The organism is Myroides sp. NP-2 (assembly GCF_014145665.1).
GTDB lineage: Bacteria > Bacteroidota > Bacteroidia > Flavobacteriales > Flavobacteriaceae > Flavobacterium.
Genome location: NZ_JACHTD010000004.1, coordinates 57,233 through 172,575, shown reverse-complemented (window position 1 = coordinate 172,575; position 115,343 = coordinate 57,233). Strand labels below are relative to the sequence as shown.

Annotated in this window: 105 protein-coding genes and 4 tRNA genes (2 of these 109 running past the window's edge); 54 read left to right on the top strand and 55 right to left on the bottom strand. The window is 39.1% G+C overall.

Going from position 1 to position 115,343, the window contains the following annotated elements; all coding sequences use genetic code 11:
- A tRNA-Cys gene (locus H4K35_RS05905) sits at window positions 1-65 on the bottom strand (it extends 5 nt beyond the left edge of the window).
- 428 nt (window positions 66-493) lie between these two features.
- On the opposite strand from H4K35_RS05905, the gene H4K35_RS05900 reads away from it, so the two are divergent.
- Window positions 494-724: a thioredoxin family protein gene (locus tag H4K35_RS05900; protein ID WP_182626458.1), complete on the top strand. Its 231-nt coding sequence runs from the start codon at window positions 494-496 to the stop codon at window positions 722-724.
- A 92-nt stretch (window positions 725-816) separates the two neighbouring features.
- Here the strand turns inward: H4K35_RS05900 and H4K35_RS05895 are convergent, their stop codons facing one another.
- The 4 genes from H4K35_RS05895 to H4K35_RS05880 are packed head-to-tail and all read right to left on the bottom strand — an operon-like array spanning window position 817 to window position 4,650.
- Window positions 817-1,227, bottom strand: a complete 411-nt coding sequence (locus H4K35_RS05895) for a cytochrome C (RefSeq protein ID WP_182626457.1) — start codon at window positions 1,225-1,227, stop codon at window positions 817-819.
- Window positions 1,211-1,498, bottom strand: coding sequence for a hypothetical protein (locus tag H4K35_RS05890; protein WP_182626456.1), 288 nt, complete (start codon window positions 1,496-1,498; stop codon window positions 1,211-1,213). Before H4K35_RS05890 ends, H4K35_RS05895 begins: the two co-directional genes overlap by 17 nt.
- Entirely contained in the window at window positions 1,495-2,511 is a 1,017-nt protein-coding gene (locus H4K35_RS05885; RefSeq protein WP_182626455.1) for a cbb3-type cytochrome c oxidase subunit II, read from the bottom strand. Before H4K35_RS05885 ends, H4K35_RS05890 begins: the two co-directional genes overlap by 4 nt.
- Window positions 2,512-2,520: 9 nt before the next feature.
- On the bottom strand, window positions 2,521-4,650 hold the full coding sequence (locus H4K35_RS05880; protein WP_182626454.1) for a cbb3-type cytochrome c oxidase subunit I: 2,130 nt from the start codon (window positions 4,648-4,650) through the stop codon (window positions 2,521-2,523).
- A 313-nt stretch (window positions 4,651-4,963) separates the two neighbouring features.
- On the opposite strand from H4K35_RS05880, the gene H4K35_RS05875 reads away from it, so the two are divergent.
- The 7 genes from H4K35_RS05875 to H4K35_RS05845 all read left to right on the top strand — a co-directional run bounded on the left by H4K35_RS05875 (window position 4,964) and on the right by H4K35_RS05845 (window position 11,326).
- Window positions 4,964-5,479 carry a cytochrome c gene (locus H4K35_RS05875; RefSeq protein ID WP_182626453.1) on the top strand — a complete coding sequence of 172 codons (516 nt, stop codon included), beginning with the start codon at window positions 4,964-4,966 and terminating at the stop codon, window positions 5,477-5,479.
- 16 nt (window positions 5,480-5,495) lie between these two features.
- Complete coding sequence (gene nosZ / locus H4K35_RS05870; RefSeq protein ID WP_182626452.1) at window positions 5,496-7,454, top strand: Sec-dependent nitrous-oxide reductase; 1,959 nt, start codon at window positions 5,496-5,498, stop codon at window positions 7,452-7,454.
- Window positions 7,455-7,531: 77 nt separating this feature from the next.
- Entirely contained in the window at window positions 7,532-8,140 is a 609-nt protein-coding gene (locus H4K35_RS05865) for a hypothetical protein (RefSeq protein ID WP_182626451.1), read from the top strand.
- 1 nt (window position 8,141) lies between these two features.
- Window positions 8,142-8,579, top strand: a complete 438-nt coding sequence (locus H4K35_RS05860) for a nitrous oxide reductase accessory protein NosL (RefSeq protein ID WP_182626450.1) — start codon at window positions 8,142-8,144, stop codon at window positions 8,577-8,579.
- A 27-nt stretch (window positions 8,580-8,606) separates the two neighbouring features.
- On the top strand, window positions 8,607-9,860 hold the full coding sequence (nosD, locus tag H4K35_RS05855) for a nitrous oxide reductase family maturation protein NosD (protein WP_182626449.1): 1,254 nt from the start codon (window positions 8,607-8,609) through the stop codon (window positions 9,858-9,860).
- Complete coding sequence (locus H4K35_RS05850) at window positions 9,844-10,551, top strand: ABC transporter ATP-binding protein (protein WP_182626448.1); 708 nt, start codon at window positions 9,844-9,846, stop codon at window positions 10,549-10,551. Before nosD ends, H4K35_RS05850 begins: the two co-directional genes overlap by 17 nt.
- Window positions 10,544-11,326: an ABC transporter permease gene (locus H4K35_RS05845; protein ID WP_182626447.1), complete on the top strand. Its 783-nt coding sequence runs from the start codon at window positions 10,544-10,546 to the stop codon at window positions 11,324-11,326. The genes H4K35_RS05850 and H4K35_RS05845 overlap by 8 nt, the downstream gene beginning before the upstream one ends.
- Window positions 11,327-11,716: 390 nt before the next feature.
- Here H4K35_RS05845 and H4K35_RS05840 read toward each other — a convergent pair whose 3' ends face one another.
- Complete coding sequence (locus H4K35_RS05840) at window positions 11,717-12,307, bottom strand: Crp/Fnr family transcriptional regulator (protein WP_182626446.1); 591 nt, start codon at window positions 12,305-12,307, stop codon at window positions 11,717-11,719.
- Window positions 12,308-12,528: 221 nt separating this feature from the next.
- On the opposite strand from H4K35_RS05840, the gene H4K35_RS05835 reads away from it, so the two are divergent.
- Together H4K35_RS05835 and H4K35_RS05830 are read left to right on the top strand one after the other, a co-directional pair.
- Window positions 12,529-13,206 carry a response regulator transcription factor gene (locus tag H4K35_RS05835; RefSeq protein ID WP_182626445.1) on the top strand — a complete coding sequence of 226 codons (678 nt, stop codon included), beginning with the start codon at window positions 12,529-12,531 and terminating at the stop codon, window positions 13,204-13,206.
- A 1-nt stretch (window position 13,207) separates the two neighbouring features.
- Entirely contained in the window at window positions 13,208-14,524 is a 1,317-nt protein-coding gene (locus H4K35_RS05830) for a sensor histidine kinase KdpD (RefSeq protein WP_182626444.1), read from the top strand.
- Window positions 14,525-14,608: 84 nt separating this feature from the next.
- On the opposite strand, the gene H4K35_RS05825 is transcribed toward H4K35_RS05830, so the two are convergent.
- Window positions 14,609-15,052, bottom strand: a complete 444-nt coding sequence (locus H4K35_RS05825; RefSeq protein WP_182626443.1) for a hypothetical protein — start codon at window positions 15,050-15,052, stop codon at window positions 14,609-14,611.
- 287 nt (window positions 15,053-15,339) lie between these two features.
- Between H4K35_RS05825 and H4K35_RS05820 the strand changes: the two genes are divergently transcribed.
- Window positions 15,340-15,789: a PepSY-like domain-containing protein gene (locus H4K35_RS05820; protein WP_182626442.1), complete on the top strand. Its 450-nt coding sequence runs from the start codon at window positions 15,340-15,342 to the stop codon at window positions 15,787-15,789.
- 19 nt (window positions 15,790-15,808) lie between these two features.
- On the top strand, window positions 15,809-16,681 hold the full coding sequence (locus tag H4K35_RS05815) for a PepSY-like domain-containing protein (RefSeq protein ID WP_182626441.1): 873 nt from the start codon (window positions 15,809-15,811) through the stop codon (window positions 16,679-16,681).
- Between the two features lie 193 nt (window positions 16,682-16,874).
- Here the strand turns inward: H4K35_RS05815 and H4K35_RS05810 are convergent, their stop codons facing one another.
- On the bottom strand, window positions 16,875-17,999 hold the full coding sequence (locus H4K35_RS05810; RefSeq protein WP_182626440.1) for an AraC family transcriptional regulator: 1,125 nt from the start codon (window positions 17,997-17,999) through the stop codon (window positions 16,875-16,877).
- Complete coding sequence (locus H4K35_RS05805; protein WP_182626439.1) at window positions 17,996-19,030, bottom strand: helix-turn-helix domain-containing protein; 1,035 nt, start codon at window positions 19,028-19,030, stop codon at window positions 17,996-17,998. Before H4K35_RS05805 ends, H4K35_RS05810 begins: the two co-directional genes overlap by 4 nt.
- A gap of 830 nt (window positions 19,031-19,860) precedes the next feature.
- On the opposite strand from H4K35_RS05805, the gene H4K35_RS05800 reads away from it, so the two are divergent.
- The 5 genes from H4K35_RS05800 to H4K35_RS05780 all read left to right on the top strand — a co-directional run bounded on the left by H4K35_RS05800 (window position 19,861) and on the right by H4K35_RS05780 (window position 24,897).
- The gene (locus H4K35_RS05800) at window positions 19,861-20,226 is read left to right on the top strand and encodes a hypothetical protein (protein ID WP_182626438.1); all 366 of its coding nucleotides are present in this window, start codon (window positions 19,861-19,863) and stop codon (window positions 20,224-20,226) included.
- Between the two features lie 437 nt (window positions 20,227-20,663).
- On the top strand, window positions 20,664-20,948 hold the full coding sequence (locus H4K35_RS05795; protein ID WP_182626437.1) for a DUF3817 domain-containing protein: 285 nt from the start codon (window positions 20,664-20,666) through the stop codon (window positions 20,946-20,948).
- A 221-nt stretch (window positions 20,949-21,169) separates the two neighbouring features.
- Complete coding sequence (locus H4K35_RS05790) at window positions 21,170-22,387, top strand: OmpA family protein (RefSeq protein WP_182626436.1); 1,218 nt, start codon at window positions 21,170-21,172, stop codon at window positions 22,385-22,387.
- A gap of 88 nt (window positions 22,388-22,475) precedes the next feature.
- Window positions 22,476-24,461: an excinuclease ABC subunit UvrB gene (gene uvrB, locus H4K35_RS05785; RefSeq protein WP_182626435.1), complete on the top strand. Its 1,986-nt coding sequence runs from the start codon at window positions 22,476-22,478 to the stop codon at window positions 24,459-24,461.
- Between the two features lie 10 nt (window positions 24,462-24,471).
- The gene (locus tag H4K35_RS05780; RefSeq protein WP_182626434.1) at window positions 24,472-24,897 is read left to right on the top strand and encodes a DUF1456 family protein; all 426 of its coding nucleotides are present in this window, start codon (window positions 24,472-24,474) and stop codon (window positions 24,895-24,897) included.
- Window positions 24,898-24,993: 96 nt separating this feature from the next.
- On the opposite strand, the gene H4K35_RS05775 is transcribed toward H4K35_RS05780, so the two are convergent.
- Window positions 24,994-25,362, bottom strand: a complete 369-nt coding sequence (locus tag H4K35_RS05775) for a group III truncated hemoglobin (RefSeq protein WP_182626433.1) — start codon at window positions 25,360-25,362, stop codon at window positions 24,994-24,996.
- 56 nt (window positions 25,363-25,418) lie between these two features.
- On the opposite strand from H4K35_RS05775, the gene H4K35_RS05770 reads away from it, so the two are divergent.
- The 4 genes from H4K35_RS05770 to H4K35_RS05755 are packed head-to-tail and all read left to right on the top strand — an operon-like array spanning window position 25,419 to window position 27,830.
- Complete coding sequence (locus H4K35_RS05770) at window positions 25,419-26,165, top strand: Rossmann-like and DUF2520 domain-containing protein (RefSeq protein WP_182626432.1); 747 nt, start codon at window positions 25,419-25,421, stop codon at window positions 26,163-26,165.
- A complete protein-coding gene (locus tag H4K35_RS05765) occupies window positions 26,165-26,692 on the top strand; it encodes an HAD family hydrolase (RefSeq protein ID WP_182626431.1) in 528 nt (175 codons plus the stop codon). The genes H4K35_RS05770 and H4K35_RS05765 overlap by 1 nt, the downstream gene beginning before the upstream one ends.
- Before the next feature lie 10 nt (window positions 26,693-26,702).
- Window positions 26,703-27,287, top strand: coding sequence for a Maf family nucleotide pyrophosphatase (locus H4K35_RS05760; RefSeq protein ID WP_182626430.1), 585 nt, complete (start codon window positions 26,703-26,705; stop codon window positions 27,285-27,287).
- A 6-nt stretch (window positions 27,288-27,293) separates the two neighbouring features.
- On the top strand, window positions 27,294-27,830 hold the full coding sequence (locus H4K35_RS05755) for a mechanosensitive ion channel family protein (protein WP_182626429.1): 537 nt from the start codon (window positions 27,294-27,296) through the stop codon (window positions 27,828-27,830).
- A gap of 62 nt (window positions 27,831-27,892) precedes the next feature.
- On the opposite strand, the gene H4K35_RS05750 is transcribed toward H4K35_RS05755, so the two are convergent.
- Entirely contained in the window at window positions 27,893-28,525 is a 633-nt protein-coding gene (locus H4K35_RS05750; RefSeq protein WP_182626428.1) for a trimeric intracellular cation channel family protein, read from the bottom strand.
- 11 nt (window positions 28,526-28,536) lie between these two features.
- Entirely contained in the window at window positions 28,537-29,280 is a 744-nt protein-coding gene (locus tag H4K35_RS05745; protein WP_182626427.1) for an RDD family protein, read from the bottom strand.
- A gap of 25 nt (window positions 29,281-29,305) precedes the next feature.
- Between H4K35_RS05745 and H4K35_RS05740 the strand changes: the two genes are divergently transcribed.
- From H4K35_RS05740 to H4K35_RS05690, 11 genes are all read left to right on the top strand, one after another.
- Window positions 29,306-30,271, top strand: a complete 966-nt coding sequence (locus H4K35_RS05740) for a stage II sporulation protein M (RefSeq protein ID WP_182626426.1) — start codon at window positions 29,306-29,308, stop codon at window positions 30,269-30,271.
- 9 nt (window positions 30,272-30,280) lie between these two features.
- A complete protein-coding gene (locus tag H4K35_RS05735; RefSeq protein WP_182626425.1) occupies window positions 30,281-31,231 on the top strand; it encodes a hypothetical protein in 951 nt (316 codons plus the stop codon).
- A complete protein-coding gene (locus H4K35_RS05730; RefSeq protein WP_182626424.1) occupies window positions 31,224-32,057 on the top strand; it encodes a hypothetical protein in 834 nt (277 codons plus the stop codon). The genes H4K35_RS05735 and H4K35_RS05730 overlap by 8 nt, the downstream gene beginning before the upstream one ends.
- Window positions 32,054-33,265 (top strand): DUF4350 domain-containing protein, encoded by a 1,212-nt coding sequence (locus H4K35_RS05725; RefSeq protein WP_182626423.1) that lies wholly within the window; start codon window positions 32,054-32,056, stop codon window positions 33,263-33,265. The genes H4K35_RS05730 and H4K35_RS05725 overlap by 4 nt, the downstream gene beginning before the upstream one ends.
- Window positions 33,266-33,361: 96 nt before the next feature.
- Window positions 33,362-34,369 carry a MoxR family ATPase gene (locus H4K35_RS05720; protein WP_182626549.1) on the top strand — a complete coding sequence of 336 codons (1,008 nt, stop codon included), beginning with the start codon at window positions 33,362-33,364 and terminating at the stop codon, window positions 34,367-34,369.
- Window positions 34,370-34,381: 12 nt separating this feature from the next.
- The gene (locus H4K35_RS05715) at window positions 34,382-35,701 is read left to right on the top strand and encodes a DUF58 domain-containing protein (protein WP_182626548.1); all 1,320 of its coding nucleotides are present in this window, start codon (window positions 34,382-34,384) and stop codon (window positions 35,699-35,701) included.
- A gap of 3 nt (window positions 35,702-35,704) precedes the next feature.
- On the top strand, window positions 35,705-36,502 hold the full coding sequence (locus tag H4K35_RS05710) for an RNA methyltransferase (RefSeq protein WP_182626422.1): 798 nt from the start codon (window positions 35,705-35,707) through the stop codon (window positions 36,500-36,502).
- Window positions 36,503-36,722: 220 nt separating this feature from the next.
- Complete coding sequence (locus H4K35_RS05705; protein WP_182626421.1) at window positions 36,723-37,355, top strand: hypothetical protein; 633 nt, start codon at window positions 36,723-36,725, stop codon at window positions 37,353-37,355.
- 178 nt (window positions 37,356-37,533) lie between these two features.
- Window positions 37,534-39,750 carry a bifunctional (p)ppGpp synthetase/guanosine-3',5'-bis(diphosphate) 3'-pyrophosphohydrolase gene (locus tag H4K35_RS05700; RefSeq protein WP_182626547.1) on the top strand — a complete coding sequence of 739 codons (2,217 nt, stop codon included), beginning with the start codon at window positions 37,534-37,536 and terminating at the stop codon, window positions 39,748-39,750.
- A gap of 100 nt (window positions 39,751-39,850) precedes the next feature.
- Window positions 39,851-40,309, top strand: a complete 459-nt coding sequence (locus H4K35_RS05695) for a Fur family transcriptional regulator (protein WP_182626420.1) — start codon at window positions 39,851-39,853, stop codon at window positions 40,307-40,309.
- Window positions 40,310-40,343: 34 nt separating this feature from the next.
- A complete protein-coding gene (locus H4K35_RS05690; protein WP_182626419.1) occupies window positions 40,344-41,615 on the top strand; it encodes an adenylosuccinate synthase in 1,272 nt (423 codons plus the stop codon).
- Between the two features lie 99 nt (window positions 41,616-41,714).
- Here the strand turns inward: H4K35_RS05690 and H4K35_RS05685 are convergent, their stop codons facing one another.
- A complete protein-coding gene (locus H4K35_RS05685; protein ID WP_182626418.1) occupies window positions 41,715-43,025 on the bottom strand; it encodes a DUF2235 domain-containing protein in 1,311 nt (436 codons plus the stop codon).
- Window positions 43,026-44,046: 1,021 nt separating this feature from the next.
- On the opposite strand from H4K35_RS05685, the gene H4K35_RS05680 reads away from it, so the two are divergent.
- From H4K35_RS05680 to H4K35_RS05660, 5 genes are all read left to right on the top strand, one after another.
- Window positions 44,047-45,654 (top strand): OstA-like protein, encoded by a 1,608-nt coding sequence (locus H4K35_RS05680; protein ID WP_182626546.1) that lies wholly within the window; start codon window positions 44,047-44,049, stop codon window positions 45,652-45,654.
- Window positions 45,655-45,666: 12 nt separating this feature from the next.
- Complete coding sequence (locus H4K35_RS05675) at window positions 45,667-46,860, top strand: aspartate aminotransferase family protein (RefSeq protein ID WP_182626417.1); 1,194 nt, start codon at window positions 45,667-45,669, stop codon at window positions 46,858-46,860.
- 31 nt (window positions 46,861-46,891) lie between these two features.
- Window positions 46,892-48,289 carry a lipopolysaccharide assembly protein LapB gene (locus tag H4K35_RS05670; protein ID WP_182626416.1) on the top strand — a complete coding sequence of 466 codons (1,398 nt, stop codon included), beginning with the start codon at window positions 46,892-46,894 and terminating at the stop codon, window positions 48,287-48,289.
- A 53-nt stretch (window positions 48,290-48,342) separates the two neighbouring features.
- Window positions 48,343-49,098, top strand: a complete 756-nt coding sequence (locus H4K35_RS05665; protein ID WP_182626415.1) for a shikimate dehydrogenase — start codon at window positions 48,343-48,345, stop codon at window positions 49,096-49,098.
- 137 nt (window positions 49,099-49,235) lie between these two features.
- Window positions 49,236-51,131 (top strand): DUF349 domain-containing protein, encoded by a 1,896-nt coding sequence (locus H4K35_RS05660; RefSeq protein WP_182626414.1) that lies wholly within the window; start codon window positions 49,236-49,238, stop codon window positions 51,129-51,131.
- A 114-nt stretch (window positions 51,132-51,245) separates the two neighbouring features.
- On the opposite strand, the gene H4K35_RS05655 is transcribed toward H4K35_RS05660, so the two are convergent.
- Window positions 51,246-52,448: a hypothetical protein gene (locus H4K35_RS05655; RefSeq protein WP_182626413.1), complete on the bottom strand. Its 1,203-nt coding sequence runs from the start codon at window positions 52,446-52,448 to the stop codon at window positions 51,246-51,248.
- Window positions 52,449-52,658: 210 nt separating this feature from the next.
- Here H4K35_RS05655 and H4K35_RS05650 point away from each other — a divergent pair, with 210 nt between their 5' ends.
- On the top strand, window positions 52,659-53,024 hold the full coding sequence (locus tag H4K35_RS05650) for a four helix bundle protein (protein WP_182626412.1): 366 nt from the start codon (window positions 52,659-52,661) through the stop codon (window positions 53,022-53,024).
- A gap of 185 nt (window positions 53,025-53,209) precedes the next feature.
- Here H4K35_RS05650 and H4K35_RS05645 read toward each other — a convergent pair whose 3' ends face one another.
- Window positions 53,210-53,941: a DUF6796 family protein gene (locus H4K35_RS05645; protein WP_182626411.1), complete on the bottom strand. Its 732-nt coding sequence runs from the start codon at window positions 53,939-53,941 to the stop codon at window positions 53,210-53,212.
- A gap of 28 nt (window positions 53,942-53,969) precedes the next feature.
- The gene (locus H4K35_RS05640) at window positions 53,970-55,370 is read right to left on the bottom strand and encodes an MATE family efflux transporter (RefSeq protein ID WP_182626410.1); all 1,401 of its coding nucleotides are present in this window, start codon (window positions 55,368-55,370) and stop codon (window positions 53,970-53,972) included.
- 202 nt (window positions 55,371-55,572) lie between these two features.
- Here H4K35_RS05640 and H4K35_RS05635 point away from each other — a divergent pair, with 202 nt between their 5' ends.
- Window positions 55,573-56,568, top strand: coding sequence for a helix-turn-helix transcriptional regulator (locus H4K35_RS05635; protein WP_255492372.1), 996 nt, complete (start codon window positions 55,573-55,575; stop codon window positions 56,566-56,568).
- Between the two features lie 62 nt (window positions 56,569-56,630).
- Here the strand turns inward: H4K35_RS05635 and H4K35_RS05630 are convergent, their stop codons facing one another.
- The 6 genes from H4K35_RS05630 to H4K35_RS05605 form a co-directional block, all read right to left on the bottom strand.
- Window positions 56,631-57,269 (bottom strand): helix-turn-helix domain-containing protein, encoded by a 639-nt coding sequence (locus H4K35_RS05630; protein WP_182626409.1) that lies wholly within the window; start codon window positions 57,267-57,269, stop codon window positions 56,631-56,633.
- Window positions 57,270-57,620: 351 nt separating this feature from the next.
- A complete protein-coding gene (locus tag H4K35_RS05625) occupies window positions 57,621-58,244 on the bottom strand; it encodes a carbonic anhydrase (RefSeq protein WP_182626408.1) in 624 nt (207 codons plus the stop codon).
- Window positions 58,245-58,246: 2 nt separating this feature from the next.
- A complete protein-coding gene (locus H4K35_RS05620; protein WP_182626407.1) occupies window positions 58,247-59,788 on the bottom strand; it encodes a SulP family inorganic anion transporter in 1,542 nt (513 codons plus the stop codon).
- 269 nt (window positions 59,789-60,057) lie between these two features.
- Window positions 60,058-60,363, bottom strand: coding sequence for a hypothetical protein (locus tag H4K35_RS05615; protein ID WP_182626406.1), 306 nt, complete (start codon window positions 60,361-60,363; stop codon window positions 60,058-60,060).
- A gap of 79 nt (window positions 60,364-60,442) precedes the next feature.
- Window positions 60,443-61,297 carry an NUDIX domain-containing protein gene (locus tag H4K35_RS05610; protein ID WP_182626405.1) on the bottom strand — a complete coding sequence of 285 codons (855 nt, stop codon included), beginning with the start codon at window positions 61,295-61,297 and terminating at the stop codon, window positions 60,443-60,445.
- 714 nt (window positions 61,298-62,011) lie between these two features.
- Window positions 62,012-62,344 (bottom strand): helix-turn-helix domain-containing protein, encoded by a 333-nt coding sequence (locus H4K35_RS05605; RefSeq protein ID WP_182626404.1) that lies wholly within the window; start codon window positions 62,342-62,344, stop codon window positions 62,012-62,014.
- Window positions 62,345-62,768: 424 nt separating this feature from the next.
- Here H4K35_RS05605 and H4K35_RS05600 point away from each other — a divergent pair, with 424 nt between their 5' ends.
- Together H4K35_RS05600 and H4K35_RS05595 are read left to right on the top strand one after the other, a co-directional pair.
- The gene (locus H4K35_RS05600; protein WP_182626403.1) at window positions 62,769-63,341 is read left to right on the top strand and encodes a porin family protein; all 573 of its coding nucleotides are present in this window, start codon (window positions 62,769-62,771) and stop codon (window positions 63,339-63,341) included.
- 115 nt (window positions 63,342-63,456) lie between these two features.
- Window positions 63,457-64,059, top strand: a complete 603-nt coding sequence (locus tag H4K35_RS05595) for a porin family protein (protein ID WP_182626402.1) — start codon at window positions 63,457-63,459, stop codon at window positions 64,057-64,059.
- 125 nt (window positions 64,060-64,184) lie between these two features.
- Here H4K35_RS05595 and H4K35_RS05590 read toward each other — a convergent pair.
- The 6 genes from H4K35_RS05590 to H4K35_RS05565 all read right to left on the bottom strand — a co-directional run bounded on the left by H4K35_RS05590 (window position 64,185) and on the right by H4K35_RS05565 (window position 66,831).
- A tRNA-His gene (locus tag H4K35_RS05590) sits at window positions 64,185-64,258 on the bottom strand.
- 16 nt (window positions 64,259-64,274) lie between these two features.
- Window positions 64,275-64,348: transfer RNA gene (locus H4K35_RS05585), tRNA-His, on the bottom strand.
- Window positions 64,349-64,438: 90 nt separating this feature from the next.
- Window positions 64,439-64,512: transfer RNA gene (locus tag H4K35_RS05580), tRNA-His, on the bottom strand.
- A gap of 72 nt (window positions 64,513-64,584) precedes the next feature.
- Window positions 64,585-65,301 (bottom strand): bacillithiol biosynthesis deacetylase BshB1, encoded by a 717-nt coding sequence (gene bshB1 / locus H4K35_RS05575; RefSeq protein WP_182626401.1) that lies wholly within the window; start codon window positions 65,299-65,301, stop codon window positions 64,585-64,587.
- A gap of 4 nt (window positions 65,302-65,305) precedes the next feature.
- Window positions 65,306-66,385, bottom strand: coding sequence for an isochorismate synthase (locus H4K35_RS05570; RefSeq protein ID WP_182626400.1), 1,080 nt, complete (start codon window positions 66,383-66,385; stop codon window positions 65,306-65,308).
- Window positions 66,385-66,831 carry a PaaI family thioesterase gene (locus tag H4K35_RS05565; RefSeq protein ID WP_182626399.1) on the bottom strand — a complete coding sequence of 149 codons (447 nt, stop codon included), beginning with the start codon at window positions 66,829-66,831 and terminating at the stop codon, window positions 66,385-66,387. The genes H4K35_RS05570 and H4K35_RS05565 overlap by 1 nt, the downstream gene beginning before the upstream one ends.
- A gap of 190 nt (window positions 66,832-67,021) precedes the next feature.
- Between H4K35_RS05565 and H4K35_RS05560 the strand changes: the two genes are divergently transcribed.
- The 4 genes from H4K35_RS05560 (at window position 67,022) to H4K35_RS05545 (ending at window position 70,792) form a co-directional block, all read left to right on the top strand.
- Complete coding sequence (locus H4K35_RS05560) at window positions 67,022-67,594, top strand: L-threonylcarbamoyladenylate synthase (RefSeq protein ID WP_182626398.1); 573 nt, start codon at window positions 67,022-67,024, stop codon at window positions 67,592-67,594.
- 18 nt (window positions 67,595-67,612) lie between these two features.
- Window positions 67,613-69,049 (top strand): CCA tRNA nucleotidyltransferase, encoded by a 1,437-nt coding sequence (locus tag H4K35_RS05555; protein WP_182626397.1) that lies wholly within the window; start codon window positions 67,613-67,615, stop codon window positions 69,047-69,049.
- A 4-nt stretch (window positions 69,050-69,053) separates the two neighbouring features.
- Window positions 69,054-70,091 carry a heme A synthase gene (locus tag H4K35_RS05550; RefSeq protein WP_182626396.1) on the top strand — a complete coding sequence of 346 codons (1,038 nt, stop codon included), beginning with the start codon at window positions 69,054-69,056 and terminating at the stop codon, window positions 70,089-70,091.
- Between the two features lie 260 nt (window positions 70,092-70,351).
- A complete protein-coding gene (locus tag H4K35_RS05545) occupies window positions 70,352-70,792 on the top strand; it encodes an adenylyltransferase/cytidyltransferase family protein (RefSeq protein WP_182626395.1) in 441 nt (146 codons plus the stop codon).
- 933 nt (window positions 70,793-71,725) lie between these two features.
- Here the strand turns inward: H4K35_RS05545 and H4K35_RS05540 are convergent.
- Window positions 71,726-71,974, bottom strand: coding sequence for a hypothetical protein (locus H4K35_RS05540; RefSeq protein ID WP_182626394.1), 249 nt, complete (start codon window positions 71,972-71,974; stop codon window positions 71,726-71,728).
- A gap of 1,046 nt (window positions 71,975-73,020) precedes the next feature.
- Here H4K35_RS05540 and H4K35_RS05535 point away from each other — a divergent pair.
- Window positions 73,021-74,052 (top strand): hypothetical protein, encoded by a 1,032-nt coding sequence (locus H4K35_RS05535; protein ID WP_182626393.1) that lies wholly within the window; start codon window positions 73,021-73,023, stop codon window positions 74,050-74,052.
- Between the two features lie 211 nt (window positions 74,053-74,263).
- On the opposite strand, the gene H4K35_RS05530 is transcribed toward H4K35_RS05535, so the two are convergent.
- From H4K35_RS05530 to H4K35_RS05505, 6 genes are all read right to left on the bottom strand, one after another.
- Complete coding sequence (locus H4K35_RS05530) at window positions 74,264-74,839, bottom strand: hypothetical protein (RefSeq protein WP_182626392.1); 576 nt, start codon at window positions 74,837-74,839, stop codon at window positions 74,264-74,266.
- Between the two features lie 201 nt (window positions 74,840-75,040).
- Complete coding sequence (locus H4K35_RS05525) at window positions 75,041-75,349, bottom strand: DUF3817 domain-containing protein (RefSeq protein ID WP_182626391.1); 309 nt, start codon at window positions 75,347-75,349, stop codon at window positions 75,041-75,043.
- Between the two features lie 7 nt (window positions 75,350-75,356).
- Window positions 75,357-76,343 carry a hypothetical protein gene (locus tag H4K35_RS05520; protein ID WP_182626390.1) on the bottom strand — a complete coding sequence of 329 codons (987 nt, stop codon included), beginning with the start codon at window positions 76,341-76,343 and terminating at the stop codon, window positions 75,357-75,359.
- A 12-nt stretch (window positions 76,344-76,355) separates the two neighbouring features.
- Window positions 76,356-76,820, bottom strand: a complete 465-nt coding sequence (locus H4K35_RS05515; RefSeq protein WP_182626389.1) for a hypothetical protein — start codon at window positions 76,818-76,820, stop codon at window positions 76,356-76,358.
- A 55-nt stretch (window positions 76,821-76,875) separates the two neighbouring features.
- Window positions 76,876-77,379, bottom strand: a complete 504-nt coding sequence (locus H4K35_RS05510; RefSeq protein WP_182626388.1) for a TetR/AcrR family transcriptional regulator — start codon at window positions 77,377-77,379, stop codon at window positions 76,876-76,878.
- Window positions 77,327-77,827 (bottom strand): hypothetical protein, encoded by a 501-nt coding sequence (locus H4K35_RS05505; RefSeq protein ID WP_182626387.1) that lies wholly within the window; start codon window positions 77,825-77,827, stop codon window positions 77,327-77,329. The genes H4K35_RS05510 and H4K35_RS05505 overlap by 53 nt, the downstream gene beginning before the upstream one ends.
- A 294-nt stretch (window positions 77,828-78,121) precedes the next feature.
- Here H4K35_RS05505 and H4K35_RS05500 point away from each other — a divergent pair, with 294 nt between their 5' ends.
- The gene (locus H4K35_RS05500) at window positions 78,122-79,330 is read left to right on the top strand and encodes an MFS transporter (RefSeq protein ID WP_182626386.1); all 1,209 of its coding nucleotides are present in this window, start codon (window positions 78,122-78,124) and stop codon (window positions 79,328-79,330) included.
- 135 nt (window positions 79,331-79,465) lie between these two features.
- Here the strand turns inward: H4K35_RS05500 and H4K35_RS05495 are convergent, their stop codons facing one another.
- The 6 genes from H4K35_RS05495 to H4K35_RS05470 form a co-directional block, all read right to left on the bottom strand.
- Window positions 79,466-85,315 carry an MBG domain-containing protein gene (locus H4K35_RS05495; protein WP_182626385.1) on the bottom strand — a complete coding sequence of 1,950 codons (5,850 nt, stop codon included), beginning with the start codon at window positions 85,313-85,315 and terminating at the stop codon, window positions 79,466-79,468.
- Between the two features lie 604 nt (window positions 85,316-85,919).
- Window positions 85,920-86,648: a toxin-antitoxin system YwqK family antitoxin gene (locus H4K35_RS05490; protein ID WP_182626384.1), complete on the bottom strand. Its 729-nt coding sequence runs from the start codon at window positions 86,646-86,648 to the stop codon at window positions 85,920-85,922.
- Between the two features lie 36 nt (window positions 86,649-86,684).
- Window positions 86,685-87,740 carry a leucine-rich repeat domain-containing protein gene (locus H4K35_RS05485; RefSeq protein ID WP_182626383.1) on the bottom strand — a complete coding sequence of 352 codons (1,056 nt, stop codon included), beginning with the start codon at window positions 87,738-87,740 and terminating at the stop codon, window positions 86,685-86,687.
- Window positions 87,707-88,243, bottom strand: a complete 537-nt coding sequence (locus H4K35_RS05480; RefSeq protein WP_182626382.1) for a hypothetical protein — start codon at window positions 88,241-88,243, stop codon at window positions 87,707-87,709. The genes H4K35_RS05485 and H4K35_RS05480 overlap by 34 nt, the downstream gene beginning before the upstream one ends.
- A 769-nt stretch (window positions 88,244-89,012) precedes the next feature.
- A complete protein-coding gene (locus H4K35_RS05475; RefSeq protein ID WP_182626381.1) occupies window positions 89,013-90,509 on the bottom strand; it encodes an acyl-CoA dehydrogenase family protein in 1,497 nt (498 codons plus the stop codon).
- Between the two features lie 207 nt (window positions 90,510-90,716).
- Window positions 90,717-91,580 carry an AraC family transcriptional regulator gene (locus H4K35_RS05470; RefSeq protein WP_182626380.1) on the bottom strand — a complete coding sequence of 288 codons (864 nt, stop codon included), beginning with the start codon at window positions 91,578-91,580 and terminating at the stop codon, window positions 90,717-90,719.
- Window positions 91,581-92,037: 457 nt separating this feature from the next.
- On the opposite strand from H4K35_RS05470, the gene H4K35_RS05465 reads away from it, so the two are divergent.
- Window positions 92,038-92,613 carry a hypothetical protein gene (locus H4K35_RS05465; protein WP_182626379.1) on the top strand — a complete coding sequence of 192 codons (576 nt, stop codon included), beginning with the start codon at window positions 92,038-92,040 and terminating at the stop codon, window positions 92,611-92,613.
- Window positions 92,614-92,752: 139 nt separating this feature from the next.
- Here H4K35_RS05465 and H4K35_RS05460 read toward each other — a convergent pair whose 3' ends face one another.
- From H4K35_RS05460 to H4K35_RS05435, 6 genes are all read right to left on the bottom strand, one after another.
- On the bottom strand, window positions 92,753-94,177 hold the full coding sequence (locus H4K35_RS05460) for a DEAD/DEAH box helicase (protein WP_182626378.1): 1,425 nt from the start codon (window positions 94,175-94,177) through the stop codon (window positions 92,753-92,755).
- A gap of 328 nt (window positions 94,178-94,505) precedes the next feature.
- Window positions 94,506-95,828 (bottom strand): alkaline phosphatase family protein, encoded by a 1,323-nt coding sequence (locus tag H4K35_RS05455; protein WP_182626377.1) that lies wholly within the window; start codon window positions 95,826-95,828, stop codon window positions 94,506-94,508.
- Between the two features lie 10 nt (window positions 95,829-95,838).
- Window positions 95,839-97,257, bottom strand: coding sequence for a tetratricopeptide repeat protein (locus tag H4K35_RS05450; protein ID WP_182626376.1), 1,419 nt, complete (start codon window positions 97,255-97,257; stop codon window positions 95,839-95,841).
- A 13-nt stretch (window positions 97,258-97,270) separates the two neighbouring features.
- Window positions 97,271-100,423: a TonB-dependent receptor gene (locus tag H4K35_RS05445; protein WP_182626375.1), complete on the bottom strand. Its 3,153-nt coding sequence runs from the start codon at window positions 100,421-100,423 to the stop codon at window positions 97,271-97,273.
- Window positions 100,424-100,429: 6 nt separating this feature from the next.
- On the bottom strand, window positions 100,430-101,026 hold the full coding sequence (locus H4K35_RS05440; RefSeq protein WP_182626374.1) for a sigma-70 family RNA polymerase sigma factor: 597 nt from the start codon (window positions 101,024-101,026) through the stop codon (window positions 100,430-100,432).
- Window positions 100,992-101,966, bottom strand: coding sequence for a FecR domain-containing protein (locus tag H4K35_RS05435; protein WP_182626373.1), 975 nt, complete (start codon window positions 101,964-101,966; stop codon window positions 100,992-100,994). Before H4K35_RS05435 ends, H4K35_RS05440 begins: the two co-directional genes overlap by 35 nt.
- Window positions 101,967-102,410: 444 nt before the next feature.
- Here H4K35_RS05435 and H4K35_RS05430 point away from each other — a divergent pair, with 444 nt between their 5' ends.
- Window positions 102,411-102,857 carry a hypothetical protein gene (locus H4K35_RS05430; protein WP_182626372.1) on the top strand — a complete coding sequence of 149 codons (447 nt, stop codon included), beginning with the start codon at window positions 102,411-102,413 and terminating at the stop codon, window positions 102,855-102,857.
- A gap of 51 nt (window positions 102,858-102,908) precedes the next feature.
- Here H4K35_RS05430 and H4K35_RS05425 read toward each other — a convergent pair whose 3' ends face one another.
- From H4K35_RS05425 to H4K35_RS05415, 3 genes are read right to left on the bottom strand one after another with little or no spacing between them, the layout of a single operon-like run.
- Window positions 102,909-103,541: a nitroreductase family protein gene (locus H4K35_RS05425; protein WP_182626371.1), complete on the bottom strand. Its 633-nt coding sequence runs from the start codon at window positions 103,539-103,541 to the stop codon at window positions 102,909-102,911.
- Between the two features lie 5 nt (window positions 103,542-103,546).
- A complete protein-coding gene (locus tag H4K35_RS05420; protein ID WP_182626370.1) occupies window positions 103,547-103,972 on the bottom strand; it encodes a MarR family winged helix-turn-helix transcriptional regulator in 426 nt (141 codons plus the stop codon).
- A gap of 32 nt (window positions 103,973-104,004) precedes the next feature.
- A complete protein-coding gene (locus tag H4K35_RS05415; RefSeq protein ID WP_255492371.1) occupies window positions 104,005-104,352 on the bottom strand; it encodes a zinc-binding dehydrogenase in 348 nt (115 codons plus the stop codon).
- A gap of 9 nt (window positions 104,353-104,361) precedes the next feature.
- On the opposite strand from H4K35_RS05415, the gene H4K35_RS05410 reads away from it, so the two are divergent.
- The gene (locus H4K35_RS05410) at window positions 104,362-105,255 is read left to right on the top strand and encodes a hypothetical protein (protein WP_182626369.1); all 894 of its coding nucleotides are present in this window, start codon (window positions 104,362-104,364) and stop codon (window positions 105,253-105,255) included.
- Here H4K35_RS05410 and H4K35_RS05405 read toward each other — a convergent pair whose 3' ends face one another.
- Together H4K35_RS05405 and H4K35_RS05400 are read right to left on the bottom strand one after the other, a co-directional pair.
- Window positions 105,256-106,416, bottom strand: coding sequence for an FAD-dependent monooxygenase (locus H4K35_RS05405; RefSeq protein WP_182626368.1), 1,161 nt, complete (start codon window positions 106,414-106,416; stop codon window positions 105,256-105,258).
- Window positions 106,417-106,550: 134 nt separating this feature from the next.
- Window positions 106,551-108,359, bottom strand: coding sequence for a gliding motility-associated C-terminal domain-containing protein (locus H4K35_RS05400; RefSeq protein ID WP_182626367.1), 1,809 nt, complete (start codon window positions 108,357-108,359; stop codon window positions 106,551-106,553).
- Window positions 108,360-109,139: 780 nt separating this feature from the next.
- On the opposite strand from H4K35_RS05400, the gene H4K35_RS05395 reads away from it, so the two are divergent.
- The 3 genes from H4K35_RS05395 (at window position 109,140) to H4K35_RS05385 (ending at window position 111,794) form a co-directional block, all read left to right on the top strand.
- On the top strand, window positions 109,140-109,751 hold the full coding sequence (locus H4K35_RS05395) for a hypothetical protein (RefSeq protein ID WP_182626366.1): 612 nt from the start codon (window positions 109,140-109,142) through the stop codon (window positions 109,749-109,751).
- 607 nt (window positions 109,752-110,358) lie between these two features.
- The gene (locus H4K35_RS05390; RefSeq protein WP_182626365.1) at window positions 110,359-111,126 is read left to right on the top strand and encodes a sensor histidine kinase; all 768 of its coding nucleotides are present in this window, start codon (window positions 110,359-110,361) and stop codon (window positions 111,124-111,126) included.
- Complete coding sequence (locus H4K35_RS05385; RefSeq protein WP_182626364.1) at window positions 111,123-111,794, top strand: response regulator transcription factor; 672 nt, start codon at window positions 111,123-111,125, stop codon at window positions 111,792-111,794. Before H4K35_RS05390 ends, H4K35_RS05385 begins: the two co-directional genes overlap by 4 nt.
- A gap of 104 nt (window positions 111,795-111,898) precedes the next feature.
- Here H4K35_RS05385 and H4K35_RS05380 read toward each other — a convergent pair whose 3' ends face one another.
- Entirely contained in the window at window positions 111,899-112,759 is an 861-nt protein-coding gene (locus tag H4K35_RS05380; RefSeq protein WP_182626363.1) for a S9 family peptidase, read from the bottom strand.
- A 111-nt stretch (window positions 112,760-112,870) separates the two neighbouring features.
- Here H4K35_RS05380 and H4K35_RS05375 point away from each other — a divergent pair, with 111 nt between their 5' ends.
- Window positions 112,871-113,461, top strand: coding sequence for a hypothetical protein (locus H4K35_RS05375; protein WP_182626362.1), 591 nt, complete (start codon window positions 112,871-112,873; stop codon window positions 113,459-113,461).
- Between the two features lie 130 nt (window positions 113,462-113,591).
- On the opposite strand, the gene guaB is transcribed toward H4K35_RS05375, so the two are convergent.
- Together guaB and H4K35_RS05365 are read right to left on the bottom strand one after the other, a co-directional pair.
- On the bottom strand, window positions 113,592-115,064 hold the full coding sequence (gene guaB, locus H4K35_RS05370) for an IMP dehydrogenase (protein ID WP_182626361.1): 1,473 nt from the start codon (window positions 115,062-115,064) through the stop codon (window positions 113,592-113,594).
- Window positions 115,065-115,122: 58 nt separating this feature from the next.
- Window positions 115,123-115,343: the 3' portion of a hydroxymethylglutaryl-CoA lyase gene (locus tag H4K35_RS05365; protein WP_182626360.1), read on the bottom strand. 646 nt of this gene lie beyond the right edge of the window; the window shows 221 of its 867 coding nt (coding positions 647-867); its start codon lies beyond the right edge, outside the window; its stop codon occupies window positions 115,123-115,125.

Below are 115,343 nucleotides of genomic sequence, written 5' to 3'. Positions count from 1 at the left end.
CTGGTTGGATTCGAACCAACCTACTAACTCTTGCGGAGCTAGGCCTACCAATCAGCCACAGAACCATGTTTTGATTTATTGTATTCGGTTTACAGTTTACCACTTACTACTTACCTCTCACCACTTACCACTCACCACTTACCACTTACTACTTACCTCTCACCACTTACCACTCACCACTTACTACTCACCACTTACCTCTCACCACTCACCACTCACCACTCACCACTTACCTCTCACCACTTACCTCTCACCACTTACCTCTCACCACTCACCACAGAACCATTTGTTTTCTGATACAAACATACGGGCACTTTTTCTGATCTGACTCATACAGAATTGGTATTTACTAGCTGGTCCAGTTTAGGAATAGCAAAACAAGCTGTCACTGCTGGACTAGGGCTATATTCCCATTCTGCACCAGTATAACCTTCAAAAATCACTCTATTTTTGCCCTGTAATGCTATAATAATCAATTAAATAAATCAACAAAATGGAAAAAGTACTTTTTTATCATGCGGGATGTCCAGTATGTGTTAGTGCAGAACAGGACCTTTTACATCTAATCACGGATCATCAAATTGAGATTGTACACCTTGGAGAAGAAAAATCCAGAATACAAGAAGCAGAAGACTATGGAGTTCAATCTGTACCTGCGATTGTCTTGGCCAATGGCAATGTCTTACACCTCAACTTTGGTGCCTCAATCAAGGATCTGAAGTAGATTAGATACATCCATAAAAAAACGCTGCGTTTCACAAACCAGCGTTTTTTTTTGCACCTGCCATTCTCACTATAACCACTTCTGCTATAGGGTTACACTCCCGCATTGGGCAAGTAACGCACCATATAGTACAACCCCCAAGCAATTACCACAATTACTGTAATCCATACCCAATACGGTATACTTTGAGGGGTTTCACTCCCTATGATCAAAAAATCTTTTTGATCAGCTTTTCCATAAGCATTGACCATAATATTGACGATGCCATCTACTATCCCACCTTCTTTCATTCCCTCCACTTCAATAGCAGGGCCATTTCGAACAATAAAGGGGATTTTTCGAATCCCTTCTTTTCCGGTATGATCCTTACTGACAATGGTCAGCAGATGATCGCCATCAACCAGCTTATGGGTATCCAACGCAAAGGTAATGGGCGTATCTAAAACAGCAATAGGTTGCGGTTCTTCATCAAGGAAGAGGTATACTTTACTTTTTTGTTCCATAATACAACGCATTTAAAACAGTTCTCTTAATGTGATCCTCATTGCGTTCTCCTGGCTTAATCAACCATTTAACCGAAAAAAACAACGTCAGGACAACCACTACTGCAACCACTGCAATAATGAGATAATCCCATTGGCTATCCGGGCCTGATCCGTGTACAATTCCCTTTAGTACTTTGGGTTGGTTGCGTTCACACACCGGACACGCCATTAAGGTAGCGGTGCTGAGGAAAGTGAGTATTCCAGCTGTTATATTTTGTTTTGCTTTCATTGTTTTGCTTTCATTTCGTTAATATAATCCATGATTTCTTTTACTTGTTCTACGCTGACTAAAGGGGCCTGATTTCCCCAATTGTTTCGCTCGTAATTGACTATGGCTGTTACTTCTTTTGCAGTCCAATTGAGGTTGCTTCCCACAGCAGGCATAACGCCGTATTCTCCACGGGCATCGTATCCATTCATGATAATATCCACAAAGAGTTGCAGGTTATCATCCAGCACAACGGGACTGTTTTTGAGTGGCGGAAATGCACCAGCTAAACCTTCGCCATTCATTTGATGGCAAGAAGCACAATTGGTAGCATAGAGGTTTTTGCCGTCTATACCTGTATCTGATTCCCCTTGTGTAGATTGCGTTGTCGCTTTATCCTTCAATGGATATAGAAACTCGGGAGCTACAGTGGCTTCGGGTAATTTTGCTTGTTTCAATTCCCGCAAATAAGCCACGAGATCAAGTGCCTTTTCCGTGGCGATAACCTGGCCTTTCGCGCTATTGGCAAATCCTTCAGGAACTGAAACTACCACATCAGTATCGGAGGGGTTGTGTTTGTATTGAAACAAGAACGGATAAGCGGGCATAACTGATTCTTTAACCACAATTCTCGGGTTAAATAAATGCACGAGATGCCAGTCGATACTCGGTTGTCGGGTACCTATATCTGTTAAATCAGGTCCTGTGCGTTCGGTTCCCATTAACGTAGCAGTATTGGTCCATAGGTCCATCCGCTTATTTCCCGCATAATCGGCTGACATAGAAGGCCTACTTCCCCATTTTCGGTCCATTTCTACATTGCGCACTTGCTGGCTGTGACAAGCGACGCATCCATTGGCAATAAACACCTTTTTACCGCGCATAGCCGCCTCACTTAAAGGTTCCGCATCCGGTAATGGTTGTATCCTCGACTGATTGTCTAAGGCCGGTAAAATCGCTACAAAAAGCGTTAATACAACAAACAAAACACTGGCAACGAGGTATAATTTTTTATGATTATTGAAGATCTCCATAACTAAACATTAAGAATTTGAACTAGACTTGATTTGCTCTTGTAATTTTTCAAGTGCGAGCGTTGCGATTGCGGTTTCCTTTAGGGGAATTGATCGCGTCATCCTGTAAAAATTAAAGGCGAAAAACAAATGTGAGACCCACATTAAACTACCGCCTATCGCACGCCAGAGCCAATAGGGCATCATCAGCTTAACGCTTTCGATAAACGCAGCGTCTCCCATCCACAAGATTCCGCGTAGGGTTCCGCCATACATCAAGGGGATGGAATAGAAAAGCAATCCAATAAGCGCTAGCCAAAAATGAGCGCCTACTGTTATTTGAGGAGCTTCTTTTCCCGTTAACTGCGGCACTAATGCATAAATACCTCCCCACAGCAAAAAGGCAATAATCCCATACATGGTTAAATGCGAATGCGCTACCGTAAAATCAGTAAAGTGCCACAGTAAATTGGTAAAGCGAAAGGATTCTGCTGTTCCTTGAAGCGAGCCTGTAAAGTAAAAGATAATACCCACCACAAAAAAAGGAACAGTATAGCTATCCCTTACCTTATGCCAGGCTCCTCTGAAGGTCATAATGAAATTTGTTGTCCCCGCAACGACAGGAATAACCATTCCCACACTGGCCACAATCGCCACCGTTTGCAACCACCACGGAATAGCACTGAATACAAAGTGATGCGTGCCTATTAGCGTATAAAAAAGAATTTGTGTCCAAAAAGCTAAGATTCCTAAGCTGTAGGAGTAAATGGGTTTATTGAGCTGTTGAGGGACGAAGTAGTACACAATACCCAAGGTAAATAGCATAAACCACATACCCACTGCTTGATGCATATAGTAGCCTTGTACGATGGTTTCTCCTAATCCATCTTGCCATTGGGGTAAATAGCCTACTAGGGCAACAATCGTAATAAAAATAACCGCAGAGACAATATACCAATTCGAAATATAGATTTCTTTTGTTTTGCGCTGGGCAATCGTTCGAAGGTAATTGCGCAGTGTAAAATACAATCCTAGGGCAAAGAGTAACATAATCGGCCAAATGTACTCGCGATATTCTCCTCCTCCATTGTTGATCCCTGCCAGTAAGCTCAGGGATCCAACTAACACAGAAGCATTGATTAATACAAGGGAATACCACGCCCATTTATAACTGGCTAAAGCGGTATTACTTACCCTGGGAACAATATAGTACCCCAAGCCAATCATCCCTAGTGAAGACCACCCCCAAAAAACGGCATTCGTGTGTACTGGGCGCAGTCGACCAAAACTCAACCAACTAGTCTGATCTAGATCAGGAGCGATAAACTTGAGACCCAAATATTCACCAACAGTCGTACCAAAAAGCAACCAAAAGCTAGCTGTTCCCAAAAACCACAAAATCAGCTGGGTAAGCTTGGGATCAATGTCCAAGCTTTTGTCATTTCTCCTCTTTGCTGCTACAACAGCTATAGCATCCCCTTCTTGCGCCTGTAGCAATCCTTTCTTATCCATTGCAGCTTGAGTACCCGACAATTCCCGATTTGAAAGCGTATAGTCCAACGCTTCTTTTCGCTGCATGAATACCTCTAAATCCTCTTCGGATAGATGCTCAAAATAGTGCAACAAGTCATCAACTTCTTGCTTTTGCAACTTTTGTCGTTGTCGCTTGATCACGTGGTAGATCTGAAATGCCATCATCCAAATTCCCAATATAATGGGAATGGCAATTAATACAATAATAATCCAAATTCCTGGCTCTTTCAAAAGTGGACGATCCGCCAACCGCATTGTTGTTTGGGCCTCGGCAACCTGCGAAAAAAGAAACCCCAAGATCAAGAGTACAACCCTTTGCTTTGAGCGCGTGAATTGTGCCAATACCTTGAGCTGTCCTGATTTTAAATAGGCAAAATAACGCCTAACATCCGCAGGTTTTTTTTGATGCTCTTGATAGGAATGCAACAATTCCCTTGCTTCCAAGTACAAAAAACCAAAAGCAAGGAGTACCAGTACCCCCATTAAAATCAATAGTATTCCCACACCATTACTCCAATCAAACGCAAAAGACAAGGGTTTCATACTTGGTGTCTCTATCGCAATTGCTGGTGTAATAAAAAAGGCACCACAGGGAGCCGTACACGTTGTAAAAAAGACAGTTTTCATTCTATTTATGTATTACAGTTTATTTCAAAGACAAATCAATCCCATCCTCCTACTCCATCTTCCGATCGATGGATTTGAGGCTGCTTCTATTTCGAATTGACAGTCAAAGGTAAATACCAACTGGCTCATCTTACTGGTTCAGATTTAACAAACAACCCTAGACCAATAAACCCTATTTAGCGTGCAAACAAGATCAAATGCAATAAATAAAGATAAAAAACTCCTTTATTGTCTCAATTGTGATTTGAATCATAAAATAAACCTTGCATATGGAGGTAACTTTGGGATACAATAATATCTAAACTATATCAAGATGAAATCAAAAGCGCTATCATTTATGCTACTTACAAGCTGTTTAACCCTTCTTTCATGTGGAGATAAAACGGTAAAAACACCATCAGAAGAAGTGACAACAACAAATGAAAGAAAAGTAGAAGTTGCTGCAGAAACTAAGGCTACTTCAAGCGATGCGAATGCGCCTGCTTCGGAACGCGTGGATTTAGTAAATAAAGGAAAAGGGCCGATCAAAACGTTGGTACTTGGTGATATTGATCAAGCTATGGCAGCTAAAGGGCAAGAAGTATTTAAAACCATGTGTACGGCATGTCATAAAACGGACAAGAAGTTTATCGGACCAGCGCCTAAGGGAATCTTAGAGCGTCGTACGCCAGAATGGGTGATGAATATGATTTTAAATCCTGAGAATATGATTGAAAACGACCCCTTGGCTCAAGACTTATTAAAAGAATTCAATGGAGCACCAATGGCGAATCAGAATTTGACAGAAGAAGAGGCGCGTGCCGTTTTAGAATATTTCAGAACACTGTAACCTAACACTATAAAGTATGAAAAAGTATATCAATTTAACCTTATTGAGTTGTCTGCTGGGCATCACCTTAGTCAGCTGTTCAAAATCAGGTCAAAATAACAAGGGAGCGCTCTCTTCCAATGCAGCAGAAAAAGTATATGTTGCACCAGGAGAATACGATGAATACTACGGTTTTTTTTCGGGGGGATTTAGCGGACAGCTATCTGTATATGGTTTGCCTTCAGGGAGGCTTTTTAAAGTAATTCCCGTTTTCTCTCAAGATCCAGAGAAAGGGTATGGATACAGTGAGGAAACCAAACCGATGTTAATGACCTCTCACGGATTCATTCCTTGGGATGATTCTCACCACCCGGATATTTCTCAAACCAATGGTGAACTAGATGGACGTTGGATTTTCATCAACGGAAATAATACACCGCGTATTGCCCGCATTGACTTAGAAGATTTCAGTACCGCTGAGATCATTGAAATTCCAAACAGTGCTGGGAATCACAGTTCGTCTTTCGTTACGGAAAACACAGAATATGTAGTAGCGGGAACGCGTTTTTCTGTGCCAATACCCCAACGCGATATCCCGATTAAAGAGTACAAAGGAAACTTCAAGGGAACCCTGTCATTTATTAAAGTGGACCAAGAATCAGGGGATATGGACTTGTCCTTCCAAATTCAGATGCCTGGGTTTAACTATGATTTATCCCACCCTGGTCGTGGAAAATCACATGGTTGGTTCTTCTTTACTACCTATAACACAGAAGAGGCGCATAGCTTATTAGAAGTAAATGCCTCTCAAAATGACAAGGACTTCATTGCAGCAGTGAATTGGAAAAAAGCCGAAGAATACATCAAAGCGGGAAAAGGAAAAAAAATGCCTGTAAAGTATGCTCATAATAAATTTGACAATGCCACACATATGGCTACGCATACCATGAAAGAAGAAGTACTCATGCTCGATGCAAGCGAACTACCCGATTTAGTATACTTATTGCCCACGCCAAAATCACCCCACGGTTGTGATGTGGATCCCTCGGGAGAATACATCATCGGCAACGGAAAACTTTCAGCCAACCTTACTGTACACTCTTTTACGAAAATGTTAGACGCAATTGAGAAAAAGAAATTTGACGGAGAAGCATATGGTTTGCCTATTTTAAAATTTGAAGATGTTTTAGCAGGTGTAGTAGAACAACCTGGATTGGGTCCCTTGCATACGGAGTTTGATGGTCAGGGCAACGCCTATACTACTTTCTTTATCTCTTCTGAAGTGGTAAAATGGAAATTAGGCACTTGGGAAATTGTCGATCGCAAGCCTACGTATTATTCTGTTGGTCACTTGATGATTCCTGGTGGTAATTCGAGAAAACCAGATGGCAAATACTTAGTGGCGATGAATAAAATCACCAAAGATCGCTACTTACCTGTAGGCCCCGATTTGAATCACTCCGCTCAACTCTACGATATATCAGGAGATAAAATGGAATTATTGCTCGATTTCCCTACTATTGGAGAACCGCACTATGCTGCGGCAATTAAAGCGGAAAAGATCATGCACAAATCTAGACAGATCTATAAGCTCGATGAGAATAAACACCCTTACGCTACAAAATCGCCTGCCGAAACTAAAGTAACGCGAAAGGGCAATGAAGTTCACATCTACATGACCATGATCCGAAGTCACTTTACCCCAGATAATATCGAAGGCGTAAAAGTCGGTGATAAGGTATTTTTCCACGTGACCAACTTAGAACAAGACTTTGACGTGCCACACGGTATCAGTATGCTAGGAGCAAATACATCCGAACTCCTCGTAACACCTGGTAAAACGGAAACTTTTGTTTGGGAACCCAAACAAGTGGGGGTTTGGCCTTTCTATTGTACCGATTTCTGTTCAGCTCTTCACCAAGAAATGCAAGGTTATATTCGCGTATCCCCTGCTGATTCAAACCTAGAGCTTTCCTGGTCACTAGACGATGAATAACGAATAGAACCTATCGCTTTACATTTAATCTTTAAAGGACAGGAAGTAAAATTCCTGTCCTTTATAAACAAAAAAGTATGAAAAAATCCTCTATTTTAATGATAGTGGGCTCGTGTTTACTCCTATCCTTATTCTACTTTCCACTTTGGAACATTGAACTAGGAGCTCCACAATATCCAATTCCCTTGGGAATGAATATTTATATTGATGGGATTAAGGGCGTAGGAGAATTTGATCTTCAAAATATTGACGGACTCAACCACTATATCGGAATGAAAACCATTCCTAAGCCAGATCAAATGTGGGAGTTTACTGTTTTTCCAATTGTCATTGCCTCCATGGCCATCCTGGGTATTGCCTTGGGTATTGGTGGTTATTTCAAAAAAGTAAAACCCACCTATTTCTTAGGTTGGCTGCTTGTTATGGGAATACTAGGCATTGCCGGAATGTACGATTTCAACTTGTGGTTGATCGACTACGGAAGTGATTTAGATCCCCATGCCATTATGAAAATGGTCGATGCCCACGGCAACCCCTTAACCTATGAACCTCCGCTATTTGGACATCGAAAAATACTAAACTTTGACGCCTATTCATACCCACACCTAGGCGCCTATCTCATGGCATTGGGTATGGTCTTAGTCTTTATCGCTTATCTCGTTGGAATGAAATCTAAAAAAAAATAGTATGAAACCACTCACATTTCTTATGCTAAGCCTTCTGTTTGTCTCTTGTACAGTCAAAGTGCAGCCCATTGAATATGGCACAGACACTTGTGACTTTTGCAAAATGGGCATTGTAGATGCAAAACACGCTGCTCAATTGGTAACAACCAAAGGCAAAAACTACAAATTTGACGCGATTGAGTGTATGTTGCACTACCTTGCCGATACCGCAAAACCAGCAAAGGAATACACACACCTCTTAGTTGCTGATGTGCTCAATCCCGGTACATTAATACCCGCTGAACAGGCGAATTTCATTGTATCCAAAAACATCCCCAGTCCAATGGGAGCCTTTCTTTCCGCAACACAAACCAAGGAAGAGGCAGATCAACTAATAGACGAATTTACAGGCGATCACTACACCTTCACCACCATACGTCAACAGCTGTCGCACCAATAAAAAGCAGGCTTTAACCTCTTTAACGCTATGAAAAAAACGCTTGAACTTCTATGTATTCTCCTTTTCCTTCTTTTAGGTTGGAATATAAAGGCCAAAACCATTACTGTTCAACCTCATTCCGCAATTAACACAATCAAAAAAGCCATCGAAATGGCTGATTCCTATGATCTGATTGTCGTTGAAGCAGGAACCTATAAAGAAACGGATATTCACATAAATAAACCACTCACCCTCCTGAGTAAAAACGCCATCGTTGATGGAGAAAACAAAGGAGAAATCTTTATTATCCAAGCGGATTATGTCACGGTAAAAAACTTTACCATCATCAATGTAGGAAGCAGTTACATAAAAGATTATGCCGCAATACGCGTAAGGGAAAGCAAACACTTTATCATTGAAAACAACACCATTAAAGAGCTTTTTTTTGGTATTTACCTCGAAAAATCCAAGGAAGGAAAGATCCTCTCCAATAAGATATATGGCAAAGCCAAAAGTGAATTCAATTCAGGCAATGGCATTCAGCTGTGGTATTGTAACAACATTGAAATCAAAGACAATTACGTCGAACGTGTACGCGATGGGATTTATTTAGAGTTTTCTAATTACTGTACCATTCACAACAATATCAGTAAAAACAATGTGCGCTATGGCTTGCACTTTATGTTTTCCAATCACGATGTGGTAACCAATTGCTCTTATACCAACAATGGAGCTGGTGTGGCCATTATGTTTTCCAAATTCATGAAAATGAGTTACAACTTGTTCAGTGATAATTGGGGATCTGCTGCCTATGGGGTGTTGCTAAAGGAAGTCAATGATACGGAAATTAGCCGCAATATATTTAAAAACAACACCACAGCTATTAATATAGAAGGATCCAACCGCGTACAGTACCTACACAATGATTTTATTAGCAATGGATGGGCGTTAAATTCCAGAGGAGCCAATTATCAGAACACGGTAAACTACAATAATTTTCTAAACAATTCATTTGATTTACTCTACCAAGGTCAACTCAATCAAAACAATTTTGACCACAACTATTGGAGTAATTATACGGGTTATGATTTAGACAAAGACGGCATTGGAGATGTTCCCCATCGACCGATTAAGCTCTTTTCTTATATCGTGAATAAAACGCCTGAATCCATTATTTTTCTGCGTAGTCTATTTGTCGATATCATTGATTTCTCAGAAAAAGTAGCTCCCGTATTTACGCCAGATAACTTAGTAGATGCCCAACCTTTTATTAAACAAATTCAGCATGATTACGATAACTAATTTACATAAGAAATTTGCCGAGAATCAAGTACTAAAAGGAATTGACCTCGAAATTGGTCAAGGCGTACTCGCTATTTTAGGCCCTAACGGAAGCGGTAAAACTACCCTCAATAAATGCATTTTATCCATGGTACATCCCGATTGTGGCAGCATAGAAATTCAGGGAGAAAATATCGCTAAGCAATGGAAATACCGAAGCAATATCGACTATTTGCCACAAATAGCCAGTTTTCCCAATACCCTTACCGTACTTGAATTGATTCACATGATCAAAGATCTGAGAAATGACAACCAAAAAGACCACCAAACCCTGGTTGACTTATTCAAACTCTCGCCTTTTCTCAACAAAAAAATCAATAAACTGTCGGGAGGTACTAAACAAAAAGTAAACATCCTATTGGCATTTATGTTTGACAATCCAATTTTAATTCTCGATGAGCCCACAACTGGATTAGATCCCGCCGCCATGATTCTATTGAAACAACTGATTATCAACGAGAAAAAAAAGGGAAAAACCATTATCGTTACCTCTCACATTATGAGCTTTGTCGAAGAAATTTCCGATCAGATCATCTTTATTCTTGAAGGTAAACTATACTTCAAAGGCACTATAGATGAACTAAAAGAAAGGACGAAACAAGACAACTTTGAACATGCTATTGCTAACCTTTTACTTGATTCTTATGCTTAAAATTCTAAAATATAGCTTTTTCGATTTAATGCGCAGCAGATGGAGCTACTTCTACTTGTTCTTTTATCTTGCTCTTGGATTTGTCTTGCTATTTCTCAATCGCGATATTGGAAAAGCCATTATCACGTTGATGAATGTGATCATTGTTCTTGTGCCTTTAATCAGTACGATTTTCGGTATTATGTACTACTATGATTCCAAGGAATTTACAGAACTACTACTCGCTTTGCCGATCAGGCGTTCGTCTATTTTCATTGGACAATATTTGGGCGTTGCTTTGTCTTTATCCATGAGTTTACTCATCGGTTTGGGCATTCCTTTTATTTGTTACGGCCTTTTTGAGTCGGACATTATTTTCGAATTTCTACTCCTTTTAGGCATAGGTGCATTCTTAACCTTTATATTCAGCGCATTAGCCTATAATATTGGTTTGAGAAACGAAAATAAAATCACGGGATTCGGATTTGCTATCTTATTATGGTTGTTCTTAGCCGTTGTATATGACGGTATCTTTTTGAGTATTCTCCTCGTGTTTGGAGATTATCCATTGGAGAATATCTCCTTGATTGGCACGATTTTGAACCCCATCGACTTATCGCGTATTTTAATCTTACTCAAACTCGATATTTCTGCTCTATTGGGCTACACTGGAGCCGTATTTAAAAAGTTCTTCGGCAGCGGATTGGGTAGCTTACTTTCCTTTGCCCTGCTTGCCCTTTGGACTGTACTGCCTATTCTGTTGATCTACAGAACAGGGAAGAAAAAGAATTTTTAAATATTGAAGATGGTGAGTAGTGAGTGGTGAGTGGTGAGTAGTGAGTGGTGAGTGGTGAGTGGTAAGTGGTGAGTGGTAAGTGGTGAGTGGTAAGTGGTGAGTGGTAAGTGGTGAGTGGTGAGTGGTAAGTGGTGAGTGGTAAGTGGTAAGTGGTAAGTGGTGAGTGGTAAGTGGTGAGTGGTGAGTGGTAAGTGGTGAGTGGTAAGTGGTAAGTGGTGAGTGGTGAATGGTGAATGGTAACTGGTACACAGTTTACGGTTTGCAAATCGAGCAAAGCACAAAGAGCAAAGAGCAAAGAGCAAAGAGCAAAGAACAAAGCACAAAGAGCAAAGCACAAAGCACAAAGAGCAAAGAGCAAAGAACAAAGAACAAGCTGCAAAAATAAACGTACTAAAAAAACAACTTCCCTCTCTCCAAGCGAATTAAGTGATTTGCTTCCATCTCTTTAATTGTGCGAATCACTGTTTCTACGCGAAGTCCTGTCATATCCGCTATTTGCTGGCGGGTCAAATCTACATAAAACTCCTCCGTAAGCTCTTTGTGCTGTGTTTTGATGTAGTTTAACAAGGTGAGTATTCGCTTCTCCGAATCATTTGACGAAATATCAGGCGCCATAATAGACTTATAGTACAAACGGGAAGACAAGGCTTTTAATACGCTAAAACAACTTGATTTTTCACGCTCGAGTAAGGTGTAAAAATCGCGTTTATGAATGAGTATTATACTTGTTGGCTGCAAGGTAACAGCATTAGCAGGATAGTTCACCTCACAAAAAAGAGGAGGCTCTCCAAAGCTTTCTCCATCAGTAAACAACCCTTGAATAAACTCTTTTCCGTCTTCGTTATAGTTATTCATTTTAACGCGTCCATGCATAATTTGAAAGTAATAGCGAGGTTCCTCTCCCTGGGTAAACACGGTTTCACTCTTGTCAAATTCTTTAATAAAACCGCAATAGCGCAATAAAATAGCAGGATCAATCATAGTAAGGTGTATTCGATGTATGCGACCTTAAATTTACGCTATTTTTTACTATGTTCATAGGATAATTCGGCTAAAACAACAGAAGTAAAGAAGATCAAAACAGAGGTAAGTAGCAGCACATAAAGTAGTTTCAAATGCGGTTGTTTTTTTGTAAATTCGCTTAATTACGTATATACAAAAAACAGTGCTCCCTTTCGAGGCTAACCACTCATCCTACACCTATGAAGATTTTAGTAATTGAAGACGAAAAAGAACTGCGTGCGATTATGCGAGAATCGCTAGAAAAAGAACTTTATGTAGTTGAAGTTGCAGCAGACTATAAAAAGGCCATGGAAAAATTAATTGGTTACGACTACGATTGTATTTTACTAGATATCATGCTTCCCGATGGCAATGGCATGGATCTCTTGCGCGAAATTAAAAGAATGGAAAAAGAAGATTCTGTCATCATTATATCAGCCAAAGATTCCATTGACGACAAAGTAATGGGCTTGGAACTGGGAGCAGATGATTACCTAACCAAACCTTTTCACCTGTCTGAACTACTCGCTCGAATAAAATCTGTCCTCAGACGCAAGCACCAACAAGGGTTTCAAAGCGTGAAGTGGAATAATATCGAAATCTTTATTGACGAACGCACTGTCAAAGTAAACGACATACCCATGGTGTTGAACAACAAAGAATTCGAGCTGTTGTATTACTTCGTAGTCAATGCCAATCGACTAGTTACCAAATCGTCTTTAGCCGAACATATATGGGGCGATAATATGGATGAGGCAGACAGCTATGACTTCGTTTATTCCCAAGTAAAAAACCTGCGCAAAAAACTGAAAACCCATCAGGCGGCAGTCAACATTCAATCGGTCTACGGAATGGGCTATAAACTAGAAAATGAGTAAAATGAAGCTACACAATTATATGTTGGGCTACTTATCTGTTGGTATTATCTTTGTACTAACCGCCTGGGTATTGATTTTTTATGCCTTTATGATGGACGAAGTATACGACAATATTGACGATGGCTTAAAAAACAACAAAACCGAAATCATAAAAAAGGCGTATACAGATCCTCAAGTAGAAAGCTTTATTTCCTTTGGAAGCAGTGGTTTTCGAATTACACCGTTAGCCCCAGGAAAATACTCCAAAAAAAATGTGTTCAGCACAGAAATGATCTACATGGATGCCGATGACAATGAGGAGCCTGTACGTACGTTGACCACCACTTTTGTCGATCAAAAAGGAGATAATTATCAACTGGAAATACGCACCTCTACAATCGAAGCCGATGATTTGCTGCGCGATTTTGGAGTGGCTGTATTGGTACTTTACGTTGTTTTATTGCTCAGCATTTACCTCATTAATCACTTTATTCTGCGCCGTGCAGTTTGGAATCCTTTCTATCGCCTGCTAAACAACCTGAGAACCTATACCTTAGGAGAAAAGATAAGCACCGTCGAAACCCAAACGCCCATCAAAGAATTTACTGATCTACAACAAGAAATCAATAAAATGATCCTGCGCATTGAGCAAATGGTCGAACAACAAAAAACCTTTGTTTCCAATGCAGCACACGAGTCCCAAACTCCTTTAGCCATTATCAGTAATAAACTCGAATTACTCGTAGAAGCCGAGGGATTAAATGAACGTCAAATCAATCAAATTGGCTCTATTCATCAAAGTTTATCGCGTCTGATTAAACTCAATAAATCTCTTTTAATGCTGGCGAAAATTGAAAACAAACAGTTTCAACCCCAACAAGAAATAGATCTCAACCAAATTGTAAGGGATATTGTCGAAGATTTTGAGGATTTCTTCTCTTACAAAAGTATAACCGTTAGCCTTCATGACTCGGGAGCTTCCTTTGCTATCTTGATGGACAAAGGGCTTGCCATCACCTTGGTCCAAAACCTGCTCAAAAACGCCTTGATGCACAATATCACCCAAGGAAACATCAGCATTGATCTTCAACACAATAGCTTTTCAATTGCCAATACTAGTGCACAATATACAGCACTCGATGAAACAGTAATCTACAACCGTTTCTATAGAAGTACAACCAATGAAGAGTCTACGGGATTGGGCTTGTCTTTAGTGCAAACCATTATTAAAGTAACGGAATCACTACAGATGCAGTACAGCTTCGATAAACTACATCGCTTTACGGTTTATCGCGAGACTAAGACAAACCACGCAAGATCTAACAAGACAAAAAAATAAACACACCTCATAAAGTTTCCTTTATTGAAGTGTGTTTGACATAACATTACATAAAGTTGATCCTACGCTAAAATAAGATTGCGTTTACTTCGCATATTCTTTTTGTCCCTTGATGTAAAGAGCTCCCTCTTTTCCATCATAGGTATAAGTTGCATCCGCGTAGATATGCCCTTCTTTTTTATCTAAGATCAATACCTCTTGTTCTTCCGTTGGAAGAAATACTTGCAATTTGGATTGATCGTCATTAAATACAACGAAAGCACTAAGTAGGGTACCTCCCTCCTCTTTTACCGGATTTAAACGAAGACCTTGTTCAAACAAACGCAGGCAAGTTTGATTCAGTTCACTCCAAGTTTCACCCGCAGCCGTCATACAGCCGTGTTCATCTTTTGATCCTCCTACATTCAGTGGTTGTGTTGACGTTTCCGCTTGTTGTTCTTCTCCCGTTGCGGCTTGCGCTTTTTTAGCCGTATTGTTACAACCTACAAAAGCAACAACACACAAGGATAACATCCATCTTTTTCTCATCTCTTTTCTCTTTTAATTTTTTCCTAAAAAAAACGAACTACAGTTCGTTGTACAACAAACCATTCAACTTCGTTTCCATTAGCATACAAGATACAAAATTTTATAAAAAAAATGCCATTTTTTCAAAAATGATTGCTGATAGATCAATACATACCTCCCATATTTAAAAAATATAACACAAAAAATGATAAGAAGAAAAGGGCAAAAAAGATTGTTTTTTTTGCTTATTCCCAATTCTTTCCAGATTCTATCCCTAGCTTTGTCCTATAAACAAAAAAGAAATAGCCATGAAAACATTTAAAACAGTAATTGCGGGAATCTTCACTGCCATCGTCATGTTGACTAGTCAATCGACGTTAGCTAAAGACATTATCATTACAAAAAGTGAATTGCCGAAGAAGGCACTTGCTTTTATGGATACCCATTTCAATTCCAAAACGATTCAACTCGTTGAAAAGGATGTTGATTTTCTATCCGTATCGTATAAGGTAACCTTTACAGATCGAATTGAAATCGAATTTGACCAGTCTGGCGATTGGGAAGAAGTAGATGGAAACAAAAATCCGTTGCCGACTACTTTTTTATTAGAGCCTATAGTAACTTATATTAAAGCAAATTACCCAGAAGCACAAGTAGTAAAAGTGAGTAACGAAAGACGCATTTATGAAGTAGAACTCAACAATGGGCTAGAACTTGAATTTTCAAAATCAGGGCAATTCAAGCGTATTGACTACTAACAAAACAAATTAAAATACCATGAAAAAGAAATTAATTGCACTCGTTCTATTTGGAGCCTTAACCATAGGAGTTACAGCTTGTAGTAGTGACGACAATACCTCGACAAAAGTTGAACATGTTACCCTAGATCAATTGCCTGGAAATACCAAAAAATTTATCGAGACTACATTTCCTAATGCGGTGATTGTACAGGCAACTAAAAAAAGCACCCCCAATTATTACGGGACGTTTTATCAGTTAACTTTAGACAATAATATTTCCATTGACTTTGATAAATCGGGCAATTGGACAGAAATTGAAACTAGAAATAACACGGCCCTTCCTGAAGCTTTTCTCGCTCAAGAAGTACCGTTAATCTTAGCGTATGTAAACGCAAATTATCCCGATAGTTTCCTTGTGGAACTAGACAAAAATGCAAGAGGTTTTGAAGCTACCCTAAACAGTGGTTTGGAATTGATTTTTAACGCCAAACAAGAATTTGTAGGACTAGATTTAGATCTAGACCGAGACGAAGAATTGATCAATGAAGACCAATTGCCGAGCGCCGCGAAGCGCTTTCTAACTGAGCATTTCAGTCAAGCTAGCATTGTTTTAATCAAGAAGGAAGTAGGCAGACAAACGACCTACGACGTATACCTGAGCAACGGATTCAACATTGAATTTGACCAACAAGGAGCGTGGACTGAAATTGAGAGCAAGCAAGACAACGAAATTCCATCAGTATTACTACCTCCTGCCTTAATTACTTATGTTCAGCAGCACTATAGCGATTATAAGCTCGTGGGAGTGGAGAAAAACAGACAAGGTTTTGATGTTGAATTAAAAAAGGGAAGACAAGAAGTTGAACTTCTTTTTGACCAAGAGGGAAATTTTTTACGAATAGACCGATAAGCCACTGCAAATACTTAAAATCGCATTAAAATAGAGGGACTGTCTAAAATTAGACAGTCCCTCCTGTTTTAGGTATATGCTGTTTGTTTTAAATCCCACAGCTGGATCATGAAAAAAGTGCAGTGCTACTTGCACTTTTTAGGATTTATAGGATAATTAAATGGTGAAAACGCGCTGTTTTCACAAGTGATAACTAGCTCATAATTTCGGAGGGGGCAAAGCCAAACACCTCGACGAAAGCGCGGTAAAAGGAAAGTCGGGTATTAAACCCACAGAGCAAGCTCAACTCTTCAACGGTATAGTTTTCTTCATTGTCTCTGATCATGAGAATAGCGTATTCCACCCTCAAGCGGTTGATGTACTGTTTAAACGTCAAAGAGGACGATTCTTTAAAAAACTCTAAGAGTTCAGCTTTGGGAAACCCCAGGATAATAGCCAATTGTTCTAAGTTTAATACGGGATCCAAAAACAACCGACTTTCAATCAATTTAGCGGTCATCACTTGGCGAATTTCGTGCGTCCGGCATTCGATGGATTCTTTTTCCCCAACTGAAGTTCGATCCAACTGAAATACATCCGATCTTATCCCGTATTGCGTAGACCATATGGACATCTTCTCCTTATTGGGAATCGATACATCGAGAGCCATCGCACCGAATAAACTAGAGGCTTCGCGTTCCATTTGCCCCGTGATCCTAGAGCGGCTTAGACTAAATTTGGCGTAAACAAATTCTTTTAACTCATTTAAAAAGGCGATAAACAGCAAGGATAGTCCTGTAAAATAAAACAAGAAGTTAAGGTAGCTAAAAAGTGGAAACCGATAGAGATAAGCAATCATAAATGAAATCGAAACGCAAAATAGTGTGACGATATAAAAGGCAATGTATTGCTTTAATCCAGAGGATACCCTCCCCCCTATCAAACACCAATAGCCATAACAACCATAGACAAATGAAAGTACACTAATCAAGAGTATTACCTCATAACGAAGAAAAATCCAGGCGACCGAAGTTTCATCAAGGAGCAATTGAAACACATAAAAGAGCACTAAAAGAACGACTACAACACAGTGAACAAACTGTTTGATGCGTTTGATCTTTAACAAGTATACTAAGCCAGCACCCTGCAACAAAAACAAAAGGGCTAGAAAACTAGAACTCCTATCGCTATACCCGTAATAATCAACCACATACAACACTACATTTAAACCAAATATCGCACTGCAAAAGCGGAATACGTTCGCTCTCTGTTTATTAGTATCCCCATTTAACCAATAAAAGAAAGCATAAACAACATAACATACAAACAACCAAATCATACTATCCTTTTCTTTTTTTCTATTATTACACGATATTCTGCAGGGCTAAACCCGGTAATATCTCTAAAGTACTTATTAAAGGTATTGACGGATTTAAAACCACATTCTTCCGCAATAGCCATTAACGTCCAATCCGATTTATGGGCCAGTAATTTCAACGCTTCCATCACCCGATAAAAAGCAACCAATTTGTAAAAACTAGTATTCAAATGATTGTTGATCACATAACTCGCCTGTTGCGCATGGCTATGAGGCAGATGCAAACACAGCATCTCCAAACTAAAATCAGGCCGTAAAAACGCTTTTTCAGTTTCAAAAAAATCGAGAATCTGTTCGGCTAATTCTTGATTTCCAAACTTCAAGCGGAACGTTTCCGATTCAATTTCTACTTTGTTCTGCCCATCAATTTCCTTCTCCTCTTCTACCTCCCAATACCCCTTTGAAAGTGTGAAAGTATCTGATGCGCACTCTTTTTGCTGTTTCTTGTAAAATAAATAGGTAAACAAGGATAACACGAGCAATAAATATTGAAGCCCTACTTGTACATAACCCAGTACAAAAACCAAGTCAGGGATTTTTATTTTGAAAAAATAACCTTGTACGTTGAGTAGCAAAAGGTAGACAACAAAAGAAAAATGCGTAATAAAAATATAAGATTCAATCGCTTTTAAGGATCTATTTAAGTGTAAGCGATGAAAGTAAAAAAGACCAAAATACACAATGCCAAAAAAATTATTCAAGGCAATCAGAATCCAAAGCGGTATGGGAAGAAAACTCAACACAAGTAAAACAACGGATAAACTAAACATTTGGGTTATTTGCGTTTTCAGTACAACATCTGGTGTATCATCTACCAGCCTAAACAACTTCAAACTAAACACAATCGCAAAAAAATTGATTATGTATACGGTGTCATGTTCAATCAACGCATTGTAATAATTCATGCTCAGTAATAAAATAAATATACCAAACAATAAATAGTAGAATCGCTCAGTTTGTAAACTTGTATTCCAATCGTACAACTTCATCATAATTTATTTTTTTAATCCATAGGATGGCATCTTGAAAATAAGTTTAGCTCATTAAGTTATACCCTACTATAAAGCTAAAACAAACCCCAAAAACCGTCCCTTCCTCATTAGTAAATAAAACTAAACCCCCACAGTTAAAAGAAATACAATATTTTTTTGTTAATTTCTAGTTATACTAAATATTACCTAAATTAATTTCACTTTTTATACTTTTTTATCGTATTTCTTTGATTTCATTTAAACAAATTTAACTTTTGATATGTTAATATATGTATCAAAACACGTATAACATCATCAAAAAAAAGAATTGAAACACCATTTAACATTGTTTTTTTATAATTAAATTATCTGTAATAAACCAACGCGATCAACAACAATTATTTAAAATATAAACACAAAAACAACAGATAAATACAGTAAACGTATTGTACTACAACTATAAAAGTAAACTCCCTCCCTGACCGAAGCGTCGATACCGAAGCAAAAAACACCAATAGAAGTACAGCTACTAAAACGTTGTTGCAAATAAGGTTCTAGGATCCCGAATAGCGTCCTATTTTGTAACATAGCAGTAAAGCATCAATGCTATATTACATACTGTAAAACAGTCTAGGAAAAACCATACTGAACGAACAACATTTCTTTGTTCGTCACACAATAGAGGAAAATCAACAGCAAAAAGGACAATACGTGAATCGCAAACCACCTAAACAATAGCGGAATACGCAAAAAACCACAATCAGAATAAAATAAAATTAACTTTTTTATTTGCTAAACTATTAAAAAGCTTATTTTTGTCCTACAATTAATAATACCCAAAATTTAATACTGTGGAAAACGCAAATGCAATTAAACTAATTAAGTTAATACAATCTGATTTAGTTACAAATGGTCTTGTGGTGGATCAAATCGTTCCAAACCTTAAGAAATTAAGAGAGTATGCTCTACTAGAAGAAGTACCTACCCTAGTCAAATCAATTAGACTTACGTACGAGCACATTGAAAACAATAATGGTTTTTTCATTGCTATTCCAAATGACGAGCCGATAGACGAAGAGGACGTTGTAGAAAACGAAGCCGTTGTCGCTCAAAATGACATTGAAAGCTTACAATACTTATTGTCGCTTTTCAAAGATCCAACGAATAAGCACAATCTTGCTGATTTAAAAGAATATAATGCTAAACTATTAGCCTAACGAATAAAGGCTGTCTAAACAGCTTTACAAAGTGAACCCCACCGATCGGTGGGGTTTTTTTATGCAACAGGCCAAAGCCTACGCCCTCTTACAAGGCTATTTTTTTTAGGCTGTTTCTTTAGGCAGCTCGTAGTTTTGCCCTATTCGATCACTAGAGTTTGTTCCTATTTCCTTTAGGTTTTCGTCCTATTCCGACCAATAGGCGTGCATGGTGAGTCCATCATGCGTCCATTAATACAGCAACTTTAGATAGACTCACCATGGACGCACTATGGACTCACTATGGACTCACCTCCTAGGAAACTAAAGTAGGACTCCTACAACTGTAAAAAGAACCCCCGTTTTTTATGAAATATTTAGCATTAATCGCCAGCTAAATATTTGAATTAATCGGCATTAGCCCTATTTTAGCACCCATAAATTTAACACTATATACTATGGTTAATCTATTTAGGATTACAGCATTCTTAGAAGGGGTTTCTTTACTTCTATTATTATTCATTGCAATGCCTTTAAAATACATTTGGGACAGCCCCTATATGGTGCAAAAAGTTGGTATGGCACACGGGATCTTATTCATTGCTTATATTGTTTTCGCATTTTTAATCAAAAATGAGTTAAAATGGTCAAACAAAACACTCTTTTTTGTATGTTTTGCTTCAGTAATCCCATTCGGAACCTTCATTATAGAGAAAAAGATTAAAAGAGAATTCAATCAATAAATCGATTCAAACATAAATAATTTTCAAATTAAGAGGTGAATTACAACAATTTCGCAATAAAAACTAGTTTATATTGAATATCAAACAAACTAAGGATTTTTAAAAACATTGTATTTTTTTTATAAAAAATGTGTATTTAAAAACTTTATAGTATATTTGCCTCGTAAACGAAACAATAATAGCTATTACGATAGCTGACAAGTGAAAGTAAAAATTAAATTATGAAAAAAATCACATTATCTTTATTAGCACTTACAGTAGGTATTTGTGCTAATGCTCAAGACAAGCCATATAATAAGTGGTCAGTTGATTTGAATGCAGGTTTTGCAAAACCAGCAAGAACATTAAGTCCAGGGTACACTGCTGAGACTTTCAAAAACTTACATTTAGATGGTGGTGTTAGATATAGCATCAACAATAAAATTGGTGTTAAAGGTTCATTTGGTTATGATAAAATTGACAACTGGACAAACAGCAACTTAAACGCTCAATCTGATTACTATAGAGCAAGTTTAGAAGGAGTTATTAACTTAGGTAGAGTTTTAAACTTCGAAAACTGGACTAAAACTTTTGGTTTACAAGCTCACGCGGGTGGGGGATATTCTTGGTTAAACGGGGATAACTTCTCAGGTTCTGACAAAATGGGTCATTTAATGGCTGGTTTGACAGGTCAAGTGAAGCTTCACTCTAGAGTAGCTTTAAACGCTGACTTTACAGTTATTCAAAATACACAACAAGATAGAAACTGGGACGGTGTTAACGCATCAAACCGCTCTGTATTCCAAGGAACAATGTTCAACGCTACAGTTGGGGTATCTATCTATTTAGGTAAACACGCTCAACACGCAGATTGGTATGCTGAAGAGTCTCAATCTAAAAACGAAATCAACGCTTTAACTAACAGAATCGACAATATCGAAGCAATGTTAGTTGACTCTGATAACGACGGTGTAGCAGACTACTTAGATTTAGAACCAAACACACCAGCTGGTGCTTTAGTTGATTCTAGAGGTAGAAATATCGACAAAAACAACAACGGTATCGCAGACAATATCGAAGCTTATTTCCAAGAAAAATACGGAAATACTACGAGCATGAACGCTGATGACGCTGCAATGGTTAAAGAATTAATCAACAAAGGTTACGTAGCTGTTAATTTTGATTTTGATAAAGTTCAACCTACTTCTTTAGAAGGTATCAACTTCATCATTTCTTACATGAAAAACAATCCTTCTGCTTCTTTAGAAGTTAGCGGATATGCTGATTCAACAGGAAACAAAGACTACAACCAAAAATTGTCTACAAGACGTGCAAACGCTGTAAGAGATCTATTGGTTAAAGCTGGAGTTCCTGCTGGAAAAGTTACAGCTAAAGGAAACGGTATCGATGGTACTCAAGCTAAAAACGTTGCTAGAAGAGTAATCTTCAAAGTAAACTAATTAGCTCTTACTTTATAATAGAAAGCACAAGCCTAAAGCTTGTGCTTTTTTTGTTTAAATGTGTACCTTTGCATTCAAATAAGTAGTTATGAAATTTGATTTAAAATCTGATTATAGTCCCACCGGTGATCAACCAGAGGCAATTGCTCAATTGACTCGTGGCATATTAGATGATCAGAAGTATCAAACGCTCGTTGGTGTTACAGGATCGGGTAAAACCTTTAGTGTTGCCAATGTCATTAAAGAAGTACAACGACCTACCCTTGTTTTGGCACACAACAAAACGCTGGCTGCTCAATTGTATTCGGAATTTAAAAGCTTCTTTCCTGACAATGCCGTCGAGTATTTCGTCTCTTATTACGACTACTATCAGCCGGAAGCTTTTATCCCCGTTACGGGTCAATACATTGAAAAAGATTTATCGATTAATGACGAACTGGAAAAGCTGCGTTTAAGCACCACTTCTACCCTGCTCTCAGGCAGACGTGATGTATTAGTCGTTGCCTCTGTTTCCTGCTTATACGGTATTGGAAACCCCGTAGAATTCCAGAAAAACGTTATCTCAATCGAACTAGACCAAGAAATTAGTCGAACCCAACTCTTACACCGCCTTGTACAAAGCTTGTACGCGCGAACAGAAGCCGACTTTCTGCCGGGTTATTTCAGAATAAAAGGAGACACGATCGAAGTGTTTCCCAGCTATGCCGATCACCCCTATCGCATCCACTTCTTTGGCGATGAAATTGAAGCCATTGAAGTATTTGACGCCACAACAGCACAGGTAATTGAAAAATTTACCCGCTTAAATATTTACCCAGCTAATATGTTTGTGACCTCCCCTGATGTGCTAAACAACGCCATTTGGGAAATACAACAAGATTTAGAAAAACAAATTTCCTACTTCAAAGAAATAGGAAAACACCTCGAAGCCAAACGATTAGAGGAAAGAACAAATTTCGACTTGGAAATGATGAAAGAATTGGGCTATTGTTCGGGTATTGAAAACTACTCCCGTTACTTAGACGGTAGAGCTCCTGGCACCCGCCCCTTCTGTTTATTGGATTACTTTCCTGACGATTACCTCATGGTAGTCGACGAGAGTCACGTCACCATTTCTCAAGTACACGCCATGTATGGCGGTGACCGTTCTAGAAAAGAAAACCTCGTTGAATATGGCTTTCGATTGCCCGCTGCACTAGACAATAGGCCATTGAAATTCGAAGAATTCGAAAGCATGCAAAATCAGGTCATCTATGTTTCTGCAACACCTGCAGACTATGAGCTACAAAAAAGCGAAGGGATTATCGTTGAACAGCTCATACGCCCCACAGGTTTACTAGACCCCATTATCGAAGTGCGCCCTACGGAAAATCAGATTGATGATTTAATTGAAGAAATTCAACAACGCGTGGACGTCGATGAACGCATATTGGTCACCACCTTAACCAAGCGCATGGCCGAAGAACTTGCGAAGTACTTTACCAAAATGGGCATTCGCTGTCGCTATGTACACTCTGACATCGATACCATCGAACGTGTAGAAATCATGCAAGACCTGAGAAAAGGTCTCTTTGATGTACTTATTGGAGTCAACCTACTACGCGAAGGACTAGACTTACCCGAAGTATCCCTTGTAGCTATTTTAGACGCCGATAAGGAAGGATTTCTGCGCAGCCATCGCTCACTCACTCAAACTGTGGGTAGAGCCGCTAGAAACGTCAATGGAAAGGCCATTATGTATGGAGATAAGATTACCGCAAGTATGCAAAAAACCATAGACGAAACAGAATATAGACGCAGTAAACAAATCCTGTACAACACCCAACACAACATCACACCAAAGGGACTTACTAAAAAAATCAGCAATGAGTTAGTAAAACCTTCTTATGACGAACTGCTAGGTGAACAGGTGAAAAAAGTAGCTGAAGAACAGGTGAAATACCATTCGAAAGAAGAAATTCAAAAGCTAATCAACAGTAAGCGCAAAGAAATGGAAAAAGCAGCTATGGATTTAAACTTCATGTTAGCCGCCCAATTAAGAGACGAAATTAAAGTATTAAAAGATAAAATATAAGTACTTACAAATGACAAATAACGATATTTTAAAAAAGCTTAGAGTTGCCCTACAACTTAGAGATGAGCAAATAGTTGAAATTCTAGAATTGGTAGACTTTAGAGTGTCTAAAGGAGAATTAGGAAACTTCTTTAGAAATGAAGATCATCCAAAATACATGGAATGTGGGGATCAAATTCTGAGAAACTTCTTGAATGGATTGGTGATTTACCTTAGAGGAACAAAAGAAGAACCTAAAAATCCGATGGAAGTTTTACAACAAAACAAAGAGAATATTGTTAAGAAAGTAAAGACCGATCGTCCTACAGCACAAAAAACGACGAGCAACAAACCCAAAGGAGCAGGCACTTCAGGAGGTAAGAAACCGTTTACTAAATCAGATAAACCTAAAAACCCACTGGGAAACATAAAGTTTAACAACGGAAAGAAAAAATAAAAACAGCGATGGTTTGCAATTGCAAACCATCGCTGTTTTTATTTTAGTTTACGGTTGACATCTAGTTAACCGTTAACTGTAAACTCATAGCCTCCACTAACTCCTAAAATACTCTATTTTGCTCAAAAACATGGCAGCCATGCGTTCAGCACGCCACTTGGCTTCCTCAGCAATTTTGCCTTCGAACAACTCATCTACGGTTGCATTAAAAATTTGCTTCCACCGTTCGAAGTGTTCGCTGTGGACAGGCAGTTTAGCGTGAGGCGGAAAAGGTCGCCCTGAATAGGTGTGTTCTTCTAGTAATACCGTTTGCCAAAAGGCGTACATCTTTTCTAAATGGTAGTCCCACTTCCCTTCCAAGCGCTCGTTAAATATGGGCCCAATTAAGTCATCTTGCTGCACTCTACCGTAAAATGTATTGACCAACAGCTGAATATCTTTAAGGTTTTCTATATCTTTTTGCATACAATTATTTCTTTTAAAATCTCCCCGCTTTCCTATTAAATCTTTATCTTTACCTTATGCTTACACTAACTATTTTAGGATCTGGAAAAGTGGCCCACCATCTAATTGCAAACATATTAGATAGTGATCAGTTACAATTACAACAAATATACGCAAGAAATACGAATTCGGTACCTGATATGGTTCCCGAAAGTAGTGTTGTACATTCAATCGATCAATTGCAACCAGCTGATATTTTTATCATTGCCGTGAGTGATATTGCCATTGAAGAGGTATCCAAGCACATACACTTAGCGGATCAATTTGTTGTACACACTTCAGGCACAATTCCCATGTCAGCCATTAGCCAAGAGCGAAAAGGAGTGATGTATATGCTACAGTCTTTTACCAAAGAAAAAGACGTCGACTTTAGCGCTATTCCCTTTTGTATCGAAGCAAACCACGCCAAAGACTTTCAAATGTTAGAACAAATAGCGGTGTGTTTTTCAGAGCGCGTCTATAAAATATCCTCAAAGCAGCGAAAAGCCATTCACTTAGCCGCGGTATTTGTCAACAACTTTGCCAATCACATGTTCACCTTAGGCGAAGAAGTCTGTAAAGAGCACCAAGTTCCCTTTGAGATTCTCAAACCGTTGATTGCAGAAACGGCAAATAAGATCATGGAATTATCACCTGTAGAGGCACAAACAGGCCCAGCATCAAGGGGCGACCAGAACACGATCAAGCAGCACTTGGAGCTTCTTACTGATCCAACTAAAAAAGAGATTTATCAACTTATCACAAAATCAATACAAAATAGATAATGTCTAAACACTTTAAAGAAATCATGAACGACATCACTACCTTCATTTTTGATGTAGATGGCGTTTTAACAGACGGTAAGGTTCACGTTACCAATACTGGAGATTTATTGAGAATAATGAATATCAAAGATGGATACGCTATCAAAGCCGCTTTAGAAAACGGATATCGCGTATGTATTATCTCAGGAGGAAGCAATGAAGGGGTAAAAACGCGCTTGCACAACCTTGGGGTGAAAGACATTTACTTAGGCGTGTCGAATAAAGTAGAAATTTTCAAAAAATACTGCGCCGATCACCACTTACAAGCAGAAGAAATTCTCTACATGGGCGATGATATTCCCGATTATCACGTGATGCAACAGGTAGCACTACCTACAGCACCACAAGATGCTTCACCCGAAATTAAGCGTATCTCAAGATATATTTCGCATAAAAACGGCGGTGAAGGAGCGGTTAGAGAAGTTATTGAACAAGTGATGAAAACCCAACAAAAGTGGTTCCAACACTTTGACGCTAAATACGATTAACCCCTGACCTATGTTCGATCAACTAGTAAAGAACTACGACATCGTTTTGGGGTCCAATTCACCCAGACGCAAACAATTCCTCACCGATTTAGGCTTGACCTTTGTTGTGCGTGCTTCTGACGTAGACGAGATTTATCCCCCAGAACTGCAAAGAGAGCAAATCACCGATTTCATCGCTCGATTAAAAGCTTCTTCTATAGCGCTCTTGAGTGATAAAGAAATACTAATCACTAGTGATACAACCGTTTGGAGTGAAGGACAGTCGCTAGGCAAACCCCAAGACCGAGAGGAGGCTATCGCCATGCTTCAGGGCTTATCGGGTAAAATGCATGAGGTAATCACCTCGATCTGCCTTAAAACAACCCAAAAAGAACAGCTATTTCACGCCGTGACAGCGGTTTACTTTGCAAGCTTAACCACAGCGCAAATCGAATATTATGTCGATCACTACAAGCCCTATGACAAAGCAGGAGCATACGGCATACAGGAGTGGATAGGCTTAGTGGGAGTAGAACGAATCAATGGTTCTTATACCAATATTGTTGGCTTGCCAACAACTGAATTAATGAAAGAATTATACGAGTTTATTAAATAAAAAATCATGCCCGACGGATATTTATTAAAAGCCATAGTTACGGCCATTGCCATTTTGCTCTATCTTATTTCTAGGAAGATCATCAACAGCATTATCCATTCGTTTTCTAAGAAATCCGACATGAAAGAAGGACGAGAAGCCGTGGTCATTCGCCTGTTTAACATTCTGTTATTCGTGTTGTTATTCGTGATTATCTTTACGATTTGGGGCGTTGAAAAAGACAATATTTGGCTCACGCTTACTTCTGTTTTCACCGTTATTGGCGTTGCGATGTTTGCCCAATGGTCTCTATTGAGTAATATTACTGCTGGTATTTTACTTTTCTTTTCCTTTCCCTTTCGAATTGGCGACATCATTCGAATTCAGGATAAAGACTTCCCTACGGAAGCGAGAATCGTCGATATCAAAGCCTTTTACATCCTATTGGTAACCGAAGACGGAGAACAAATCTCCTACCCCAATAGTTTACTCTTGCAAAAGGGAATCGTTATTCTTAGTCCAGATCACTTTGAAACCCATACAAATAGCAAATTACAAGAATAAAAAAAAAGCGAAAGATTTGTTTTCTTTCGCTTTTTTTTAGTGTCGTCACTTACGGTTTATCCTTAGGCATCCCTGTTAGTATCCGATACCTCCTGTGCAAAAGGCAAGCTCCACTTATAGCGAACTGCAAGCAAGCGCAGGGCAATAATACTCCCGGCTGTAGCAATGTAAATCACTTCGACATTCACCTGATAGTGATCGAGTGCATAGTAGATACAACCTCCAAAAATACAGGCCGTAGCATAAATTTCTTTTTTAAATATAATGGGAATCTGATTCGCTAAAATATCGCGGATTACTCCACCAAAACAAGCTGTAATCGTTCCCAATGCAATACAAAAAACGGGATGTAAGCCCACTGACATCCCCTTGGCAATTCCGATCAACGTAAAAACGGCAATTCCAATGGTATCAAATAAAAACAAGGAATAGCGCAAAATCGCAAATCGCTTATAAAAAAGCAAGGCGAGAAATACCCCTAAAAAGGTCACGTAAAAATAATTCAAATCGGTCAACCAGAAAACAGGTGTTATTCCAATCATCATATCGCGTATAGTTCCACCCCCTACAGCGGTTGCAAAGGCCAAAATAATCATCCCGAACAAATCTAGTTTACGTTCGCGCCCCGCTAATGCTCCGGAAATAGCAAAGGCCAATGTTCCGAGCAAATCTAAAATCTCAAAAAAACTTAACATGAAAAACGTGATTATTCTTTACCCGTAAAATGGCTGTAATCCTTGAGGACTAATTCGACAAACTGTTGATTGCTCAACTCCAACGTTGCGCTGTCGATCTCCAGCTCTGATTCTAACTTACGGGCTAAAGCTTTAATTAATGAAAAATCTCTACTTGCTTTATATCGCAGATAAATCTCTTGTACAACTCCAATATCTGCATCCGATAAGCGGATGACTTGCGGAAGTACAGGAACGTATTCCTCCTCCACTTCGCGGAAAATAGTCGTACCGATATGAATTCTATTTTTTGTGCTAACAACAGTCGTACCAGCCAATATATCCCCTAAACGCTGACTATTTTTCGTAAAAATAATGCTGAAAATAGCTACAATACCGTTAGAAGCCAAAATATCTAAAACGCGAAGAATCCAGCGAACAAAGTAATCCACTACCGTCGCTTGATATCCATCGATTTTAATTACCCTAATTCCCAGAATCTTTTTTCCTGGCGTTTCCCCTTGCATGATCACTTCAAAAAAAACAGTATAAAATACAACAGGCAGTGATACCACCAGCCAATACGCATTTACCGACCACACATCTGCTGAAAAATAACTAGATAGCTTAAACAAGGAATTAACATAATAGAACACAATAAGATACAATATTTTAAAGATCATATCCAAGATAAACGCCAAAATGCGCTCACCAACAGCTGCTGCTTTAAAATCTATTTCTATGTTTTGTGTCGTATTTATTGTTAATTTAGCCATAATTATATTTTTAACTAAGTACCTCATGAGAGAAGTTGCGTTTATTAAAAAAAACAAAGAACTTTGGCTTTCTTACGAAAAGGCCCTGTATTCTTCGGAAACGCAAAAACCAGACTATCTTGCTGAATTGTATATGCAAATCATGAACGATTTAGCATATGCCAAAACTTTTTATCCAAAGAGCAAAATTACACAATATTTAAACAGTTTGGCCATACAAACCTACCAAAAAATATATAAAACAAAACGAATTGAAGAAAGTAGGATCAAACACTTTTTTTTGGTCGATGTTCCCTTAGCGGTTTACCGTCATAAACGCAAGTTAAACTTCACCCTAATCACCTTTGTTATTTTTGTTGCAATCGGAGTGATATCAACGCATTACGATCCGTCTTTTACGCGAAACATATTGGGGGATTCCTATGTTAACCAAACGCTGGACAACATCAAAAATGAAGATGCCATGGCTATTTATAAATCGGGGAGTTCTTGGGGTAGTTTTATTGGAATCACCGCTAATAACCTCTACGTGGGGTTGCGCTTCTTTTTATTTGGACTCACAGCTGGTTTGGGAACACTCTTATTTTTGCTGTACAACAGCGTTATGCTGGGTACCTTTCAATATTTTTTCGTCAACGAACACGCCTTTATGGATAGCGTAAGAGGCATTTGGCTGCACGGAGCGCTTGAGATAACTGCCATGGTCGTAGAAGCCTTTGCGGGCATCGTCTTAGGGGCTAGTATGTTGTTTCCAAAAACACTTTCGCGAATGAACTCCCTTAAACTAGGTTTTAAAGATGCATTAACCATTTTTATTGCCACAGTGCCATTCACTGTCCTAGCTGGGTTTATAGAAGGATTTATCACCCGATACGCCAAAGAAATGCCCGATGTATTAAATTATTTTATCATTTTGAGCACTTTTGGCCTCATCTTTTATTATTTTTTCATCTACCCTAAACGCCTCGTAAAAAAACTAAACCTATTATAATCAATTGCTATGTTTATACTATTTCAAAAACGCGACTTTAATGCGCTTCTTAGTGACACATTTACCTTCTTAAAAGTAGAAGGAAAAAACTATTTTAAACACTTTTTAAAGCTGTGTGGCATTCCACTATTTTTGGTCTTGATCTTTATTTATCTATTGGCCGATATTGGGGTAACTTCTGCCGTATCTGCCAATGCCTATACTGGAGCCACTCCGGAGAGCATCTTTACAGAAATATTCTCCGAACACTGGGGAATGGGACTTCTTGCCCTAGGTGGCTTATTCATTGTAGCCCTTATCATGGGAATCATTTGCTACTCCTACCCTATCCTTTACTTAAAAAATCTGGCTACAGCAACAGATCAACCCGTTGATCAAAACAGTATCGGTAAACAAATTAAAAATCAATTGGGACAAATCATCGTGTTCTTCTTAGGGACATCCTTTATTATTTTACCTTTGGTCATGATCATGTTCTACATTTCTGTCCTCCTCGTATTTTTACTTGTTGGAATTCCTATCTTGATCTTCATGTTACCGACAGTGTATGCTGTACTAACCCTTGCGTTCTATGAATACCTAACGAGAAATGTGGGCTTCTTTACCGCATACGGAAATGCCATCAAATACGTGCGTAACAACTTTTGGTCCATCATTGGAAATACTTTCATTTTCTATATTATCACTTCCCTAATTACTTTTATTCCTTCCTTCCTTATACAGTTGCTTATCGTAGGAGGAGGTATGTTCTTTGACCCTCAAGTTTCGGACAGCCAAATCATGACTTCTGCAGTTACTTGGGGTATTGTTCTCCTTTATTTTGTGTACATTATTTTAGGAACATTGGCACAGAACATCATGTTTATTAACCAGGGGATTATCTTTTATAGCGAAAGAGAAAAAGAAGAAAACTTCTTCACTAAACGTAAAATCGACAGTATTGGTTCAAATAATGAATAAACGCTTTTCTATTTCCTTCTTTTGCTTCATTTCCTTCTTCTTGTATACTCCTGTACTGCAAGCACAAGAATCAGAAGACGATTGTAGTGATTGTCCGAAAACAGAAGAAGTAAACGTACATCAGGCAGAACGCGACACAACCAAAGTTGCATCCGACGCCCTGTATCTATTACGCGATACGGACGGAACCGTCTATGCCAAGAAATTCGAAGAAAAATTCAAGCAGAAATACAAAGGAAAAGAAGCGTTTACCTATGAGGAAACTGAAAAAAAAGTAGGTGTATTAGAGCGCATAAAACAAGCGATTGTCGATTGGATCAACCGCAATTTCTCTGCTAAAATTGGAGAAGAACTCAGCAATAATTACTACGTAATTTTCTTGCGCGTTCTCGGTTTTGTCGCGCTTGGACTTATCCTGTACTACCTCGGTAGAGCATTTGTCCAAAAAGATATCTATTGGCTATTTAAAAAGAAAAGCAAAGGCATTAGTGCTGTGGAAGATTTGTCAACAGAAGATTTTAAATCTACCGATTTTGAACAGCTCATCACCGATGCTATACAACAAGAACAATACCGCTTGGCTATTCGACTGTACTACCTTTGGTTGTTACAACGCCTACAAGTACAAGAAAAAATTACTTGGGCACCTGAGAAAACCAATGCGGACTATATGTACGAGCTCAAAGACAGCCACGACAAATCCCAATTCAGCTATCTCTCCTACCTCTACAATACAATTTGGTATGGCGAATACGAAATTAACGAAGAGGAATTTTACAAAGCGAAAAAATCGTTTGATGCTAAACTAAAACCAAGTAAACCATGAACAGCTCCTTAAAAAAGTTTGGCCTTGCACTAATGGTTTTAGTCACCTGTGTTTTCATTTACGAAAGTGGAAAGAAAAAGCCGTTGAGTTGGATTGAGACCTATGACAATCGGGATAAAAACCCCTATGGCTTATACATCTTGGATCAAGAGCTAGAAACATTGCTAGCACAAGATTCTATTTGGCATTTCACCACAGCGGTATATGATTTTCTCAATGAAAAACAATACGATACCCTACAACCCGTGAACCTCATTGTCCTCGAAGACAAAAATTATGATTTAGATCAATATACTGCGGCTTACCTCAAGGAGTTTATCGCAGCGGGGAATACAGCCGTAATCCTACAGAGCGATTTCAATAATGCATTCTTAGAAGCTTTTGGCCTGCATCGCATACAAGAGTATAGCTCAATCGAGAACAAAGAGGAATTCAGTACGGTTTTGGAATTGACCAACAATCAGGTAAGCAAGCAGAAATTCAGTATTCGCGCTAAGTCCTTTTCCAGAGGGTTTGAGCTTGCAGATAGCCTAAAAAACCAACTGGATGTCTTGGGATACAAAACCGTAGGAGACACGCTAAAACAAGTTAATTTAGTGAGATACCGAGAGGAAAAAGGACACTTAATTCTCGGATTAGACCCCATTATATTGACGAACTACTACCTGTTGAGAAGCAATAACCACCTCTATGCAGAAGGGGTATTCTCCTATTTACCAGAGCAAAAAACCTATATGTATGGGAGTTCAGCGGACAAGGCAGTAGAAAGCCGATCCCTCTTGCGCTTTATCTTTGCCAATCGGGAACTCAAATGGGCTTGGTACTTCTTTTTGTTTGGACTTATCGTATTTACACTGTTTACCGCCAAGCGAAAACAACGCATTATTCCGATCATAAAACCTCTGAAAAATACAACAGTACAGTTTACCAAAACCGTATCAAACTTGTATATTCAATCCAAAGACTACAGTGATTTAATAGATAAAAGCATTATTTACACCCTCGAGAAAATTAGGCGAAAATACTATTTGGACACAGCAGTTTTAGATGAGACCTTTGTCGAGCACTTTCACTTAAAAAGCAACAAAGACAAACAAGATATTCTCGCTTTTGTTCAATTTGTAACTAATTTTAGACGAGGAGGACAACCCGCTGTTGAAGCCGATCTTGTTCAATTAAACCGATTAACAGAAAAAATATTAGACTAAAATACTATGGAACATACACCTGAACATACACCTGAGCACGCGCCAACTGGCGAGAACAGCCCGATAACAGCATCGACATCCGAAGCGACAAATGAAATGACATCTCCAGCTATACCTCAAACGGAGATGGACAACCTCGCCTTTGAATCTCGCTTAGATCTAGGTCCTTTAGCAGAGAAAGTGAGCGCTATCAAACACGAGATCAGCAAAGTCATTGTCGGACAAAACAAAACCATCGACCGCATGCTAGTTGCCCTATTGGCCAATGGCCACCTGCTACTTGAAGGAGTACCTGGTGTTGCTAAAACCCTTACAGCCAAAGTACTGTCTCAAACCATTGATACAACATATAGTCGCATTCAGTTCACACCGGATCTAATGCCGTCTGATATTTTGGGAACCTCAGTTTTCAATATGCAAACCTCTACTTTCGACTTCAAAAAAGGGCCAATTTTCGCCAATTTAGTACTGATTGACGAGATTAACCGCGCCCCAGCTAAGACACAAGCTGCTTTATTTGAAGTAATGGAAGAGCGTCAAATTACCATTGACAACCTACAGTTTACTATGGATCAGCCTTTTTTGGTTATAGCAACCCAAAACCCTATTGAACAAGAAGGAACTTATCGCTTACCGGAAGCTCAATTAGACCGTTTCTTATTTAAAATAGATGTTGAGTATCCTACGTTGGAAGAAGAAATTAACATCTTAGTAAAAGAACACGACTTTGTAGACCAGGTAAAAACTGCACAAATCCAAAAAGTTATTAGCCCGGCAGAGCTAGTTGGTTTTCAAAAATTAGTCAAGCAGATTGTCGTTGAAGAAAAAGTAATGGAATACATCGCTAAGATTGTTCACAATACCCGTACGAACCCGATGTTATACCTCGGTGCTTCCCCCCGTGCATCCATTGCCATACTCAATGCGGCCAAGGGATATGCTGCCATCAATAATCGCGATTTTGTAACTCCTGAAGATATTAAAGAAGCCGCGTATCCAGTATTGACCCATCGCGTTATTGTATCGCCAGAACGCGAAATGGAAGGGGTAACCGCCCATGACATTATTCAGCAAATTGTAGAAACAATCGATATTCCGAGATAATAAGAGGCTATGATGAAACACCTTTTCTTACTCCAACGCGTATATTATGGATTCGGCATTGTCATTGTGCTGTTTATCCTCTCCTTTGTATTTCCCGTTTTATACCAAATAACATGGGGCGTTGTGGGCGTGGGACTCATCCTGCTTTTCGTTGATATCGTCGCTGTATTTTGGGGCAAAAACAAATTCACAGCTCAACGATATTTACCGGAAAAACTGTCGAATGGAGATGAAAACAAAGTGGAACTACAGCTTAGAAACGACTATCCTTTTCGGGTGTCTTGTGAAATTATTGATGAAATTCCCTTTCAATTCCAAGAGCGGGAGTTCAGCATTCACGAGCATCTCCAAGCCAAGCAAGAAAAAAAATTGCACTATACCTTAACGCCAAAAAAACGAGGGGAATATCACTTCGGAAGCTTAAATATCTACATCAGCTCTCCGTTGCAACTCATTGCTAAGCGCTATGTTTTTTCACAAGGACAAGCCCTTCCTTGTTATCCATCTTTCATACAGATGAGAAAATACGACTTGATTGCCTTTGCAAAAAACAAATATGCCTTTGGACTCAAAAAATTGAGAAAGATTGGCAATACCACAGAGTTTGAACAGATCAAGGAATACGTATCAGGCGATGATATACGCACCATCAACTGGAAGGCTACCGCCAAGCAAAACGCGCTAATGGTCAACCAATTTCTCGATGAAAATACAGAAACGGTGTACTCCATCATCGACAAAGGACGATTAATGCAAATGCCCTTTGACGGCATGACCCTCCTCGATTATGCCATCAACTCAAGCTTAGCCATTTCCAATGTAGTGCTAAAAAAGAACGATCGCATTGGTCTGTTGAGCTTTTCAAAAAAAGTAGAAAATACCGTTGCTGCCTCCAATAAAAGGACGCATTTACAACAAATTATCACTAGTTTATACAACTTGCAAACAAACTTTAGCGAGAGTGATTTTGGGTACTTGTACAGCACAGTCAAACAAACCATTACCCATAGGAGCTTGCTCTTGCTCTACACCAATTTTGAATCGCTTTCCAGTCTAAAAAGACAACTTCCGTATTTGCGTGCCTTGGCGAAAAGCCACGTTTTAGTCGTTATCTTTTTTGAAAATACAGACCTTAGAGCCCTCACAGAAAAACAAGTAAAAAATACAGACGACATAATAGACAAAATTATTGCGGAAAAATTTAACTTTGAAAAGCGATTAATCGTTAGTGAATTGACTAAATACGGTATACAGAGTATTCTGACAACTCCCCAAAACTTATCCATTGAAACGATTAATATGTATTTAAAAATCAAAGCAAAAGGGTTCTAAACTATGAGCATAAAAAAAATAGAAAGCACACAAAATCCACTGATAAAATCCATTTTACAATTACAAGAGAAGTCGAGAAATCGAAAGAAAGAAGGGCTTTTTATCATTGAAGGTGTGCGCGAAATCGAATTGGCACATGCTGGAAACTATCAATTGGAGACTGTTTTATTCTGTTCAGACATTCTGCCTTTCGATCAGGTAGCACCTTTTGTTGCATCGACTACTTCCTGTATAGAGATTACCAAAGACATCTACCAGAAATTAGCCTACCGCGATTCTACTGAGGGGGTCATAGCCTTGGCCCGTGTAAAAACCCATGCGTTAAGCGAGCTACAATTGCCGGACAACCCCCTTATCCTAGTGGCTGAAGCAACGGAAAAACCCGGAAATATAGGCGCTATGTTGAGAACAGCCGATGCCGCACATATCGATGCAGTAATTATTGCCAACCCCAAAACGGATTTGTACAATCCCAATATCATTCGTTCTAGTGTAGGTTGTCTGTTTACCAACCAAATTGCCGTAGGCACAACAGAGGAAGTCATTGCCTTTTTGAAACAACAAGGCGTTTATACCTATGCTGCTACTTTGCAAAACTCATGCAGCTACCACACCCAAGACTATACCCAGCCCACCGCTTTTATCGTGGGAACAGAATCTACAGGACTAACAGCAGCTTGGCGGGAAAGCAGTACTCAAAACATCATTATTCCCATGAGTGGAACCATAGATTCGATGAATGTATCTGTTGCTGCCTCTATTTTGTTGTTTGAGGCAAAACGACAACGCAATTTCAACTAACAGTTGAAAAGCTACTTATTGCCTCAAAAAAATAAACTTTGGCATAAGAAATTGTCATAGATGTGAACTATTTATCATTCTTCACCGCAATAATAGAACAAGATTGCCGTTTTAGTAAAAAGAATTAAAATGTTAATCTCGCTTTGTAGAAAGTATTTTTTAATTATATTTGATTTTTATTAAATTTTCCTTAACATTTAAAACTTAACTAAGCAGTGATATGAAAAGAAGCAACGCATTATTCAAATTATTCATCCTTACTATACTCCTTTCCTTTACTAATGTCGCTTTTGCACAGTATAATTACGATCAACGCCTACACTACAACTACCCGTGGAAAGTAAACGTACAAATGAGTATGTTAAACAATAATTTCGATTGGGATGATGTTGCTAATTTTGATGAATTGAAAGCCGCTTCTCTACCTAAATTTTCTGTTGAATACTATGCAGGAAAAAACATTAGCTTTAAACTTGGGCTATTGTCTAGCGAAGTTAAAGCGGATGATTTGGTTAATGGAAAACTAGCCAAAGACAAATTTAGTGTACTTGCTGTAGATGCAACTATGGTGTACAGTTTAGGAGGATTGATTAATATTCCGATTGTAGATCCCTACGTGCAAACAGGATTGGGTTACACTCATTTCAACAAAGACGACAAAGCCATGTTTAACTTGGGTGGTGGGGTTAATATTTGGCTTTCAGACACCAATTTATTCAAAACGGGACAATTCAATCGCGATTTGTTGATTAATCGCTTTGGTTTGAACCTAGAAGTACTAGGTAAAAAGAACCTTAGCGGAGGACCTGGAAGTAACCTACAAATCAATGGAGGGGTCTTCTTTGTATTCTAGAACAATATAAAGCAAACATAGCAAGGCGACTAGTTCAACAACTAATCGCCTTTTTTGTTTTACTCCTCTTTTTGTCCCCCAAAAGCCTTTTTTAAGCCGGTGTAGGCTTGTCCCAAATCGCTTGCATATACGCGGTTTTTTTCTTACTTTTAAAGTATGTTATTTGATTAATAGTAGTATGACAGAAGCTGAGATTGAATTAGAAAATAAAGCAATAGCAAAAGAATATAAAGAGTTACTGAAAATCAGTTACCAAACTTTATCCGATGCTGATAAAAAGTTAATTAGAAAAGCATTTGACGTTGCCGTTGAAGCACATAAGGATCAACGCAGAAAATCGGGAGAGGCCTATATCTTTCATCCGATTGCTGTTGCCAAGATAGTTGCTTCTGAAATTGGATTAGGTGCTACCTCCATAGCAGCGGCATTAATGCACGATGTTGTGGAAGACACCGAGATCACCGTAGAGCAAATCGAAGAGTGGTTTAACCCCAAAATAGCTAAAATTGTGGAGGGCTTGACCAAAATGGGAATGCTCGAGCCTGATTCTCATATTTCCATGCAAGCGGAGAACTACCGCAAAATGTTGTTGACCTTAAACGACGATGTTCGCGTGATTCTCATCAAGATTGCTGATCGCTTGCACAATATGCAAACCATGGAGAGTATGGTGGATTACAAGCAGGCAAAAATTGCCTCAGAAACGCTGTATATCTATGCTCCACTCGCCCATCGTTTAGGCTTGTTTAACATCAAAACCAAACTCGAAGACTTGGGGTTAAAATACACCGAACCTGAGGTGTATCAGGACATCGTCCTCAAAATGAAAGAAACCAAAGAAGAGCAAGAAGCTTATATTAAATCCGTTTCTGACATTTTGCGCGAATCCCTCGATGAAGAACACATCGAATACTCCATGAAAGGCCGTCCGAAGTCGATCTATTCCATCCGCCGAAAAATGAAGGCGCAAAACGTAACCTTTGATGAAGTATACGACAAATTCGCCTTGCGTATCATATACAAATCCACACCACACGAAGAGAAATTTATTGCGTGGAAGATTTACTCTATTGTAACGGATCACTTTCGCCCTAGCCCTAGCCGCTTGCGCGACTGGATTTCATCCCCTAAATCGACGGGATACGAAGCCTTACACATTACAGTTATGGGCCCGAAAGGGCGTTGGGTTGAAATCCAAATCCGCAGTGAACGCATGGATGAAATTGCAGAACAAGGCTATGCTGCACATTACAAATACAAACAAGGGGTTACAGAAGAAAACAGCCTAGACCTCTGGTTAAACCAACTCAAAGAAGCCCTCGAAAACGCGGAAACAAATGCCGTAGATTTCGTTGAAGATTTCAAACTGAGCCTATATGCTAAAGAAATTTATGTCTTCACCCCAAAAGGAGAGATTAAATCCCTTCCTAAAGGGGCGACTGCCCTAGATTTTGCCTTTTCTATTCACTCAGAAATAGGCTTAAAAACAAGGGGAACACGCGTAAATGGACGCCTTGTGCCTTTAAACCACATCTTGTCTAGTGGGGATCAAGTCGAAATCATTACCTCCGAAAACAAAAAGCCGAACGTCAACTGGTTAGACTATGTCACCACGAGTAGAGCCCGCAATAAGATTAAGAGTTCACTAAACGAAAACACCAAGAAAATTGCAGACGAAGGAAAAGAACAATTGCAGCGCAAGCTCAAACACCTAAAAATCAATTTGGACGAAAACACCGTGAACGAAATGGTGAACTACTTCAAACTAAAAACGAGTCAAGATTTGTTTTACCGCGTAGGTGCTGGATTAATTGATAACAGCCAACTCAAAGAGTACGCGGCAAAACGCAACAATACGCTGTTCAATTTTTTCAAGAAAAGCATCAAACGCGCGCCTTCTGTTCCTGTACATCAAGAAACAGAAGACAAGAACGCATTGGATTTACTGGTATTTGGCAAGGACAAAGAGAAGCTAGATTACAAACTAGCCACTTGTTGTAATCCCATCCCAGGCGATGATGTTTTTGGTTTTGTCACGATTAACGAAGGAATAAAAGTACATAAAACAGACTGTCCAAACGCCATTAGTATGCGTTCGAACTACGCCTACCGCATCCTGCAAGCCCATTGGGTCGCTTCTTCAACTTCCTTCAATTTTGAAGCAACCATCAATATTACAGGATTGGATTCTGCCGGTTTAACCACTGAAATCACCAAAATCATTATGCAGAGTAAAGCAGTCAACATCCGAAGTATTGCCTTGAGTGAAAACGCAGGACTATTCAAAGGTTCCATTACCGTTATCGTTCCAAATAATGATATTCTGAAAAAAATGATTGCCAATATTAAGAAAATCGAAGGCGTTGACAAAGTGACAAGAGTAAACACCAATTAAATTCAACCAATTGTTGTATCTTTAATTTATAAAACATAATCAATTAATTAATTTTCTCACAAGAGAAAATACAACTATATTTGCATTTTAGTATTTAGTTATGGGAAGCGAGAATAATCAAGAAATAGTAAAAAACGTATTCACTAAATTTTTAGAGGAGAGAGGTCATCGAAAAACACCGGAGCGATACGCTATTTTACAAGAAATTTACGATAGTGAAGAGCACTTTGATATCGAGTCATTGTATATCAAAATGAAAAATAAAAACTATCGTGTTAGTAGAGCTACGCTGTACAATACTATTGAAATTTTATTAGAGTGTGGCTTAGTTCGCAGACATCAGTTTGGACAAAACCAGGCACATTACGAGAAATCTTATTTTGACAAGCAACACGACCACATCATTTTAACGGACACCGGAGAAGTGATTGAGTTTTGTGATCCTCGTATTCAAACCATTAAAAAAACAATAGAAGATATTTTTAACATTGAGATTCACAACCACTCCTTGTATTTCTATGGAAATAGAAAAGCGAGTGAAGAAGAATCTGAATCCTAACACAACTAATTTAAAACTTTAACAACACAAAAGAATGGCAGTAGATTTACTACTTGGCTTGCAGTGGGGTGATGAAGGTAAGGGAAAAATCGTGGATGTCCTTACTTCAAAATACGACATTATTGCACGCTTTCAAGGTGGACCAAATGCAGGACACACTTTAGAATTTGACGGAATTAAACACGTTCTTCGCACAATCCCTTCAGGTATTTTTCACAAAGACTCAATCAACATCATCGGAAACGGTGTGGTTATTGATCCTGTTGTTTTCATGAAAGAGATTGAAGGTTTAGAGCAATTTAACATTGATTTTGTCACTCGACTATTGATCTCTAGAAAAGCGCATTTAATTCTTCCGACCCACCGTTTACTTGATGCTGCTTCTGAAGCTGCAAAAGGCAAAGCAAAAATCGGATCGACCTTAAAAGGAATTGGCCCTACCTATATGGATAAAACAGGTAGAAACGGTCTTCGTGTTGGTGATATTGAATTAGAGGATTTCGAACAAAGATACCGCGCATTAGCTGACAAACATGAATCGATGATTCAGTTCCACGATGTGGATATGCAATACAACTTAGCTGAATTAGAAGAAGAATTCTTCCAAGCAGTTAAAGAATTGCGCAAATTAACTTTTATTGACAGTGAAGAATACTTAAATAGCGCTTTAAAACAAGGAAAAACCATCCTTGCTGAAGGAGCTCAAGGTTCTTTATTGGACATTGATTTTGGAACATATCCATTCGTTACATCTTCAAATACAACAGCTGCTGGTGCATGTACTGGTTTAGGTATTGCCCCTAACCGCGTGAAAGAAGTATTTGGAATTTTCAAAGCGTATACAACTCGTGTAGGTAGCGGTCCATTCCCTACTGAATTACACGACGAAGTTGGTGCAACAATGGCTAGTGTAGGTAGAGAATTTGGTTCTGTAACAGGACGCGCTAGACGATGTGGTTGGTTGGATTTAGTAGCATTAAAATATGCTGTTGAAGTAAACGGAGTAACAGAGCTTTATATGATGAAAGCCGATGTTTTATCTGGTTTCCAAAATCTAAAAGTATGTACAAAATACAAGTACAAAGGGGAAGTTATTGACTATCTACCATACAATATTGAACCTGAAAACGTAGAGCCAATCTATGAAGAAATCAAAGGTTGGAACGCTGATTTAACAGGGATGACCTCTTACGATCAATTGCCAATGGAACTAAAAGAGTATATTCAATTCATTGAAAATTACCTTGATGTACCTGTGAAAGTTGTTTCTGTAGGTCCTGATAGAACACAAACAATCGTAAAATAAAAAGTAAAAACCACTTCTTTCGAAGTGGTTTTTTTTTCACATCAACGCATATAAACAACGAATCAATGTACTTGCCCAGTTGCAGATTTACACGAGTAACTACCCGTAAATAACCTTGCGATGCCAGTCTTTATTATTGGGCGCATTGACGTTGATGAGACTCATTCCAAAGGCATTCTCAATAACCTCTAAATTAAAGGAGTCGAAATTCTCATTAGGATGTTCTGCTTTTACACGTTCAATCTCCGCTTTTAAGGCGTCCAAATCAAAAGTATTCTGCGTTAGATTGATATCCGTTGTACTTTCAATTTTTCCGTAATTGGATGAAATATGTGTAGAATAAGCGAGATTTTCATAGTCGTAATTAGGACCGAGATTAGGAGTGCCAGACTGAATATAGGTAAGCAAATCGCTTTTCAATTTGGCCAAACTTGGAGAGAGTTCACTAGGCGTAAAGTCAAAAATAGTCAGATTGGCCGACGTATTGGAATAGGACGCCATCACTTCAAAATACACTTGTGTCATATCAATAGATACGGAATCCCTTCTCGTCAGCAAATTAGCCGCTGCTTCCGTGCCTTCGATAGTCACGTTACTCGCCAGTAATGATTTCCAGATTGAATTTTGAACATCATTTTCAAAGTGGTCTTTCACCGTATTTTGCATGCGTTGCCAATCCGTTAAAAGGCTGTCAGAACTCGCCTTATTAAGGTTGAGAACGAGTCTTTCAGCACCAGCAGTATAACCACCTCCAACATCAGCATGTGCACCAGGAACAAAAATTTCTTTTATATTAGCTGTTGCTACATTGTTTTTGATATTGACCAACTCACTATTGTCTTGCTCGACAAATATACTGGTCAGCGGAAAATAGTATCTCGCCTCATTGATGGCGGTCAAATGTAGAATTTGGTCAATTTTCGCTAGCTCTTCTGTGGTATAATGAATCTTTGGCGAGTCAAAAATGAGGGATACTACCGTATCAAAAATACCTAGAAAACGAATTCTAATATTGGGGTATTCTAGGGCTCTTTTAGCAAAATCGCGTGCTAAGGTTGCCCCTCTACTAAAACCGTACACCACTAAATCAATATCATCGGCTTCGTGTAATTTTTGAAAGGCCTTTAAAAAGTTCAATGCTCGTTCCAGTTTATCGCTATACGAATAATCAGTATAACCAATTGGATTGGCCCCCGTTGCTTTTGCCCAATTCGAATCATCCATATTATCGCGTGTTCCAACGCCTTCAATATATATTCGATCGGCTAATACGCAAGCTTCGAAAAGTGAATTAATAGAAGTGAAGTTGCCAAATTTAGTAGCATCACGTCGTGAATTTGTTCGGTTATTCCCTGTGCCATCAAAAAAAATACTTCCTGTAACGCGTTGTTTTGCTTGTTCGTCTTTCATAATAGTTAAAATTTAAGTTGCGCTTGGCCCAGCGCGGTCCTCACCACCTATACAAAGCCAATCTCCTCCACCTGAGGCGAAGCAAATCAAGCCTTACAGATCGCAAAATACTAGACCGAAGCGCTGCATTAGAAATCCACTAAGCCTATATTGCAATAAACCCAGAGAAGTCATGCAAACCAACAACCCTAGCTGCAGTCTAAAGGAGTCATTTGCACCCGTATGAACCCTTGGCTGAATGCGTACACTAGCCAGCGGATTTCTTTCGTTAAAAAATAATTGATGTAGTCTTTCCTAAGGTAAGTAAGCTAGCCTCCTTAGGCTCTTTGAGGAAAAGCCTCAATATGCGTTTAGCATTCAGTCCTTGCTAAATCCAATAAAAGTAAACGGATCCCTCTCATGAAAAAGGACAATCTCCCTTCGAATTTAGCTCTCTGCGTTTTTAATCATCATCCGTTTACTGCGGAAAATTCAACAAATTTCATACCACTTTTTGGGGTATGAACTGTAGAAAGTCAAACCACCAACGAACGATCGAAAAACACTTCTCCCTGCTTTTTCCTTGATTTTTGGATGCCTATCCACACTTCCGCCCTAACTTTCTCCATGCTCCCACACCTTCCCCTACTCTATTTTTAGATAGGCTTCGAACTCCCTTTGACAAGACCACCGCAACCCCTTGTAAAACCATAGGTGACGCGAACATCGCTCAAACAAAACCAAAACGACAATAAGCAATCAACCTACAGCGATGATATTTGACCATTTTTTAAACGATAGGAAATCCCCTATGGTGGAGAAAGGTTAGGCAAGAAAAGCCAAAATGCTAAGCAAAGGTATTCTCAGGTGTTTTATACCTAGTAAGACAAGGAGTGAATGTTCAACGGACACAGAGAAGAACGAAGGATTAGGGATAACCCATAATTTATTCTAAAGGCAAATATAACTTCGTATATTTTGTGTAAATTTGAAAAAAAATATAGACTTGAGAACATTCTATTTCTTTATCCTATTGACGCTAATGGGCTTTTCTAGTTATGGTCAAGATAAAAACAAGATTATTATTCATCATGCAGATTTGTCGGATCGCAATCAAACAGAGCTGCCCGATGCAACGTTGTTAAGGGGAAATATTACAGCAGAACACAACGGAATTATTCTAAACTGTAATACCGCTTATTACTTTGAGAAAGAGAACTACATCAAACTATTGGGTGATGTGAGGATGAATCAAGGTGATACCCTATTCTTGGACAGTAAATATGCCGAATACAATGCCATCAATGGATTTGCGTATGCAGAAGGAGATGTTATCGTGCGTTCGCCAGATTCAACTTTAGAAACTGATACGTTGCGCTTTAATCGCAATGAGAATTTGATTTATTACAATACGCCTGGAACGATTGTCAATAAGGGAAATACCTTAAAAAGTCAATCGGGAAAATACTTTTTAACGGAGAAGAAATTTCAATTTTTCACGGCGGTTACCATTACGACAACACAAGGAACCATTGTCAAGTCCAACCATTTGGACTTTTATGAAGTTCCAGAGCACGCCTATGTATTTGGTCCATCGACCATTACCAATGAAGGCGATTATATCTATACTGAAAATGGGTATTACGACGTCAAGCACGACTTGGGCAAGATGGTCAAGAACTCCTATATTTGGTATGATCAGCGGAAGATTGAAGGAGATTCCATCTATTATGATAAGCGCATTGAGTTTGCTTCGGCAACCAATCACGTCCGCGTCACAGACACCATCAACAAATCAAAAATCACAGGGCATTATGCCGAGTTATACAAGCTACAAGACTCGATGTATGTCACTAAAAAGGCCTTGGTCAGCATGTTGACGGAAGAAGGAGATTCCGTTTACTTTAGCGCCAAGCGCATTGTGCTAACGGGTCCAGAAAAAGATCGGATCATCCGCGGTTACCACGATGCACGCATTTTTCGCGACAGCATGAGCGGTAAAGCCGATTCCATCCATTGGAGTGAAAAAATAGGCTTAACTCAAATGATTGGGCGTCCTGTGCTTTGGAATGGCGATAGTCAAGTAACGGGTGAAGTGATGCATCTTTTGAGCAATCTAGAAACCAAACAAATGGATTCGCTCAAAGTATTAAACAACGCGTTTATCGTTGAGAAAGACACCCTAGGCACCGGTTATAACCAGGTGAAAGGCGTTAACTTATACGGCAAATTTGTAGACAATAAGCTCAGTGAATTAGACTTGGTGAAAAACGCAGAGATGATTTACTATGCCTATAATGAAAAAAATGAATTTATCGGCATTGACAAAGGCATATGCAGCCATATTAACGTGGGCTTTAGCGAAAATGAAATTAGCAGTGTTACGCTATTTGTCTCCCCTGAAAGTCAGCTCTACCCTGATCATATGTTACCCGAGAATGCTCGATTCCTCAAGGATTTTATTTGGAGAGGCGAGGAGAAAATCAATTCGTTAGCCGATATTTTCAGCGAGGAAGAAGTCCAAGATGAAATAGATCAGAAAGAAGAGCGATTGCAAAAACAAAAGGATGCGAATGAGCCGATGGAGATTCAAAAAGAAACATTAGCTCCACAACAACCATCCCCTAAAACCAAAGTAGAGAAAAAATAAGGTTGAATAAACATGAAAGAAGATTTTTTTAAATACCAAGCACAGACTTCACCGAATCCGTTGGCCATGGAAATTTCCCACGCCAAGGGTTCCTACATATACGACAAGAACGGAAAAGCATATTTAGACTTCGTAGCGGGTGTTTCTGCCTGTACGTTGGGGCATCAGAACCAAAAGGTCAACGATGCGATTAAGGCACAGCTAGACAAATATTCACACGTTATGGTTTACGGGGAATACATTCAGGATCCTGCTGTAGAATTTTGTAAACTACTAGCCGAGAACATTCCTGCTCCGCTGAATAAAACCTATCTCGTAAATTCTGGTACAGAAGCGACTGAAGGCGCGCTGAAGTTGGCGAAACGCGTAACTGGCAGAAGCCAGTTGATTTCGTGTTTTAACGCTTACCACGGCAATACGATGGGTTCCATGAGTGTAATGGGGTTTGAAGAGCGCAAGAGAGCGTTCCGCCCACTTTTACCCGATGTAGATTTCATCCACTTCAACAGTGTGGAAGACTTGGAAAAGATCACGACGCGTACAGCGGGAATTATTTTGGAAACCATTCAAGGAGGCGCAGGATTTGTAGAGCCTTTTGATGGGTTTTTAACTAAAGTAAGAAAGCGCTGTGACGAAGTTGGCGCTTTGATGATTGTCGACGAGATTCAACCAGGATTCGGCCGTACAGGAAAGCTATTTGGCTTTCAGAACTACGACGTTGTTCCGGATGTAATCGTTATGGGTAAAGGAATGGGAGGTGGAATGCCTGTTGGGGCTTTTACTGCTAGCGATGCGCATATGAACCTCTTGTATGACAACCCAAAATTTGGACATATCACCACCTTCGGCGGTCACCCCGTTATTGCTGCTGCGAGTTTAGCAACCCTGAAAGAACTCGTGGAAACCGATATTATGGCACAAACATTGGTGAAAGAACAGCTATTCAGACAGCTACTCGTTCACCCGTTGATCACCGAAATTAGAGGACGAGGATTGATGATCGCTCCAATGACCCCTAGCAGTGATATTACCAACCGCGCCATCGTAAAATGTCAAGAAAAAGGACTAATTTTGTTCTGGCTTCTGTTTGAAGGAAAAGCAATACGCATCACTCCACCGTTAACCATTAGCGAAACGGAAATAAAAGAAGGATGTGCCATCCTATTAGAAGCTTTAGATGAAGTTCAAAAAGAGTTAGGCTTATAGCTTTTTTTAATTAACGCACTAAAACAAAGCAATGGATTTCAATAAAAACGAAGAAGAAGAAAACAATTTATCACTTGCTCGTTTTGAGTCAATGCTCAAAACCAATAAGATCTTGTTTTTCGATTCGGAAGAGTTTGAAAATATCATCCTACATTACCTGGATTCAGGTAAAGTAAACTTGGCCAAAAAAGCGCTAAAATTAGCTTTGGACCAACACCCTACTTCGATTGGATTAAAATTAGTGGAAGTAGAAATATTAATTTTTCAAAATAAATTAGAAGCGGCGGATCGCCTGCTAGATGAAATAGAACACGTAGAGCCTCACAATGACGAGATCTACATTCACAGAGCGAGTATTTACTCCAAAAAAGGCAACCATCTCGAAGCCATTAGCGCTTTAGAAAAAGCGTTGACGATTACCGAAGATTTGGCTGATATCTATTCTCTTTTGGGCATGGAGTATCTCTTTATTGACGAAATTGAAAAAGCAAAACAGAGCTTTATTCTGTGCTTAGACAATGACGATGAAGATCAATCGACTTTGTATAACATCGTGTACTGCTTTGACTTTCTCAATGAAATAGAAGAAGCCATTGACTACTTAAACTCGTTTATCGACAAAAATCCGTATAGTGAAATCGCTTGGCATCAGCTAGGCAGACAATACTATGCGTTGAAGAATTACGAAAAAGCCGTTTGGGCATTCAACTATGCGACCTTAATTGACGAACAGTTTTTGGGCGCTTATTTGGAGAAGGGCAAATCGCTAGAGAAATTACAACAACACCAAGAGGCGATTGACAACTATATGATTACCTTAGAGTTGGACGCACCTTCTTCTTATGTATTATTGCGCATTGGGATTTGCTATGAAGTCCTTAACAATTTTCCTTTGGCTATTCAGTACTACAAGAAAACGGTACACGAAGATCCAATGCTCGACAAAGGATGGATTGCCTTAACAGACATCTACATCAAGGAAAGTCAGTTTGACAAAGCCCTTGTGACCTTGCAAAAAGCCATTCAAATTGATGAATTAAACGAGCGATACTGGGTTCGATACGCTGTGCTCAACCGCAACTTACTCCAATTCAAAGAAGCGGAATTGGGCTATAGAAAAGCGACCGAACTGGGCGAGTATATCTTGGATTACTGGATTGATTGGGCAGATATCTTATACCTTTTGGAGGAATACGATGATGCCATTGATAAATTGTATCAAATTGAGAGTACACATCCCAATACAGCGGAGATATACTATCGATTAGCCGTTTTTCACCTCGCTAACAACAATAGCGAAGAGGCACTCGTTTGGTTAGAGCAAGGATTGACTACAGATGCAGAAAAAGTTTCGCTTATAGCAAACTTATTTCACACCCAATGGGAAAATCCGATTCTACAACAAGCCATAAAAGATTTCACTAAATAAAAGAACAGCTATTCACTTGTCTGAATAGCTGTTTCATTATAATACCTTGTGTTATGATTAAGAGACAATATGGATTAATTGGCAAAGACATTACTTATTCTTTCTCACAAAATTACTTTAGCGCCAAGTTCAAACAGCTGGGCCTGACAGACAGTGTCTACAGCAACTTTGACCTGGCTAAAATAAGCCAATTTAGCGACCTTATAGAGCAGCAAGACAACCTAAAAGGGTTGAATGTTACTATTCCCTACAAACAGGCTATTATCCCTTATTTAGACAGTTTATCTAAAAAGGCAAGGCAAATTGGTGCAGTGAACACCATTCGCATTACCAAGAAAAACAAACTAAAAGGGTATAATACCGATTGGTATGGGTTTTATCACTCGCTTAAACCCCTGCTGAAAAAGCAGCATACACATGCGTTAATTTTAGGTACAGGAGGAGCGAGCAAGGCGGTTGAATTTGCTTTGAAAAAATTGGGGATTACCTATAAGTTTGTGAGCCGAACCAAGCAAGATAATGAGTTTACCTACGAGGACCTCAACCAGGAGATCCTCACCCAATATTCGTTAATCATTAATACGACGCCCTTAGGAACCTTTCCACAAGTAGAGGACAAACCTGCTATTCCCTATGAATTTCTGACCGATCAACACTTGGTGTATGATTTGATCTACAATCCCGAAAAAACCGCCTTCTTGCGCCTTGCAGAAGCCCAAAAAGCCACGATCAAAAACGGAGGGGAAATGTTAGCTCTACAAGCAGAAAAAGCGTATAAAATATGGTCTAAGCGTTTTCAACAAGATTAATTTTGTAAAATCGGGGTTATTTATTACGTATTAATCCGCTTATTTCCTTTTACTTTAGATATTTTTTACTAAATTTGAGAATATAAGAAATATCCTAATCGAGGATTATTGTTGTTAATTATAAGATTTTTATACCTATGTTAGAACACAAGAATGAAAACCTGCACGAGCTAGCAGATGGACAAAATCCGGAATCAACTACCCCGACTTCTGCACACCTTGCTGAACGAGAAAAAGCTCTAGATTCCATTACTGCATCAAATGCTGAGGAAGGCGAAGACAATGACGTGCACGAAAAGAACGACATCGCGATCCTAGATTATGAAAAGCTGGATATGGAACAACTCACGGCAGAGTTGCAAAAACTTATTCAAACCTATAAAATCACCAATATTAAAGATATTGTCGAAGATATTAGAAAAGAGTTCTACCGACAATTCAATGATTTTATAGAAGAGAAAAAAGAAGCATTCTTAGAAGAAAACCCTGAGGCATCTGCTAGTGATTTTGACTATAACTTTCCGTTAAAAGCAACTTTTGACGCTTTGTACAACGACTTCAAGACGAAGAAAAATGCTTATCACAAAGAACTGCAAAATAATTTAACCGCAAACTTAAACAAGCGCTTACATATTATTGATCGCATCAAAGACCTCGTCGATACTAGCGAAAACAAAACCGATGCTCTTAAACTCTTAGGAGATTTGCGCGATGAATGGAAAAATGCAGGAGCTATTCCAAAAGATAAATACAATCACGTTTGGAATAACTATCACTTCCATATCGAGCGTTTTTACGATCAATTACACCTAGATAGAGAGTCTCGAGATCTAGACTTTAAATACAACTTGGATCAAAAGCAAAAGATTATCCAACGCGCAGAAGAATTACTTAAAGAAGATGACGTAATCAAAGCGTTTAGAGAACTTCAAACTTTACACCGTATTTGGAGAGAAGAGATCGGACCAGTAGATCGTGAAATTAGAGAAGAAATATGGGAGAAGTTTAGCGACTTAACCAAACAATTACACGATAAACGCGAGCTGTTATTTGAAAATTTAAGAGAAGGAGAAAAAGAAAACCTAGGCTTAAAAGTTCGAGTGATCAGTCAAATTGATATGTTGTCCAAACAAGATATTACTTCCCATACGCAGTGGCAAAAGGAAATCAAAAAAGTAGAAGACTTGCGCAATCAGTTTTTCTCAATTGGAAAAGTCCCTCAAGAAAACAATGAAGAAGTATGGGCTTTATTCAAATTAGCAACGAGAAACTTCAATGCAAACAAGAATAAATTCTACAAAGACCTCAAAAAAGTACAACAAAAGAATTATAACGAAAAGCAAGCGTTAATCGAAAAAGCCTTAAAGTACAAGGACAGCGAGGACTACGATAAGGTAACGCCAATTATGAAGCAAATTCAAGAGGATTGGAAGAAAATTGGTCATGTGCCAAGAAAGTATTCTGATCAATTGTGGAAGGACTTCAAAGATGCTTGTAATTTTTATTTCGACCGCCTACACGCTGTCCGCAATAACGAGAATCAGGAAGGAAATGAAAACTACAACAAGAAAAAAGAATTCTTAGAGGAGCTTAAATCTTTTGAGTTAGTGGGCGACCATAAAACAGATTTAGAAGCTATCAAAGAGAAAATAAACAGTTGGAAAAGCATTGGAAACGTGCCACACAACAAGCGTTTTATTGAAGGGAAATTCAACAAAATACTGGATGTTTTATTCGATAAATTAAGCTTGAGTAAAAGAGAAGCTGAATCGATGAAGTTTTCAAATCGCTTAGATGATTTAGTAGAAACAAATGACAAGCGCAAGCTACAGCAAGAAGCCCTATTTATTCAACGCAAAATTGAAGAAATACACAGTGGCATCTTACAGCTAGAAAACAACCTAGCTTATGTATCCAACGCAACCAAAGACAATCCTCTAGTAAAAGAAGTGTACAAGAACATCGAAAAGTACAGAGATGAATTGAAAATTTGGGAAGACAAACTACAACAGATTAAAAATCTAGATATGTAAAAACAAAAAGCTGGTTGAATGACCGGCTTTTTTTTTGGGTTTGTATTGAGAGATAGGAAACTCATTTTCTCATCAGCTCACCCAATCACACAAAAGCAAAAACAGCGACAACTGTCAACCTTTAAAATACCCTTTGAGGATCCCTCCTACTCCCAAGGGAAGTAAGAGCGAGAACCAAAACAGCGCTATTGCATAGGTTCCACTATCGAGGATTAACAACCTAAGAAATTGTTGGGTCCCTTGTAGTCCCAATACTGCTTCAGTAGAAACAAATCCAACGAACAAGCAGATACATCCCATTTTGGTCCATCTGTTGAGAGCTAATTTGCCTTCTTCTATCAAAAGAGCCACACCTAAGGCCGTAAATATCCCCAACATATTCAAGTGGATGAATCCGACGATCCAGCTACGTAAACCGCGTAAGGAAGCTGCTAGACTTTCAACGAGGGTGAGGACTTGAACCCCTATTCGAATCGCTAAACAAACGCCAGCAAACAACAGTAATCCAGCAACCCAGGGCGTTTTTTTACGCTGTTTCACTCGAAATTGCTGAAACAATGGTGGGATAAAATACCCTAAAGCAATTGTTTGCAACACCACTCCCACTCCATTGATATAGTACAATACTGGCACTTGGACGAACCAGCTAACAGCTAATGCATACGTTAAAAGAACGGAGGTAATCCACATAAAGTAAAAGCGATTAAACCGTTGATTATCGATGCCTTGGGGGACAAATTTCGCAAATAGAAGCGCAATAAAAGCAGTGAAAAACCAACCGTCAAACTGAAAGTGTAAGAAAAATTGGATACACAGTTGAAAAAAAGTACCAGATTTCCCCATCATGCCAATGGCGGGTCCTAGAAACCACACCCCTAAAGTGGAAAAAAACATAAAAAACAGGGCTGATTTCACCAAGAGAGCCTCTTGCCTATTGGCGAAAGAGTTACGGGTCCAAAGGCGATAAACAAAGCCATAGGAGCACAAAATATGCAAGGTAGAAAAACAAATCGAAGCAGCTGCATACCCCTGAAAGGGAAAGGTTAGCGCCATTCCGATAACTGCTACTTGGGTGATCCAAAACAAACGTCGGTAAAATTGATGTTCCTTGGGGGTATGAGGTGCGAAATACGCTGCGAATAACACATAGACCAACAGGTACAACCAACCGAGTAAGGCAAGATGAGAGTGGGCGTGTAAGACGTACAAAAAAGTGATCCCTTCAATGGGAAAAACAAAAGTGCTCCGCAGTAAAACCCCCAATAAAGCAGCAATTAAAAAATTGAAGAAGAGTATTTTATAGTAGATGGATTTCATGTGTTGCACAATAAGAATAGGTCATACTAAGGTAAGCATCTTCTTGTGGACCTGAAAATTTTAGCAGTCTTTTCTTCTCTCGTTACTAGTGGAAAGATTTGGAATATGCGAAGTGAATAGTGAGTAGTGAGTGGTGAGTGGTGAGTGGTGAATAGTGAGTTGAAATTTTTTGGCTTACAATTTGTAATATGATTCCAAAAATTTTAAGCCATGAAAACACATAAAGATTTAGAAGTATGGGTTATGAGTATAAATTACGTGAGTGATATATATAAATTAACCAATAGCTTCCCAAAAACTGAGTTGTATACTTTAACTAGTCAAATAAGAAGAAGTGCAGTATCAATCCCTTCCAATATAGCAGAGGGAAGTGCGAGAGGGAGTTATAAAGAATTTATCCGGTTTTTATACATAGCCTTAGGAAGTTTAACTGAATTAGAAACTCAATTAATAATTGCTACAAATCTAAAGTTAGCTGCAATAGATGACCTGTATTTTAATCAATTGATAACCATTAAAAAAATGATTTTAGGTTTGATAAGATCAATGAAAAATAAAATAGTGAGTGGTGAATAGTGAGTGGTGAATAGTGAGTAGTGAGTAGTGAGTACCACTCACCACTCACCACTTACCACTTACCACTTACCACTTACCACTCACCACTCACCACTTACCACTTACCACTTACCACTTACCACTTACCACATACCACTTACCACTCACCACTCACCACTTACCACTTACCACTTACCACTCACCACTTACAACAAAGGAGACTGGTTTTTTGCTCGTTTGTAATAATAGGCAGTAAGTAAAATAAAGAAGATTAGATAAGCGATATTAAATCCTGCGGCACTAATCCACGCTTTTAAAAGTCCGTCGGGCAGCATAATTTTGATGGGTTGTTGGTAGAGGGTAATAAATACGGGAGAAATAAACCCTATCCATTTAGGCAGTACTGTTTTATTGAGAAATACGAGAATCGAAAACAGCAACCACCCCAATAACAACACGACAATAGCCGTTCCCCAGGCGATGTAAAGCACTTGGGTAAACCCGGTAGCCATTTCGATCAAATAGGGATGTGCACTAGGATCTGTGTGATAAATTGCTTTAAACGCTTCTCCTGTATAGTAAAAATCGGCATGTCCTAAAGGCATCAATACCACGCTGATTATCAGGATAAAATAGGTTAACCAGGCGTAAGGTTTAGATTTATCTTTAAAGAATTGAAAGGCTAACCACACCCCGGGCAAGAACAAAAACGCCGACATAGCAGGTAAAAGGGCGCCCCACATCAGGCGTTGAGAAGAGCCTTCGATCATCAGCAAGGCTAAGGTGTGATCCAGTTGATCGACATAGGTTTCGGTAAATAATGGATACTTGGCAGGGTCTACGTGAAACCCTACAATGAGGATATCGCCAATAACCCAAAGGATGGACGCGATAATACTCGAAATAAAAGACCATTTAATTTTTGTTGAATCATTCATGTTTACAATATTAGAGTTTAAAATAAGTTTAAGATTTGATTTCTTCCGCAGGTATGGGTACAACCATAGGAGATTTGGATAGTAATATCGCTTTGGTTTTGAGTTTTTTTGCACTGCGGATCACGGCGAAGATGACGAGTGCGAAGATGACCCAATCAATCGCGGCGCTTGCCCAATACACACTACTGATTCCATAGATAGGAGGTACAATAAGGAGAATGGGAATATAAAACACCACTTGGCGGAGCAGGCTAATCAAGGTAGCGGGTTTAGCATCTTCAATTGAGGGGAACCACACCATCGCCATAAATACAAAGGGCAAAACTAGGAGCACACTCATGTACAAACGGAAATCGAACAATTGTTGAGGTAAAAATTCTACGTTAGGGATCATCACCGCTAGCAAACCTGAAGGAAAGAGCATAACTAAGATCCAAAAGGGCAAAAGAACTGCTAATCCAACGAGGGAGAACAAGCGATAGGCCCGTATGCTTCGATCGTAGTTTTGGGCTCCATAGTTCATTCCTGCTACGGGTTGTAAGGCGCGCATCAAGCCCCAAAGGGGGGTATTCAACAAAATATAGAAACGATTAACCGCGGTATAAAAGGCTATATCTCCATCCGTTCCATAGTTGGCCAACGCATTGAAGGCGACAATATTTTGGATGACGATCATCACCATCATAATAAAACCGGGCATTCCCAAAGCAAATGTTTCTTTTATGATGGAATTGTTGGGCTGTAACGACCAGAATCTCGTTTGGAAAGAAGCTTTTCCGCCAGCATAATACCATATACCTAGAAGGGTGTAGATCAACATGGAACAATTCGTTGCCCAGGCAGCACCTGCAACACCCCAACCAAGGGTGGATATGAACAAGGGTTTTAACGCCAAATCCACTAGAAGTCCAACAGCAATCATCCAGGCTGCAGTTTTCATGCGCCCTTCTGCCCTTACGATCATATTGAGTGCCAAACCGTGAATCCAGAAAAAGCTTCCCAAAATGGTTACTCGAAAATACTCTACACCAAGGGAGAGGATTTCCCCTCGTCCTCCCATCATATACACGAGTTCTTCTGCAAAAATATAACAGGGAATCGTCAAGGCAATTGAAAAAACAAGGGTTAAGTAGTTTACAGATCCCATGGCTTTTTTGAGCTTATCTGTGTCTTTTGCACCAATCCAAATGCTTATAGCCGAACCAATTCCCGTTCCGATTAACGTTCCGAATCCCTGGGCAAATTGCGCTAAGGGATAAGCAACTCCCACAGCAGCCAAGGCTGTATTACTCACTAGATGTCCGACAAATAAGCCATCTAAAAAATTGTTTAAACCGTATAAAACCATAGCTACAATAGCGGGCCAAGCCAATTGTATCATAACTTTGGGTAATTTTCCAGCCAAAATGAGTTCTCTTTGTTTATCCATCCTTATGTAGTTTTAAAATTGTACTAATATGTTCGAATGCAAGCTTCTATTTTCCATTTTCATTTGTGAAACGGGAAAGATAAATTTCTTTATTTATTAAGAATCATTCTAAACAATTGTTATATTTGCGCAAAGGTAATGGCTAACGCTCACCTCTATGTTTCAAATACGGAGTAAAAAATCCGTCAAAAAAAATGATCTTATGGCGATGACGTTGCGTTTGTACGATTTAAAACACAAGCATACTTTAGTAGAGAAAAACTATCCGACCTCTTTTTTTGATTTGGAAGAAGGGGGTATAAAAGAACATACCACTTATTTAGATTCTGTTCTAGGAAAGGGGTTCTACAAGGAAATATACTTTGATGGGGTGCATATTGGTTTTGGAGATGTTCGCCTAGCCAAGGCGTTGCACTTGGGGTTTGAAAGCAATTTTGAAACCATTGAGATGCACTTTACCCTCAAGGGAAAGAGCACGGCTCACACCAGTCAATTTGACAAGGATATTAGTTTTAGTGCCCATTCGCACAATTTGTTATATACAAATGGTTTAGGTGGCAAAATGCAATGGGATGCTCAACCTTTTCAGCTGTGTGAAATCAACCTAAGACCTGATTTCTTTACGCGATATTTGCCTGAGGACCACCCGCTTTTTGCTCAATTCCGAAATGCCATTGAAAAGGGAAAATCGAGTTTGCTCCATCCACAACACTACCAAATCAATCATCAGATGTACCAGCTCATCGAACAGATTATCACCTGTGAGAAGAAAGGAATGTTTAAGCGGTTATTTCTAGAAGCTAAAGTCATCGAACTATTGCTCTTGCAACTAGAGCAATTCTATGGGGACGAACCCTATAAAGGATCGTTAAAGCAAACCGACATCGATAGGATATATGCCGTTCGAGATTATATGATGCAAAATTTAGACAGCACCCAATCATTACTTGGCCTTGCCCATCAGGTGGGAACCAATGATTTTATATTAAAAAAGGGCTTTAAAGAACTATTTGGCACGACGGTATTTGCTTTTTGGGCACATGAAAAAATGGAACATGCCAAGGACTTACTCTTGGATGAGGTCCTAACGATAAGTGAGGTTTCCGAGCGCATTGGCTACAAGAATCAGCGCCATTTCTCAACTGCATTTAAAAAGAAATACGGTTTTTCACCGAGTGAAATCCAAAAAGGGCAATAGGATAGCCTGAAAAGTAAAAAAAGGATAGCTGCACCTGTGCAAATATCCTTAAAATCAAACTTTTAAATTTTTGATAAATTCTTCACATGGGGCAAGAAAATACCGCGTATACAAAACACTTCGCGAATCTCGTCCTCTCGGAGGGTTAAGCTTTCAAAAGCCTCATTGTCTGCTACAAACAACAGCGTATTGGCTTCCGTTTTGCGCTTAAAGCGATAGCATAAAATACCGCGATTTTCAACGACTAATACATATATATTCCACGGTTTCATCTCGGAGAGTTCTATTCTTTTGGACAGCAAATAAGAACTAACTTTGATGGTGGGAAACATGTGCTCCACACCTAGTTGAAACGCGATATCTACCGCTTCTTCTGTGGGAAATACACAACAAGGCGAACTCGCCAAGCATTTATCCGGATTCATAAAATACTCTATATGATGATCTACCGAAATCATTTTTACGATCCGATCCTCTAAATCAACGTTATACACTGAATTGGGATGAATCAAAAACACCTCATTTAAGTCGATCTTATACTTGGTGCAAACCTCAATGATTTTATCATAACGCACCATAGCTCTAATTTTCCAAGACGACAACGTATTGGGTTTTATCTCTAATAAATTAGCGAGCTCTAAATCCGTTTTTAACCCAAGTAAATGTTTTAATCTACTGATTACATCATTTGCATCTAACATAGTTTTGCTTTTTACTATTCAACTATTTGTACGATTTTTTCAATTCTCACAGCTTTGCTTTTAGGTATACGAATCAAAAAGGCGGTTTTACTAAACAAAATCCTTGATTATACTATACAAACGCAATTACTGAGATTCAAGTGCAACTACCAATACAGAATCCCTATTTATTTAACACGGGAACACTTCCGTTAAAAGTACAAATAAATCGCATATATTCACTTAAATATGTGTAAATATTCTCAATATAAGATTTACTTCTGTTTTTATATCGTTTGTTGTAAGTGATAAGAAAACTAAAAAAGCCCCTAAGGAGGGGCTTTTTTGTTGAGAGTGATAGGCTATTTAATCCTAACAAATCAATTCTACTTTTCCGCTTACTACATCGTAATAGCCACCGACTACGCCAATTTGTCCCTCGGCAATTAGTTTAGTTAAAGAGGGGCTGATTTGTTGTAGTTGTTCTACGATAGTGCGTACATTTTCTTTTGTTACTAATTCGATGAGCTCTGTTTGCGAAATAGCTGTGTCTTTGTGCTGTTCTTTCACTTTATCCACCACGGGGTGAATGCGCTCCAAAATGGTGTCGAGTTTTCCCAAGCTCGTGTGGTTGCAAGCGCCTGTTATCGCACCACAACGGCTGTGGCCTAATACAAAGATAAGTTTACTCCCTACGACATTACAAGCGTATTCCATACTGCCAATTACCTCGTCTGTCAATACATTTCCGGCAATTCTCAGGCTAAAAATGTCTCCAATCCCCTGATCGAGAACATGTTCTAAAGGAGCTCGACTATCCATACAGCTCAAAATCACGGCATGTGGATGTTGTCCGTCTTTTGTTTCTTGCAATTGGTGCAGGAAATTTCGGTTGTATTTTAAGTTGTTAACGAAGCGATTGTTGCCTTCTAACAAGAGGTCTAAACTTTGTGCTGGTGTAGTATTTGCTAATATTTCTTTTGTAAATGAGTTCATCTTTAAATGGTTTTTCTGTGTGATAAAATAATGTGTTGTTGCCCTTGGTCCACGTGGATAGCAGTATGAAATCCAGTGGTGGTAATTAGGATATTTTTTTCTTTGGCTTTTTCATTGATAAAAGTTTGAAGTAGCTCGACCACATCGATGTGGATATATCCCATTTGCTTAGCGTTAATGGCTAAGTGACAATTGTCAGGCAATTGATACAGTTTGTTTTTGATTGCTGTTTTGTTGAGAAAGGACACCTCTTGTGCCAAGGTCAAGGTAAAGGTGCGTTGTTCATTTTGGACGGATTGCTGCATAGAAAAGGCTTTGCGCACATTACCAAGCAGTAAGAAGGCTACACTAACAGCCATTCCCGCTAAAACGCCGACTAAAAGATCGGTTGCGACCACCATAACAAAAGTGACGATAAACGGCAGGAATTGCGTATAGCCTTTGTGCCAAAAATGGAGCAAAACGGTTGGTTTAGCGAGGTTATACCCAACTAAAATCAGCACAGCAGCTAAAGAAGCCAAGGGTATCATATTCAACACTAGAGGCAACAAAAGCACGGCTAAAAACAGTAAAACCCCATGGATAATAGCCGAGGCTTTATAGCGTCCGCCGGCATTGACATTGGCAGAAGAACGCACGACAACGGAAGTCATGGGCAAACCACCTACAAGTGAACTCAGTATATTTCCGATTCCTTGTGCTTTGAGCTCTCTATTGGTATTGGTACTGCGCTTTAGCGGATCCAAGCGATCAGTTGCTTCGATACACAACAGGGTTTCAATAGAAGCGACCACGGCAATTGTAGCAGCGATAATCCACACCGTTGGATTGGTCAATCCACTCCAATCGGGAAACACAAATAGGGAAGAAATTTCAGAGAAATCATTTAATAAAGGGATGGCGACTAATTGGGTGGTATCAATCGCCCAAGAACTTCCAATATAGGTCCAATATTGATTGATTGCTATTCCGAGGACTACCACGACCAGTGCTGCTGGTAAAAAGGTAATAGCGCGCAGTGCTTTACTCTTGTTCCACAAGATCAAAATAGCCAAGGATAGGGATGCAATGGCGAGTGTTCCTTTGTGAATAACTGCCATACTCGTCAGGTCGCTCAAGGCATCAATGCCCAATACTAAGGGCAATTGCTTGATCAAGATTACCAATCCAATTCCGGCCAACATCCCTTCAATAACACTAGAAGGAAAAAAATTGGCAATTGCACCTAGTCTCAAATAGCCCAAAATCAACTGGATTACTCCAGCAATAATTCCGGCAGTAAGTAGGAGTTGGAAAGATCCCAACTCGCTAATGGCGGCTAAAATAATGGCGGCTAAGCCCGCTGCCGGACCACTGACGCTAACATTTGAGTGACTTAAAAATCCGACGACAACACCCCCGATGATGCCTGAAATAATTCCAGCAATCGGCGGGGCGCCAGAGGCTAGTGCGATTCCCAAACACAAGGGAAGCGCTACTAAAAAGACCACAAGGCCTGGAGCAACACTTTTTTTCCATGTTGCTAAACGCATAGTATGTATCATATTTTGTTTACTAAAGAATTAATCTCACTGGTGTCCACAGCTAGGTGATAAACAGAGTCATAGCGGTTGCATAGAAGGCGATTATCGCCCCCTGTCAACAGGTAAACTCCTTATCAATACTAAGGGATTAACCAATGAAAATACAAGGTGAAGGGGATTGCTCTTTGCTTCAAACAAACAGCATAAACAAGACGTAAATCCACACCGAAACAGGACAATCGTCCATACTGAACACGGTCGTGTACCCCTAATACGCGTCTTATTTTTCTTTAAGCAACAAAAAATTCTGGAGGAGGAGATACGACATCAAACTCTTGAGATTCGTATATTAACTTTAAGTGTGCAAAAGCAAGTCCTTCGCCATCAACATTTTGATACACAAAATCGTCTTGAACGTGGAAAAAGTCGTTGAAGTGACCTTTTTCTTCTTCCTCTGCATTGGTAATTGGTTTTTTATTTTCTTCCGAAATAGCAATCATCGGTATATCCAATTCAATGCCTGCTAACACCGCAATAGTTGGGGTAGCAATAAAGTTAACAAAGAAAAGTAACACGACTAGTGATGCATATTTCATGGAAACAAAAATATTTTTTTTCCAAAAAACACAAGAATTTGAGGTGTTAATTTTTTTGTAATTGTGCTTTTTCTTCGTCTTATCTAAACGACTCGGCCAAAAATTCGAACACTTTCAATACACCAGGAACGGGAATTTGATGTTGGAGATATTCTTCTTTAGTAAAATACTGTACTCCACCAATTTCATTGGCAACGGTTATTGTTTCTCCTTTTAATTCATAGTAGTAACAGGCTTGTTGCATCATGATATTCTTTTTTTCACCAAAAGCGGGCGCTACAATGGGGGTTAAAAAGGAGAGTCTATCGGGTTGTAAACAAAGGGATAATTCCTCTTCAATTTCGCGAATTAACGCTTGTTTACTATCCTCATCTGAATCTATTTTTCCACCAGGTAAATACCACGCTTGTTTATTCTTACTAAAGGCTAACAGCAGTTTGTCACCATCCAAACACACCAGTCCAGCTGTCTGTAGATCAACCCAAGGTTCACCCACCACTGTAAGGTAGTATTCGGTGGTCGGTTGTCCTAAAAACTCCTTATTCCAAACCTTTGATAGCTGTCCGCCTAGTTGTTCATAAATCAGATTGGTTTCATGCGAACTCCATACCATCAAATAGTTGAATTTCTCCTTTAAGGCTACTTCTTTAATTTTATTGACTAGGGGTTCTAGTCCTTCTTCCCTAAAAAACTTAGGCAAAAGGTAAAATTCCGTCAAATGTCCAAAATACAATTCCGTACGAAGAACAAAATAAGCCACTACCTCACTCCCCGATTTCACCCAATATGCCTTGCTTGCTTTGGTTGAATATTCCTCCTTCTCTAGTAGGTGGTTCCCAGGTAAACAAAAAGTTTGTGCTTGTGCTTTGAATGCTTTGATGATTGGACCATGGGGTATAAGGAGCTGTTGTACGGTAAGTTTAGGTAGAGACATCGTTGTTGTTTTGTAGTTGATGCGGTTTATCTAGTTCGTATTATATGCATGTAGGCTTACACCTTCTTATATGCAGACCGTACGCAGTAGCGTCAATAATGAACTGCGAAAACCGGACACCGCTAAAGTAAAAAGAAAAAGCAGGACAATAAAATCATCCTGCTTTTTCTTTTTCACAAAATTTTGTTTCGCAATACGAACAACTTTGTTCGCACTACTTGTTTTTAATTTAAAAAATAAGGACTATTATGAAACAACAAACAATTAAACAGAACACTTATATTTTTTAAAATTAAAAACGAAAAGTTCTCTTTTAACTTAAAATTGCACCTTCTTTTTCGCCTTACTTAAAAAGAAGATACGCGTCTAAAAGAACTTCCACTCAATTATTTAATTCCCCAACAAAGGAAATACCATTCTAGTTAATAAACAAGAAAAAAAGGGGGGAAATTATATTTTTAATTTTTTTTTAATACACAAAAAAAAAACGTTAAGCGAAATGAAAATCTATCGTATTAATATTGTTTAAAACGCAAAAAAAACAAAAAATCAGTAGGTAAAATTCACTCCTATTTTGAGCATTCCGAATGAAAATAGAACATATTGACTTGATTTATGCTGTTTTTGGCTCATTTTCATTAAAAAACTAGAAGTTTACCTACTAAGATTTAGATCGTAAGGCGAGAAGGTATATCCCTATGTAAAAAAAGTCTTTTACTTATTGTGTTGTTCGAGTAAACAGCATCCCCAAGCATTGAGTTGTTTTAAAACGTCTACCAACTGTATCCCCATAGGGGTTAATGTATACTCTACACGAGGAGGCACTTCGTCAAAGCGCTGTTTGAATAAAATACCCGCTTCTTCTAGTTCTTTGAGCTGTTGATTGAGCACACGGCGATCCACAGTAGCGATGCCACGTAAAAACTCACTTGGCCGTTTTTCGCCTTCGTTAATTCTCCAAATAATTGGAATTTTCCATTTACCACTAATTGCTTTTACTGCGTATTCAAGCGGGCAAACTTTTGCTTCAATGATTTGTTTTTGCATTATCCAAGGGATTATGTACACAAAGGTCTCAATTTTTTTTTACTCCACCTAGGCTTTACTTGTTTGATAGTACCTACATCCCCTCTTGTTTGTCCTTAGGACAGCTGGTATTGCTTTGTATAGGCTAGGATACATGATAATAAACGCAGAAGGCGTAAAATAAGCAGCGTTTATTGAATTTTATTCCACACAACAGCAAAGAATCGACATAGGCGATCAACGAGTTAGGTGATATCCCATTCGTTTTACAGTGAAAACCCTCCCTACCCTATCACTTATATGTCATGAATATTAATTAAATTTATACTAATAAGACAAAGCACAATTGAAAAATTAACGTCAAATAATTTACTCTTTAGTATATTTAGATAAAAAAATTCAATACTTTTAACCGTAAATTCACCATTAAATACAATTATATCATATGAAAAAAATTACAATGAGCCTATTGGCTATTTTCGCTACAAGTGGTGTAGCATTCGCACAGACTCCAGATGTTAAAATTGGGGCAAAAGCAGGTTTAAACGTTACGTCGGTAACTAACATCGATGAATCAAAAAGCAAAACAGGATTTCACGTTGGAGCTGTAGCTGAGATTTTTATAAACGAAAAGTTTGCTATGCAGCCCGAAGTTCTATATTCAACACAAGGAGTAAAAGGCCCTTATTCATTTAAAGCTTCCTTTGATTACATCAATGTTCCTATTATGGCTAAATACTATGTAATAGACGGGTTAAGCCTTCAAGCAGGTCCGCAAGTTGGATTTTTAGTAAAAGCAGAAGAAGAAGAAAAAATATCTGGTATTAAAGAATCACAAGACATTAAAGACTATGCGAAAAAAGTTGATTTTGGATTGAACTTTGGTGTTGGTTATGAACTACCGATGGGTGTGTTTGCCGATCTTCGCTATAATTTAGGACTTTCAAAATTAGATAAAGATGGAGAAGGTTCTTCTAAGAACAGCGTATTCCAACTTTCTGTAGGATACAAATTTTAATCTAATATAAGGAAGAAAGGGTGATTGGATTTTATTCTCATTCACCCTCAAACCTAAAAGAAGTAGTTGTTTTATTGCATACTTCTTTTTTCGCTAAGATCTAACTTCATCTACTATGAAAAAAATTACGATGAGCCTTTTGGCTATTTTCGCATTTGGCGTACAAGCTCATGCACAAAAACCAGACACAAACATTAGGTTAAAGACTGGATTAAACATCAGTACAATTACCAATGAACCTTCTAGCAAAACAAAAGCGGGATTCAATATTGGGGTAGCAGCAGAGTTTTTTGTAACAGAAAAATTTGCCTTGCAACCAGAGCTTCAATACTCTACCCAAGGAAGTAAATTTGACAAAAGCTTAGGCGAATACTTCGGTTTATACGATGCCGATATTCAATTTAAGATGAATTACATCAATGTTCCTATTATGGCCAAATACTATGTAGCTGAGGGGCTAAGTCTTCAGGCGGGACCACAACTAGGGTTTAACGTAAAATCAGAAATAGAAATAACGGCCAATGGAATTACGGTTACACAAGACAATAAAGACTTGGTAAACACCGTTGACTTCGGTCTAAATTTAGGGGTTGCCTATGATTTGTCTTTTGGACTATTCTTCGATGCGCGCTATAATCTTGGATTGACGAAGATCAACAAAGTTGGAGATGACACTAAACAAAGCGTCTTTCAATTGAGTGTAGGGTATAAGTTTTAGTGGACAGGGTTGCTCCTATTGTAGGGTTTGAGCATAAGCAAAAGCAATAGGCAAGCCGTACAAAGCTAGGCTTGGAAAAAGCACAAAAAAAGCGCATGATTAGTAGATCATGCGCTTTTTATTTGGGTGATTAATGGGTTTCGAACCCACGACCTTCGGAACCACAATCCGACGCTCTAACCAGCTGAGCTATAACCACCGTGTTTGTTTTTTTGGGTGACTAATGGGTTTCGAACCCACGACCTTCGGAACCACAATCCGACGCTCTAACCAGCTGAGCTATAGCCACCGTGTATTTTCTTTAGGTGTTTCAAACACATTCACCTTTTTCTTTGTATCGGTTGATGATAACCATCCTCCTTTACGATAAGTTTTTTTGGGTGATTAATGGGTTTCGAACCCACGACCTTCGGAACCACAATCCGACGCTCTAACCAGCTGAGCTATAACCACCGTTTTTGTCTTATTTTGACGCTTGCAAAGGTAGCCATATTTCCTTAGGTTGCAAGCATTTTTTGAAAAATTTTACATCAAATCATCTAACCGATTGACTGCCACATATCTTTCTACCGTAAATCCTTCAGCATGTTCAGTATTAATCAATCGCCCCAGGTCTTGAGCACGATAAACAATGCTATCGAGGAAGTTTTTTGAGGTAATTGGCGTAGCAGGTTCTTTGGAGTTTAGGTCATAAAATTGGGTAGCATAAGCCAAGACGGCTTGCATCTTTTGATCGATAAATCCTGTTACATCTACAACAAAGTCAGGTTCAATGTTTTTCCACTGGATGTAGTGATACACCAATTTAGGTCGCCATGCCTCCTGCTCTACACCGTTTATAGCTGTTTCAATACGTCTTAATCCAGCCAAAAAACAAGCGTCAGACACCAATTTACTACCCTTTCCATGATCGATATGGCGATCGTCGATGGCGTTACACAAAACAACCTCCGGTTTGTATTTGCGGATCATTTTAATGATTTCCAACTGATGTGCTTCGTCATTGACAAAAAAGCCATCGCGAAAACCTAAATTTTCTCTGGCTGAAACCCCTAGAATAGCGGCGGCAGCGGCGGCTTCTTGTGCTCGAATTTCCGCACTTCCTCTCGTTCCTAATTCCCCTTGGGTTAAATCGATAATTCCTACTTTTTTACCCAGGTGAATTTCTTTTGCAAGTGTTGCACCACATCCCAATTCAACATCGTCTGGATGGGCGCCAAAGGCTAATATATCTACTTTCATACGCTTAAAATAAAATCTTTTTCATGGTGGTTGATTTGTTTACCGTTTCCACAAATTCACTCGTTGGATCACTCTCTGCCGTCACGCCACACCCAATATACACATTTACTTGTTCTTTTTCAATCTCCATACATCGCAAATTGACAAACAACGCACTGGTTGTTTGCTCATTTGGGGAGGTATAGTTGAGTTCTCCTAAATAACCAGCATAGTACTTTCGGGAATAGCCTTCTTCACGAATAAGAAAATCGCGTGCGACCGATTTGGGCATTCCACAAACTGCGGGTGTTGGATGCAAGGCCTCGACCAGTGTTTGCACGTCGTCTTGCTTCAATTCGGCTTGAATACTCGTACAAATATGCATGACTTTAGCTGCTCTTTTGGTAAAAGGTGGCGATAGGTCGATTGTGCTGCTCAAAGGCTGCAACTGATCTACGATAAAATCCGTTACATATTGTTGTTCTTCTTTTTCTTTTTCGCCCCAGTGTACTTCTTCCATTCCGTGGTTGACCTGGGTTCCTGCCAAGGCCATTGTCCGCAAGGTTTGTCCTGTTAGTTCAATGAGTGTTTCGGGCGTCGCCCCCATCCACATTCCTACTTGAGGGTGGTAAATCACATAGCAAAAAGCCTCGGGATAGGCCGCGAGCAATTGATCAAACAACGTTGCTACCTCTGCTACCTGCAACGGCACTACTTCTTTGCGAGAAGGCACTACTTTTGCGAACTTACCCTGTTTAATCGCCTGTACACAACGGCGAACCAAATCTTCGAAATTGGCTTTCGCAGGTTGTTCCTCGTAATTCAATAAGGCAGCGGCGGATTTATCCCCACCAAGCGATTCTACTTGCAGCGGTTCTTTCGTCCAATCTGCCTCTAGTTGCACCGATGCGTCCAAGGGAATATAAAAGCGCACCCCTTCGTAAAAAGGTGCAAGAACAAATCCTTTTTCTTTAAAATTAGAAACGAGATGTAGTGTAGAATCGCACTGAAACAAGCCTTTTACTTTGGTTTGGCCTGGTTTTTTATACAGTACAAAAGGCTTGTCTTCTTTTATATGCGTGAACCACGTTTCATATAACTTCATTACCCTTTGTTTTTTTCGATTACTATATTGGTTATTTTACATACCGACAGCAATACATCGTTTTCATCTGTAATGCGAATTTCCCACAAATGCAGGGTTCGACCACGGTGTATCAGACGCGCTGTTCCCGTTACGAGTCCAGCTCTTTTGCTGCGCACGTGATTAGCGGAAATCTCAATTCCTCTAATTTCATGTTCATTTGGGTCGATGAGCATAAGCGAAGCACCACTACCCAAGCTCTCTGCGAGTGCCACCATGGCACCGCCGTGCAACAAACCCGCTGGCTGATGTACGCGTTGATTTACGGGCATTGTAGCCACTAAAAACTCTGGACCAGCATCTATATAATTAATTTCCAATGTTTCCATCAAGGTGTTCTTTGTCACCTTGGCATACATGGCTAATACCTCTTCTTTATTAAAATCCTTTCTGCGTTTCACATTCATGTTATAACTAATTTTAGGCGTCTTAAAAGTAAGCCAAAAAAGATGTACTCCTCTTAAAAATATTATAATTCTTTCTTTTTTGAAAGTGGCAATACATTTCTTCTGCTCCAAGCCCGACGTGTATCCTATTTTTTTAGTATTTTTAAGCCCTTAAAATAAAGAACCAATTTTATTGTTAAGGAAGCAAATAATGGAAGATATCCAAAAAGAAGTTCACAACGCTTTTGAAGTGATTAAAAATGGCGGTATAATTTTGTATCCGACGGATACGATATGGGGTATTGGTTGCGATGCGACTAATTCGGAAGCCATCAAAAAAATATATCAATTAAAACAACGTGCGGAGAGCAAGAGCATGATTGTCTTGGTAAACGGCGATCGCCTTTTACACCGTGTTTTTCACAATATTCCAGAAGTCGCTTGGGAGATATTAGAATTCAGTGACAAGCCGACTACGTTGATTTTAGATAACCCTAAAATTGTAGCGCCAGAAATTATTTCGGCAGATCAATCTTTAGGTGTTCGAATCGTCAAAGACACTTTTTGTTACAATTTGATTGAGCGCATGAAGGTTCCCTTGGTTTCAACCTCTGCAAACCTCAGTGGTTTTCCTTCTCCTCAAAATTTTATGGATATTGATTTACGCATTCTTGAAGGGGTGGATTATGTGGTGAACCTCAAACAACAGGAAACCAAACCCCACAAACCTTCTACTATCATTAAATTAAAAGAAAACGCACAAGTAACGATCATTAGAAAGTAAACGGTGCCATTAGAAACTATGACCCTAGATAACCCAACTTATAAAGAAGCCCTACAACATCCCATCTTTGAGATAATTACCCAAGCCGCAACAAACTTGAAGGTAGAGGCCTATGTAATTGGCGGTTTTGTACGCGATTTTTTACTCGAGAGAGATTCCAAGAAAGACATTGATATCGTTGCCGTTGGCAGTGGTATTGAATTGGCTTTAGCGGTTTCGAATTTACTTCCCAATCACCCTAAAGTTCAGGTGTTCAAGAACTATGGCACGGCTATGTTGCGCTATGACGACATCGACATTGAGTTTGTTGGTGCGCGTAAAGAATCCTACCACTTTGACAGTCGCAATCCTGTGGTAGAAGATGGTACCCTAGCGGACGACCAAAACAGACGTGATTTTACCATCAATGCCCTAGCCTTGTCGCTGAGCGAAGCTACCTTCGGCCAGCTAATTGATCCGTTTAACGGCGTATCCGACTTGGCGAACAAGGTCATTCGCACGCCTTTAGATCCCGATATCACCTATTCGGATGATCCCTTGCGCATGATGCGCGCCATTCGCTTCGCTACCCAGCTTGATTTTATCATTGATGAGGCTTCTATCGAATCTATTACAAAGAATGCACACCGCTTAGAAATTATTTCTGGTGAACGCATTGTGGACGAACTCAATAAAATTCTCTTGGCATCAAAACCTTCTAAGGGTTTTTTATTGCTGTACAAAACGGGATTACTTCACTTGATTTTACCCGAATTAATCGCTTTAAACCAAGTAGAAGAAATCGAAGGACATACCCATAAAAACAACTTTTACCACACCCTAGAGGTAGTGGATAATATAGCAGAAAATACCGATGATTTGTGGTTGCGTTGGGCAGCCTTACTTCACGATATTGGAAAAGCGCCTACCAAGCGTTTTTCAAAAAGACAAGGATGGACGTTTCACGGACACGAATTCTTGGGCGGCAAGATGGTCAAAACCATCTTTACGCGCTTGCATATGCCGTTGAATCAAAAGATGAAATTCGTACAAAAAATGGTCATGATGAGTTCTAGACCGATTGTACTGTCGCAAAAAGAGGTTACCGATTCGGCTGTACGTCGCTTAGTATTTGATGCAGGTGAAAACGTAGAAGATCTCATGATTTTATGTGAGGCTGATATCACCACTAAAAACCCTAATAAATTCAAAAAATACCACAACAACTTTCAGCTGGTTCGCAAGAAGATCGTTGAAGTGGAAGAAAGGGATCACATCCGCAATTTCCAACCGCCAATTACGGGAGAGGAAATTATGACGCTGTTCAATCTACAACCCTGCAGAGAGATAGGTACTTTAAAAGAAGCGATAAAAGAAGCGATTCTAGAGGGGGTAATTCCCAATGAGTATGATGCGGCATATGACTTTATGTTGGCAAAAGCGGAGAAAATGGGACTAACAATTGTAAATAAATAATAGTATGAAAAGCTCTTTTTTACCTTTGGCGAAACTTTCCCTGGTACTGGTGTACTTGGTAATATTTGCTGGAGCTGCTGTTCGGATGACTGGTTCGGGCATGGGATGTCCAGATTGGCCAAAATGCTTTGGTTATTACATTCCGCCTACGGACGAGGAAGTCCTGATGTGGCAACCCGATCGCACTTACGAAAAAGGACAAATGATTATTCACGACGATGCACTTTGGAAAGCAAAAGACACCTTTACGACTTCTGCTAGTTACGAAGAGGAGCATTGGGAGAAATACACTAAACACGATTACGCCAAATTCAATCCACAACACACTTGGATCGAATACATCAATCGTCTATGTGGCGCATTAGCAGGATTGGCTTGTGTAGCTATGGCCATTGCATCTGGTAGTTATTGGAAAACGCGCAAAAAATTGGTTTTAGCCTCTTGGTTGGTCGTTTTCTTAATGGGGTTCCAAGCTTGGTTAGGCGCTACTGTAGTATATTCGGTACTCAACCCGATTAAAATTACGGTTCACATGGTAATGGCTTTGGTTATTGTCGCTATCATTATCCATATTATTAAAGTAGCCAAAGATAAAACCGAAATCAAAAAATACAATGCTACCTTCCGTGTACTAACTGTGATAACGCTCCTACTAACTTTAGCACAAGTAGTATTGGGTACGCAAGTACGCGAATTTGTAGATGAGCAGGTAAAAGCGGGAATTACCAACGAATACTTGTGGTTAAACAACCCTACAATTGAATTTTATATTCACCGCAGCTTTTCTATTCTGGTGTTTGTGTTGAATTTTTATTTATTCTTCTTGAATAAAAAGCTAAACTTAGGTTTCTCCAAAGTAAAATGGGTTGCTATTCTCTTGGTTCTAGAGATTCTAACTGGTATACTGATGCAATATGCTCATTTCCCTTTTGGCTCTCAAACGGCTCATTTAGTCCTTGCTTCCATCCTATTTGGGGTGCAATACTATTTGTTCTTGGAAGCGAGAAAGTGTTACTACAGCGGAAAAAGTTCCTTAGATTAATACAACGATCACAATATAGTAGTCAAAAGAACGTTTATGTAGTTGTATACCTAAACGTTCTTTTTTTATTTAAAATACATACAAATAGTCTTTATTTGTATAATTAATAATGATTTTTACTAAGTTCCCCTTAATATTACCTTAAATCATTTGGATATTTAGGTAAAAACTCTTTATTTTTGCCCATATTATCAAAAAGTTTAACCGTATTGCATCTTACAACAAGCAAATCGATTATAAACTTTTAACCCCCTATTGCTATGACAACAAAAAAAATTGGTATTACATTTAGTTCATTTGACTTGTTACACGCAGGTCATATTAAGATGTTAGAAGAGGCTAAACGTCAATGTGATTATTTGATTGTTGGTTTACAAACAGATCCAACCATCGATAGACCAGAAAAAAACAAACCCACACAAACGGTGGTAGAACGCTATATTCAGTTAAAAGGATGCAAATTTGTTGACGAAATTGTACCTTATACGACAGAACAAGACCTTGAAGACATTTTACGCGCTTTTCACATTCACGTGAGAATTATTGGAGATGAGTATGCTGATAAAAACTTTACAGGTAGAAAATACTGTGAAGAAAAGGGCATTGAGTTGTATTACAACTCAAGAGACCATCGGTTCTCCAGCAGTTCTTTGCGAAAAGAAGTTGCCGAAAAAGAAAACGGAAAACTAATTGCGATGTAAGCAAATGCACAAAGCCTGAGATTGATGTCTTGGGCTTTTTTATTGGACAACACTTGAAGGAAGGCTATGCCCTATATTGGACTCAATGCGCCAAAAAAAATCCTGTTCAGGGAAAGTAACCCGAACAGGACCTGTTTGATAAATTCAGATCAGAATTGATTCTCAATATCGTATTCCTATTAGATTGCAGTGTGGATAACGGTGAAAAATAAACTCTATCGACTTCAAATATTTTTTATACTTCGAATCTTTTCTTTCTTTATCTATCTTGGTGTAAACAAAAAACAAATATTCTCTCTAAATTGACTTCGCAACACTGCTGTGATTTTTATAATCAATTAACAGATTTGCTACGCGTATTTGCCAAAGCTAAAATCACTATCGTTGGATAAATCTCCATTTTATATAGAAGTATAACGCCAAATGTCTCTTTTTATTTGATGGTATACCATTTATTTGCACCGTGTAATTTTATTCTTTTAATAAGCTGTGATAAATATAGTGAAATAATCAATAAAATCACCTATTTAATCAAATAAACAAAATAAAGTAATTCTACCCACTATTTAATTAAATTAACGCTATTTTTAACATTAATACCCGTATAAATAGCTTAATATTTTGTTAAAACAATATAGCTTAACCGAATATATAGGAGGACAAGTCAGGATCAAAATAGTTGAAAATTGCAAAAAATGCGCAAAAAACAAGGGTACATAGGTAAAAAAAAACCTGCTCCACTGTATAGCCTGAGGAGCAGGTAGGATGTGATAAGTAGTACTCACAAACACTCAGTAGTAGTGGTTTTTGCAAATACGTACAAATTCTAGTTAGAAAGGGCTTTTTAGTACTCGATTACCTTTTAATTTAAGGTATAAGCAATTTCAGATCAGCTTGCAGTTCCTTATCTGGGGGTGTAAACAAACATCGGTATTAGATTGGCAAGGCAATCTTATAGTAATACACGGTTCTTTTAAAGAAAAAGAATCGCGTTTTTACTTTACTTCTTTTCTGGATGATATAGTCTTCTTGTATCAAACGATAATGTAAAGCGACGGGAATAGTTGACAAGATGATATAATTCCGGCCTTGTATTTTTTCTTTATTAAATAGAACTAAAAACTCTTCGAAATAATCATCCTGTTGCAACGATTCGAGCTGTAAAACAATTGAATCTAGCATTTTCTATTTTTAGTAAGTGAATATCTATTGCAAATATACCAAAAAAATTACAATATGAATACATATTTTTTAAAATACAAACATTTAACACATAAACTATTCAAAATAATAAGAAAAAATAACATTTATTTATTAAAATAATATGTTATTTTTAAAACTATCCATTTAGGTATTCATTTAATGTGAAAAAAGTGTTATTTAATTTAAAAAAATGCAATTCAGAAAAACGCAATACATTAATACACAGTGATTTACGATTTAAATAAATGATTATTTTCGATTATTTCACTATAAAATGAGAGGTAAATCTCAATCTTACATTTATTTTGACTATCAAAGCTACTTTATGAGATTTTTTCTCGATATCCTTTGGTAGCATTCTAGTAGTGCCCAAAGATAAATGGCGGGAGTTTTCGCAACTGTTGTTGCAAATTTATTCGCAAAGCTGCTTATGTTATTTAAAAATTAAAAATCTGTTGATTTATTTGTATCTAGGAAACAAATTCACGATTTTCTCCAATTATTTCACTCCCTCAGGATTGTTTTCCTACTGTTATTTGAGATTTCGTTTATATTGTTATACTGCCCTCTTGTTTATTTATTACAGTTATCCTTTAGTGCGTATTGAAGTATAGAGCATTGTACTCTATATATCCAAAAAAGTAAAAAAATGTAAAGACTAGAGATCGATATTCATCATGACTGACTTATATGTGTCATTATAAATTAATTCATGTGCCCAAGTAGTAAAAAATGAATTGTCTTCTTTTAAGGTATAGGTCTAATTTTTTTAAAAAAAAATTGCGTATTCCTCTTATTTCTGTGGCTAATACTATGGACTATTTACTTTTTTTTCGCTCAACACATTGATTCTAGCCCTGTATCACCTGCTCTTTTTTTGTTCAGCTACAGATCGAACTCACTCATTACCATAAGAAAAGATGCCTTGACTTTCAACTTGAGCATGTCTTGTAATAGAGGGATAAAAAGGATAAGCACCTCCAGCGAAAATCAACTTAGTTTTGTTAGAGCAAACAACAAAAGAAATGAAAAAGAAACTAATTATTAGCGCGTTCTGCCTGTTGCAACTCCTCCTTTCATGTGAAAAAAAAAGGGATTCTAGATTCGAAATAGTAGATAGTACTCCAGGTTATACAGAAACGCTTGCCCCTCTAGAACAAGATCCATATCGTGAAAGCATAAAAAAAGGATGGAAAGAGGTCAATGCGTACTATACGTATCACTTTACTGGAAAAATCAATAATACGTATGCATTTGACATGAATTTACGCATTATTGACGATCGTATTTCGGGTTACTACTACTACTTAAAATACGAAAAACCCATACAGATTGAAGGGGAAATCACAGGCAACGTCGTTTTTTTTACCGAAGAATTGGGCAATACTTTTGAGGGGATATTTGATCATAATAAAGGGGAAATTAGCGGATATTGGACGAATAAGTCAACGGGGGAAACCTTTAATTTGAACATGGCTAATCCGAAAGGAAAAGGGTATCCTAAGCGGTCTTACCGCGTGTTAGCTACGGAAAAATCGCCTGGTTCTGACACCTATTACATTAGTCAAATCGAAGAGACTGATTCCAAAAATCAAAAGCGAATAATCCCGATTGAATCTCAATTTTGGGAGACTGAGATCGTGGATAAGTTTGATTTATACATTGAAGATTACAATTTTGACGGGTATTTAGATTTGTGTAGTTTCCAATCTCTTCCTAGTAAATATGTGTATTTCACTTACGATGCCGCCAATCGAAACTACGTTGAAAATGCGCAATACAGCCATTTTGATACCCCTCCATTTGCCACTAACTTTAGAAAGAAATTACTATACTTTAGAACGGATTTCAACAATAAATACTATAGTATATATCAGTACTATCAAGGGTGGTTACGCAAGATTTACGTTGCAGCTTCTCACGTGGATGAAAGCGACGATTGGGCTGAATACTATCACTACGTCAATGAAGAAGCGCTTGCAATTACGCCTGCGGCATTTGAGGCTCAGTATGGCAAACAAGTATTGCAGGTATTTGAAGCAGCTGAAGAAAAATAACCGCACAACACGTCTAGGCTTATCCGATAAAAAAGATCTTGTATTGTTACAAGATCTTTTTTTGGTTTCACAGTGGTGAACTTTTTATTTTAGTTCGCCCTTACTCATTATAGGATGAAGAGAATAAACAGCCTTGTTCTTCTTTCGTTGTTAAACAGCTAGGGTCAACGACCACAAGTTTTGGGATTATTATCTTTACTGCTGACTTTATTTAGTTATTGCTCAATGCTCCAGGTATTTGCCTAGTTATTTCATCGTCAAAACACAGAATCATATAATCAACATCTTCCGCTTCTAGTTGCTTGATAATCTGAAAGTACTCTCCAATAACGTAATCGAGTTTTTGCGAATACATCAAGACAGTTGTTAGGTCTTCCCCAATTTCATATGCGCTGTTATCTGACATTCGCTTCAAGGTTAGCTTTTGATAATTCTTGCCTTTTTTTAAATATTTTTTAATGTGGTCAATATCTAGGTTATTTAAAGATAATCCACAGGTTGATTTTTTTCGCTTTCCTGCTTCTGTTACTTTGCCATTCAAGATATCCGCACTAGTTGACAACGGCCCTTGGGTAAATGACAGCAGCGATCCTTGGATGCTTCTACTCAATTTAAACATCGATGTCTCATCTGTGATATACACAATTTTATCTTTATCAACTCCCCAGGTCGCAACAATATGTTCTACATACTCTTGGGGTGTACTATTAATCTCTACCCCTATTCCCTTTTGTGCAAAGGAGATCATAGGGAAAAGACAGACAACTAAAAATAATCTTTTCAACATAAGTGCGAATTTTTTGTTACTAATACCGTATAAAGCTAGTTCTCCTTCCTTATTGGAACAATAAATCTAATTATAGCTGTACTAAAATATACTTTTTTCATAAAATAACATAATTAATATATTCCAATTGAGAATACACAGGCTTTAAATAGAGAAATTTATTCGAGTTGTTCGGTGTATACCGTTAACTATATGACAGTCTTACCTAGGTAGTCTGCTCAATATTTTTTTATCGATATAAAAGGTTCCAAAGGGAACAACACAAGCGAGCAAGACTTTCCACGTTGTTTTTCGAAAGGTCCATTGTTGTTCGACACCTACACTGAGGGTATTAAAGAGAAATAGCAAGAACAAGGTTCCGTGTAGCATTCCCATAATTTTAGTGCCCATGGGAAAGTCCAGTATATATTTGAGTGGCAGTGCTATAAAAACGAGAAGCAATAAGGATATTCCTTCTAAAATGGCCAGCATTCTCAATCGACCGAGTTTGGTTTGCATTAATTTTTTCATTGTTGTTTTAGTTTAACTGTTTGATATATTGCAGGATGAGTTCAACTGCCTCATCGTGTAGGACTGTGGTTCCCAATTTGGGCATATGTTTTTCTCCCATGACGCTCATGCGAGCAGCTATTTTTCCTGTTTTGGTCCAAATGCCTGTGTGATGAAAAGGGGTTTCCAATCGAAAATCAAGGTTTACACTTTTAGCCATTCCATGGGGATTATGGCAGTGGGCGCAATTCACCTCTAAATACGACCGGACGCGTTGTTCTATAGGTTGGCCAGGGTCTTCGTAATTGACCGCGGTAGAGATTGCTGTAATCGTTGAGTGAATCAATTTACCTTGGTCTTGTAAATACGTTAATTGATTCACTTCTTCTCCTGCTCTATGGACCTTACGGTTCATATTTCGTGCTTTAAAACCAATAGGCAAAAGCTGATTCCCAACTTGATGACAGCTTCTACAATCTGCTGTAGTTGGGATTTTGTAATTGACCTGTCGCACTTTGGCGTGAGCGTCGATAAATGCAACGGGAACAACGGCGCCTGCTTCGATTAGCACGGCCTCATCTTGTGTTTGAGTCCACTGATAGGTTCGCGCAATCCAGGTCGATTTTTGCTTAATCAAAAGACGCGTTTCCAACAAACGCCTGCCTTGATTTTGTGCTGTCTCTGGATAGTAAAACGTCTTTGCTAGTAGAGTGCCCTCGGGAAATTTCAACAATCCATCTCCAGTGAGCCTCGCTTTCTGATGCTCAGGGAGTTTCAAAAGGCGTTGTTTTTCCGTATAGTCAGTAAACAAAGGAGCTTGTATATCAATCACTTCAATTCCCGCAGCTGGAATCAACTGAGACAAATCCCCTTCGAACAACTGATATTGAGAAAGGTATTGGTGAAACACTACTTGGTCCTCCACCACCTTAGGTGCAGCATCTTTCTTGTACCAAAGGGCTGCTAACAAGGGTATACCAATTAGAAAACACAAAAAAAGTTGAATTTTTTTCATTCGTACAGCTAATTAAAATAAGCGAATAAACGGGCGTTGAGCGAAGAAGGAAAAAGGCCAAGGAATGGCTACTAGAAAAAGGATAAAAGCCATTCCAAACCACAGCCCCATAGTTTTGAATTGTTCGCGATCCGTTTGTTTGCGCTTAGCTAGGGCCGAACCTATTGTAAGCACTACAATTCCGATTAGCATAGTCAAGGAATGAATCAAAGCATAAAAAAGAAGATCAAGCTGTTGCATGGCTTCACTGAAATTCTTCCAAAAGTATTGTACAAGAGGGCTCTTCATATAGAGCATCACCCCCATAACGAGTTGAATGTGAGCAAAAGTGGCCGTCCAATGGCGCAATATATGATCTACGCGAGTAAAGGAACGTTGGTTGAGATACCCATAAATGGATCTTCCTAGGGCCGTAGTTAAGCTAATTACTACAAGCCATCGCACAACAGCGTGCAAAATAAGTAATGTTGAGTACATAGTTTTGTTTTAGTATTATAAAACATACTAATCAGTATGTTTTTGGGTAAAAAAATTACCTTAATTGGTCTAGGTAATTTTTAAGTTCTTTTAAATAGTCGATGTAGACCGCTTTGCTGTTTTGTAATTTTCCCAGATTTCGGATTCCAAAGTAACCCGATATAAGGTAAGTAACTACGCGGTTAGGTTGAATTTCTGCTCGAATAACTCCACAGCTTTTCCCCTCTTCTACCAGGTCAATAAATTGTTTTTCCCAAGTTTGAACTTGAAAAGTCAGGGCTTTTCTAAAGCTTTCATTCCAAGGCGTCATTTCTTGAATTAAGTTTGACATTGGGCAACCGTGTTCCACGGTCAGATCCTCTTCTTCGAGTAAGAGATAGTAGAAGATGTGATAGAGCTTCTCCAAAGCGTCCAAGGCTGTGGCATGAAGAAACAAGGCTGTACTTTTGAGTTCAGAAGGTTGAAGTATTTCATTGATAATTGCCACCCCCATTTCATCTTTATTCTTAAAATGGTAGTAAAAAGCGCCTTTGCTCTTTTGTTGTAGCAACATTACCATAATACATTACGGTTCTATCACCAGCTCCATTGTATTCAAAGTACAAATCTTCTTTATTCTCTTCATGAATAGATACAGGACTTTTTAAAGCATTATACGCTACTTCCAATAAGGGTCTTCCTCCATAGTACGATTTAGCATCTGACGCTAAAGCAATCGTATTTACTTGGTATTTCTTTGTCGCATCATACTCGTAAGCTCCAATCTTGTTAGAAGTAATCCTCCCTTTATTATCATACGCCTGCGTTTCTTGCTGCCTAGATAGTACGTTCGTAAATCCTATTAATCGATCTAATTCATCATAAGTAAACGTTTCGGTAAACCCAAATAAACTATTCGTTCTACTTAAAAGATTACCTCGTTTAGCATCAAAAGTAGTTTGAAGTTCAAAGACTGAAGCTGTGTTAGCACTCTTTTTCACTTTTAGCACTACTGTAGTGTCATTCAAGACGATTTAATTCATAGCGGTCAATTTTTATACGGAATGAAAAACGAACGCTGTTTTATAGTCCCATTCAAAGATATCATAAAATCAAGTAGTTCGCATACGGAAAAACAGCACTTCCTACACTTTATTTTCCTTCTTTTTACTTGATCCTAACTCTTTTAGTACTTATCTTTGTACTCTTATGCAGCAGTAATAAAATAACATAAACCGATGTCGTTTTCTTTCGAAAAGAAAAACGCAAGTTTTTTTTGAGTACCCAATCTTTGGGGTACTGTTATTTTATTATACCTCATCATGAAATCAACAAACCTAAACAGGATCGTACTATTTATTGCGATCACTATACTATTAGATAGTGCCGGATTTGGTCTTATCTTCCCTGTATTACCCGAATTATTGGAGCAAGTACTGCACGCCGATTTAAGCACAGCTGCGAAATATGGAGGAATGCTAACGCTTGCTTATGCTTTTATGCAGTTTATCTTTGCTCCCATCTTGGGAATTTTAAGCGACCGCTATGGACGTAGAAAAGTATTATTACTCTCCCTATTTGGTTTTTCAGTAGATTGCTTTATTATGGCACTTGCTTCTAGCTACTGGCTCTTATTCCTCAGTCGATTACTAGCTGGTATAACGGGGGCTACCTTCGCAGTAGCCGCTGCAGCAATCACAGATAGTACAGATGAATCGAGTAGAACCAAGTACTTTGGCTATCTCAATGCGGCTTTTCATGTCGGCTTTATCTTGGGACCTCTATTGGGTGGCTTACTCGGTGAATACCACCTCACCTACCCCTTTTATTTTGCAGGAACTCTAGGTTTATGCAATGTTGCATATGGCTACTTTTACTTTCCCGAGACTAATAAAACGAAAGTGAAAACCCCCATACGCCTATCTTCCTTTTCTCCACTACAGTCTTTAAAAAGCATCCGTCGATTTAAACAAATCACCGTCTTATTTGTTGTCTTTTTCTTACTCTCTGCAGCTTCACATAGCATGGAGAGTACGTGGTCCTTTTTTACCTTACTTCAATTTGAGTGGAGTAAACAACAAGTCGGACTATCCCTAACACTAATAGGTATAATCGGCTTCTTGGTACAAGCATATGTGTTGCAATACCTCTCGAAAAAACTGACTGACTACAAACTGATCTACCTTGGGTTAGCTGTGAGTGGTATCGGTTTAATCCTGCTGAGTTTTTGCACAACAACAGTACAGCTGTGGATCGGAATAACGCTATATCTACTCGGTAGTGTACAGCAAACGGGATTTCAGTCGATGTTATCTAAATCGGTTGATTCTCAGCATCAAGGAGAACTACAGGGAGTATTAGGAAGTTTAAATGGGTTGACAACAATTGTAGCACCTCCGTTATTTACCTACAGTTTCTATCTCTTTACTCAAGACAATGCTTTACCCTATTTACCCGGTATTGCCTTTGCCCTCGCAGCGACCTTGATACTCATTAGTTTGTATTTACTCTTTCGATACAGTAGAAAATAGCGCCAGTACCACTCCTCTTTTCATTGACATAATAAAAGAAGCATCCCTTCTTTGCGTCTAGGTTGAGCGCGTTGATTTTTACCCTCGTCTCAAAAAAAAGTGCTTGCTGTATGTAAACAGCAAGCGCTTTTTGTATTACTTGACGATAAATCGAACGGATTGTGGTTTTCCATCGACTTTAATCACCAAAATATAGGCTCCAGCCGCAAGGTCAACTGGCAAGTCAATGACGGATACCGCCTGTTCTAACTGGCCTTTGGTCATCAATTGTCCAAGGGTATTGTAAATCGTATATTCACTTGTTTTAAACGTCCCTACGGGATAATCAAATCGAACAGTCAAAGGCTTATTCTTGTCGACTGGATTCGGATACACCGCCATGGCATAGGTATTTTTTCGCGTCACTTGCATCGGACAAGTCGTAAATACTTGGCCTCTACTGGTGTGAAGTACAGCGTAGTATTCAGCCGCAGGATCCAACAAATCACTCGATGTTCCTCCTTCGGAAAACAGTTGTTTGTCCGCTACTTTTTCTCCGTTTTTATACCATTCGAATTTAGTAAATACATAGCCTCCATTGGTTTTGGAATTGTTATTGACAAAAACGAGGTTGTCGTATTTCTGTAGTAAAACGCCTTCCCATGGCATTCTCTTTTCAATAATCACAGTATAGGTTTCTCGATGAATGCCATCTTCCGCTATAACCTCGATTTCTTGTTTATGCTTTCCGTATTCAGGAAGAGCAAGGACGATAGTAGAAGACGGGAGAACTAAAGTGCCTGCTGCTGTTTCAACTTCAAGGAAAACGCTGTTTATAGGTCCTTCACAACCGACGGCAATATATACTTCGCGTTGAATCTTACCGTAGGATACCCCATCGACAACTAAGTTATCTAGGGCTGTATTTTTACTTCTCACTTGAATGGTACGCGATACGGGAGCTGCGGCTTTGTAATTGGCATTTCCCTCTTGATGGGCCGTTACCGTTACAAACCCCGGTTTTAAAAAGTGAATCACTCCAGCTGTATCCACTTGTGCAATAACTTGTTCAGCAGGGTCATCGATCGTATAGGTTACAGCTAAACCAGAACTAGCCACTGCTTGAAGTGGCAAAGATGGCGTATCTTCTAGTACCACCGTAGACACAGCTTCAAAGCGAATGTATTGCTCTGCTGGTGTAATAGTCAAGATGCCCACTAAGCGGAGTGGTTCGTAGTTGGGTTCATTTGCAATAGTAGCCACTACGGTATAACGACCTACTTGTGTTTGTCCATTGTTTTCGTAGGTTACCGTTGTCCCAACTTCTAACGCTCCTTCTACTTCTAAATACTGAGCCTCTCCATCGTAAACAACCGATTTTGAAGGCAAGGTAAGCCCTTGTATTGCAGCTCTTTTAATTTCGAAAGTTGCTGTTGTAAACGAACGAATGATGTAATTCGCGCGTGGGGAAAGGCTTCCTTGTGTAATAGTATAATGACCAACTGCTTCCCCTGCCTCGCGTTCTAACTGTCCCGTCATTGCATTAGCGGGATAATCGCCACGACGCAATCCTTGAATAGTATACCTCAATACAGGGTCTGTTTGTCCATGACGCTTGTATTGCCCTGCATCAACAACAATATCGATTGAAGTAGGCGTAATCTCAAAACGCTCGGTTGTATCTAAGTGCAATACATAATTATTTCCAATACTTTCTAAGCTTCCTAAGGTGTAGGAATAACGACCTACATTTTCGCCTGCATTTCGACCTAATACACCGCGTAAAGCCATTGCTAGGGTATCTCCATTGCTTAATCCAACTGCGGTAAAGGTCAAAACAGGATCAGCAGTACCGTATTCTTTGGCTTGGTTTTCTTGCGGATAAATAACCAATTCAATCGGTGAAATGGTAAAATCAGCGCCTTCATACACCAGGGTATAATTGGCATTTACTGCTAAATTGCCTTGATTAATCGCATAGGTACCCACAGACTCTCCTGCCTCGCGCACTAAGCTTCCGCTTAGAACAGTAGCAGCATCGTCTCCTTCTTGTAATCCTGAAACCGCATAAGTTAAGGCAGGATCAGTTGCTCCATATACTTTGATTTGCGCATCTGCAGTTACCGTTAAGATTGCTTCGGTTATGGTAAAATCAGCTCCTTCATACACCAGGGTATAATTCGCGCTTACTGCTAAACTGCCTTGATTAATCGCATAGGTACCCACAGACTCTCCTGGCATACGCACTAAGCTTCCGCTTAGAACAGTAGCAGCATCGTCTCCTTCTTGTAATCCTGAAACCGTATAAGTTAAGGCAGGATCTGTTGCTCCATAGGCTTTGGTTTGCGTATCCGCCGTTACCGTTAAGATCGCTTCAGTTATCGTAAAATCCGCGCCTTCATACACTAGGGTATAATTAGCTGTTGCTGCTAAATTGCCTTGATTAATCGCATAGGTACCCACAGACTCTCCTGCCTGACGCACTAAGCTTCCGCTTAGAACAGTAACAGCATCGTCTCCTTCTTGTAATCCTGAAACCGCATAAGTTAAGGCAGGATCAGTTGCTCCATAGGCTTTGGTTTGCGTATCCGCCGTTACCGTTAAGATCGCTTCAGTTATCGTAAAATCGGCCCCTTCATACACCAGAGTATAATTGGTATTTGCTGCTAAACTACCTTGATTAATCGCATAGGTACCCACAGACTCTCCTGCCTGACGAGCAAGCTGTCCAGTTATTACCTGTGTGGCTTGATCTCCGTTTTGTAATCCCGTAACTTCATAAGTTAAGGTAGGATCAGTTGCTCCATAGGCTTTGGTTTGCGCATCTGCAGTTACGGTTAAGATCGCCTCCGTTATCGTAAAATCAGCGCCTACAAAAGTAAGCTCATAATTAGGCCCTGCAGTTAGATTTGTTTGTTCTAAGGGATAAGTTCCTACAGCCTCTCCAGCAGCTCTCCCCAGTCCAGTGACTATACTAGCGTCATCCTCATACTGCAATCCATCCACATCAAACGTAAATACAGGATCTGGATCACCATATGTTTTCTGTTGATTCGCCTCTGCCGTAATCGTCAACAGAGCCTTATTGACCGTTAAGGTAAAAACGACATCTGCAGCAGGTACATATTGTGCATCTCCTCCTTGACTCGCTGTAATACGCGTTGTACCAGCTCCTTTAATGACCAATTGTCCTTGTTCAAAAACAGCTACTGCTTCGTTTTCAACCTGATAGCTCAACGGCAATCCACTATCCGATGCACCAGTAACAAAAGGCAGATCCCCATAGTTTTTACTAAGGTCTGAAACTGTAATCACTTGGGTATCCGTTGGTGCTTGGGTAGTAAAAGTCAGAGGACCATATAAAGGACCACAAGGTTGAGCTTGTATATACACATCATAGGCGGTATACCCGCGTAAGCTGTTGAAACCGTAGGAATGTCCTACTCCTTCAACAACGGTTCCTGTTCCTTGTTCAAACCCCCTTAATCCATATTCTATCGTAAAGGACGAAGCGGCTGAAGTAATCTGTAAGGTAGCTCCTTCTGTTTCCGTAACCGCTACTGTTGCATTCGCAATACTATGAGATGGCATGACAGTAACGACAACTTCTTCTCGCATTGCTTTACATCCCGTTTCAAAAATCCAGTTGTAATAGCCCATATAATACGAAGGGTTGTATTCATTGCCTGTAATAGAAGCTACTGCTGAGGAATAAGGATAGGACGCATTAGCTATATTTCTAAGAATACCATCGTCTGGTAAATCGGTTTCTATGGTGTAGTCTCCTGGTTCGAATCGAATATTAATAGGAACGACTTGTTTTTCTGCCGTTAAATCACCCACTGTGGTATAATTGATCTCCCCTATGGTGGCTCCTGTTCCTCCTCTTTGTACAAATTTCATTTTACCATATTGTCCCGCCTTAGTAGGATAAATATCAATACTCTTTAATACGGTTGGTTCTAAAATAGTAAAATACACCCCCCAAGCCGTAGTCCAATCATTTCTAAACGAACCGACTGCTTCAGCATCTAAAGGACCAGTTGGAATTGTAGCCGTGTCAGGGGTAACAACTTGATACCAAAAGGAAGAAGTAGCTGATACTGTAGTGGTATAGGTATTTCCGGTGTGTATTGGCGTTGTGGCTGTTTCGGAATCATACCAATTGACGATTCCTTGCGTGTCCACTTCTAAAGTAACCGCACGAGAACCACAGAACGATAAATCTGTAGGATCTGTTGTTAATTCATATTCAGGATAATCACATAAGGTCGTAAAGGCTACCTTGCTCCAAGCACTTTCATCTGTTGTACTACAAAGGGATTGAATGTAAACAAGATAATCTGTTTCAATCGCTAATCCCGTTATCGTTTCTGATAAATTAGTTGTAGTTAGCGTACGAACTAACCCTGTAGCATCACCTGGACGCCCACTTGTTCTAACTTCAATTTTGTATCCCAAAGCAGGTGGATCTCCTTGTATCGGAGCATCCCAAACCACATGGGCCGAATTTTTAGTAACTCGTTGTACGCGGCTATCTAGTGGTCGAAAACAGGTAGGTGTAGGTATAATTTCAATCCTATAATCCTCCGTTTCTCCATAAATATGGGCCAGCCTACAAGGATCTAAATCAGCCCCAGGTTTATTGTGATGGTATTGTACTCTTAGTCGGTATAGACCAGGTTGTACAGTTGCAGGAACAGTAAAACTTGGAAAATCAACCGTGGTACTCGGTGATATCGTATTGCCAATTACACTCACTTGCTCATTGGCATCAAAAACAAGATTATTATTATAGTCGATCCAAATCGCAGCTCCGTGAAGTCCAGATCCTGGTCCACTAGTCAAAGAAGCTACGTAGGCTTCCCCTAGTTCTAGTACGGCAGGCTCAACTGTTCCAGCATAATTCTTATAGCCAGCTGTTCCTTCAGAAGGAACAGAATTGTTATTTAGATTGGACAGTGTAAAATTTAGAATCTCATCTGGATTATTTGTAGCTCCTGTCGGTATGCAATATCCTGTTCTAAATCGAAAAGGCCCTGCCCAGGTACTTACTCCATCTACAGCACCACAATCCCGGCGTACATAATAGTCGTAATCCCTATCAGCGGTTAGGCCCGTAAGTGTACCTCCATTAGCAAAACCAGGTACTAAAGTTCCAGCTGTTGCAACGGCAAAGTTTCGGTCTCCCCATTTGATATCAAACGCATGACCTGGACTGTTCCAGGTTAACTCCACACTTGTTGCCGTCAAATTCTGAATGCCTAAATCTACTGGTTTTCTACATGTGGGCGTAATTTCACCGGATAAAGCAAAAATATTTAAAAATCCACTTGTTGAACTTGTTTTAATAACAGCCACTTGTTGAATGATCTTATCTTGATTCACCATGTCAATATCAATGGCAACTTGAAATAGCTTAGGATTCGTTGTATTATTATCTGGATTTTCGCTTCCAGAACGAGGAACTCTTCCAATTCCCATAATGGCAATTGCCGGTGTCCCTTGATCATACCAATCGGGAACAGATTGTGTAGCAAAAGCTTGTTGCGTTCCATCTGTAAAAGTAATTGTTCCCGTAAACGTTGAAACGGAACTACCCGAAGTGGCTAAAATATAGAGTATACTTAGCTTCTGTGTAATTTGAACAGTTAAAGTACCTGTTCCATTATCCGCATTAATCTTTAAGCTGTTCTTTTTATCGTAATCCGCTAGTTGAAAAGTCAATCCAGGCGTAGCTGTAGCAATAGAATGAATTAATCCATTTTCTGGTAGTCCTACCGTAGCATCGGGGTAATTCTTACTCATAAACGCATTATTCGCACCAGAATTTGTTGCATCAACCGCTGCAGTAGTATAAGTCGATGCAGGCCGATCCTCTGCAATAACATCTTCATTAAAACCAGAGGTGATCGCTAAAGGGGTATAATTTTGTCCTTTGATTAGCTGTGCCGATAAAAGCATACCAAGTAGAAAGCTTATTAAAAGTAGTTGTTTGTTCATCATTATTCGTTTAGTTCATCCTGTAAATCTCCAACTTAGCTAGGCCAATCCTTTGAGCCGTTACTAAGTAAAAAACAGCTATAATCTGACTCTGATCTAGTCTGAATCTGGGCGACGATTGGACGTGAAAAACCAAATAAAAAAGCCCTTGTAAACGCCATTTTTGCTTCATTCTATGTTCTAGTTAAGGGGATTAAAAATCGCATTCTTCGTTTTATATGTAGTCAACAAAGAACACAATTGAGAACAAGGTATTTCATTTTGTTAAAACAATGCTAATTTAGGGGGTGGACAAATAGGGGACATTTGTCAATTCCAAACACAATAAATTGATTTTAAAGTAGATACGTATTTTAAAAAGAAGATATTCTAAACCTAATACAAATACTTATTGTTACAAAAACCTGAATTTACTCTGTAATTGCTAAAAAATAATCTTGATCCGATGATCAGAATCATAAAAAAAACGCGTAAAAACGCGTTGTAAAAAAAAGTAAAATAACTAGATATTAGGCCTAAAAAAATAGAAAATCAAAAAGCTTTTTTATAAAGAAAAAACATGACTTCTATAAAAATCAATTAATCCAATTCTTGTACAGTGACATCCCTATTCCTTTTTACTACTCTCCTTCAGTATCCCATCGACATAGGTTGCCTCTCCGATCAATTGTCCATCAGCATCATATCCCCTAACTATCCCATCTAATACTCCATCCTTATAGCTCGCTTCTCCTGATCGTTGTCCGTTCTTGTGATATTCCGTGCTCACTCCATCTAATTTCCCGTTGCTATAATGCGTTTCAACGGCTAGTTGTCCGTTTTCATAGTATCCTCTCGTTACGCCATCTTCTAGTCCATCCTTAAAGTTTGTTTCCAGAATCAGTTGTCCCGTTTCTGTATACTTTTTACTTCCGCCATGCAGTTTTCCCGCTTTAAAGCTTGCATCAATGGCAACTTGTCCGCTAGTATAATACTCTTTCTTATTTCCGTCTACCTTTCCTTTCTTATACGTGGTTTCCATAAGGAGGTGTCCCTGTGGATCATACTCCTTCATAATTCCCTCTCGTTCACCCTGTGCAAAGTTGACTTCTACTCTTAGCTGTCCATCTGCATAATAGCGCTTGCTAATGCCCTCCAACTTACCATGGCTATACTGTTCCTCTACCTCTACTTGTCCATTTGCGTGATAACTCCTAGCAATTCCAGCAAATGCTTTGGTTGCCTTTTTTTCATAGGTCACTCCATTGCGAACTTCAAGGTCGTCTATACGCCCTTCTTTTTTACCGCAACTCAGGCATACTATCACAAGTAATACAATGCTTAACGCTCTTTTCATCTTTTTGTTTTTTTGTTCTTTGTCTTTGCGCTTCGATTAAAAACGGCTCTTGTTGTGTCCTCTTCCGACAATTTTCAGTTGAGGTAGTTGTCGTTGCAAATGATCAAGCTCTTCTTCTGCTAGATAATTAGCAACTATATTCAATTCTTCTAAGCTGTGCAGTTGAAAAATAGAGGGTGGTAAATAATCCAACTTCATCCACGCGATCGTCAGTTTCTTTAGCTTATGAAAGCGATCAAAAATATCAGGTAGAGAATTTTTCTTTCCCTCAAAGGCTATTCGCTCTTTTTGGTTCTTCGGATACCAACTGCTGATATCCAATGTTTCCAATTCACTCAGCTGACACACTTGTTCCAAAACTTTTGAAAAAAGGGCGAATTTAGGTCTTAATTGTCCTTGTACTGTTTCTCCATTTATCTCGAGATGGCGCAGGTTCAATAGGCCTGATAAGGAGGGAAAATCACTTAAATACGTCATAGAACACCTGATCTTTAACACCTTTAATTGAGTAAGCCTATTGATTTCTTCACTTAATTCAGAAAAATTACACAGCGTCAAGTCCAATTCTTCTAACTGGGTCATTTGATATACAAAATCAGGCATGGGAATAGGCAACTCTCCTTCTGGAGCATAATAGAGTGACAACGAGGTAACAGCTGCATCCTTCAATGTCACTGGTGCGTGTAACAGCGCTTGATCACTTAATTTTATCGTCTTTAATTGGCTGAGCTCCGTTACACTTTCAGGTAAAGAACAATTGGTATTTATTTCTTCCAACTGCTGTAAATGAGCGAGATCATCTAGGGTATAAGGCTCTTTCGTGGCGATAGTAAGCCTTTTTACCCGAGGAAATTTCGTTAGATCAACCTGAAAGGCAGCGGCATTGTCAATAGACAAATCCTCTATTTCATTCAAATAAGGCTCCTGATATAAATCTACTGTTGGTTTGCTAAAGACAACCAGTGCTTTGCAACTTGGCGTATAGGTATAGGTATGTTTTTTCATGGCGTTTACTCTTGTTTTGGGTCTTGGTCGTAACACTCGTTCATCCTGTTCTTTTACTTGAGTTTTTCCTGCAACAACTCCATCCATTTTGTGCGATCATTTACCACAAAACGACACGTTTGATCCGCCAAGATCACCTTTACCCCATTGTCGATCAACCCCATAGTTTTGCATGGTTTGATATGCTGTATATCAGCAAAAGCAATGCGGACCGTTTTTTTCGTAAAATTAAATTTATGAGAGTGGAACAGTAAATAGTCTTGGGTGATGCCTAATTTTCCTCCAATAGCTTGTCGGTTTAAAAATAAATTGGCAACGCCATAAGCTTCCAAGACTTCACCTTCTTCTAAAGGTAAATCTAATTGAAGTAAAACTCCTTTGGTCATCTTCTTCAAAAAGAAGTAAAATACCAAGGAGAAAAATACACCAAACAGCACACCTTTTACCAAATAATAGTACCACGCTTCCAGGCTTCGGTCAAATAACCAATCCATTAGCACTCCCAAAAGGATATAGCCTATAATCACAAGGCTTACAATCTTAGTTGCGTCTTTTTTGCTTACGCCTAAAGCATCTTCTCCTATCTTCATAGTTTTTCGTTAAATAGTGCTTAAAGATACGGATAAAACACATGGTCAACCAACTTCTTGCAGTCGATACTAGGAAGGAAAGTAAAATTTGCATTTTATAGGCAGAGGCTCAAGAGGGGGCAAAGATAGGAGCTGTCTAAAAAGCCTAAAAAACAGAATCCCGCCTTTTGTAGACGGTTTTTTTTATTGTTTGTCCCGATCGCGCGGCCCCCCAATCGTGCAGCTTTTTATTTTCACATGAATTTAGACGAAAAAGAAGTGTTTAATTTCTTGTAGTAAATCAGTAAAGGGTGTTGGGATTTGTTCGGGTCATGTTCGAGTCATGTTCGAGTCAGCTTCGGTAAATCGGGCTTAAACCCCCGTAAATACGAAGGTTTATCGAAGAAGACCCGAACAAAACTAAAACAAAACCAAATAAACAACTGAAAAACAGTTATTTGTGTTGTTTATTGAAGGAAAAACAAACCCTTTTGTGCTTTTTTGCCCAATAATGGACAAACACGGAAGGGGGTATTTCAAGTTAATTTTGACTGATGTGATTTTGTAGCGTATTCGTGTAGAATCTGAATAGAACAAAACGATTGTAAAAAGAGGAATTTGCGCTATCGGACTAGCTAAAGGCAAGGATTGCCAAATCCGCGAGATCGGAGTTTAACATTCGTTTTACTTGCAAGAAGATTTAATCAAAGGAAAAAGTTGCGTTTTATACCATACAAAGAGGGTGTCCCAAAAGGACACCCTCTTATTTATTTAGTCAAAGTATCTAGGTTTAAAAACGCGTCCAATCTGAGTTGACTTGATAATCCAAGATAGGATCCACATCATTTTGGGTCATAAACTGTCCGTAAAACGCAGCTAAATCCGCTTCCACTTGTTGACGGGTAATCTCTACGAGTTGGGGGTTAAAATCGTCCATTTCCAACACAAATTGAAAGCTAATGACACGAGAAAGCATCTTGCCAATGAGCAACATATTGCGTTGTTTGACTGTGCTGTCTACCGTAAAATCAAAGTAGGTAGGAAACAAATCCACACTTTTCTTGCTGCGTTCATATCCTTGTAAAAAGCGATATAAATTGGTTTCCTTGGCTTTGCGCATCAATTTGACAATTCCTTCGGCAATTTGCGTATACAACATTTCATTGGAACCCTCAAAAATCTGAAAAGGTCTACAGTCCACCAGTGATCGCCCTGCAATATGGTCCAAGCGATATCCATTAGCCCCTGCTAATTGCAAGCTAATTTGAGCTGATTCTTGCATTAAATCCGTCACCACCGCTTTGAGTACATTGGCCTCAATACTCATCGAAGCTAAATCATTCTCAATGCCACTTGTCGCTACGCTGAAAATACACATACCCGAACACAGGGTATAAGCCGCTTGAATCTTGGCAATTTGATTTTTTACCGAATCTATACTCAACAGTGAAACGCCTCCTACTTGTCTTTCTTGACAATGCGCCAATGATTCGTCTAACAATCGTTGAATAAAACCCAATCCCATCCCTGGAAATTGCAATCGACTGCGGTGTAGCGTATCGAGCATTAACTTAATTCCCGTGCTTTCCGTTACTAGCTTTTGCTCAGAAGGAACGGCAATATCTATTTCGTTTATGCCATACGGAATGGCGTAAAGTCCTAAGTTGTTATAGCGATGTGTCATCGGAATATGCTGATCAGCTCTGTTGTTTTCAGAAACAAAAAAGTCAATATCGCGAGACAGTTCTCCGTTAGCTTTGGTTTCTCTTGCTGTTACCAACCAAAAATCAGCCGCACCACTCAAGCCCTGCCAGTGTTTTTGTCCTTTAATATAGAACAGGCCTTCTTTGTGTTGAAATGCCGTTTTCATATTCAAAGCATCACTGCCGTGGGCTTTTTCTGTAATCATCAAACCGCCCATGGCTTTGTTTTCCATAAACTGTTGAAAGACGCGTTGCTGAACAGCTGGTTGACCGTATTTTGCCAGTGGTTCCAAAAAAAGCGCAATATTAATCCCAAACATCAACGACAAGGGCAATGATTCATACGAAGCAGCAGCGAGTATTTGCAAGCACTCTTTTACTTGTACTCCTCGCCCACCATGCTCCGTGGGAATGGCAACAGCCAACGGTTTTTCCTCCATAATCTCCTCCATTAACTCAGCCGGGAAATCACGGGTCAGCCCCATGTCATTATAATTGTATTTTTCGCGAAACAAATACTTTAATTGCTTCTTAAACGCTGTGATATAGGTATTAAAATCGATCTGTTCTACTACTGCATTCATAACTTACTCCTTATTTCATTTAAAAACTTTACTGCTTGATAGTTACTCCTCCACTGGAATAAAAAAATTGGAAGTAATTTATTCTTCCCCATAGATAAGTACGATCAAACACTACTTCGAACAAATTTAAGAAGCTGATTGCGAAACAAATATGATAGTTTAGATTAAAACTAGGACAAATCGTGCATTAACAAAATCTGTTACTAGTTAAATTTTTCGATAGGCTGAAGGGGTAATACCAACGTGTTTTTTAAAAAGTCGGGCAAAATAGGAAGGATCGACAAAATCGAGCTCATAGGCAATGGTAGCGATACTCTTATTGGTTTCCAACAATAAAAGTTGGCTGTGGATAATGGCAATTTCCAAGATCAGTTGCTTAGATGATTTTTGGTATACTGCAGAAACACAGCGATTCAAGTAATTGATCGACACTTTGAGTTGATCAGCGTAAAAATCAACCGTCTTTTGTTTATTAAAGTGCAAATGGACGAGTTGTTTAAATGCAATGGCGATTTCTTGTTTGCGTTCGATAGCGCGGGTAGCATCCGACAACTTAATCACCTTCAAAGCAATAGTCTTAAAAATGCTTTCATACAGTTCTTTATAGGGCTTATCGCTGTGAATTTCGGTATGCAGTAAATCCAGCAGGTTAGTAAGCGTAGCACTGTTTTGCGCATTGAGATTGAGCAAAGGTGAAATGGTAAAAATATTCAAGATTTGGGTTTCGCGAAACATGGAGGTCATCGCCTGTTCCTTGATCAATACACAATACCCTTCTGCAGACTTATCCACAGATTCGATAGCCGAAATATAGCCGTAGTTACACAGCAAAACCGCAGGGGCTTCTACTGTAAAGGTTGTCGAATCAATGCGCTGGGTAAAATACCCCTTGGTCAAGTGAATCAACAAATTGTAACCAAAGAAAATGGGGGGAATCGGAATCTTGAGGTAAGGCGCAATGTCTTTTAGTGCAAAAATTTTAATCGGAGTAGGAATATAGGTTAAATGATTCCTACTCATATCCATGAACTTGGAAACAAACTCATCTGCATTAATTTGATTGTCTATCATATACAAAGATATTTATTCAAAGTTCATCAATTGAATTGAATTGGCAATACCAAGCCTACTTATTTGGGCTTTTTTTGTTGACTTTTAACTCTTTTCTACTGACAAGGCAGTGCCTTATTTCTTTTTATTTTGGGAGAGGCAGGTGTACAAACGAAAATCAAATTGACGACATCTTCCCAATAGAACTGCTGCTATACCTACTCAAACCGACTACCGCTATTTTTGTTTAGTTGTGTACGACCATAATCCGAATACAAACGAACGTTCAAGGTGCAGAAGAGCAGTATATGGATAGCTCAATTGCAGCCCTGGTAGCATAGCTCATTTAATCGCCTAATATGCGTTTTGCGAATTAATTTTTGCGCCCCTATATTTTTCTAGATATATTTACGTTTTATAGGTAATTTATTCTGACTTTATATATGCGATTAGAAAAATATACTCAAAAATTTATTTAATGAAAAAAACAATTATTTTATCTGCCACCTTACTAACAGTTACCCTGTGCTCCTATGCACAAAGTCATACAAACACCATCGAAAATCAATTTAACACATTAATCAGCCAGTCAAATAACTGGCAGAATTACAAGGTAGTAGAAAAAAATAAGTTACAACAGCTCCAACAAAATGTAAAAGATTCCATCGTCAATTTACAATCGACGATTCGACAAGACAACAGTGCGTTGAGCCAACAAAAAACGACGGTTGACTCCTTGTCCAATCAACTACAAGTGCTTCAAAAAGACTTATCTGTAGCTATTGAACAAGAAAACAATCTCGATTTTATAGGGATTAGCACCCACAAAAGCACCTTTAAAATAATCGTATGGTCCATTATTCTAGTATTGCTCCTGTCGTTGGTTATTTTGTTTATTCAGTTCAAAAAGAGTTTTACGGACACGAAAGACGCGCGTAAAAAGCAAATAGACGCAGAAAGTGAACTCGAAGAGTACAAAAAATTAGCGTTGGAACGCGAACAAAAAATCAGACGTCAACTTCAGGATGAAATCAATAAGAATAAGCGAAGCTAACCCAATACAATAAATGCATATAAAAGAATAAATTACTTTATACAATTCACTAGTCTTTAATTTGGTATTATTTACTAGTGAATTGTATTTATTAGCGGGCACACAGTACCCTATATTCATTGAGGTTTACGGTTAGTTTTTATCGCCTCCTTGATGTGATTGTTCCTCCTGATGTTTTCTGTTGCTCGTTGTTCGTTGCTCGTCGTTCGTTGCTCGTCGTTCGTCGCTCGTTGCTCGGTGTTCGTCGCTCGTTGCTCGGTGTTCGTCGCTCGTTGTTCGTTGCTCGTCGCTCGGTGTTCGTTGCTCGGTGTTCTTTGCTCTTTTGACGGTTACGGTTCTGTCCTTCCCCTCGTTGACTATTTCTTTTTTGTCTTTTTTGCGCCACCTCGCTGTGTTTTTTTTCGGTACGAACCTCTTTCACTTCTGGTGTGGATGTTCTTGATATAGCCGATGGATTTGCCTTAACAGGAATTTTAATGCCAATTACTTTCTCTATCTTCTTTAGGTCTTTTACCTCATCTTCTGCACAGAAGGAAACAGCCACACCAGCGGCGCCAGCACGTCCTGTTCGTCCAATTCGGTGAACATAGCTCTCTGGAACATTGGGCAATTCGTAATTGACTACATGGGGTAATTCTTCTATATCAATTCCCCTAGCCGCGATATCCGTAGCGATTAATACGCGCATTTTATTTGCTTTAAAATCACTCAGGGCGCGTTGTCTAGCGTTTTGAGATTTATTACCGTGTATGGCAGCTGCAGCAATTCCCATATTGCCCAACTTTTTTGCCAAGCGATCTGCCCCGTGTTTCGTACGAGTAAACACCAAGGAGCGCTCAATAGTCGCATCATTCAATAGGGAAAAAAGCAAATCTAATTTCTCGTCTTTCTCTGCAAAATAAACGGATTGTTCAATAGTGGTTGCTGTAGAAGACACAGGAGATACATGAACTTCCTTCGGATTTCGCACCAATTGCATGGCTAGTTTCTTAATCTCAACTGGCATAGTCGCTGAGAAGAATAGCGTTTGTCTTTTTGTGGGAATTTTAGTAAATATTCTGTTGACATCTTTGACAAATCCCATGTCCAACATGCGGTCAGCTTCATCCAAAACCACAATTTCTATGTGTTGAAGTGAAATCAACTGCTGATTCAACAAGTCTAACAAACGACCTGGAGTGGCTATAACAACATCGACCCCTTTTTTGAGTTGTCCGACTTGTTTGTGTTGAGAAACTCCACCGAAAATAGCTAAGTGCTTTATTTTTAAATGCGTAGAATACGCTTTGAAATTCTCATCAATCTGAATAGCTAACTCTCTTGTTGGCGTTAAAATAAGGGAACGAATGCCTTTTTTGGGAGCTGTTTGCTGATGTAACAGCTGTAATATAGGAATAGAAAAAGAAGCTGTTTTGCCCGTCCCCGTTTGTGCACATCCTATAATATCGTGTCCTTCTAAAATAAAAGGAATACTCTGCGCTTGTATGGCAGTAGGTTGATTATATCCAATAGTCTCAATCGCTGTTAAGATTGGTTGGATTATATTTAATTGTTTAAAAGTCATATTCAATGAACTGGAACCCCAGTATTACCAATACTCCATTACATAAAACTGAAATAACTTGGAGTAGTTAATTTATTTCAACTGTTTTTTACCATGCAAATAACGGGGTTCTACGGTTAACTTTAGGTACAGCATAGAAATTAAATTGAAAATTTCACCTATATCCCGCTGCTAGTCCTGTTCAGCAGGGAATAAAAACACAAACCCACCCTGATAAAACACCAATTTACAAGAACATACAACAAAAAAACCCCATCTACAAGGAGATGAGGTTTTAATTACAAGACAGTTACACCGTCTATGTAGTAGCTAAAATAAAATAACCGTTCTATTTCTTCACATCAAACAGCGGTAAATAGGTTCCTTCTGCCTCGGGCAGATCGAACTGCAGTACCTTGCTGATGATAACAGGAATATCTTCTAAATGCAGGTGATCGACCACCAATCCACTTTTCAACCCTTTGCCATAAGCGACAAAACCTGTGTATATTTCGTGGAAATTGGGATAATACCCGTGTTTTCCGCCTTTACTTGGTAGAAGCACTTCTCCCGATGATTGGTTGGAAAAGGCATACCCTAATTTTCCTGACAAGGCCAATTGAGCACTTGGTTCTCCTCCTCTCTCGCGAATCATTTGTGCGCTAATCACCTCAAACATGGCTTGATAACGCAGGGGAAGTTGACGAATCACTTGATGAACTTCCTCCACAATTTTCTTGTCCTTTGGGTCTTTCACTTGCAAAACAGCGCTACCTCCCGTAGAAAAGAAAAACGCACGATCAAACAAACCGGCCTCTTTCAGCCAGATATTGGGTGACAAACTAAAATCTGTCGACACAAAACCGTGATCACCTGTCACCAGCAAAAGCGTTTGTTCTGCTAATCCTGCTTGAACTACAGCCTCCCATATCGCACCAACTGCTTGATCAGCTCCGGCAATCGCTCGCTCCACCTCATCACCTTCTCTTCCTTGACTGTGTTGGGCACCATCGGTTATGGGTAAGTGAACCGTTAACAAATTAGGTTTATAGGTTTTAATCAAGTATGCCGCACTGCGCCCTAAGTTCTCATCCATAGCTAAACTACTCAAGTTAAACTGATTGTAGTGAATCTGGCCCAAGGCATGTGTCAGCACCTCATCGAATAATCCAGAGGGTGTCGCAAATGCTTTAGTTGGGGTAATGCGATCCATCGGCTTATTAAAATCCCATATTTCAGGTAAATTGTAATCAATTCCGGCATTGTGGAGCGTAATAGGCCAAGACACAGAAGCCGTTGTCAGCCCTTTTTCTTTGGCTTTCTCCCAAATAGTCGCCACCTGAACATCTTTGCTGTCGTAAATCCATTGGCCAGGTTGTCCTTGTTCTCCTACTGTCGTATTGTAGTAGATCCCGTGCTTATGCGGCAACGTACCTGTAGATAAAGTGGTGTGTGAGGGATAAGTCACCGATGGAAAAATAGTGCGTACCCCATGGGCAGATACCCCTTGTTTGGCCATCTGTTTTAAATTTGGTGTTCCCCACTTTTCCTCCTGATAAAATTCTGGTCGAAATCCATCTATACTCACCAATATCACGTGTTTTATGTCTTGAGCAAAACTCACTACTCCAAAAGCACAGCTCAAACTCAAGGTTATAATTATTTTTTTCATCTGTGTGGAATTATTTGAGTAAAGGCATGATGTAAGGACTATTCTTATGAGCCACCAATACTTTGTTCATATCGTATTTCATGGTAACAACGCCAGTTACTGCATCGGTTGTAAAATCGTCCATTCCCGCTTGAAGTGGAATAAATTCGGGAATTAACACCTTGGTAAACGCCCCAGAAACATGGGGGTTATTCCCTTCTTCAATTTGAGAAATCGGGTATTTTATTCCCAAATCAGCCAATCGACGCCCTTCGCTAATGAAGATCTCTTGACGCAATAAATAAATGGTATACAACAACTCATCGGCTGAAGTGATAGACTCTAAATCTGCCTTAGTCACTTTGGTACCCGATACTTTGCTAACCACTACTTTTCCTTTTTGGCGATCCACAACATACCCTTGTTTTTCTGGTGAATTTGCATCAAAGCGAATGCCTACTTCTTTGAGTGGATAGTCTGAGCGAATTCCACCATTTCTCGTTTCTTTTTTATCGTCTACTAATTCGGTTGGTCGAGCTTCTACAACCTCTAAAAGTTGGTAGAGGTATTGCTTACTCATCGCTAAATCATGCGTAGCCAAAGCCCATTCTGCTAAAATGAGATAGCCTTCTTCCGCCTTAGCTAAGGCTAGTGATTTTTGATCGTTTTGTGGAGTTCCCACAGAAAAGAACTTAGGATCTAAATAATCTAAACGAGGCAAAGGCGCTAAGCGATTTGGCAATGCGTCATAGGTAGCATTTTGCATTTCATTCGGCACGCTATTCTTGCCGTCAAATTGAATGTTGTACAACAGTGTTGGCGTAGTAATGGCAATTTCAGCATATTGCTTGGCTTGTGCTTTATTACCTAAACGGTAGTAAGCCCTAGCCATAAACAAGGCATAAGCATTTTTTACTTCCGCTTTGGTTTCCATGTCATATGCAACGGCAAAGCTTTCAACCGCTTTGTTGAGCATGTCTGTTGTGGTACTGATTTTACCTAAATTCGATTCGGGTAATCCTAGGAAAAACTCACCTCCTAAAAGTTGTGCATAGCCCTTGCAAAAGTGCATAAATGCCACTTGTTCTTCTGTTAGGGTTGGATCTTTGGGCAAAACCACCTCTATTCCATATACCGCCATCTCGCGCAAGGCTTGAATACTCGCTTGTAAATTGTTGACATCGGGGTCGAAATAGTCAATTTGAGGCTGGTCAAACACTTTAGAATACTGGGTGTAATTATTGAAGTAATTATCCGAGGTAATCTCAGCATTAATCACCACAATATTAGTGGTCAAAGCCAATTGCTTTTGCAATCCTACTACCCAGCTATGACCAGCATTAGGTTTGTTTAAATAGTTTTCTTCTGTTACATAGGGGTTGTCAACACAACTCACCATTGTTAGGGCAGCTGTGAAAACAAAACTTAGGGCAATTGTTATTTTTCTCATGATTTTTTTCGACTTAGAAATTAATTTTAATAGAACCTAAAAACTGTCTTGGAGCAGAATAGGTCGCATAGGCAATACCTCCTGTTGACGCACCTCCTTGTCCTTGTGCAGCACCGCTAATTGTCGCTTCTGGATCAAAAGAAGAAGCAGTAAAATTGAACGGATTAGCCACAGTAAATCCAAACGTAATCGACTGATACAAGCTAGGATTTGACGGTCTCAAATAGTAGGATAACCCAATGGTTCTAATTTTTAGGTAATCTGTTTTTTCAACAAAGCGATTGGTCAAGTTCAACCAGTTTTTTCTACCGTTTTTCTCGATTTCCTCTAGGGGAACGAAATCGTCAGACGCTCCGTAGTTGTATCTAAACTGTGCATCCCAATTGGCTGCATATCCTCCTGTTTGGTAATTGGCATTGGCGAACAAACTCCAATTTTTATAGCGTAGATTCAACCCAATATTTCCAAATACTTCGGGAATGGTAGTGCCCAAATACGCTTGTGGAATGGTTTCTTCCAAGGTACCATCAGCACCGATTACTCCGTAATTTCCACGGATAAACCCAACGGGTCTTCCTTCTTCTACAACGGTTTGCAAGGTTCTTGAACTAAAACCATTGATGTTAAAAGCTGGCGCTCCTCCTGTACTCAACACCTTGTTTCTCAACGTATTTACTGATCCCGTTAGGGTAACATTCCAATCTTGTAAATCAACAACATCAAGGGAGAAATTCATCTCAAACCCTTTGTTTTCAATCTCTCCAATATTGTAAAGCTGGCTCTTTGTATACCCACTTGACGGGGCTGGTGGTACGTAAAACAAAGCATCTTTTGTTTTAGAGTAGTAGTAACCCACCGAAAGTGTTAATCGATTATTCCAAAACGACGCATCTACACCTGTTTCCCACGTATGGGTTTTCTCTGGGCGTAAATCGTCATTACCTGGTTGACTAAAACGCGTAGCTTGATCGCCTAAATATCCATCAAACGCCACCGTGCGCTCATTGGCATAGGCTGGTGGTAAATTACCCGCTACCCCATAACTTCCTCTTAAGCGCAAAGTATTGACAATTTTATTGGCAAACCACGTCTCTTGAGATAGCATATAAGACGCCCCTACTTTGGGATAATATTGTACGCCTATATTCTTTCCAAAGGACGGATTGCGGTCTCCACGCACGCCTAAATCCAAGAACAACTTATCTTTATAACCCACATTTTCAGAGAGGTAAAACCCGTAATTCAACACTTCACTGATGTATTCATCACTGGTTCGAATGGCAGCCTCTGAAATTGAATAGGCTCCATCGCGAATATTGCGACCCTCAATTAAAGTCTGATTATCTGAATTTCGAAACAATTGCCCCCCTACTGTGGTAATAAAAGAGAAATCGTTAACGTCTACCTGATGTTGCCCATTGAATTCAACAGTTAACCCCAAGTATTTACGCTGTATTTTTTGAATACTTCCCTGATCTTTAATCAACTGTCCTTTGGTAGCTGTCAAGTACTCATTGGTTTCTATATTCTCCTGATCTTGAATGCGGTAGTCAAGTCCCCCCACTAATTTAAACGACAAATTTTCCAAGGGCTTGTACTTAAATTGTTGAGAGGTCGTAAATCGATTGACTACAATATTATTGTCTTGCAAGCGCTCTGCCTGATCGACAAATGTTTTCATGGCTTCAAATTCAGCATCGTTGAGCTCGTCTAAGCGATTGTTAAACCCTGGTCCCGTAATTTTTGACGCCCCATCTTCAGCAAACCAAAGTCCGGTATACCCTCCTTGGTTTCCATTTCGGTTTCTCTTATACGCATTATGCACGTATAGAAACGAACTTTCATACGATACATCCTCTGATAATTTGGCGTGAAAACCTGAACTTAAATCAAACTTTTGGTTTGCATTTTGCTTGTGAATTTGTACCCCAGAAGAGTTCTGATAACTCGTTGAAAAGTTATAACCGAACCCACTATCTGATTCACCGTTGAGGTTTAAACGGTATTTTTGATAAAAACCATTTTCAAACAACAGGTCTTTGGTGCGATCAAAGTACAAGAAATCCGTCGTTGGGGTTTCCACTCCCATTTCGGTATACACATTGACATAGGTTCCCGGCATTCCTCTTTTTTTGGTAAAAATCTGAATCACCCCATTAGCAGCATCCGATCCGTAAAGTGTAGTCGCTGCTCCCCCATTAATAAACTCAATTTTTTCAATATTATCCATGGGAATATCGGCAATAGAACTCATTGATGCCCCTTGTGCACTCCCACCGAGTGAAGCACGTGTATTGTTGTTGTCCAAGCGCACACCGTCAATATAAATAATCGGAGTACTGCTCAAAAAAGCTGAATTTACCCCGCGAGAACGGATCAAAGAAGTAGATCCAGCTTGTCCTCCTGTCAGGTTAATTTGCGCATTAGGCAATTTAGTCGCCAATAATTGATCGACGCGTTGAGCGGGAATCTTCTCCAATTCACTCGCTTTAACAACCGTAACATTATTCGCCAAACGCTTCTTCTGTACATCAGCTCCCTGCCCTGTTACTACAATCTCATTTAGCATTTGATTGTCCTCCTCTAGCTGGACCAAAATATGCTGGTTACTCTTTGAAAAGGATACCCATTTGGTTTTGTACCCCATAAAGGAAAACGAAAGCGAAATAGGAACGCGAGTCACTGTCAATTCAAATTGTCCATCCATATCCGTTACCGCAATAAACTCATTGTTGGCATCGCGTACATTTGCTCCTATCACTGCTAACCCATCCTGATCGACGATTTTTCCTTTAAGCGTGGCTAGTTGTTGTTGAACTGCTGTGTTGGATTGCACCAATATCTGATTGCCTTGTGTCTGAAACGCAATGTTGGCCTTGGCACTTATATCGCGAAGTAATACCTCTACAGAATCGTATTCTTTTACAAATTCATAGGTTTGATCTGTCGCAATTGCATCCGCAAGATAGACAAAGCGCTGTTGGGTTTGTTGCTCTATTTGGTCAAACACCTGTTTTAGTGTGGCCTTGTTTGGGCTTAATTTCAGCTTAGTTGTTTTTTTTACTTGTCCTTGTACATGCGCATTGGGTGTTGCATACAAAGGGGGGGCTTGGGTTGCTATACTAGCAAGTGTAAGAGTGGCTAGTAAAACGCTTTTTTTCATCATTGTGTGTTATTTATTTTTATTTGTTTGGGTTAGCATAAGGGAAATCGTCTTGAGCGCAATCTGCATATGACTCTCAACAGTTTTGACAGACAGATCTAAAACCGTCGCTATCTGGTGGTATTTGAGTCCATCAATCCGACTCATTTCGAAGATACGCCTGGATTTAGGCGGTATTTTATCGACAATTTTCAAGAGCGCTTGTCTGAGATCTGCTTCTTGTTCGGATTGAATAATATCATCCTCAATTGTCGAGACGTAATAGTTGTGTTCTACTGATTCAAAATCGAGGTCTATGGTTGTTTTTCGACTTACTTTCTTCTGCTGAAACAACATATTCTTGGTCATGGTAAATACGTAAACTTTGGGATTTTCAATTCTACCGAGCTCTTCTTTTCGCTGCCAGATATAGTAAAACACATCCGATACTTTTTCCTCCACGAGGTAGCTGTCCTTTTCATAACTATGCGCAAAGCGACATAAGTATTGGTAGTACTTGACGTAAAACTGCTCAAAGGCAATTCTACTTCCCTGGGCTATTTTTTGAAATAACAGCAGATCTTCCTCCGGTTTAGGGTTGCTTTTCTGATAGAGAATAGTGGGCATAAGGTTCGATTAAATAGTGGTTATTGTTTGAGGTGATGGTGCAATTAGCAATAAATGTCAAGGCCTGAATAAACGCCTCTACAGAAGGTTGGTCAAATACCCCTGTAATTCGCTTTTGTGCCAATACAGGATCGTGAATCACAAAGGAAACGCCGTAAAATTGATTGATTTGCTCAAGGGCTTGTACCATGGGAAGATTGTCAAAAACGAGCTGGTCATGTCTCCAGCTTAGTTGTTGATCAACATCAGACTTCACGCGCTTTACCTCGCCTAAGTTGGTATTCCACAGCAACTGCTCGTTGGGTTTGAGGTAGAGCTGTTCGCCATTGCCTAACTTTGCCAGTACTTTACCGGAGAGTAAAGCCACTTGCTTCTCTTGTCCCCATGTATTTACACTGAACTGCGTTCCTATAACTTCGACTTCTAAATCTTCGTGTTTGACTACAAATTTTTTCTGTACATTTTTGACGACATCAAAAAAAGCTTCCCCTTCCAACCAAGCTAAACGAAGGGAATCATTCTGAGTAAACTGCAATCGCGCCTGTCCGTTGAGTAAAACGACGCTGCCATCGGCTAAGGTCACTGTCTTGCGCGACCCAGCCACATTGGTATAAATGAGATATTCTGCTTGTGCAGGTGGTACATGAGGCTCAAACAAAAGGTAGCTCGTAAGAAGGCTGCCAATCATAAACAAAATGGAACAAGCAACACGTATAAAAAAAGCGTTGCCCTGTTTTTTCTTTTTTGTTTGTTGTTTAGCTTGTAGATAAAGCTCCCTATTGGTCGGATAAGCCTTCCAAAGCAAAGAGTAACTATCGTATTCACCCTTCAACGCTTCGTCGAAAAGCAAATCTATTTCGAAGGTAATTCGCTCTTCTTCCGTGCATTCTTTCGCGAGATATTGAATACATCTTCGCTTATTTATTTCTTGTTCACTCACAACTATAATCCGTAGTTTGGTTTAGTAAAGGAGTGAAATAATTGATTTTACACCTAGAATTTAAGGTTATTGAATTGTTAGGGAATCATTATGCTTTTTTGGGTGAGAGAGGTGGTGAGAAAATGAGGGGTATTGAGCTAAAAAAAGAAACAATCGAATACAATATAAACGATTAAAAGCTAACTATTTACAATTAAAAAGAAACAGAAAACCATGCTTAGGCAGGCGTTGATAAATTTTGGTTTTTTCTCTAATACTAGAGCAATAAAGCAATCCAAGCTGAATCTACTTTATCATTTTTTTGTGTTGGATTGTACGCACAAATAAAACCACTACTTTTAGGGATAGGCTAACCCTGTTTAAAAAACTACTTTTACTCTTCCATCCTGCTCCTGTCAAAATGCCACCATCGTTTTGTTTTGAAGTAGATAAAAAAGATAGACAATGAGAATGATCTTAGTTATGTGGTTCCTGCTCCTAGGAAGTATAGCTCAACTTCAAGCCCAAAATTACTTGATTGCCCCTACAGTCAGCTACCAGTATCAAAAGGGAAGTATGCTAAAAGCGGGAATCTCTTATGCGACAGATTTTAATTCGACTGCTATTATAAAACTAGATGCTACAGCTAATTTCACCTGGGTACAACATCAATTTGCCGTTATTCCCGAAATCGCAGCTACATACTATAAAAATATGGATTATATTGGTTTGTTTACCAGAGCCGAAGTAACGCCTTATACCCTCACCCCAAAAGTGGGTATATCCGCATTAACCCTAGTGGAAATTGATTTCGGATATGGATTTTCAATTCGTAACAAAACAGGTTATGCCCCTATTAGAGGATTTACAACTTCCTTGCGTTTTACTTTTCCCCTAAATACGAAACTATAACCTGTTCCTTTTATCAACAAGATGTCTTGAGTTACTTCTACTTGTGTATGGTTAAAATTCTATGACAAATTCCGATTTGGGAACTCTTACTTTTTTCATAGGAGCAATCCAATCATTCGCTTCATCCGCATAGCCGATATACATAAGAGAAACGCTTTTTAATCCAAGTTTTTCTAGCCCTAAAACACGATCGACTACTTCATTGCTAAATCCTTCTGCAGGAGTAGAATCTACGCGTAATTCCGCCGCTTGTGCCAACGCTAACCCCAAGGCAATATACGTCTGACGTGCAGTGTGTGCAAAGTTGACTTCGCTTGGTTGATTGAGGTAAATTTGCTTTAATTGATCGGTATAGCTTGCAAATCTTCCTCTAGGTAAGCCGCGTTCATCCGTGGTAAAATCGTAAACAGTATCAATTCGCTCTGCAGTATATTGATCCCAAGCAGCAAAGACAAGAACGTGAGAACAGTTGCGCATACACTCCGGATTTAACGCCCCTTTTGCCAATTGCTCTTTGATCCCCTGATCGCGAATGATCAGTAGTTTAAAAGGCTGAAGCCCCGAAGAGGTTGGCGCTAATCGCGCTGCTTCAACAATCTTATCAACGTGCTCTTCACTTACTTTTTTTGTGGAGTCATATGCCTTTACAGCATGTCTCCATTTCAAATTTTCAATTAATGACATGGCTCTTATTTTTGTTTATTTAAAATTTTCATTATACTGTTTTTTAAAGCTACTACCTCTTCTTCCGTGACCTGCATGGATTCCATTAACTTTTGAGGAATATCGCTAGCCTGCTCCTCTAAGGCAAGTCCCTTGGGCGTTAAAGAGATGTTGACCACGCGTTCATCCGCAGGATTTCGCCTGCGTTCTACCATCCCCTTTTGTTCCATGCGCTTCAACAATGGCGTGAGCGTACCGCTGTCCAAAAATACGCGATCACCCAACTGCCCCACCGTTTGTTCCCGCTCTTTCCACAATACCATCAACACCAAATACTGTGGATACGTAATCCCCAAAGCATCCAAAAATGGACGATAGTGTTGTACAATTTCTTTCGCTAAGGCATAAATGGGAAAACAAACTTGGTTTTCAAGGGATAAGGACGTATTCATAAGGTCTCACTTTATATAAAAATCAAAGGTAACTAATTATATTGTGCACAATATAATTTTAAACAATATTTATGAAATTCAACTATAATCCAGCTTATAATACTACCTAACTTGAAAATTAAGCTAAACACCGAAACAGGAAGCGGATGTTCTGGTGCACCGACGAGCGTCAGGCGTCCATCTCTTTTTAAAAGACTGAGGTAGGAAGTAATATCGTGCTGAGCAGAAACACAGTCTAAGATAAAATGTAAGGTAGAAGCATGGCTTTTCATTTGCCCTTTGTCTGTTGATAAGATAACCTCATCCGCACCTGATCTACTTCCTCCTACACTTTTTTTATCAACTGTAAACTCCTTTATAATGCTTACTTTTATACACAAAAAGCAAAAATGGAAGAAATCTACCAACTCGAAACACTAGAAGAACTAAAGCAATTTATAGCGCAAAAAACAGCTCACGCTTTACGTCCTACTTTACTTGAAGCGTATGCACGCCTACTTCAGTATAAAAATATCGAAGAGTGGAACCAGCTGGTTCGCATTTGTGAAAGCTTATCTCTAACGGGGTGGGGAGAGGAAGAACCTCAAGAAGCGCTCGCATCTAAATGGATCAACGGCGCTTTCTATACGGTACTACAAAATAAAAACTTTGAAGCAAAAGAAGGTACCTCTCAATCGTGGCGCAAACAAAATGACAGCTATGTATTAGATGGAAAAGACGTGGATCTAACTGCCTATAGCGCGACAAAACTTGCCTCACAGCGAAATAAACTTCCCAAAGCACCTATTCGTTATTCGCGCTCAGGAAATTATCAAAAATCGCTACAACCTCTTATTGATCAACTAGATACACTCAAGACACTTTTAATTCAAGAAACACAACCCGAACGCTATGGCCATGGATTTTCTTATATTGGAATAAACCTGTATTTCAGCAATCACGACGATCAACATCATACCGTTCGCCATGAATACTACCACGAAGAAGAAGATGTTCCCGAAGAGTTAAAAAATGCACAAGACAATTTACCCCTTTATAGCATTCGTCCTCGGTTGAAGATAAGCAACCTATCGACCAAAGAGCACGAACTTAGACTCTTGGTTACTCGGTATTTTACAAAAGAATTTGGATTCAAGACAGTACAGGAACAAAAACAAATCTTACGGGAAGATTTCCTTGAGATTATCGATCAATTAGCAATCAAGCTGCAAAAGAAAAAAATAGCTTACGACACTTCACTATTCAAAGAGGATGTGGAGCGTATATTCGAACTGTGGAGGTAGTTAATCGACCGTTTTAGGTTTTGGATTGGCGATTGCCACTTCATTCAATTCAAACATTTTTTTAATTTGTTGCTTTTTGATAAAAGAGGGCAACAAGCGAAAAGTAGCATTGCGCATGAACACGAACAAAGGATGGCGAAACTGGGCGATTTGCCCGAGTGTCCAACTGTCTCGTACAATCGCATGGGCTTTTGAACGTCGGATTGGAGGAAATTGCTGTAGGGCTTCCTCCAAGGAATGGCGTTCTAGTAATTTACTGATGACATACACATCTTCAATTGCTTGACAAGCCCCTTGCCCAAGGTTAGGCGTGGTAGCGTGAGCGGCATCTCCAAGTAGACAAGCTTTGTTGTGGTACCAGTTGGAGAACGGTTTAAGGTCGTAAATTCGATCGCAGTGTATAGCCATTGGATCTGTTTGTTGAATCATGGCTTGGATCCACAAGGGACAATCTTCTATATATTCTTCTACAGTTGTATGTGGTTTATAGCGATCTTCATCGACCAAAAAATACCAATATACCTGTTGTTCTGTCAATTGCACAAACCCTAAACGCTTGCCTTTACCCCAGCTTTCTACTGCTGCATTGGCATAAGTTGCAGGTAAGGTATACGGCAATACACCACGCCAACATACTTGCTTTGCATTGCGCAAGGTAGAGGGCGCAAATAACAGTTGTCTTACCCGTGATCGCAATCCATCCGCCCCAATAACATATTCATGCGTAGCACTCGTCTGATCTTCAAATTCCAAGTGGTACATTCCGCTATCCTCAATGGTGATCCCTTGTAAGCGCTTGTTTAGTTGAATGTGTTCCTCTCCAACAGCCTCGACCAATACCTGGTGCAAGGCACTGCGATGTATGGCTATATTAGCCAATTGATACTTTTGCTCAAAAGCAGTCAAATGCGTTTGATCGAGTACACCTAACTCCATATCGGTTAACAGCACCGTAGATATACGCATTCCTCTATCCGTCAAGGCTTGATCAACGCCCAAGTGACGAAACACTTGCATCGCATTATTGGCAATAGCAATTCCCGCACCAACAGGTTTAATCGCTGCTGTTGCCTCATATACTACAAAGGAAATTCCCGCTTTTTTAAGTGCTATGGCCAAAGTTAATCCACCTATTCCGCCACCTATAATCGCTACTTGCATACTAAATCGTTGAGGGGTTATTTGAGAAGGAAAGATAATGGAAATTCATCGATTAATCACCTTCTAGTGGCTGTCTTTTCTGGAAAAAATACCGATTTCCTTTCCCAAGACATTCTCCTTGAAAAACACAATTTCTATTCGCGCATCAAGTATACCCATCCAGTAAACACTTCTTTTTTTGCTGTTTCTATGTGGTAAAAATAGGTTGCAGATGGCAGTAATTTACCCCCATCAGATTGTCCTTTCCACTGTTTAGTATAGTGTTTTTGATGGTACACTCGTTGACCATTGCGATTGAAAATTTGAAGGGATACTCCACCGAAACTTTCCAAATCAAAAACATCGTTTAACTGATCGCCTTGGGGAGAAATTCCTTTTGGAATAAAGCACAAATTCTTTGCGCCGTATAATTCAAGGGTAGCACTAGCCCTACATCCATTTTCGTCTACCGTTGTTAAGCCTATGACATTTTGGTCCTCACCCAATAGATGACGGTAAGCTGAAAGACTTAATTGGGCCGTATGTTCTGCTACTTCCACATGATTGATCGACCATTGAAATGACGAAGCAGTAGACAACTCATCAGCATTGCTTTCTACAATCAAATTATCCTTAAAACAGAAGTAGTCCAATTGAGGTATTTTGGGGTGTTTAACCTCAATTGTCACAGAAACAGCCTGTGCACAATACCCTCGCAAGGGTGTAAAAGTATAGGTAGTCGTTTGAAAGGAATTTAAGTTTGGGGTCCAACTTCCCTCTACTCCATTTGTAGAAACCACAGGCAATTCGTCAAGCCATTCTCCTGAGCAAATAAAAGAGGGAAGATCAAATTTAGGTTCAATCTTAGGGATTATTTCGATCTGAATCACTTTGGGCAAGACGCAAAAACCCTCATCGGGCGTAAAGGTATAGGTTGTCGTTTTTGTAGGGTCAAAAGCAGGAGACCAAACCCCCTTATATCCATTTTCATCCGTTGTGGGTAATACGAGAGTGGTTCCCTCGCAGTGGGAGGTTTCTATATGAAATTGAGGTTCGATATAAGGTGCGACAATCGCAATAGTCAAGGTAGTCGACACCGCTGTGGGATCATCGGGTGTAAAGGTATACGTTGTAGTTTGTTGGTTATTAGGTTGTGGAGACCAACTACCTGTATACCCTTCATTAGACTGCTCTGGCAAAACAACAACAGCTCCTTGACAAAGAGGATCAACCGCATCAAACGTTGGCGTTTTACCCACAATAGCAATGTCATCTATATAGTAATACGCTCTAATCGACTCATTTTCAATTGTTGGATCTTCTTCCAATACAGTGTGTTCATCGTCATAAAAGTTTCCGATGATAAAATATCGAGCCCCCGTGGTTTGGGGGGTATAGGTTAATTCAACCAATACCCAGCCAAATCGCTGTGTGATTAGATGAGGGTAATTCGCATCTGGCACTAGATCAATGACATCATTGGATTGTTGAAAAAAGACCTCGTCAAAAAATTTAATTCCAAAATTTGAACAAGCCCATCTACTTTTTTGCGCTAAGGAAACATAAAATTGTATGCTGTACTTATGCCCTGCTTGCAGTGGTTCAAGCAATTCGCCTTGGATATATTCTCTTTTGTCATTGGGTGAATACAGCAACATCCCCACCATACTATCACCCGTCCTTGGCGCGCGATTTCCTAAATTGAAGGCAGACGTACTCATGGGATGTAGCACACATTGCCTATTCAAACTCATGTGGTATATATCAGAGGTCCCAGTTGTAGGAGCCGTCCAATTTAATATCGCTTGATTAAAGGATGTATTGGTCTGATAAAAATTACACAATAAATTAGGGGAATGCACCAATTCAAAACTAGGATTTATAACGAGATTCTCCTGACTATAACCCGTCGTAGCTATACATCCAAAAAGTAAAAGTAAAAGTGAAGTAAACGCAAATCTCATACTGTGTTGTTTCTGTTAAAGTTAACTATTTTTACTAGAACATATCTTAATTTTTTTAATCAGCAAAAAGTATAGGCTACAGATATAGGTACTTTATAGGATAGCACCGTCCATTCAACTTCCTTCTAATCTTCTACTCTTCGCCTTACAGTTCCTCTTTACCGCCAAAATAGGTCATCGCCCAAGGAAAGGGAAACTAGTAATTAATCCCGCTATCAGCACTATTTATTCAAAACGAAAAAAGCGCTTTAGAAATTCTAAGCGCTCTTCTCTCAAGATATTAAAATTGTTGTGGGGAATTTGAAATATAGATTTTTTAAAGCTCCGCGGTTCATCATCCTCAAAAAAAAGACCTTTTTGCTCCATTTTACTACCTAGACCACAGCTGATAAAACCAGGGGAGCTTTAGTATTGTTATAATCCTTAAACTCGTAAAATTGAAATGCTACAGGGACAAACCTCCTATGAAGCATATTTCTGATTTCAAAAATAATTCACAAATTGCGAAAAAACACCAGGGTAAACCCTGTTTTTTAAATTCAAAGGTTTTTCTCTTCACATTTTTAAGAAAAAACAAGGAATACCATTCAAATTATAGTAAAACAAATAAATCAGCTACTAATGCCCTATATTTATAAAATTACAACAATTCCAACTATAAATCCATTTCTATAATTTGTTTTTTTATACAAAAAAGATAATAAAACATAAATTTTTCTTAAATTTGATGGATTAGAAACTAAAATCCCTTTCACATAAACTGGTATACTACGCTAAAACATGAATCAACGTATTGCGACAAAAGAACAACATTGGGTTTACCAAAGTATAGCAAACTGGGCCAATTTTTCAATGGATAGAACTGCTATTAAGGTAGTAGCTGAAAAGGATTTTAATGTCTTTCACTATTTGAGGGGCGACTTGTTAACCGACAATATACACGCTTATTTTGGCTATTACAATGAACGTTTATACCTTCATTTTATACCAAGCTCCGTGGATGTATCTACTTCCTTTCAAGACCCATCAATAATACCTACAGCCTTGTACAGCAGTATTGGCATAAAAGAGAATGCTAGTAAAGGTCCTATTGAAAAAAGTGATGCTGAAATACGCATCTCAAAATGGGAGGATCAAGAAGTTCGAAACAAAGTAATAGACAACGCTAGCTTCGTTCAAGTTTTTTGGATTCCCAATGATGATTTTAAAGGTAATAGTCCACTAAAAATCAACTTAGCCATTCACAACGATCAGGTGGATCTAGTATTGACGTCTATGGGGAAAAGCAGTAGTTATTTAGACACATGTAAACCTATCCCTCCTTTCGATAGTACACTAACACAGCAGAAATTTGGCTTATTGCAGCAACTAAAAATATGGAAAATTAAATAGCCATGACTATATTTACATTTGTCACCTATACAATCCCCTTAACCTTAGTGCTATTAATTTTTTACGCCTCAATCAAAATGCCTTTATCTCGGTATAAAGTAGCCTTTATAGGATACCTTATCACCTGCTTATCCTTTGTTTTTCTAGGTGAATTTTTGGGCAAAAAACTGGGAAACAACCTCCTATTAATTCCGATTTTTGGCGTATTAGAATTGGGATGGTTTTCCTATATTTACTATACGCATACCCAAAAAAAAATATTCCTCTATACTGTTATTCCCTCGTTGATCCTCCTGTCATATGAGCTTAGTACAATACAATTTCACGATTTGCAACAACTCAATTCCTACACGAGGAGTGTGACAGCCCTGTCTTTATTTTTACTTACCTTGCACTACGCCTATTACCTAGTTAAAAATAAATGGCAATCCTATAATACCTCTTTTTTCCTTTTTAATGCTGTTGTACTCGTCTATTTTATCTTTGAGTGCTTGTATTACCTGCCTCTCCACCTATTAATAACTGGAAACCGCGAATATATACTGCTATTCTGGTTTCTGAATAGTATCCTTACACTACTTTTTTACCTATTAACAACGATAGTCATATGCAGAATAACGCGCAAAGCGAACATATTGTCCTAATTTGGTTGATTCTTGGCTTACTACTTGTGCTAATCATTAGCATAGCATTTATCATACTTTTAAAACTAAATCACAAAAAACACATCGAAACCCAGCACCAAATCCAAGCATTAAACCAAGACCACCACAAAAAACTACAGCTGTCATCCTTGGCTATACAGGAAAAAGAAAGGCAACGCATTGGCAGTGATTTACACGATTCGGTTATTAATTCGCTAAATATCTTATTCTTGCAATCGCAAACCAAACAAGAAGACCCTAAAATGGTGGATCACATACAGGAAGCAATTTCGATAACAAGGCGTATATCCCATGATTTGAATCCACCCCTTTTGGAATTTGCAACCATCGAGCACCTCATCAAAGATTTATTTCAACAGTGGAATACTTTTTACAACATTCGTTTACGCATTGATACACAGGCGATAATTGAACTCTCAACAGAACAAAAAACCCATATGCTTCGCATCGCACAAGAATTGATGAACAATATACACAAGCACGCCCAAGCGAGTGAAATTGACGTGCAGTTGCGCCTCACTTCAAAGGCTGTAGTCTTTGGAATACGCGATAATGGGAAAGGATGTTCCAAACAAGAACTGAATAAAGGTTTGGGCATGCAAAATATTCAACTGCGCACAACCTTATTAAAGGCAGTACATAAATACAAATTAAAACCCCAAAAAGGAACCTCTTTTATATTGTTAATCCCTCTAAAACAAATGGTATGAAAACTCAAATCATTCTCGTTGATGATGAAGTACTCATCACGGATTTACTCGCCAATTTCTTACAACAAGACCCGTCTATTGAAGTTGTAGCAACCTTTAATTCAGGCACAGAATTTCTAGAACACATAGCAAGCACAACGGCATATCCTGATATATACATTCTCGACTTTCGCATCGGAGAAGTAGATGGACTCGAACTCTTAAAACAATTGCGACAGGCAGGAATTGATACACCAGTTATTCTTTTGTCTTCCCATTACAATGACAGCCTGATTAGCTTTATTGTCAAAACGGGATTTGCTGCCTTTTTACCTAAAAATACAAAACCAGCCGTACTTCTTGAGGTAATAAGCGAAGTAAAGACCAAAGGATTCTATCTGTTACCCGCACAATTTTCGCTTTTAAGGGAACAAATGACCATCAAAAACACAAGCATTACCCCAGATTTAAAACTCGCTCTAAGCGATAGAGAACTCGAAGTACTCCACCTCATTGCTCAACAAAAAACAGGAAAAGAAATTGCAGATCACTTATTTCTATCGCTCAAAACAGTGGAAGGCTACAAAAACAGTCTATTCCAAAAAACAGGAGCCAAGAACGTAGTGGGACTCATTGTATATGCCGTACAAAACAAACTCATTTCAATGGAAGAAATTTCCCTGTTGTGAGCACATGCCAACGGGGATTAGGTGGACAATAATCCCAAGGTAAAGCAAACATAAGACGGATATACTTAGTGCTATGTCTCTTGTATACTGCGTTTTCGCCTAGGCTATACGTTAGGCTTAGCCTTTGTATTTTCCTTTAAAAAGCCAAGGATTTCATCGACCACTAGCTTTAAATGTACGGGCAACTCTGCTTGTTCATACGGGTGTTTTGCCCCAAAAACGTGATCAGCCCCTTCAACGACGTATAACGTAGACTCTTTCATCCACAAGTGTAGTAATTCGGCTTCTTTGACACCTACCGCTTGATCAGCCGTTCCATTGACAATCAATACGGGTTTTCGCAGATTTTGTGCGGCATACTGAATGGTTAATGCCTGTTCGTTCGCTTCAAAGTCTTCCCAAAACGTTAGATAATGAGGCATTTGCTGCTTGGTTCTGCCATTCATACTATAAAATACTCCTTCTTTTTGCCATAACTCAAAGTTGTCACGCTGTGGAAATCGCTTCTTAAAATCAGCCACGCCCGCCAAGGAAATAGCTCCTGTAACCTTATCGTTATAATAGGTTTGCAACAATACTGCCCCTCCTCCTCTACTATGTCCAATCAAAAAGATTTGAGTCTCCTCTACATAAGGCTGAACCTGATAAAAGTCGATCACTGCCGCTAAATCGTTTTGTTCTTGTGTATAGGTGTTTTTGCCAAATGCCTCTAAGTCAACAAATTCCATCGGTTGATCTAAAGATGTTCCATTGTGAGAAAAATTGAACTTTACAGCTACATATCCAGCTTTGGCTATCGTTTGCATCATCAAATCCCAAGCCCCCCAATCTTTAAATCCTTTATACCCGTGACAAAAGATAACTAAAGGCCTTTTACCTCTTTCCTCTTCCCAATAAGCATCTGCTAGAATAGAATGCGTAGTACCATTTTTGATGATTGTAGTCTCATGACGATGTTGTACCATAATTTTCGATATATTTTAACAAGTGAACAATATATTTTTAAAAATCATTAAGCTTAAATTTTCTAATTTAGCTCAAATAGATCTTAATAATTAACCAAAAGAATTAAGCATATGAACCATATTAGTTTAACCAAGACCACATGGAAATCTTCAATTTCCATAATTTTACTGGGTATTAGTTTATCTTTTGCTTCCCTACCTGCGTTTGCACAAGGAAAAGAACAAGTTACGATAAAAAATAAAACTTTGTCTTACGAAATTTCAAAAGAGACAACTGCAGCAGACCTAGAGGCTATTGCAAAAGAGATCAATGCTGAGAAAGTAGCCAACCTACGCTTTTCAAATGTGAAGCGAAATAACAAGAATGAAATCATTAAAATAACCACAGAATTTAATAATGACAAAGGTTCTTCCCAAAAGAAAAGTGAATATAATTCAGAGGGAATTCGTCCTTTTTCAGTTGTTATTCACGAGAAAGCAGACGGCAGTAAGTATTTAGAAATCACTTCTGATTTACAACAATATGCCTCGCCCTTCGCTGCGGATATACCCGATTTTTTACAGCCCAATTTCAACGATACCGTAGATGATTCCTTGGATATTACACCCGATCCACTACTAGACATGATACAGTCAATGCAAGCTAGCATGAAGCAACAACAAGAAATGCTAGAAAAACTGATGAAAGAAAACGAAAAATAGAATTTGGTTGACGGCAGAGAGTAAATTGTAAACCAAAAACGCCTCCCTATTGAGGAGGCGTTTTTTATATTGCACACAAAAAAGCCATAACTATAAGGTTATAGCTTTTTAAAATTAAAATTCGTTTGTTTTATCTAGTATAGTTTGGAGCTGATTTTGTGATAGTGATATTATGTGGATGACTTTCCCCAATACCAGAAGCTGTCAGCTGTACGAAACGAGCCACTTCTTGTAGAGTTGGAATATCTTTAGCTCCACAGTATCCCATACCAGCGCGTAAACCACCAATAAATTGTAACATACTTTCGTTTAATTCCCCTTTGTAAGGAACGCGACCTTCAATTCCTTCTGGAACCAATTTTTTCACGTCATCCTCAACATCTTGGAAATAGCGATCTTTAGAACCTTGTTTCATAGCAGCAACAGAACCCATTCCGCGGTATGCTTTGAATTTTCTACCTTCAAAGATAATTGTCTCACCTGGTGATTCTTTAGTTCCTGCTAACATAGATCCTAACATCACACAATCAGCACCTGCACCGATTGCTTTAGGAATATCACCTGTATAGCGCAATCCTCCATCACCAATAACAGGAACACCTGTTCCTTTTAAAGCAGCAGCTACTTCCATAATAGCCGAAAACTGAGGAAAACCAACACCTGCCACAACGCGAGTTGTACAAATTGATCCAGGACCAATTCCCACCTTCACTGCATCAGCACCTGCTTCTACTAAATATAAAGCAGCTTCTGGTGTAGCGATATTACCTACTATTACGTCGATTTCTGGAAATGCTTGTTTTACTGATTTTAATGCGCCTACTACTCCTTGTGAGTGTCCGTGAGCCGTGTCGATAATTAAGGCGTCTACTCCTGCTTTCACTAAAGCGGTTGCGCGCTCAACGGTATCGTGTGTAACACCTAAAGCCGCAGCAACGCGTAAACGACCAAATTGATCTTTATTCGCATTGGGTTTTAGGGTTAATTTAGTGATATCTCTAAATGTAATTAGTCCGACTAATTTATACTCAGCATTCACCACTGGTAATTTCTCAATTTTATTCTCTTGAAGAATTCCTTCTGCTTGCTCTAAGGTTGTTCCTTCTGCTGCAGTGACTAAGTTTTCTTTGGTCATTACCTCCGTAATAGGCTTTGCATTTTCTTTTTCAAAACGCATATCTCTATTGGTAATAATCCCTTTTAAAACGCCGTGCTCATCCACTACTGGAATACCTCCAATACTGTATTCAGCCATGGCTTTCTTAGCATCTCCAACCGTTGCTGTTAAAGGCAGGGTTACAGGATCAATAATCATCCCTGATTCCGCTCTTTTTACTTTGCGAACTTCTTTGGCTTGCTCTTCAATTGTCATATTTTTATGGATTACTCCTATTCCTCCTTCACGAGCAATAGCAATAGCCATTTCACTTTCTGTTACTGTATCCATCGCCGCAGATACAATTGGAACATTTAGCGTAATATTTCTTGAAAAATTTGTTTTTAAACTTACCTCCCGTGGTAAAACTTCCGAATAATTTGGAACTAAAAGAACATCATCGTAAGTTAATCCTTGACCGATGATTTTTGTTGTGTGTGCTTTCATGTGCAATTGTAGTTGAATTGCACGCAAATTTAGTTTTTTTTATTCAGGTAAAAAAATCCTAGTGGTAAAAATTAAAAACTTTTAACGCTTCGTTATAGGCACTCTCAAAAGACATCGCACTTAAATTCGTATCTATCTTATTAGCAGTAAAATAGCTTAACATTTTTTCTGTTGGCATATTTCCAGTTAAATCATCTTTTGCCATTGGACATCCGCCATAGCCTTTAATTGCTCCGTCATAACGCAAACAGCCTGCTTTATAAGCTGCGTCAATCTTTT

What these genes read in the sequence shown, in the direction of transcription:
- H4K35_RS05390 (WP_182626365.1), top strand. Translation starts at nt 110,359, where the DNA reads ATGCAGAATAACGCGCAAAGCGAACATATTGTCCTAATTTGGTTGATT.
- H4K35_RS05630 (WP_182626409.1), bottom strand. Translation starts at nt 57,269, where the DNA reads ATGTTAGATGCAAATGATGTAATCAGTAGATTAAAACATTTACTTGGG.
- H4K35_RS05705 (WP_182626421.1), top strand. Translation starts at nt 36,723, where the DNA reads ATGAAAAGAAGCAACGCATTATTCAAATTATTCATCCTTACTATACTC.
- H4K35_RS05755 (WP_182626429.1), top strand. Translation starts at nt 27,294, where the DNA reads ATGCCCGACGGATATTTATTAAAAGCCATAGTTACGGCCATTGCCATT.
- H4K35_RS05735 (WP_182626425.1), top strand. Translation starts at nt 30,281, where the DNA reads ATGTTTATACTATTTCAAAAACGCGACTTTAATGCGCTTCTTAGTGAC.
- H4K35_RS05790 (WP_182626436.1), top strand. Translation starts at nt 21,170, where the DNA reads ATGAAAAAAATCACATTATCTTTATTAGCACTTACAGTAGGTATTTGT.
- H4K35_RS05740 (WP_182626426.1), top strand. Translation starts at nt 29,306, where the DNA reads ATGAGAGAAGTTGCGTTTATTAAAAAAAACAAAGAACTTTGGCTTTCT.
- H4K35_RS05895 (WP_182626457.1), bottom strand. Translation starts at nt 1,227, where the DNA reads ATGGAACAAAAAAGTAAAGTATACCTCTTCCTTGATGAAGAACCGCAA.
- H4K35_RS05535 (WP_182626393.1), top strand. Translation starts at nt 73,021, where the DNA reads ATGAAAAAGAAACTAATTATTAGCGCGTTCTGCCTGTTGCAACTCCTC.
- H4K35_RS05440 (WP_182626374.1), bottom strand. Translation starts at nt 101,026, where the DNA reads ATGCCCACTATTCTCTATCAGAAAAGCAACCCTAAACCGGAGGAAGAT.
- H4K35_RS05560 (WP_182626398.1), top strand. Translation starts at nt 67,022, where the DNA reads ATGGAAGATATCCAAAAAGAAGTTCACAACGCTTTTGAAGTGATTAAA.
- H4K35_RS05395 (WP_182626366.1), top strand. Translation starts at nt 109,140, where the DNA reads ATGAATCAACGTATTGCGACAAAAGAACAACATTGGGTTTACCAAAGT.
- H4K35_RS05595 (WP_182626402.1), top strand. Translation starts at nt 63,457, where the DNA reads ATGAAAAAAATTACGATGAGCCTTTTGGCTATTTTCGCATTTGGCGTA.
- H4K35_RS05470 (WP_182626380.1), bottom strand. Translation starts at nt 91,580, where the DNA reads ATGATAGACAATCAAATTAATGCAGATGAGTTTGTTTCCAAGTTCATG.
- H4K35_RS05380 (WP_182626363.1), bottom strand. Translation starts at nt 112,759, where the DNA reads ATGGTACAACATCGTCATGAGACTACAATCATCAAAAATGGTACTACG.
- H4K35_RS05795 (WP_182626437.1), top strand. Translation starts at nt 20,664, where the DNA reads ATGGTTAATCTATTTAGGATTACAGCATTCTTAGAAGGGGTTTCTTTA.
- H4K35_RS05570 (WP_182626400.1), bottom strand. Translation starts at nt 66,385, where the DNA reads ATGAAGTTATATGAAACGTGGTTCACGCATATAAAAGAAGACAAGCCT.
- H4K35_RS05720 (WP_182626549.1), top strand. Translation starts at nt 33,362, where the DNA reads ATGACATCTCCAGCTATACCTCAAACGGAGATGGACAACCTCGCCTTT.
- H4K35_RS05880 (WP_182626454.1), bottom strand. Translation starts at nt 4,650, where the DNA reads ATGAAAACTGTCTTTTTTACAACGTGTACGGCTCCCTGTGGTGCCTTT.
- H4K35_RS05605 (WP_182626404.1), bottom strand. Translation starts at nt 62,344, where the DNA reads ATGCAAAAACAAATCATTGAAGCAAAAGTTTGCCCGCTTGAATACGCA.
- H4K35_RS05385 (WP_182626364.1), top strand. Translation starts at nt 111,123, where the DNA reads ATGAAAACTCAAATCATTCTCGTTGATGATGAAGTACTCATCACGGAT.
- H4K35_RS05455 (WP_182626377.1), bottom strand. Translation starts at nt 95,828, where the DNA reads ATGAAAAAAATAATTATAACCTTGAGTTTGAGCTGTGCTTTTGGAGTA.
- H4K35_RS05760 (WP_182626430.1), top strand. Translation starts at nt 26,703, where the DNA reads ATGTTCGATCAACTAGTAAAGAACTACGACATCGTTTTGGGGTCCAAT.
- H4K35_RS05875 (WP_182626453.1), top strand. Translation starts at nt 4,964, where the DNA reads ATGAAATCAAAAGCGCTATCATTTATGCTACTTACAAGCTGTTTAACC.
- H4K35_RS05410 (WP_182626369.1), top strand. Translation starts at nt 104,362, where the DNA reads ATGGAAGAAATCTACCAACTCGAAACACTAGAAGAACTAAAGCAATTT.
- H4K35_RS05725 (WP_182626423.1), top strand. Translation starts at nt 32,054, where the DNA reads ATGAACAGCTCCTTAAAAAAGTTTGGCCTTGCACTAATGGTTTTAGTC.
- H4K35_RS05530 (WP_182626392.1), bottom strand. Translation starts at nt 74,839, where the DNA reads ATGTTGAAAAGATTATTTTTAGTTGTCTGTCTTTTCCCTATGATCTCC.
- H4K35_RS05835 (WP_182626445.1), top strand. Translation starts at nt 12,529, where the DNA reads ATGAAGATTTTAGTAATTGAAGACGAAAAAGAACTGCGTGCGATTATG.
- H4K35_RS05770 (WP_182626432.1), top strand. Translation starts at nt 25,419, where the DNA reads ATGCTTACACTAACTATTTTAGGATCTGGAAAAGTGGCCCACCATCTA.
- H4K35_RS05375 (WP_182626362.1), top strand. Translation starts at nt 112,871, where the DNA reads ATGAACCATATTAGTTTAACCAAGACCACATGGAAATCTTCAATTTCC.
- H4K35_RS05460 (WP_182626378.1), bottom strand. Translation starts at nt 94,177, where the DNA reads ATGACTTTTAAACAATTAAATATAATCCAACCAATCTTAACAGCGATT.
- H4K35_RS05545 (WP_182626395.1), top strand. Translation starts at nt 70,352, where the DNA reads ATGACAACAAAAAAAATTGGTATTACATTTAGTTCATTTGACTTGTTA.
- H4K35_RS05645 (WP_182626411.1), bottom strand. Translation starts at nt 53,941, where the DNA reads ATGAATGATTCAACAAAAATTAAATGGTCTTTTATTTCGAGTATTATC.
- H4K35_RS05465 (WP_182626379.1), top strand. Translation starts at nt 92,038, where the DNA reads ATGAAAAAAACAATTATTTTATCTGCCACCTTACTAACAGTTACCCTG.
- H4K35_RS05775 (WP_182626433.1), bottom strand. Translation starts at nt 25,362, where the DNA reads ATGCAAAAAGATATAGAAAACCTTAAAGATATTCAGCTGTTGGTCAAT.
- H4K35_RS05850 (WP_182626448.1), top strand. Translation starts at nt 9,844, where the DNA reads ATGATTACGATAACTAATTTACATAAGAAATTTGCCGAGAATCAAGTA.
- H4K35_RS05805 (WP_182626439.1), bottom strand. Translation starts at nt 19,030, where the DNA reads ATGATGAAGTTGTACGATTGGAATACAAGTTTACAAACTGAGCGATTC.
- H4K35_RS05555 (WP_182626397.1), top strand. Translation starts at nt 67,613, where the DNA reads ATGACCCTAGATAACCCAACTTATAAAGAAGCCCTACAACATCCCATC.
- H4K35_RS05695 (WP_182626420.1), top strand. Translation starts at nt 39,851, where the DNA reads ATGGGAAGCGAGAATAATCAAGAAATAGTAAAAAACGTATTCACTAAA.
- H4K35_RS05610 (WP_182626405.1), bottom strand. Translation starts at nt 61,297, where the DNA reads ATGTCTCTACCTAAACTTACCGTACAACAGCTCCTTATACCCCATGGT.
- nosZ (WP_182626452.1), top strand. Translation starts at nt 5,496, where the DNA reads ATGAAAAAGTATATCAATTTAACCTTATTGAGTTGTCTGCTGGGCATC.
- H4K35_RS05700 (WP_182626547.1), top strand. Translation starts at nt 37,534, where the DNA reads ATGACAGAAGCTGAGATTGAATTAGAAAATAAAGCAATAGCAAAAGAA.
- H4K35_RS05405 (WP_182626368.1), bottom strand. Translation starts at nt 106,416, where the DNA reads ATGCAAGTAGCGATTATAGGTGGCGGAATAGGTGGATTAACTTTGGCC.
- H4K35_RS05425 (WP_182626371.1), bottom strand. Translation starts at nt 103,541, where the DNA reads ATGTCATTAATTGAAAATTTGAAATGGAGACATGCTGTAAAGGCATAT.
- H4K35_RS05680 (WP_182626546.1), top strand. Translation starts at nt 44,047, where the DNA reads ATGGGCTTTTCTAGTTATGGTCAAGATAAAAACAAGATTATTATTCAT.
- H4K35_RS05625 (WP_182626408.1), bottom strand. Translation starts at nt 58,244, where the DNA reads ATGAACTCATTTACAAAAGAAATATTAGCAAATACTACACCAGCACAA.
- H4K35_RS05500 (WP_182626386.1), top strand. Translation starts at nt 78,122, where the DNA reads ATGAAATCAACAAACCTAAACAGGATCGTACTATTTATTGCGATCACT.
- H4K35_RS05550 (WP_182626396.1), top strand. Translation starts at nt 69,054, where the DNA reads ATGAAAAGCTCTTTTTTACCTTTGGCGAAACTTTCCCTGGTACTGGTG.
- H4K35_RS05745 (WP_182626427.1), bottom strand. Translation starts at nt 29,280, where the DNA reads ATGGCTAAATTAACAATAAATACGACACAAAACATAGAAATAGATTTT.
- H4K35_RS05765 (WP_182626431.1), top strand. Translation starts at nt 26,165, where the DNA reads ATGTCTAAACACTTTAAAGAAATCATGAACGACATCACTACCTTCATT.
- H4K35_RS05490 (WP_182626384.1), bottom strand. Translation starts at nt 86,648, where the DNA reads ATGAAAAGAGCGTTAAGCATTGTATTACTTGTGATAGTATGCCTGAGT.
- H4K35_RS05670 (WP_182626416.1), top strand. Translation starts at nt 46,892, where the DNA reads ATGGATTTCAATAAAAACGAAGAAGAAGAAAACAATTTATCACTTGCT.
- H4K35_RS05600 (WP_182626403.1), top strand. Translation starts at nt 62,769, where the DNA reads ATGAAAAAAATTACAATGAGCCTATTGGCTATTTTCGCTACAAGTGGT.
- H4K35_RS05820 (WP_182626442.1), top strand. Translation starts at nt 15,340, where the DNA reads ATGAAAACATTTAAAACAGTAATTGCGGGAATCTTCACTGCCATCGTC.
- H4K35_RS05840 (WP_182626446.1), bottom strand. Translation starts at nt 12,307, where the DNA reads ATGATTGATCCTGCTATTTTATTGCGCTATTGCGGTTTTATTAAAGAA.
- H4K35_RS05730 (WP_182626424.1), top strand. Translation starts at nt 31,224, where the DNA reads ATGAATAAACGCTTTTCTATTTCCTTCTTTTGCTTCATTTCCTTCTTC.
- H4K35_RS05510 (WP_182626388.1), bottom strand. Translation starts at nt 77,379, where the DNA reads ATGGTAATGTTGCTACAACAAAAGAGCAAAGGCGCTTTTTACTACCAT.
- H4K35_RS05690 (WP_182626419.1), top strand. Translation starts at nt 40,344, where the DNA reads ATGGCAGTAGATTTACTACTTGGCTTGCAGTGGGGTGATGAAGGTAAG.
- H4K35_RS05665 (WP_182626415.1), top strand. Translation starts at nt 48,343, where the DNA reads ATGATTAAGAGACAATATGGATTAATTGGCAAAGACATTACTTATTCT.
- H4K35_RS05865 (WP_182626451.1), top strand. Translation starts at nt 7,532, where the DNA reads ATGAAAAAATCCTCTATTTTAATGATAGTGGGCTCGTGTTTACTCCTA.
- H4K35_RS05860 (WP_182626450.1), top strand. Translation starts at nt 8,142, where the DNA reads ATGAAACCACTCACATTTCTTATGCTAAGCCTTCTGTTTGTCTCTTGT.
- H4K35_RS05750 (WP_182626428.1), bottom strand. Translation starts at nt 28,525, where the DNA reads ATGTTAAGTTTTTTTGAGATTTTAGATTTGCTCGGAACATTGGCCTTT.
- H4K35_RS05620 (WP_182626407.1), bottom strand. Translation starts at nt 59,788, where the DNA reads ATGATACATACTATGCGTTTAGCAACATGGAAAAAAAGTGTTGCTCCA.
- H4K35_RS05845 (WP_182626447.1), top strand. Translation starts at nt 10,544, where the DNA reads ATGCTTAAAATTCTAAAATATAGCTTTTTCGATTTAATGCGCAGCAGA.
- H4K35_RS05475 (WP_182626381.1), bottom strand. Translation starts at nt 90,509, where the DNA reads ATGAATGCAGTAGTAGAACAGATCGATTTTAATACCTATATCACAGCG.
- H4K35_RS05565 (WP_182626399.1), bottom strand. Translation starts at nt 66,831, where the DNA reads ATGAATGTGAAACGCAGAAAGGATTTTAATAAAGAAGAGGTATTAGCC.
- nosD (WP_182626449.1), top strand. Translation starts at nt 8,607, where the DNA reads ATGAAAAAAACGCTTGAACTTCTATGTATTCTCCTTTTCCTTCTTTTA.
- H4K35_RS05400 (WP_182626367.1), bottom strand. Translation starts at nt 108,359, where the DNA reads ATGAGATTTGCGTTTACTTCACTTTTACTTTTACTTTTTGGATGTATA.
- H4K35_RS05420 (WP_182626370.1), bottom strand. Translation starts at nt 103,972, where the DNA reads ATGAATACGTCCTTATCCCTTGAAAACCAAGTTTGTTTTCCCATTTAT.
- H4K35_RS05635 (WP_255492372.1), top strand. Translation starts at nt 55,573, where the DNA reads ATGGCGATGACGTTGCGTTTGTACGATTTAAAACACAAGCATACTTTA.
- H4K35_RS05885 (WP_182626455.1), bottom strand. Translation starts at nt 2,511, where the DNA reads ATGGAGATCTTCAATAATCATAAAAAATTATACCTCGTTGCCAGTGTT.
- H4K35_RS05660 (WP_182626414.1), top strand. Translation starts at nt 49,236, where the DNA reads ATGTTAGAACACAAGAATGAAAACCTGCACGAGCTAGCAGATGGACAA.
- H4K35_RS05830 (WP_182626444.1), top strand. Translation starts at nt 13,208, where the DNA reads ATGAAGCTACACAATTATATGTTGGGCTACTTATCTGTTGGTATTATC.
- H4K35_RS05900 (WP_182626458.1), top strand. Translation starts at nt 494, where the DNA reads ATGGAAAAAGTACTTTTTTATCATGCGGGATGTCCAGTATGTGTTAGT.
- H4K35_RS05685 (WP_182626418.1), bottom strand. Translation starts at nt 43,025, where the DNA reads ATGAAAGACGAACAAGCAAAACAACGCGTTACAGGAAGTATTTTTTTT.
- H4K35_RS05825 (WP_182626443.1), bottom strand. Translation starts at nt 15,052, where the DNA reads ATGAGAAAAAGATGGATGTTATCCTTGTGTGTTGTTGCTTTTGTAGGT.
- H4K35_RS05710 (WP_182626422.1), top strand. Translation starts at nt 35,705, where the DNA reads ATGAGCATAAAAAAAATAGAAAGCACACAAAATCCACTGATAAAATCC.
- H4K35_RS05515 (WP_182626389.1), bottom strand. Translation starts at nt 76,820, where the DNA reads ATGTACTCAACATTACTTATTTTGCACGCTGTTGTGCGATGGCTTGTA.
- bshB1 (WP_182626401.1), bottom strand. Translation starts at nt 65,301, where the DNA reads ATGAAAGTAGATATATTAGCCTTTGGCGCCCATCCAGACGATGTTGAA.
- H4K35_RS05675 (WP_182626417.1), top strand. Translation starts at nt 45,667, where the DNA reads ATGAAAGAAGATTTTTTTAAATACCAAGCACAGACTTCACCGAATCCG.
- H4K35_RS05495 (WP_182626385.1), bottom strand. Translation starts at nt 85,315, where the DNA reads ATGATGAACAAACAACTACTTTTAATAAGCTTTCTACTTGGTATGCTT.
- H4K35_RS05525 (WP_182626391.1), bottom strand. Translation starts at nt 75,349, where the DNA reads ATGAAAAAATTAATGCAAACCAAACTCGGTCGATTGAGAATGCTGGCC.
- H4K35_RS05655 (WP_182626413.1), bottom strand. Translation starts at nt 52,448, where the DNA reads ATGAAATCCATCTACTATAAAATACTCTTCTTCAATTTTTTAATTGCT.
- H4K35_RS05715 (WP_182626548.1), top strand. Translation starts at nt 34,382, where the DNA reads ATGAAACACCTTTTCTTACTCCAACGCGTATATTATGGATTCGGCATT.
- H4K35_RS05450 (WP_182626376.1), bottom strand. Translation starts at nt 97,257, where the DNA reads ATGAGAAAAATAACAATTGCCCTAAGTTTTGTTTTCACAGCTGCCCTA.
- H4K35_RS05815 (WP_182626441.1), top strand. Translation starts at nt 15,809, where the DNA reads ATGAAAAAGAAATTAATTGCACTCGTTCTATTTGGAGCCTTAACCATA.
- uvrB (WP_182626435.1), top strand. Translation starts at nt 22,476, where the DNA reads ATGAAATTTGATTTAAAATCTGATTATAGTCCCACCGGTGATCAACCA.
- H4K35_RS05520 (WP_182626390.1), bottom strand. Translation starts at nt 76,343, where the DNA reads ATGAAAAAAATTCAACTTTTTTTGTGTTTTCTAATTGGTATACCCTTG.
- H4K35_RS05890 (WP_182626456.1), bottom strand. Translation starts at nt 1,498, where the DNA reads ATGAAAGCAAAACAAAATATAACAGCTGGAATACTCACTTTCCTCAGC.
- H4K35_RS05780 (WP_182626434.1), top strand. Translation starts at nt 24,472, where the DNA reads ATGACAAATAACGATATTTTAAAAAAGCTTAGAGTTGCCCTACAACTT.
- H4K35_RS05650 (WP_182626412.1), top strand. Translation starts at nt 52,659, where the DNA reads ATGAAAACACATAAAGATTTAGAAGTATGGGTTATGAGTATAAATTAC.
- H4K35_RS05615 (WP_182626406.1), bottom strand. Translation starts at nt 60,363, where the DNA reads ATGAAATATGCATCACTAGTCGTGTTACTTTTCTTTGTTAACTTTATT.
- H4K35_RS05640 (WP_182626410.1), bottom strand. Translation starts at nt 55,370, where the DNA reads ATGGATAAACAAAGAGAACTCATTTTGGCTGGAAAATTACCCAAAGTT.
- H4K35_RS05480 (WP_182626382.1), bottom strand. Translation starts at nt 88,243, where the DNA reads ATGAAGATAGGAGAAGATGCTTTAGGCGTAAGCAAAAAAGACGCAACT.
- H4K35_RS05810 (WP_182626440.1), bottom strand. Translation starts at nt 17,999, where the DNA reads ATGATTTGGTTGTTTGTATGTTATGTTGTTTATGCTTTCTTTTATTGG.
- guaB (WP_182626361.1), bottom strand. Translation starts at nt 115,064, where the DNA reads ATGAAAGCACACACAACAAAAATCATCGGTCAAGGATTAACTTACGAT.
- H4K35_RS05445 (WP_182626375.1), bottom strand. Translation starts at nt 100,423, where the DNA reads ATGATGAAAAAAAGCGTTTTACTAGCCACTCTTACACTTGCTAGTATA.
- H4K35_RS05540 (WP_182626394.1), bottom strand. Translation starts at nt 71,974, where the DNA reads ATGCTAGATTCAATTGTTTTACAGCTCGAATCGTTGCAACAGGATGAT.
- H4K35_RS05430 (WP_182626372.1), top strand. Translation starts at nt 102,411, where the DNA reads ATGAGAATGATCTTAGTTATGTGGTTCCTGCTCCTAGGAAGTATAGCT.
- H4K35_RS05485 (WP_182626383.1), bottom strand. Translation starts at nt 87,740, where the DNA reads ATGGATGGAGTTGTTGCAGGAAAAACTCAAGTAAAAGAACAGGATGAA.